This window comes from Mesorhizobium sp. USDA 4132, assembly GCF_056279545.1.
In genome coordinates, this window is the sequence record NZ_JBWCCP010000001.1 from 2,489,422 (window position 1) to 2,604,764 (window position 115,343).

At 62.1% G+C, this 115,343-nt stretch carries 97 protein-coding genes, 1 other RNA gene and 3 pseudogenes (2 of these 101 only partly in view); 42 read left to right on the forward strand and 59 right to left on the reverse strand.

What is annotated here, in order from left to right:
* Positions 1 to 131 carry the final stretch of an AzlC family ABC transporter permease gene (locus ACZ9IU_RS12820; RefSeq protein ID WP_038543493.1) on the forward strand. 589 nt of this gene lie to the left of the window's left edge, so only the last 131 of its 720 coding nucleotides appear in the window; its start codon lies off the left edge, out of view; it ends in the stop codon at positions 129 to 131.
* Position 132: 1 nt separating this feature from the next.
* A complete protein-coding gene (locus ACZ9IU_RS12825; protein ID WP_038543495.1) occupies positions 133 to 447 on the forward strand; it encodes an AzlD family protein in 315 nt (104 codons plus the stop codon).
* Between the two features lie 15 nt (positions 448 to 462).
* On the opposite strand, the gene ACZ9IU_RS12830 is transcribed toward ACZ9IU_RS12825, so the two are convergent.
* Positions 463 to 2,295: an aminopeptidase P family protein gene (locus ACZ9IU_RS12830; protein WP_038543497.1), complete on the reverse strand. Its 1,833-nt coding sequence runs from the start codon at positions 2,293 to 2,295 to the stop codon at positions 463 to 465.
* A 256-nt stretch (positions 2,296 to 2,551) separates the two neighbouring features.
* Here ACZ9IU_RS12830 and ACZ9IU_RS12835 point away from each other — a divergent pair, with 256 nt between their 5' ends.
* Positions 2,552 to 2,725, forward strand: a complete 174-nt coding sequence (locus ACZ9IU_RS12835; RefSeq protein ID WP_038549294.1) for a hypothetical protein — start codon at positions 2,552 to 2,554, stop codon at positions 2,723 to 2,725.
* Positions 2,726 to 2,934: 209 nt separating this feature from the next.
* Here the strand turns inward: ACZ9IU_RS12835 and ACZ9IU_RS12840 are convergent, their stop codons facing one another.
* From ACZ9IU_RS12840 to ACZ9IU_RS12850, 3 genes are all read right to left on the reverse strand, one after another.
* A complete protein-coding gene (locus ACZ9IU_RS12840; protein ID WP_038543499.1) occupies positions 2,935 to 3,813 on the reverse strand; it encodes a 50S ribosomal protein L11 methyltransferase in 879 nt (292 codons plus the stop codon).
* Between the two features lie 77 nt (positions 3,814 to 3,890).
* The gene (locus tag ACZ9IU_RS12845; protein ID WP_038543501.1) at positions 3,891 to 4,490 is read right to left on the reverse strand and encodes an SCO family protein; all 600 of its coding nucleotides are present in this window, start codon (positions 4,488 to 4,490) and stop codon (positions 3,891 to 3,893) included.
* A 120-nt stretch (positions 4,491 to 4,610) separates the two neighbouring features.
* Complete coding sequence (locus ACZ9IU_RS12850; protein WP_157885139.1) at positions 4,611 to 4,766, reverse strand: hypothetical protein; 156 nt, start codon at positions 4,764 to 4,766, stop codon at positions 4,611 to 4,613.
* Between the two features lie 274 nt (positions 4,767 to 5,040).
* Here ACZ9IU_RS12850 and ACZ9IU_RS12855 point away from each other — a divergent pair, with 274 nt between their 5' ends.
* The 5 genes from ACZ9IU_RS12855 to ACZ9IU_RS12875 all read left to right on the forward strand — a co-directional run bounded on the left by ACZ9IU_RS12855 (position 5,041) and on the right by ACZ9IU_RS12875 (position 10,363).
* Positions 5,041 to 7,005 carry a methyl-accepting chemotaxis protein gene (locus ACZ9IU_RS12855; protein WP_038549296.1) on the forward strand — a complete coding sequence of 655 codons (1,965 nt, stop codon included), beginning with the start codon at positions 5,041 to 5,043 and terminating at the stop codon, positions 7,003 to 7,005.
* Between the two features lies 1 nt (position 7,006).
* On the forward strand, positions 7,007 to 7,474 hold the full coding sequence (locus ACZ9IU_RS12860) for a chemotaxis protein CheW (protein ID WP_007770391.1): 468 nt from the start codon (positions 7,007 to 7,009) through the stop codon (positions 7,472 to 7,474).
* Positions 7,475 to 7,679: 205 nt separating this feature from the next.
* Positions 7,680 to 8,003: a hypothetical protein gene (locus tag ACZ9IU_RS12865; RefSeq protein WP_038543504.1), complete on the forward strand. Its 324-nt coding sequence runs from the start codon at positions 7,680 to 7,682 to the stop codon at positions 8,001 to 8,003.
* Positions 8,004 to 8,226: 223 nt separating this feature from the next.
* Positions 8,227 to 8,556 carry a hypothetical protein gene (locus ACZ9IU_RS12870; RefSeq protein WP_038543506.1) on the forward strand — a complete coding sequence of 110 codons (330 nt, stop codon included), beginning with the start codon at positions 8,227 to 8,229 and terminating at the stop codon, positions 8,554 to 8,556.
* 148 nt (positions 8,557 to 8,704) lie between these two features.
* The gene (locus ACZ9IU_RS12875; protein WP_038543508.1) at positions 8,705 to 10,363 is read left to right on the forward strand and encodes an FAD-binding dehydrogenase; all 1,659 of its coding nucleotides are present in this window, start codon (positions 8,705 to 8,707) and stop codon (positions 10,361 to 10,363) included.
* A gap of 23 nt (positions 10,364 to 10,386) precedes the next feature.
* On the opposite strand, the gene ACZ9IU_RS12880 is transcribed toward ACZ9IU_RS12875, so the two are convergent.
* Complete coding sequence (locus ACZ9IU_RS12880) at positions 10,387 to 10,896, reverse strand: CreA family protein (RefSeq protein ID WP_157885140.1); 510 nt, start codon at positions 10,894 to 10,896, stop codon at positions 10,387 to 10,389.
* 80 nt (positions 10,897 to 10,976) lie between these two features.
* A complete protein-coding gene (locus ACZ9IU_RS12885; RefSeq protein WP_038543510.1) occupies positions 10,977 to 11,567 on the reverse strand; it encodes a 3'-5' exonuclease in 591 nt (196 codons plus the stop codon).
* A gap of 280 nt (positions 11,568 to 11,847) precedes the next feature.
* Between ACZ9IU_RS12885 and ACZ9IU_RS12890 the strand changes: the two genes are divergently transcribed.
* The gene (locus tag ACZ9IU_RS12890; protein ID WP_038543512.1) at positions 11,848 to 12,387 is read left to right on the forward strand and encodes a GNAT family N-acetyltransferase; all 540 of its coding nucleotides are present in this window, start codon (positions 11,848 to 11,850) and stop codon (positions 12,385 to 12,387) included.
* A 2-nt stretch (positions 12,388 to 12,389) separates the two neighbouring features.
* On the opposite strand, the gene ligA is transcribed toward ACZ9IU_RS12890, so the two are convergent.
* The 26 genes and pseudogenes from ligA to ACZ9IU_RS13020 form a co-directional block, all read right to left on the reverse strand.
* Entirely contained in the window at positions 12,390 to 14,546 is a 2,157-nt protein-coding gene (ligA, locus tag ACZ9IU_RS12895; protein WP_038543514.1) for an NAD-dependent DNA ligase LigA, read from the reverse strand.
* 89 nt (positions 14,547 to 14,635) lie between these two features.
* The gene (gene recN / locus ACZ9IU_RS12900; protein WP_038543516.1) at positions 14,636 to 16,309 is read right to left on the reverse strand and encodes a DNA repair protein RecN; all 1,674 of its coding nucleotides are present in this window, start codon (positions 16,307 to 16,309) and stop codon (positions 14,636 to 14,638) included.
* 10 nt (positions 16,310 to 16,319) lie between these two features.
* Entirely contained in the window at positions 16,320 to 17,162 is an 843-nt protein-coding gene (locus ACZ9IU_RS12905) for an outer membrane protein assembly factor BamD (RefSeq protein WP_408962433.1), read from the reverse strand.
* 239 nt (positions 17,163 to 17,401) lie between these two features.
* Entirely contained in the window at positions 17,402 to 18,358 is a 957-nt protein-coding gene (gene lpxC, locus ACZ9IU_RS12910) for a UDP-3-O-acyl-N-acetylglucosamine deacetylase (RefSeq protein ID WP_038543520.1), read from the reverse strand.
* 256 nt (positions 18,359 to 18,614) lie between these two features.
* Positions 18,615 to 20,399, reverse strand: a complete 1,785-nt coding sequence (ftsZ, locus tag ACZ9IU_RS12915) for a cell division protein FtsZ (RefSeq protein ID WP_038543522.1) — start codon at positions 20,397 to 20,399, stop codon at positions 18,615 to 18,617.
* Positions 20,400 to 20,486: 87 nt separating this feature from the next.
* The gene (ftsA, locus tag ACZ9IU_RS12920; protein WP_038543524.1) at positions 20,487 to 21,818 is read right to left on the reverse strand and encodes a cell division protein FtsA; all 1,332 of its coding nucleotides are present in this window, start codon (positions 21,816 to 21,818) and stop codon (positions 20,487 to 20,489) included.
* Positions 21,815 to 22,747 (reverse strand): cell division protein FtsQ/DivIB, encoded by a 933-nt coding sequence (locus tag ACZ9IU_RS12925; RefSeq protein WP_038543527.1) that lies wholly within the window; start codon positions 22,745 to 22,747, stop codon positions 21,815 to 21,817. The genes ftsA and ACZ9IU_RS12925 overlap by 4 nt, the downstream gene beginning before the upstream one ends.
* Positions 22,735 to 23,661 (reverse strand): D-alanine--D-alanine ligase, encoded by a 927-nt coding sequence (locus ACZ9IU_RS12930; RefSeq protein ID WP_038543528.1) that lies wholly within the window; start codon positions 23,659 to 23,661, stop codon positions 22,735 to 22,737. The genes ACZ9IU_RS12925 and ACZ9IU_RS12930 overlap by 13 nt, the downstream gene beginning before the upstream one ends.
* 349 nt (positions 23,662 to 24,010) lie before the next feature.
* Positions 24,011 to 24,712, reverse strand: coding sequence for an aquaporin Z (aqpZ, locus tag ACZ9IU_RS12935; protein ID WP_038543530.1), 702 nt, complete (start codon positions 24,710 to 24,712; stop codon positions 24,011 to 24,013).
* Between the two features lie 238 nt (positions 24,713 to 24,950).
* Positions 24,951 to 25,925: a UDP-N-acetylmuramate dehydrogenase gene (murB, locus tag ACZ9IU_RS12940; RefSeq protein ID WP_038543532.1), complete on the reverse strand. Its 975-nt coding sequence runs from the start codon at positions 25,923 to 25,925 to the stop codon at positions 24,951 to 24,953.
* 3 nt (positions 25,926 to 25,928) lie between these two features.
* Entirely contained in the window at positions 25,929 to 27,338 is a 1,410-nt protein-coding gene (murC, locus tag ACZ9IU_RS12945) for a UDP-N-acetylmuramate--L-alanine ligase (RefSeq protein WP_038543534.1), read from the reverse strand.
* Positions 27,335 to 28,459: an undecaprenyldiphospho-muramoylpentapeptide beta-N-acetylglucosaminyltransferase gene (gene murG, locus ACZ9IU_RS12950; RefSeq protein ID WP_038543535.1), complete on the reverse strand. Its 1,125-nt coding sequence runs from the start codon at positions 28,457 to 28,459 to the stop codon at positions 27,335 to 27,337. Before murG ends, murC begins: the two co-directional genes overlap by 4 nt.
* Positions 28,460 to 28,466: 7 nt before the next feature.
* Complete coding sequence (ftsW, locus tag ACZ9IU_RS12955) at positions 28,467 to 29,621, reverse strand: putative lipid II flippase FtsW (RefSeq protein WP_038543537.1); 1,155 nt, start codon at positions 29,619 to 29,621, stop codon at positions 28,467 to 28,469.
* Between the two features lie 25 nt (positions 29,622 to 29,646).
* A complete protein-coding gene (murD, locus tag ACZ9IU_RS12960; RefSeq protein WP_038543539.1) occupies positions 29,647 to 31,044 on the reverse strand; it encodes a UDP-N-acetylmuramoyl-L-alanine--D-glutamate ligase in 1,398 nt (465 codons plus the stop codon).
* A gap of 7 nt (positions 31,045 to 31,051) precedes the next feature.
* Positions 31,052 to 32,155, reverse strand: coding sequence for a phospho-N-acetylmuramoyl-pentapeptide-transferase (gene mraY / locus ACZ9IU_RS12965; RefSeq protein ID WP_038543541.1), 1,104 nt, complete (start codon positions 32,153 to 32,155; stop codon positions 31,052 to 31,054).
* A gap of 29 nt (positions 32,156 to 32,184) precedes the next feature.
* Positions 32,185 to 33,615: a UDP-N-acetylmuramoylalanyl-D-glutamyl-2,6-diaminopimelate--D-alanyl-D-alanine ligase gene (locus tag ACZ9IU_RS12970; RefSeq protein WP_038543542.1), complete on the reverse strand. Its 1,431-nt coding sequence runs from the start codon at positions 33,613 to 33,615 to the stop codon at positions 32,185 to 32,187.
* A pseudogene (locus tag ACZ9IU_RS12975) lies at positions 33,612 to 35,076 on the reverse strand (UDP-N-acetylmuramoyl-L-alanyl-D-glutamate--2,6-diaminopimelate ligase). The gene ACZ9IU_RS12970 and the pseudogene ACZ9IU_RS12975 overlap by 4 nt, the downstream one beginning before the upstream one ends.
* Before the next feature lie 59 nt (positions 35,077 to 35,135).
* Positions 35,136 to 36,878: a peptidoglycan D,D-transpeptidase FtsI family protein gene (locus ACZ9IU_RS12980; protein ID WP_038543544.1), complete on the reverse strand. Its 1,743-nt coding sequence runs from the start codon at positions 36,876 to 36,878 to the stop codon at positions 35,136 to 35,138.
* Positions 36,878 to 37,339: a cell division protein FtsL gene (gene ftsL / locus ACZ9IU_RS12985; RefSeq protein WP_038543546.1), complete on the reverse strand. Its 462-nt coding sequence runs from the start codon at positions 37,337 to 37,339 to the stop codon at positions 36,878 to 36,880. Before ftsL ends, ACZ9IU_RS12980 begins: the two co-directional genes overlap by 1 nt.
* Before the next feature lie 3 nt (positions 37,340 to 37,342).
* Entirely contained in the window at positions 37,343 to 38,368 is a 1,026-nt protein-coding gene (rsmH, locus tag ACZ9IU_RS12990) for a 16S rRNA (cytosine(1402)-N(4))-methyltransferase RsmH (protein WP_038543547.1), read from the reverse strand.
* A gap of 14 nt (positions 38,369 to 38,382) precedes the next feature.
* Complete coding sequence (gene mraZ, locus ACZ9IU_RS12995) at positions 38,383 to 38,817, reverse strand: division/cell wall cluster transcriptional repressor MraZ (protein ID WP_038549302.1); 435 nt, start codon at positions 38,815 to 38,817, stop codon at positions 38,383 to 38,385.
* A 448-nt stretch (positions 38,818 to 39,265) separates the two neighbouring features.
* Positions 39,266 to 39,701: RNase P RNA component class A (rnpB, locus tag ACZ9IU_RS13000), an RNA gene on the reverse strand.
* A 70-nt stretch (positions 39,702 to 39,771) separates the two neighbouring features.
* Positions 39,772 to 40,962 (reverse strand): NAD(P)/FAD-dependent oxidoreductase, encoded by a 1,191-nt coding sequence (locus ACZ9IU_RS13005; RefSeq protein ID WP_038549304.1) that lies wholly within the window; start codon positions 40,960 to 40,962, stop codon positions 39,772 to 39,774.
* A 67-nt stretch (positions 40,963 to 41,029) separates the two neighbouring features.
* Entirely contained in the window at positions 41,030 to 41,626 is a 597-nt protein-coding gene (locus ACZ9IU_RS13010; RefSeq protein ID WP_038543549.1) for a lytic transglycosylase domain-containing protein, read from the reverse strand.
* 242 nt (positions 41,627 to 41,868) lie between these two features.
* A complete protein-coding gene (locus ACZ9IU_RS13015) occupies positions 41,869 to 42,630 on the reverse strand; it encodes an N-acetylmuramoyl-L-alanine amidase (RefSeq protein ID WP_038543551.1) in 762 nt (253 codons plus the stop codon).
* A pseudogene (locus ACZ9IU_RS13020) lies at positions 42,627 to 43,377 on the reverse strand (TerB family tellurite resistance protein). Before ACZ9IU_RS13020 ends, ACZ9IU_RS13015 begins: the two are co-directional and overlap by 4 nt.
* Before the next feature lie 326 nt (positions 43,378 to 43,703).
* Here ACZ9IU_RS13020 and ACZ9IU_RS13025 point away from each other — a divergent pair.
* The 3 genes from ACZ9IU_RS13025 (at position 43,704) to ACZ9IU_RS13035 (ending at position 46,816) form a co-directional block, all read left to right on the forward strand.
* The gene (locus ACZ9IU_RS13025) at positions 43,704 to 44,915 is read left to right on the forward strand and encodes a pyrophosphate--fructose-6-phosphate 1-phosphotransferase (protein ID WP_038543554.1); all 1,212 of its coding nucleotides are present in this window, start codon (positions 43,704 to 43,706) and stop codon (positions 44,913 to 44,915) included.
* A gap of 50 nt (positions 44,916 to 44,965) precedes the next feature.
* Complete coding sequence (locus tag ACZ9IU_RS13030; protein ID WP_038543556.1) at positions 44,966 to 45,601, forward strand: LysE family translocator; 636 nt, start codon at positions 44,966 to 44,968, stop codon at positions 45,599 to 45,601.
* A gap of 102 nt (positions 45,602 to 45,703) precedes the next feature.
* Positions 45,704 to 46,816, forward strand: a complete 1,113-nt coding sequence (locus ACZ9IU_RS13035) for a lytic transglycosylase domain-containing protein (protein WP_038543558.1) — start codon at positions 45,704 to 45,706, stop codon at positions 46,814 to 46,816.
* Between the two features lie 39 nt (positions 46,817 to 46,855).
* Here the strand turns inward: ACZ9IU_RS13035 and ACZ9IU_RS13040 are convergent, their stop codons facing one another.
* Positions 46,856 to 48,208: a serine hydrolase domain-containing protein gene (locus tag ACZ9IU_RS13040; protein WP_038549306.1), complete on the reverse strand. Its 1,353-nt coding sequence runs from the start codon at positions 48,206 to 48,208 to the stop codon at positions 46,856 to 46,858.
* A 166-nt stretch (positions 48,209 to 48,374) separates the two neighbouring features.
* On the opposite strand from ACZ9IU_RS13040, the gene ACZ9IU_RS13045 reads away from it, so the two are divergent.
* The 5 genes from ACZ9IU_RS13045 to ACZ9IU_RS13065 all read left to right on the forward strand — a co-directional run bounded on the left by ACZ9IU_RS13045 (position 48,375) and on the right by ACZ9IU_RS13065 (position 53,580).
* Complete coding sequence (locus tag ACZ9IU_RS13045) at positions 48,375 to 49,622, forward strand: BtaA family protein (protein ID WP_038543560.1); 1,248 nt, start codon at positions 48,375 to 48,377, stop codon at positions 49,620 to 49,622.
* Positions 49,623 to 49,633: 11 nt separating this feature from the next.
* Complete coding sequence (locus ACZ9IU_RS13050) at positions 49,634 to 50,290, forward strand: class I SAM-dependent methyltransferase (protein ID WP_038549308.1); 657 nt, start codon at positions 49,634 to 49,636, stop codon at positions 50,288 to 50,290.
* A 147-nt stretch (positions 50,291 to 50,437) separates the two neighbouring features.
* Positions 50,438 to 51,223: a glycoside hydrolase family 25 protein gene (locus tag ACZ9IU_RS13055; protein WP_038549310.1), complete on the forward strand. Its 786-nt coding sequence runs from the start codon at positions 50,438 to 50,440 to the stop codon at positions 51,221 to 51,223.
* Between the two features lie 140 nt (positions 51,224 to 51,363).
* Positions 51,364 to 52,566: a lytic murein transglycosylase gene (locus ACZ9IU_RS13060; RefSeq protein ID WP_038543563.1), complete on the forward strand. Its 1,203-nt coding sequence runs from the start codon at positions 51,364 to 51,366 to the stop codon at positions 52,564 to 52,566.
* Between the two features lie 84 nt (positions 52,567 to 52,650).
* A complete protein-coding gene (locus ACZ9IU_RS13065) occupies positions 52,651 to 53,580 on the forward strand; it encodes a DMT family transporter (RefSeq protein WP_038543565.1) in 930 nt (309 codons plus the stop codon).
* 417 nt (positions 53,581 to 53,997) lie between these two features.
* On the opposite strand, the gene metF is transcribed toward ACZ9IU_RS13065, so the two are convergent.
* The 4 genes from metF to ettA all read right to left on the reverse strand — a co-directional run bounded on the left by metF (position 53,998) and on the right by ettA (position 60,224).
* Positions 53,998 to 54,885 carry a methylenetetrahydrofolate reductase [NAD(P)H] gene (metF, locus tag ACZ9IU_RS13070; protein ID WP_038543567.1) on the reverse strand — a complete coding sequence of 296 codons (888 nt, stop codon included), beginning with the start codon at positions 54,883 to 54,885 and terminating at the stop codon, positions 53,998 to 54,000.
* 13 nt (positions 54,886 to 54,898) lie between these two features.
* On the reverse strand, positions 54,899 to 55,897 hold the full coding sequence (locus tag ACZ9IU_RS13075; protein ID WP_038543569.1) for an ArsR/SmtB family transcription factor: 999 nt from the start codon (positions 55,895 to 55,897) through the stop codon (positions 54,899 to 54,901).
* A 152-nt stretch (positions 55,898 to 56,049) separates the two neighbouring features.
* Positions 56,050 to 58,347, reverse strand: a complete 2,298-nt coding sequence (locus ACZ9IU_RS13080) for a methyl-accepting chemotaxis protein (protein WP_038543571.1) — start codon at positions 58,345 to 58,347, stop codon at positions 56,050 to 56,052.
* A gap of 227 nt (positions 58,348 to 58,574) precedes the next feature.
* Positions 58,575 to 60,224 (reverse strand): energy-dependent translational throttle protein EttA, encoded by a 1,650-nt coding sequence (gene ettA / locus ACZ9IU_RS13085; RefSeq protein ID WP_038543572.1) that lies wholly within the window; start codon positions 60,222 to 60,224, stop codon positions 58,575 to 58,577.
* Positions 60,225 to 60,315: 91 nt separating this feature from the next.
* On the opposite strand from ettA, the gene ACZ9IU_RS13090 reads away from it, so the two are divergent.
* The 4 genes from ACZ9IU_RS13090 to ACZ9IU_RS13105 all read left to right on the forward strand — a co-directional run bounded on the left by ACZ9IU_RS13090 (position 60,316) and on the right by ACZ9IU_RS13105 (position 65,160).
* The gene (locus tag ACZ9IU_RS13090; RefSeq protein ID WP_038543574.1) at positions 60,316 to 61,254 is read left to right on the forward strand and encodes an alpha/beta fold hydrolase; all 939 of its coding nucleotides are present in this window, start codon (positions 60,316 to 60,318) and stop codon (positions 61,252 to 61,254) included.
* 81 nt (positions 61,255 to 61,335) lie between these two features.
* Positions 61,336 to 62,298, forward strand: a complete 963-nt coding sequence (locus ACZ9IU_RS13095) for a DMT family transporter (RefSeq protein WP_038543576.1) — start codon at positions 61,336 to 61,338, stop codon at positions 62,296 to 62,298.
* 1 nt (position 62,299) lies between these two features.
* Positions 62,300 to 63,502: a succinate--glutarate CoA-transferase gene (gene caiB / locus ACZ9IU_RS13100; RefSeq protein ID WP_038543579.1), complete on the forward strand. Its 1,203-nt coding sequence runs from the start codon at positions 62,300 to 62,302 to the stop codon at positions 63,500 to 63,502.
* Complete coding sequence (locus ACZ9IU_RS13105) at positions 63,499 to 65,160, forward strand: thiamine pyrophosphate-binding protein (protein WP_038543581.1); 1,662 nt, start codon at positions 63,499 to 63,501, stop codon at positions 65,158 to 65,160. The genes caiB and ACZ9IU_RS13105 overlap by 4 nt, the downstream gene beginning before the upstream one ends.
* 60 nt (positions 65,161 to 65,220) lie before the next feature.
* Here ACZ9IU_RS13105 and ACZ9IU_RS13110 read toward each other — a convergent pair whose 3' ends face one another.
* From ACZ9IU_RS13110 to ACZ9IU_RS13120, 3 genes are all read right to left on the reverse strand, one after another.
* Positions 65,221 to 65,562, reverse strand: a complete 342-nt coding sequence (locus ACZ9IU_RS13110) for a RidA family protein (RefSeq protein ID WP_038543583.1) — start codon at positions 65,560 to 65,562, stop codon at positions 65,221 to 65,223.
* A gap of 71 nt (positions 65,563 to 65,633) precedes the next feature.
* A complete protein-coding gene (locus ACZ9IU_RS13115; RefSeq protein WP_038543585.1) occupies positions 65,634 to 65,972 on the reverse strand; it encodes a protein tyrosine phosphatase family protein in 339 nt (112 codons plus the stop codon).
* Between the two features lie 78 nt (positions 65,973 to 66,050).
* On the reverse strand, positions 66,051 to 66,890 hold the full coding sequence (locus ACZ9IU_RS13120; RefSeq protein WP_038543588.1) for a DUF4432 family protein: 840 nt from the start codon (positions 66,888 to 66,890) through the stop codon (positions 66,051 to 66,053).
* A gap of 193 nt (positions 66,891 to 67,083) precedes the next feature.
* On the opposite strand from ACZ9IU_RS13120, the gene ACZ9IU_RS13125 reads away from it, so the two are divergent.
* Complete coding sequence (locus tag ACZ9IU_RS13125; RefSeq protein ID WP_437179049.1) at positions 67,084 to 68,472, forward strand: L,D-transpeptidase; 1,389 nt, start codon at positions 67,084 to 67,086, stop codon at positions 68,470 to 68,472.
* A 141-nt stretch (positions 68,473 to 68,613) separates the two neighbouring features.
* On the opposite strand, the gene ACZ9IU_RS13130 is transcribed toward ACZ9IU_RS13125, so the two are convergent.
* The 8 genes from ACZ9IU_RS13130 to ACZ9IU_RS13165 form a co-directional block, all read right to left on the reverse strand.
* Complete coding sequence (locus ACZ9IU_RS13130) at positions 68,614 to 69,330, reverse strand: AAA family ATPase (RefSeq protein WP_038543592.1); 717 nt, start codon at positions 69,328 to 69,330, stop codon at positions 68,614 to 68,616.
* Positions 69,331 to 69,548: 218 nt separating this feature from the next.
* Positions 69,549 to 70,694 (reverse strand): iron-containing alcohol dehydrogenase, encoded by a 1,146-nt coding sequence (locus ACZ9IU_RS13135; RefSeq protein ID WP_038543594.1) that lies wholly within the window; start codon positions 70,692 to 70,694, stop codon positions 69,549 to 69,551.
* Positions 70,691 to 72,076: an aldehyde dehydrogenase family protein gene (locus ACZ9IU_RS13140; RefSeq protein WP_038543596.1), complete on the reverse strand. Its 1,386-nt coding sequence runs from the start codon at positions 72,074 to 72,076 to the stop codon at positions 70,691 to 70,693. Before ACZ9IU_RS13140 ends, ACZ9IU_RS13135 begins: the two co-directional genes overlap by 4 nt.
* A 19-nt stretch (positions 72,077 to 72,095) precedes the next feature.
* Complete coding sequence (locus tag ACZ9IU_RS13145; protein WP_038543598.1) at positions 72,096 to 72,512, reverse strand: type II toxin-antitoxin system VapC family toxin; 417 nt, start codon at positions 72,510 to 72,512, stop codon at positions 72,096 to 72,098.
* The gene (locus ACZ9IU_RS13150) at positions 72,505 to 72,975 is read right to left on the reverse strand and encodes a helix-turn-helix domain-containing protein (protein WP_038543600.1); all 471 of its coding nucleotides are present in this window, start codon (positions 72,973 to 72,975) and stop codon (positions 72,505 to 72,507) included. The genes ACZ9IU_RS13145 and ACZ9IU_RS13150 overlap by 8 nt, the downstream gene beginning before the upstream one ends.
* 78 nt (positions 72,976 to 73,053) lie before the next feature.
* Positions 73,054 to 74,424, reverse strand: a complete 1,371-nt coding sequence (locus ACZ9IU_RS13155; protein WP_038549312.1) for a glutamine synthetase family protein — start codon at positions 74,422 to 74,424, stop codon at positions 73,054 to 73,056.
* A gap of 75 nt (positions 74,425 to 74,499) precedes the next feature.
* Complete coding sequence (locus ACZ9IU_RS13160) at positions 74,500 to 76,092, reverse strand: amino acid permease (RefSeq protein WP_038549314.1); 1,593 nt, start codon at positions 76,090 to 76,092, stop codon at positions 74,500 to 74,502.
* Positions 76,093 to 76,194: 102 nt separating this feature from the next.
* A complete protein-coding gene (locus tag ACZ9IU_RS13165) occupies positions 76,195 to 76,971 on the reverse strand; it encodes an N-formylglutamate amidohydrolase (RefSeq protein WP_038543602.1) in 777 nt (258 codons plus the stop codon).
* A 171-nt stretch (positions 76,972 to 77,142) separates the two neighbouring features.
* On the opposite strand from ACZ9IU_RS13165, the gene ACZ9IU_RS13170 reads away from it, so the two are divergent.
* The 5 genes from ACZ9IU_RS13170 (at position 77,143) to ACZ9IU_RS13190 (ending at position 82,091) form a co-directional block, all read left to right on the forward strand.
* Positions 77,143 to 78,033, forward strand: coding sequence for a MurR/RpiR family transcriptional regulator (locus ACZ9IU_RS13170; protein WP_038543604.1), 891 nt, complete (start codon positions 77,143 to 77,145; stop codon positions 78,031 to 78,033).
* 148 nt (positions 78,034 to 78,181) lie between these two features.
* Complete coding sequence (locus ACZ9IU_RS13175) at positions 78,182 to 79,288, forward strand: ABC transporter substrate-binding protein (protein ID WP_038543606.1); 1,107 nt, start codon at positions 78,182 to 78,184, stop codon at positions 79,286 to 79,288.
* A 71-nt stretch (positions 79,289 to 79,359) separates the two neighbouring features.
* Entirely contained in the window at positions 79,360 to 80,235 is an 876-nt protein-coding gene (locus ACZ9IU_RS13180) for an ABC transporter permease (protein ID WP_038543608.1), read from the forward strand.
* Positions 80,232 to 81,020: an ABC transporter permease gene (locus ACZ9IU_RS13185; protein WP_038543610.1), complete on the forward strand. Its 789-nt coding sequence runs from the start codon at positions 80,232 to 80,234 to the stop codon at positions 81,018 to 81,020. Before ACZ9IU_RS13180 ends, ACZ9IU_RS13185 begins: the two co-directional genes overlap by 4 nt.
* A gap of 9 nt (positions 81,021 to 81,029) precedes the next feature.
* Positions 81,030 to 82,091, forward strand: coding sequence for an ABC transporter ATP-binding protein (locus ACZ9IU_RS13190; protein ID WP_038543612.1), 1,062 nt, complete (start codon positions 81,030 to 81,032; stop codon positions 82,089 to 82,091).
* A 92-nt stretch (positions 82,092 to 82,183) separates the two neighbouring features.
* On the opposite strand, the gene metH is transcribed toward ACZ9IU_RS13190, so the two are convergent.
* Positions 82,184 to 85,957, reverse strand: coding sequence for a methionine synthase (gene metH / locus ACZ9IU_RS13195; RefSeq protein ID WP_038549316.1), 3,774 nt, complete (start codon positions 85,955 to 85,957; stop codon positions 82,184 to 82,186).
* 169 nt (positions 85,958 to 86,126) lie between these two features.
* Between metH and ACZ9IU_RS13200 the strand changes: the two genes are divergently transcribed.
* Complete coding sequence (locus ACZ9IU_RS13200) at positions 86,127 to 87,383, forward strand: AGE family epimerase/isomerase (protein ID WP_038543614.1); 1,257 nt, start codon at positions 86,127 to 86,129, stop codon at positions 87,381 to 87,383.
* 93 nt (positions 87,384 to 87,476) lie between these two features.
* A complete protein-coding gene (locus ACZ9IU_RS13205; RefSeq protein WP_038543616.1) occupies positions 87,477 to 87,971 on the forward strand; it encodes an MgtC/SapB family protein in 495 nt (164 codons plus the stop codon).
* Positions 87,972 to 87,992: 21 nt separating this feature from the next.
* On the opposite strand, the gene ACZ9IU_RS13210 is transcribed toward ACZ9IU_RS13205, so the two are convergent.
* The 3 genes from ACZ9IU_RS13210 to ACZ9IU_RS13220 all read right to left on the reverse strand — a co-directional run bounded on the left by ACZ9IU_RS13210 (position 87,993) and on the right by ACZ9IU_RS13220 (position 95,036).
* Entirely contained in the window at positions 87,993 to 90,920 is a 2,928-nt protein-coding gene (locus ACZ9IU_RS13210; protein WP_038543618.1) for a hybrid sensor histidine kinase/response regulator, read from the reverse strand.
* A gap of 175 nt (positions 90,921 to 91,095) precedes the next feature.
* Complete coding sequence (locus ACZ9IU_RS13215) at positions 91,096 to 93,279, reverse strand: putative bifunctional diguanylate cyclase/phosphodiesterase (RefSeq protein WP_038543620.1); 2,184 nt, start codon at positions 93,277 to 93,279, stop codon at positions 91,096 to 91,098.
* Between the two features lie 215 nt (positions 93,280 to 93,494).
* Positions 93,495 to 95,036, reverse strand: a complete 1,542-nt coding sequence (locus ACZ9IU_RS13220) for a UbiD family decarboxylase (RefSeq protein WP_038543622.1) — start codon at positions 95,034 to 95,036, stop codon at positions 93,495 to 93,497.
* Positions 95,037 to 95,195: 159 nt separating this feature from the next.
* Between ACZ9IU_RS13220 and ACZ9IU_RS13225 the strand changes: the two genes are divergently transcribed.
* The 5 genes from ACZ9IU_RS13225 (at position 95,196) to ACZ9IU_RS13245 (ending at position 99,789) form a co-directional block, all read left to right on the forward strand.
* Positions 95,196 to 96,176 carry a Bug family tripartite tricarboxylate transporter substrate binding protein gene (locus ACZ9IU_RS13225; RefSeq protein ID WP_038543624.1) on the forward strand — a complete coding sequence of 327 codons (981 nt, stop codon included), beginning with the start codon at positions 95,196 to 95,198 and terminating at the stop codon, positions 96,174 to 96,176.
* 252 nt (positions 96,177 to 96,428) lie between these two features.
* Positions 96,429 to 97,946, forward strand: a complete 1,518-nt coding sequence (locus ACZ9IU_RS13230; protein ID WP_038543626.1) for a PAS domain-containing sensor histidine kinase — start codon at positions 96,429 to 96,431, stop codon at positions 97,944 to 97,946.
* Complete coding sequence (fixJ, locus tag ACZ9IU_RS13235; protein ID WP_038543629.1) at positions 97,933 to 98,553, forward strand: response regulator FixJ; 621 nt, start codon at positions 97,933 to 97,935, stop codon at positions 98,551 to 98,553. Before ACZ9IU_RS13230 ends, fixJ begins: the two co-directional genes overlap by 14 nt.
* 117 nt (positions 98,554 to 98,670) lie before the next feature.
* Positions 98,671 to 99,021: a response regulator gene (locus tag ACZ9IU_RS13240; RefSeq protein WP_038549318.1), complete on the forward strand. Its 351-nt coding sequence runs from the start codon at positions 98,671 to 98,673 to the stop codon at positions 99,019 to 99,021.
* Between the two features lie 117 nt (positions 99,022 to 99,138).
* On the forward strand, positions 99,139 to 99,789 hold the full coding sequence (locus ACZ9IU_RS13245) for a helix-turn-helix domain-containing protein (RefSeq protein ID WP_038543631.1): 651 nt from the start codon (positions 99,139 to 99,141) through the stop codon (positions 99,787 to 99,789).
* 174 nt (positions 99,790 to 99,963) lie between these two features.
* On the opposite strand, the gene ACZ9IU_RS13250 is transcribed toward ACZ9IU_RS13245, so the two are convergent.
* The 6 genes and pseudogenes from ACZ9IU_RS13250 to ACZ9IU_RS13275 form a co-directional block, all read right to left on the reverse strand.
* Positions 99,964 to 100,701 (reverse strand): copper homeostasis protein CutC, encoded by a 738-nt coding sequence (locus tag ACZ9IU_RS13250; protein ID WP_038543633.1) that lies wholly within the window; start codon positions 100,699 to 100,701, stop codon positions 99,964 to 99,966.
* Between the two features lie 57 nt (positions 100,702 to 100,758).
* On the reverse strand, positions 100,759 to 101,223 hold the full coding sequence (locus tag ACZ9IU_RS13255) for an ROK family protein (protein WP_498957292.1): 465 nt from the start codon (positions 101,221 to 101,223) through the stop codon (positions 100,759 to 100,761).
* Positions 101,201 to 101,743: pseudogene (locus ACZ9IU_RS13260) on the reverse strand (ROK family protein); the annotation flags it as partial. The pseudogene ACZ9IU_RS13260 and the gene ACZ9IU_RS13255, both read right to left, overlap by 23 nt.
* Positions 101,740 to 102,606, reverse strand: coding sequence for an ABC transporter permease (locus tag ACZ9IU_RS13265; protein ID WP_038543635.1), 867 nt, complete (start codon positions 102,604 to 102,606; stop codon positions 101,740 to 101,742). The gene ACZ9IU_RS13265 and the pseudogene ACZ9IU_RS13260, both read right to left, overlap by 4 nt.
* Positions 102,606 to 103,526, reverse strand: a complete 921-nt coding sequence (locus tag ACZ9IU_RS13270) for an ABC transporter permease (protein ID WP_038543638.1) — start codon at positions 103,524 to 103,526, stop codon at positions 102,606 to 102,608. Before ACZ9IU_RS13270 ends, ACZ9IU_RS13265 begins: the two co-directional genes overlap by 1 nt.
* A gap of 86 nt (positions 103,527 to 103,612) precedes the next feature.
* Complete coding sequence (locus ACZ9IU_RS13275; protein ID WP_157885141.1) at positions 103,613 to 105,148, reverse strand: ABC transporter substrate-binding protein; 1,536 nt, start codon at positions 105,146 to 105,148, stop codon at positions 103,613 to 103,615.
* Positions 105,149 to 105,283: 135 nt separating this feature from the next.
* On the opposite strand from ACZ9IU_RS13275, the gene ACZ9IU_RS13280 reads away from it, so the two are divergent.
* Complete coding sequence (locus ACZ9IU_RS13280; protein WP_038543641.1) at positions 105,284 to 106,426, forward strand: ROK family transcriptional regulator; 1,143 nt, start codon at positions 105,284 to 105,286, stop codon at positions 106,424 to 106,426.
* 9 nt (positions 106,427 to 106,435) lie between these two features.
* Entirely contained in the window at positions 106,436 to 107,878 is a 1,443-nt protein-coding gene (locus ACZ9IU_RS13285) for a M81 family metallopeptidase (RefSeq protein WP_038543643.1), read from the forward strand.
* A gap of 688 nt (positions 107,879 to 108,566) precedes the next feature.
* Here the strand turns inward: ACZ9IU_RS13285 and ACZ9IU_RS13290 are convergent.
* Positions 108,567 to 109,241 (reverse strand): GntR family transcriptional regulator, encoded by a 675-nt coding sequence (locus tag ACZ9IU_RS13290; protein WP_038543647.1) that lies wholly within the window; start codon positions 109,239 to 109,241, stop codon positions 108,567 to 108,569.
* Between the two features lie 338 nt (positions 109,242 to 109,579).
* On the opposite strand from ACZ9IU_RS13290, the gene ACZ9IU_RS13295 reads away from it, so the two are divergent.
* The 6 genes in view from ACZ9IU_RS13295 to ACZ9IU_RS13320 are tightly spaced (at most 26 nt apart) and all read left to right on the forward strand, a layout consistent with a single transcriptional unit that may run on beyond the window.
* Entirely contained in the window at positions 109,580 to 110,707 is a 1,128-nt protein-coding gene (locus ACZ9IU_RS13295) for a BMP family ABC transporter substrate-binding protein (RefSeq protein WP_038543650.1), read from the forward strand.
* Positions 110,708 to 110,730: 23 nt separating this feature from the next.
* Positions 110,731 to 111,858 (forward strand): ABC transporter permease, encoded by a 1,128-nt coding sequence (locus ACZ9IU_RS13300; RefSeq protein ID WP_038543652.1) that lies wholly within the window; start codon positions 110,731 to 110,733, stop codon positions 111,856 to 111,858.
* A gap of 3 nt (positions 111,859 to 111,861) precedes the next feature.
* Positions 111,862 to 112,788, forward strand: a complete 927-nt coding sequence (locus ACZ9IU_RS13305; RefSeq protein ID WP_038543654.1) for an ABC transporter permease — start codon at positions 111,862 to 111,864, stop codon at positions 112,786 to 112,788.
* A gap of 26 nt (positions 112,789 to 112,814) precedes the next feature.
* Positions 112,815 to 113,531 (forward strand): biuret amidohydrolase, encoded by a 717-nt coding sequence (biuH, locus tag ACZ9IU_RS13310; RefSeq protein WP_051899743.1) that lies wholly within the window; start codon positions 112,815 to 112,817, stop codon positions 113,529 to 113,531.
* Positions 113,531 to 114,586: a cyanuric acid amidohydrolase gene (gene atzD / locus ACZ9IU_RS13315; RefSeq protein ID WP_038543656.1), complete on the forward strand. Its 1,056-nt coding sequence runs from the start codon at positions 113,531 to 113,533 to the stop codon at positions 114,584 to 114,586. Before biuH ends, atzD begins: the two co-directional genes overlap by 1 nt.
* 1 nt (position 114,587) lies before the next feature.
* On the forward strand, positions 114,588 to 115,343 hold the 5' portion of the coding sequence (locus ACZ9IU_RS13320; RefSeq protein ID WP_038543658.1) for an ABC transporter ATP-binding protein. 795 nt of this gene lie beyond the right edge of the window; only the first 756 of its 1,551 coding nucleotides appear in the window; the start codon lies at positions 114,588 to 114,590; the stop codon falls past the right edge of the window.

Genomic DNA, 115,343 nt, shown 5'->3' on the forward strand with positions numbered 1-115,343 from the left:
TCGGCTATCATTTTGTCGGCTCGCCCTGGCATGTCAGCATTGGTGCCGCGGTCGGAGTGGTCGTCGCGGCTTTCTTGCCGCTGTCCACCGATTCCGTGCCGGCGAACGCCGCCGCCGAGATGGAGAGCTGACATGACCGACCTCATCTCCGCGGATATGGCTCTGCTGATATTGGCCGCTGCGGTCGCGACCTTCCTCACCCGCATCGGCGGATATGTGCTGATTACCCGGATGAAGACGATCCCGCCGCGCATGGAGCAGGCTCTCAACGCCGTACCGGCAGCGGTCCTGACCACGCTCGTCGCCCCCGCCTTCTTCAACGGCGGCTGGGACGTCAAGATCGCCATGCTGGCAGCACTTCTGGTCGGCATCCGGCATCCGGGTCTCTTGCTGCTCGGCGCCGGCTGGGCGGCAGCGATGATCTGCCGCCACCTCTTGGGTTTCTGATTAAAGACGCCTGCTTCAGGAAAGCGGCTCCGTCGCCTTCACCAGCCAAGTCTTGACCGCGTCGTCCTCGATCAGCGGCAGTAGCTTTTCGCGCACAGCGGCGTGGTAGCCGTTCAACCAGCCGAGTTCCTCGGCGGTCATCAACTCAGGCAGCACCAAGCGGCAGTCGATCGGGCACCAGGTCAGCGTCTCGAAGGCGAGCATCGGCTGATCGCCGCCCTCGATCTCTTCCGCTCCGGTCACATAAATCAGGTTTTCGATGCGGATGCCGAAGGAGCCGGGACGGTAATAACCGGGCTCGTTCGAAAGGATCATGCCGGGCAGCAGTTCCTGGGTCGCCAGCCGCGAGATCCGCTGCGGCCCCTCATGCACAGAGAGATACGAACCGACGCCATGGCCGGTGCCATGCGCATAGTCGCCGCCGGCCTTCCAGAGCGCGATGCGGGCGAGCGGATCGAGATCGCAGCCGCGCGTGCCCTTCGGGAAACGCGCCGTGCTGATGCCGATCATGCCCTTCAGCACCAGCGTGAAGAAACGCTTGTGCTCTTCCGGAACAGAGCCGACCGCGACCGTGCGGGTGATGTCGGTCGTGCCGTTGACATATTGCGCGCCCGAATCGACCAGGAAAAGCTCGCCGGCTTCAAGCTTGCGGTTTGTCTCGGTCGTCACCCGGTAGTGGATGACCGCGCCGTGTTCGCCGGCGCCGGAGATCGTATCGAAGGAAATGTCCTTCAGCGGGTTCTGCATGTTTTGGCCCACGCGGGCGCGGGTCGCCTCCAGCGCCTTGACCGCATCGATCTCAGTGATCGTGCCGGGCGCCTGGGCGTCGAGCCAGCAGAGATATTCGACCATCGCCGCGCCATCCTGCAGATGGGCCTTGGCTGAGCCGTCGAGCTCCTCGTGGTTCTTGCAGGCGCGCGGCAGTTTTGCCGGATCGGAAGCCTCGACCACCTCGCCGCCGGCGGCCGTGATCGCTTTGGTAAGCGCCAGCGGCGTTAGCTCGGGATCGATCAGGATCTTTGCGCCATCCGCCGAAAAGGCCGCAAGCCGCGCTGGGAATTCCGAAGGCGGGCGCTGCACGCAAATCTGAGCCAGGTAGGCGGCCTGTTCGATGCCGGTCTTGAGCGGGTCGAGAAAAATCTCCGCCTTGCCCTCGGCCGGAATGATGGCGCGCGACAGCGGATAGGGTGTATGCGGCACGTCATCGCCGCGGATGTTGAAGATCCAGGCGACCGAGGTCGGATCGGCGATGACGACAGCGGCAGCACCCTTCTCCTTCACCTGGCTTGCGATCGCCCCAATTTTTTCGCCCGCCAGGGTGCCGGCGTGCTCCTGTTTCTGGATCGACACGGCGCCGAGCGGCTCGGCGGGACGATCGCTCCAGATGGCGTCGAGCGGATTGGCGTCGAGCAGCACCAGCGAACCGCCGATCTCGGCAAGCGCCTTTTCCAGCCGCCGCACTTCCGCGCCCGCATGCAGCCACGGATCGATACCGAGCCGGAAACCTCTTGCGCCGTGGCGCGGCAGCCAGACATGCGGCGGTTCGTTGACGAGATCGCCAGCGGCGAACATCGAGCCGTCCACCTGTTCGGCAAGCTGGGTGACGTAACGTCCATCGACGAAAACGATAGCCTCACGTTGCGTGATGAGCGCCATGCCGGCCGATCCGGTGAAGCCGGTGAGCCATGACAGGCGTTCGGCGGAGGCCGGCACGTATTCGCCCTGGTATTCGTCGGCGCGGGGAATAAGAAAACCGTCAATGCCGAGATCGGCGAATTTCGCCCGGAGCGCGCTGACGCGATCGCGGCCGAACTGCGGGGCGGACTTCACTTCGAAGGACTGGAACATGGGCTTGAGTTTCCGGGCTGCTTGATTCCGAGAGGTTGCGATCATGTTAGCCGATCTTCGGCAGACATTGCCAGCCGAGCCGGAAATGATCGGCGATTGTGCATCTGCTCAATGCGTTTGGCGCCGACATAGCCTTCATATGCAGCAAACGCATACCACCAATGAGAGAATCTCTCTCACTGTGCGGTGCAGCAATCGCTATATTCACTTCATCGAACGGGCGCCGAACAAGGTCCGTATCAAGAGGATCGCTTCCATGGCCAATTCTTTCTTCCGCAATGCCTTCAACCGCATGGTCGAAGCTCGCGAGCGTCAGGTTGCCCGTTACGTCAACGGCGCCCTACTGGGCCTCGACGACGAAACGCTGAAAGGCCTCGGCACCAGCCGCGAAGAACTGCGCCGCAAGGGTGCACAGAATTACGTATTCTAAGCTACGTATTCTGATATTCGGCCGGCGCGGGCTCTCCTCCCTCACCCGCCCCGGCTTTCAGGATACGAGGCCCGCTCGAGCATCTCCCTCCTCAGGCTCGCGGGTAGATCAGTCTCAGAACTGATCGCAAGGCGGCACCACTGGTGTCGCCTTTTTGCTGTCTGCCTCAAAAGCCATGCACAGAATTCAATGCTGCACACGCATACGAATCAATCGTGGCGCAGGTGGATCGTTACCCAGCCATTGCGCCAGATGGTACGGACGTGAGCGAGGTGGACGCCGCTATAGGCGGCCAGCACCTTCCAGCGCTGTGTGGCTAGGATGCCGGAGAGGATCACCGAACCGCCGGGCGCCAGATGGGCCGCGAGCTGCGGCGCCATCTTCATCAGCGGCCGTGCCAGAATGTTGGCGATGATCAGGTCGAACGGCCCTTCCCGATCGAATGCCGGCGAATGAAATCCCGGCGCCGTCTCCAGGCGGATGCCGGTGGCGATGCCGTTGCGGCGGACATTTTCCCGGGCCACCCGAACAGCGACTGGGTCTATGTCGGTCGCGAGCACCGGGATATTGCGCAGCTTGCGCACCGCTATCGCCAGCACGCCGCTTCCGGTTCCGAGGTCGAGCGCGTTACGGACGGTCCTTGCGCGCATCACCTCCTCGATCACTTCGAGACAGCCGGCGGTCGTGCCGTGATGGCCGGTCCCGAAGGCCTGGCCCGCATCGATCTCGATGGCGATATCGTTGACCTTTACTTTGTCGCGGTCATGTGAGCCGTGGACGATGAACCGCCCTGCCCTCACCGGCTTCAGCCCTTCCAGCGACTTGGCGATCCAGTCGATATCCGGGATGACTTCCCTTTGGATTTCGAGAGCGGGAAAGGCTTGGGCGAGGCCGTCCGCGATGCGCTCGCGTACCATCTCCTCGTCACCCGCCAGCATATAGACGGACGCTTCCCAGATGTCCTTTTTCTCGTCCACCTCGGTTGTGGCGATGGCGAAATCCTCTTCGCCGAAGACCTCCGACAGGATATCGAGAATCTCGGCCGCACCTTTTTCGGTGGACGTGACGTAAAGGCGGATTTCGCTCAAGGAAACGGTCTCTCAGCTATTGATCGGTGGCGGAGAGGATTGCCACAGAAGCTGTGTCCGCTTCAACGTCAAACGTATCAGCCCTTGATCAGATTTTCGAGCTTCTTGACCGCGACGTCGGGGTTTTCGCCATAGGCAATGGTGCCGGCGAAGCGCCCGCCATTGTCGAGCAGGAACACCGAGGCCGTATGGTCCATGGTGTAGTCGCCGTTCGGATTCTTCTCGTCGACCGGCACTTTCTTGAAATAGACCTTGAAACCCTTGGCCATCTCCTGGACCTTGGCCGGCGGACCGGAAATGCCCTTCACCCTGTCGGTGACATTGGAAACATACTGGCCGAGCAGTTCCGGACTGTCGCGCTCCGGATCGATGCTGACGAAATAGCCGTTGAGCTTGGTGCCATCCGGATCGACCTTGTGCAGCCAGCCGTTCAGCTCGAACAGCGTCGTCGGGCACACTTCCGGGCAATGGGTGAAGCCGAAGAACAGCGCCGTCGGCTTGTCCTGGAAGGCCTTTTCGGTGATCGGCTGGCCATTCTGGGCGACGAGCTGGAACGGCACGCCGAACGGACCTTCCGCAAGCTGCTGTTTCGAGCCGGTCACCTCCATCGTCAGCCAGACAAGCACGCCGGCAAGCGCCGCGACGGCGACCCAGAGGATGGTGCGAAAGCTTTTCATCGGTATCTCTTCAGCTCAGACCTAATGACGGATCGATAGACCCCAGGCGGCAGCGAAGCAATTCAAGAAGCCGTTTTCGAAAGATATCGCGCTGATTTGTCTCAACGAAACGGCGTCCGGTCAGAAACACCAGGAAAGGCCGGTTTCGCCGAGCGTCAGCAGGATGGAAGAGCCGAACCGGAGCCAGCCGTAAAAGGCGACACCGCCGAACCCGAGCAAGAGCAGGCTTACGGCGGCGATCAGCGGCAGGCGGTATATCTCGATCGTACTGTTCATGACGTTCAATCTACCACTCTTTCCGGCTTTTCAGAAGGTCGCAACATTCGAACAAGTTTAGGGTAAGATTAATACCTGTCTGAGATCTTATAAAGGCGAACGTGGTTTACGATTCGTAGCGGCGAATGGGAGTGAGGATGCAGCACGCATCGCACTAGGGGCCGCTATGTCGACCGCGAAAAGACATGATGTCGCCGACACCGGCTCGCCCTCAGTTTCCATCTCTATCTGCAGTCTGTCGGACCTGATCCGGCGCGGGAGGAATTTCAACAGCATGACGGCAAAACCCCTTCGCAAGACGCTGTCGGTCAATCACCGGCTCTGGACGCTGGCAGGCTCCGCCTTTGTCGGCATCGGCGCCATGCTGCTTGTCGGCTGGTACGAAGGCCGACAGCTCGACGAAGCGCTGCAGCGCGCGACCGATATCCAGGAGCAGGTGGATGCGGTCGACGGCATGCGCATCGCCAACCTGGAACTCGTTCTGGCAGCGATGGACACGATCGTCGACCGCGACGACAAACGGGTCGAGCCGAGCCGGCTGAAGGCGATGGCGGACTCCTCCGACAAGTTGAAAAGCTCTGCCGGTAATCTGAAGAAACTCGCGGCTGAAATCGGCAATCCAGGCCTCGTCTCGAATTTCGAGACGGACCTCGCAGCTCTTTCGACGGCGATCCAAGTCGATCTCAGAAAAATGGTCGAAACCGGCGCGCCCAAAGAGGCCTATGACAAGATCGACGACGCCATCGACGGTGCCGGCGAACGGGTTGGCGTAATGCTCGATACGGCTGCCGTCGCGGGCGAGAAACTGGTGCGCAACCGCGTCCAGGAGGCGAATACGCTTTCCTCGACCTCGCTCTATGTGCAGCTCGGCTGCGGGCTGATCGCGTTGGTCGCCATGGCAATCCTGCAGAGCATTCACGGCGGCGCGATCCGGCGCGGCATCGACGGCGTCCGTTCGAGCATGCAGCGGATCATTGGCGGAGACTACAACACGCCCGTGCCCGGCATAGATCTCGGCGACGAGATCGGTGAAATGGCGCGCGCCACCGACGTCTTCAGGCTTGCAGCCGTCGAGCGCCAGACCCTGGAGCTCAATCTGGAAGACGAACGCCGCCAGAACGAGACCCGGCGGCAGACGAGCGAGTCCGAACAGAAGGCAGAAGCCGAAGCGCTCCACTTCGCAGTCGATTCGCTTGCAAGCGCCCTCAACCGTCTCTCGGAAGGCGATCTTGCGGCCGCCCTCGAGCGTCCCTTCCGGGGCGACCTCGAGCGCCTGCGCACCGACTTCAACCGGGTCGTCGAACGCCTGCGCCACATCATGACCGAGGTCGCGAACAGTTCCAGTTCCATCGGCGCAAACGCGAACCAGATGCGCTCCGCTGCCGACGATCTCGCCAAGCGCACCGAGAAGCAGGCGGCCTCGCTTGAGGAGACATCCGCAGCCCTCGAAGAAATCACCTCGACCGTGCGCAACGCCACCAGCCGCGCCGAAGAGGCGACCCAGATGGTGAGCCACGCCAAGGACTATACGGAACAGTCCACCAGCGTGGTCCGCGATGCAACGGCCGCCATGGGGCGGATCGAGGACGCGACCGCCGAGATCGGCAAGATCATCAACGTCGTCGACGAGATCGCCTTCCAGACCAATCTGCTGGCGCTCAACGCCGGCGTCGAGGCGGCCCGCGCGGGCGAAGCCGGCAAGGGCTTTGCCGTCGTCGCCCAGGAAGTGCGCGAACTCGCCGGACGCGCTGCCGGCGCGGCCAAGGATATCAAGGCGCTGGTCACCCGTTCGAACCACGAGGTCAAGACAGGCGTCGATCTGGTGAAGGCGACCGGCGAAGCGCTGACGCGGATCGGCGACGACGTGCTGAAAATCAACGACCACGTTCACGCGATCTTCACCTCTGCACGCGAACAATCGACCGGACTGACGGAAATCAATATCGCGATCGGCCAGATGGACCAAGCAACGCAACAGAACGCCGCAATGGTGGAGCAGAGCACCGCTGCCAGCCATTCGCTGGCAAGCGATGCCGAAAACCTCAACCAGCTGATCAGCCATTTCCAGATCCGCGGAGGCAATGGCCCGCGCGCCGTCGAGGCTGCGAGCGCTTCCACGCCACCCAAACCATCGCCCGCACTCAACTTGATGAACAAGCTCGCGGGAGCCTTCAGCAATAGCCCCACCTCCGCCAAGCCGAAGGCCGTGGGATCCTCAGACAAATGGGAAGAGTTCTGACATGAGCAATGCCATCAAGCAGTCCGGCGCCTACCTCGAAATCGTCTCCTTCCATCTCGGAGACCAGGAATTCTGCATCGATATCATGGCGATCCGCGAAATCCGCGGCTGGGCACCGGTGACCCCGATGCCGCACACCCCGTCCTACGTGCTCGGCCTCATCAACCTGCGTGGCGCGGTGATCCCGGTCATCGACATGGCCTGCCGCCTCGGCATGAAGATGACCGAACCGTCGGAACGTTCCGCAATCATCGTCACCGACATCGCCGGCAAGCTGGTCGGCCTGCTGGTCGAACAGGTTTCCGACATGATGACCATTCGTGGTGAAGACCTGCAGCCGGCCCCGGAAATCATTCCGGAAGCCCAGCGCGCCTTCTGCCGCGGCATCGTCGCGCTTGAAAAGACGATGGTGTGCTTCCTGAACCTCGACACCGTCATCGCCGACGAACTGGCGCGCGAAGCCGCGTAATTTCGCGGGCCGCTAAAAAGTCCGAAACTATGTCCGGATCTTCCGTCACACGCAAATGTGACGGAAGATTAACGTATTGTAATCATTGCCTATTTGTAACAATTTTAAACGGAACCGGGGAACCGGGTCGACGTTCTCTCGTCGCTAAACGCCCAACCGACGCCTCAAACGCCCCTCGGCTGGTTTATCCAATAGGAGAACGACCATGAACAAGGCTTTTGCTCTCGCAGTCCTGATGTCCGCAGCCACGATGGGAACCGCCTATGCCCGCGATATGGGCATGACGGCCAAGCCCGCCGGCGATGTCGCCATCGTCTATACCGATCCCGAAATCGACAATAGCGCCAAACGGCTCGACGTGCCTGAGAGCATCATCCATCCAAGCCCGGCAATGGTGCAGAAGGCACAGGCCGAGGTGAAGGCCGACCGCGCGCTGCGAGCCGATCTTCTGAAGCAGAACGTCGAACTCAACAACGTCGTGGCGATCGACACCGCCGCCGATGGCAGCCGGACCGTCTACGTCCGCTGATTCGCCGTTGATGAAACGGGGGCCGGTATCTTTTCTCCGGACCCCGTTTCGGCGAAAGCCATTCACAATCGCCTCTACGCGGGTGATGGAACCTTAAATCATTGCTGCATAGAGATGATTTCGGAAAAGCCCGGAACAATCTCCGGGCGTTTCCGGTTCCGTCCATATCTTGGTGCTGAAGAGACACGTGTTCGGCGCCTAAGAACCGAGAAAGGAACATGTTATGAAGAAGGTTATTGCTCTCGCAACTCTTATATCCGCTTCCTCAATCGGGGGCGTTTACGCCCAGGACCTTGCCCCGACCACGCCGGCCCCCTCCCCGTCGGACGTGACGGTGGTCTACATTACCGAGGCAACGGATAGCGAATCATCGAACGACAAGATCCCGCCGACGCTGACGACCCCCAACCCGAAGGCAGCGGAGGCCGCCCAGGCGCAGATCCAAACGGATTCCAACCTGATGGCGGCTCTCGAAGAGAAGAATGTCCAGTTGCAGCATGTGGCGGGCATCGAAACGGCGGCAAACGGCGGCAAGATCGTCTACGTCCGCTAATCGGCCATTCAAGGACTGAGAACAGGCTCGCTTTGCGGGCCTGTTTTTTGTCGTGTCGCGCCTGAATTGACTCCCGCCACACCGCATGACTGTATTCGTCCAAAGGATGCAGCATGCCCTGCATCTTCACGCTTTGGGAGGAGCGCGCTTGAGCGACAGAGTTGACGCCATCGTGGTGGGCGCGGGGCTTTCGGGCCTCGTCGCCGCGACCGAACTTGCAGATGCCGGCCGCTCCGTCGTCATCCTCGACCAGGAACCGGAACAGAACCTTGGCGGCCAGGCCTTCTGGTCGCTCGGCGGGCTGTTCCTCGTCGATTCTCCCGAACAACGGCGGATGGGCATCCGCGATTCGCTCGATCTCGCCTGGCAGGATTGGCTCGGCACCGCCGGTTTCGACCGCGAGGAGGATCATTGGCCACGCCTCTGGGCGGAAGCCTATGTAGCCTTCGCCGCCGGCGAGAAACGCTCCTGGCTCAGGCAGATGGGCCATCGCATCTTTCCGATCGTCGGCTGGGCGGAACGCGGCGGCGGCTCGGCGACCTCGCACGGCAATTCCGTGCCTCGGTTCCACACTACCTGGGGTACAGGCCCCGGCGTCGTCGAACCGTTCGAACGGCGGGCACGCGAGGCGGAGAAAAACGGCAGGATCCGCTTTCTCTGGCGGCACCGCGTCGACAATCTGGTCAGGACCGGCAGTGCCGTGACCGGCGTTGCCGGCACAATTCTGAAGGCGAGTACGGCGCTGCGTGGCGAAGAAACCTCCAGGACACCGGCCGGTGACTTCGAACTCAATGCGCCGATCGTCATCGTCGCTTCGGGCGGCATCGGCGGCAATCATGACCTCGTACGGCAGATGTGGCCGGCAAGGCTCGGGCGACCGCCGGCCTTCATGGTCTCGGGCGTGCCGAAACACGTGGACGGGCGGATGATTGGCATCACCCGGGCGGCCGGGGGGCAGGTGATCAACCGCGACCGCATGTGGCACTATACGGAGGGCCTGCGGAACTGGAACCCGGTCTGGCAAAACCATGGCATCCGGATCCTGCCCGGCCCTTCCTCGCTGTGGTTCGACGCGACGGGCAAGCGACTGCCTGCCCCTTTCTATCCCGGCTACGATACGCTCGGCACGCTGCAGCACCTCATGGCGACCGGCTACGACTATAGCTGGTTCGTGCTGAACCAGAGCATCATCCGCAAGGAATTCGCGCTCTCCGGCTCCGAACAGAACCCGGACCTCACCGGCCGCGACTGGAAGCTGACGGCGAGACGGGCGATCGGCAGGAAGGCAACCGGGCCGGTCGAGGCCTTCAAGGAACAGGGCGAGGATTTCGTGGTCGCCGAGAGCCTTGGCGAACTGGTCGCGGGCATGAACCGACTTGCCGGCAGCAACCTCCTGGACCTCGCCGCTATCGAACATGAAGTCCTTGCCCGTGACGGACAAGTGGCCAATCCCTTTGCCAAGGATGCGCAGATCATGGGCATTCACAACGCCCGCCGTTCGCTCGGTGAAAAGCTGGTACGCACGGCAAGACCGCACCGCATTCTCGATCCGGCGCACGGACCGTTGATCGCGGTGAGGCTGAACATCCTGACCCGCAAGACGCTCGGGGGGATCGAAACGGACCTCTCGGCCCGCGTGCTCGGTGAGAATGGAGACGTGATCCCGGGGCTCTATGCGGTCGGCGAAGCCGCCGGCTTCGGCGGTGGCGGCATGCACGGCTATCGGGCGCTGGAAGGCACATTTCTCGGCGGCTGCCTGTTTTCCGGCCGCAATGCCGGCCGGGCGGCCGCGGCAGCCCTCGGCTGAGCCGGAGCCCGGGCCTGAAAAGATTACGGTTTTGGCTTGCCGTTCTTCCAGGCGACGTTCTGGTTATAGAGCGGCACGGTCGAGATCGCCATCTTGGCGGAACCGTCCACCACCTGCCGCGAGTGAGCGAGATAGATCAGCGTGTCGTTCGCCTTGTCGTAGATACGCTTGACGAGCAGGTTCTTCCAGATCAGGGAACGGCCCTGCCGGAACACTTCCTCGCCGCCCTTGCCGAGGTCGATCTCGCCGATCTCGATCGGACCGGTCTGGCGGCAGGCAATCGAATTGTTGGAGGGGTCTTCGAACCAGTTGCCGTTCTTAAGCCGGTCTATGATGCCGCGTTCGAAATAGGTGACGTGGCAGGTTACGCCCTTTATCTGCGGATCGGCGACCGCCTCGACGATGATGTCGTTGCCGGTCCAGTCGACGCCGACTTCGCCAACCACCTGGGCGGAAGCGGGAGGGGCAAGCGTCCCGAACGACAGAGCGACGGCGGACGCAAGGCAGGCAATTCGATTGATGGGTTGTTTCATGGGGGACACGGCTCCGGTAAACGATCCGTGATCTGAGATAAGGATTGCCGGGGCGGAAACAAGCAGCGCCAAAAAAGTCCCTATTTCAGCCGGCAGGTGCAGGGTGCATAGCCGCCGGAAAACAGCCGCCCGACCTTCATGCCGATCGCAGCCGGAATGTCGCGGACATGCGGCACGGCAAGCGATTTGGCGATCGCGATCGTCGCCCGCGCGCAGACGGCCGCGTCTTCGGCCGCATTGTGATGCGCGAACCGAAGGCCGAGATGCTGGGCAAGGACGTTGAGCTTGTGAGAACCGAGATGCGGCCAGACCTTCTGCGACATCTTCACGCTGCAGAGATAGGAAAGGTCCGGATAGCTCTGCCGATAGACATCGAGGCAGGCCCGCCAGACGCTGAAATCGAAGGCGGCATTGTGGGCAATCATCGTCGCACCGCGAAAATCGTCGGCGAACTCGTCCATCACCTCGGGAAACTCGCCGGCATCCTCGACATGTTCCGCACGGATGCCGTGGATCGCGACGTTGAAGGAGGAAAACCGCATGTCCTTCGGGCGGATCAGCCGTTCCTCCACCCGCACCACCTCGTCGCCCTCCAGCCAGGCAAGCCCGACCGAGCAGGCGCTGCCGCGTTGCTCGTTGGCGGTTTCGAAATCGATGGCGATGGTTTTCAAGGGCTGGTTCCGGATGCTTGTCGGAGAACTTCTACAGGTGGGAATTCGATTCGGCAAAGACGGCCAGCGCTTTCACCCCTCTTGACGATCCGGCGCTTGTCTGAGACGTTGCGCGCCATGACACGTTTCGCCACCCACATGCATCTTACCGTGACCATTCACCCCGCAGGGTGCGTGGCGGTCTTGGCGCGTTAACCGGTCATCCGTCCACCAACCCTGCCCGATATGGCAGGGTTCGGTGTTTCCGCTCTGCCTCGGCGAAGAACCAAGGAGAGCAAGCATGACAGAGTTCGATATCTCACCACCGCTGGACCCCGAGGCGCGATGGCCCGAAGGCCTGTCGATCCGCGCACGCACGCCGGCCGACGCGCCCGGCATCCTCGCACTGCACAACATGCCCGGTTATCGTTTTGGCACACTGCGCACGCCGCACCACACCATTGAGGAAATCCGCAGACACATCGAGAGCCCTCCGGCCAACAACATTGGGCTTGTCGCCGTCATGGACGGCCGGATCGTCGGCGATGTCGGCCTCAACCGCTATCTCAACCGCCGGGCCCACGTCGGCAGCATCGGCATGGGCGTCCACGATGCCTATCAGGGCCGCGGCATAGCACGCGCGCTGATCGGTGAAGCCCTGGCCATCGCCGACCGCTGGCTGAACCTGAAGCGCATGGAGCTTACGGTCTACACCGACAACGAAAAAGCCATCCGCCTTTACGAGCAGAACGGCTTCGTCAAGGAAGGGCATCTAAGACAGTTCGCCTTCCGCGACGGCGAATTCGCCGACGCCCACTCGATGGCACGTTTCCGGACCTGACGTCACGCAATAAAGGCGAGCCATTCGTCCTCGTCCATCACCTGGACGCCGAGTTCCCTCGCCTTGTCGAGCTTGGAGCCGGCGCCAGGACCCGCGACCACATAGTCGGTCTTCTTGGAGACCGACCCGGCCACCTTGGCGCCAAGGCTTTCCGCCCTCGCCTTGGCCTCGTCGCGGGTGAATTTTTCGAGCGAGCCGGTGAAGACCACCGTCTTGCCGGCGATCGGGCTGTTGGAGGCGACCGGCTGTTCGGCGGCCTGCGGCGTCACCTCTTCGCGAAGCCGGGTAATGACCTCGACATTGCGCGGCTCCTTGAAGAACTCGACGATGGCGCGCGCCATCACCTCGCCGATACCCTCGATATTGTTCAAATCGTCCCAGGCGTCGCCGGAAAGCTCGGCCGCATCGTCCATGGCCTTCGCAAATACCTCGTAGGTGCCATAGGCGCGCGCAAGCAGCTTGGCGGTGGTCTCGCCTACGTGCCGGATGCCGAGCGCGTAGATGAAGCGGTGCAGCGCGATCTCGCGCCGCTCGTCGATCGCATCGAACAATTTCTTGACGCTGACTTTTCCGAAGCCCTCGATATTTTCGAGTTTGGTAAGCGTCGAGGCCTCCTGCCGCCGCTTCAGCGTGAAGATGTCGGGCGCAGTGCGGATCTTCAGCGCGTCGTCTTCCGCCTCGAAGAAGAAATCGATCTGCTTGGAGCCGAGGCCTTCGATATCGAAGGCGTTGCGCGACACGAAATGTTTGAGGTGCTCGGTCGCCTGCGCACGGCAAACGAAACCGCCGGTGCAGCGGGTGACCGAATCGAGCTTGCCGGTCTTTTCGTTACGCTCGCGCACCGCATGACTGTCGCAGACGGGGCATTTCTTCGGGAATTCGTAGGGCACGGCTTCCGGAGGACGCTTCTCCATCACCACGTCGAGCACCTGCGGGATGACATCCCCTGCTCGCTGGACGATGACGGTGTCGCCGACGCGGATATCGTGATCCGGCTCGCGGATCGGTTCGCCGGAATTGCCGAGCCCCTTGATATAGTCTTCGTTGTGGAGCGTCGCATTGGTGACGACCACGCCGCCGACGGTGACCGGCGTCAGGCGCGCGACCGGCGTCAGCGCTCCGGTGCGGCCGACCTGGATGTCGATCCGCTCCACATGAGTAAAGGCCTGTTCCGCCGGGAATTTATGCGCCGTGGCCCAGCGCGGCGAACGCGAGCGAAAACCGAGCCGGGCCTGCAGGTCGAGCCTGTCCACCTTGTAGACGACACCATCGATCTCGTAGTCGAGATCCGGGCGCTTGAGGCCGATATCCTTGTAATGAGCGATGATATCCTCGACCGCGTGCAGGCGTTTCATCAGCGGGTTGACCGGAAAACCCCATTCCCTGAATTTTTCGACCATGCCCATCTGGGTGTCGGCCGGCATCTCCGACATCTCGCCCCAGGCATAGGCGAAGAATTTCAGGTTGCGGCTTGCGGTCACCTTGGCGTCGAGCTGGCGCAGCGAGCCGGCGGCCGTATTGCGCGGGTTGACATAGGTCTGCTTGCCTTCCGCCGCCATCTTCTCGTTAAGCGCCAGGAAGTCGCTTTTCGTCATATAAACCTCGCCACGCACCTCGACGACATCGGGCACGCCGGCCGGCAGGCGATTGGGGATTTCCTTGATGGTCTTGATGTTCTCGGTGACGTTTTCGCCGGTCGTGCCGTCGCCACGGGTGGCAGCATTCACCAGCCGGCCGTTCTCGTAACGGATCGACATGGAAAGCCCGTCGATCTTCGGTTCGGCGGTAAACGCAATCGAGCCGTCCGGCAGCTGGCCGAGGAAACGGTAGACGGAAGAGACGAAATCGCGGACATCGTCGTCCGAGAAAGTGTTATCGAGCGACAGCATCGGCCGCGAGTGGGTGATCGCCGCAAACGTCGGCAAGGGCGCCGCACCGACCCGGATCGACGGGCTGTCGGCCCGGATCAGCTGCGGAAACCGTTTTTCGATCGCATCGTTGCGCCGTTTCAGCCCATCGTAATCCGCATCCGAAATCTGCGGCGCGTCATGGCCGTGATAGAGCTCGTCATTGCGGGCAATCTCCGCCGCCAGGTAGGCGAGCTCGGCTGCGGCCTGTTCTTCGGTCAGGTTTTCGACGGGCGTCTGTTCGGCGGACATGCGGGTCTACTCCTCGGGTAGCGAGGAGTCGTTTTGTAGCGCAAATTTTTCCGATGGGAAGGGTGGATGGAAGGTCTCGGTGGATGAGCCTAGCCGTTGCCCGCCAGCAGTCGCTTGGCCGCCGCCCTCGCCTCGTCGGTCACCGATGCGCCGGCGAGCATGCGGGCGATCTCCTCGGTGCGGTGTTCCGGCTCCATGGTGGCGACGCGGGTGGCGATCTTGTCGGTGCCCTCGCCGGCCGGTCCCTTGGAAATCAGCAGATGCGTTGCGGCACGGGCGGCCACCTGCGGCGCATGGGTGACGGACAGCACCTGCACCTTGTCCGACAGCCGCTTCAGCCGCTGGCCGATCGCATCGGCAACGGCACCGCCGACCCCGGTATCGATTTCGTCGAAGACCAGCGTGGGCGCAGAACCGCGGTCGGCGAGCGCCACCTTGAGCGCCAGAAGGAAACGCGACAGCTCGCCGCCCGAAGCGACCTTCATGATCGGGCCGGGACGCGTGCCGGGATTGGTCTGGACGTGGAACTCGACCGTATCGATGCCTTCGGCGCTCGCCGCTTCCGGATCGCTCGCCACATCGACCATGAAGCGGGCCCGTTCTAGCTTCAGCGCCGGCAGCTCCGCCATCACGGCTTCGGCCAGCGCCTCGGCGCCATGCCGGCGCTTCTCGGACAGGATCGCGGCGGCCTGATCGTAGGCGGCCTTGGCAGCGGCAGTCAGCTTTTCCAGCTCGGCGAGCTTCTCCTCGCCGGCATCGAGATCGGCAAGGTCCGATATCATCTTTTCGGCAAGCGCCGGCAGGTCGGCGACCGGGATTGAATATTTACGGCCGGCGGCCCGGAGCCCAAACAGTCGCTCCTCGACCCGCTCCAGTTCGCGCGGGTCGAATTCGGTGCGCCTCAGCGCCGCCTCCACTTCCATCTGGGCATTGGAGAGGTAGTTGAGCGCCTGATCGAGAAGTTCGACGGTTTCTTCGAGCAGGCCTGGCGCCTCGTGGCTCTTGCGCTCCAGGCGCCGCACCAGCGAGGCGATCAGCGGCACGGGCGATGCGTTGCCATTGAGGAATTCGGAGGCTTCGGAAATGTCGCCGGCGATGCGTTCGGACTTCTGCATTCGCGAACGCTGTTCGGCAAGCTCGTCCTCTTCACCATCACGCGGCGACAGCGCTTGCAGCTCTTCCACCGAGGCACGGATATAATCGGCTTCGCGGGCCGCAGCCTCGACCTTGGCGCGATGGGTCTTGAAGGCCCGATCCGCGTCCTTCCAGGAGCGATAAAGGGCGGAAAGCTGCAGCACCTCGTCGCTTAAGCCCGTGAAGGCGTCGAGCAGCGTGCGGTGCGCGTCGGTGTCGATCAGCGCCCGGTCGTCGTGCTGTCCGTGGATCTCGACCAGAAGCTGGCCGGCCTGGCGCATCAGCTGCACGCTGACCGGCTGGTCGTTGATCGAGGCGCGTGTGCGCCCATCGGCCGACTGGATACGGCGGAAGATCAGATCGCCGTCGTCGTCGATGCCGTTGTCGCGCAGGAGTTTTCGGGCACCGTGGCTGCCGGCTACGTCGAAGACGGCCGTCACCTGGCCCTTGTCCTCGCCATGGCGCACCAGGCCGCCGTCACCACGGCCGCCGAGCGCCAGCGAAAGACTGTCGAGCAAAATCGATTTGCCGGCGCCGGTTTCGCCGGTCAGCACCGAAAGGCCGGTCTCGAAGGCAAGATCCAGCCGCTCGATCAGAACGATATCGCGGATCGACAACTGGATCAGCATGTCTCAGACCTTAAGCGCCGATCAGCTTGGCCCCGGCGCGGGAAATCCACGAACCGCGATTTTCACGCGGTTCGACGCCGTTGCCCTTCAGCAGCTTAAAGGAATCCGCATACCACTGGCTGTCGGGATAATTGCGCCCGAGAACAGCGGCCGCGGTCTGCGCCTCTTCCGTAATGCCCATCGCATAATAGGCTTCAGTCAGACGCGCCAGCGCCTCTTCCACCTGGTTGGTGTTGGGATACTGCTCGACCACGTTGCGGAAACGCTGGATCGCGGCAAGATATTCCTTGCGCTCCAGATAGTAGCGGCCGATCTGCATTTCCTTGCCGGCGAGCTGGTCGCGCGCAAAGCGGATCTTCGCCTGCGCATCCTCGACATATTCCGAGCTCGGATAATTGGTTACGACCTTGTTCATCGCATCGATGGTGCGCACGGCTGCGCGCTGGTCCTGGGTCACGTCGGCGATCTGCTTGGAGTAAGCAAGGCCGACGAGATACTGGACATAGGCCGAATCCTGCGATTGCGGATACTGGCTCATGTAGCGGTTGCCGGTGGCCACCGCCTCGTCGTTGCGGCCGAGCCGGTACTTGGTGAACGTGCTCATGACGAGCGCCTTGCGGCCCCATTCCGTGAAGGGATTCTGGCGGTCGATCGAATCGAACTTGCGGCCTGCTTCGGCAAGGTTGCCAGCCTTCATGTTGGCGAGGCCCTGGTTGTAGAGCGTCTCCGGCGCATCCGTTTCGAGACCGAGCTTGGTGATGTCGATATCGGGATCCGACTGGCAGGCGGTCACGCCAAAGCCGGCGCCGGCCAGCACCAGCGACACAAGCGCTACTCTTGCCGTCTTACGCATTCCAACAGACCTTACATGGTTCATTCGACAATTCCTGATCGTCCCGCGCCTGATAAGCCCGCCGCCTAAGCAGGCCGTTCTAGCCATAAAAGCAAAGGGAGAGCAACGCAATGCTGCGGCATTAATGCATTTTTGTGGCACGTCGCCGCAATACGGCATTTCAAGGTTAAATCGAAACATGTCTCCCAAAAGAAAAGGCCGCTTCCGGGGAAGCGGCCGAGTCGACTGGATCAATTTACTCAGGCGAACCAGGATGTCAGTTCCGGCACGTTGACCGGTACGAACTCCCGTGCCCGTACTCGGGCCGCACGCGACGACGGAGCCTCGACGACCTCATAAGCCGTCGGATCGCTCATCAGCGCCTTCAATGCGTTGGCATTCATCTTATGGCCGCCGCGGTAGGACCGGTAGCAGCCGATGAACTGGGCGCCGGCAAGCGCCAGGTCGCCGACGGCATCGAGCGTCTTGTGGCGGACGAATTCGTCCTTGTAACGAAGGCCCTCGACATTGACGATCGTGTCGTCGTCCGAGATGACGACCGAATTTTCCAGCGAGGAACCGAGTGCGTAGCCGGCAGCCCAGAGACGCTCGACGTCGCGCATGAACCCGAAGGTGCGGGCGCGGGAGAGTTCCTGCTTGAAGGTCTCGGCGGTCAGGTCGCCTTTCCAGCTCTGGCGGCCGATCAGCGGCGAAGAGAAGTCGATCTCCACCTCGAAGCGTGTGCCGTCATAGGGCCGGAATTCCGACCAGCAAGCGCCGGAGTCGATGCGGACTGGCTTCAGGACGCGGATATAACGGCGCTTGATGCCAAGATTGACGATGCCGGCCTGTTCGATGGCTTCGATGAAAGGATAGGAGCTGCCGTCCATGATCGGCATTTCGCCGCTATCGACTTCGACCATGATATTGTCGACACCGAGCGCGTAGAGCGCGGCCATCACGTGTTCGATCGTCGCGACGGCGCGGGAAAGCGAAGTGCCGAGAACGGTGCAGAGATCGGTGTTGCCGACCTGCGAGGAAACGGCGCGATATTCGACCGAGCTGCCGTCGTCCAGAAGACGCGTGAAGATCACGCCGGTACCGGCTTCGGCCGGTTGAAAGGTGAGGCTGACAGGGGCTCCGGAATGAACGCCAATCCCCTTCAGTGTTACCGGGGAGGCGATGGTAGTCTGGAAACCGAACAGTCCGATAGTCATTCCTGCTGCCTTCTTGTCGCCGGATCCGTAAAGCAGAAGGATCCGATATTCTTTAGCGCCAGCCGGACCGATCGCCTGAATCGGTCGATCTCTTTTGGCGTCCCTTAGCGTCTTTCATACGCAGCCGTTTGGCACAATCCAAATCACTGTTCATTTCGGATTGTTACGTTGTTAACTCTGCGTCCTGATTGATAAAACGCCTGAAGGCCCGGATGCGTGATCCGGGCCTTCTTCACGTTTCGTGACCGTCCTTAACTCAGTTCGATTGACGGCGCAGGAAGGCCGGAATTTCGAGCTGGTCTTCCTCGTGATGGGCCTGCGGAACTGCACGTCCATGATCGTCGAGATTGCCGCGGCGCGGCGCATAAAGACTTGCTTCCGCCGACAGCGGACGACGCTGCTGTGGGGCCGGAGCCGGTGCGGCCGGCTCGACGTGAGCAGGCTCTTCCTCTTCGCGGCGACCAAGCGAGTTGGTGATCCGCTTCAGGAGACCCATCGGGCCGCGCTCTTCCTGCACATGGCTCACCGGCTGGGCGCGGTGATCCATCTCGGCCTTCACGACCGGCGGAAAATCCTCGACCTTCGGCATGCGAACCGGCTGTACCACCTGCGACATCGGCTCGCGATAGACCGGCTGCGCCGGGCGAGGAGCGGGCTGGCTCATCATCGGAGCAGGCTGGGGCTGTACGTGCTGGTGAACCGGGGCCGGTTGCGGAGCAGGAGCCGGCCGGCTCATGACCGGAGCCGGTGCTTCGACCGGAGCAGCACCGAAGATGCGGCTCTGCGGACGGAACTCTTCCTGCTGCTGCATGATCGGCTGCGGAGCGACCTGCTGGGGTGCCGGAGCCGCATACTGGTGCTGCGGTTCCGCGATCGCCAGTTCCCGTTCCATCTCGGCTTCCGCCATGCGGATCGTTTCGGCGATCGGGTCGACGGCCGGCCTCGGAGCCGGGGCGGCCTGCATGACCGGAGCCGGCTGGGTGGCAACCGGAGCCGGAGCAATCGCTGCCGACGGACGGATGATCGGCTTTGCGGCAGCGCGCATCTCTGCGGCGCGAATGTCGACCGAGCCGGCGGCACGATCGATGCCGGTCGCCACAACCGATACACGGATCAGGCCTTCGAGTGCTTCATCGAAGGTCGCGCCGAGGATGATGTTGGCATCCGGATCGACTTCTTCGCGGATGCGGGTCGCGGCTTCGTCGACTTCGAACAGCGTCAGGTCGCGACCACCGGTGATCGAGATCAGCAGACCCTGAGCGCCCTTCATCGAGGTCTCGTCGAGCAGCGGATTGGCGATCGCGGCTTCGGCGGCCTGCATGGCGCGGCCCGGGCCGGATGCCTCGCCGGTGCCCATCATCGCGCGGCCCATCTCGCGCATCACCGAGCGGACGTCGGCGAAGTCGAGGTTGATCAGGCCTTCCTTGACCATCAGGTCGGTAATGCAGGCGACGCCCGAATAGAGAACCTGGTCGGCCATCGCGAATGCGTCGGCAAAGGTCGTCTTGTCGTTGGCGATGCGGAAGAGGTTCTGGTTCGGAATGACGATCAGCGTGTCGACCGACTTCTGCAATTCCTGGATACCCATCTCGGCAAGGCGCATGCGGCGCTGGCCTTCGAAGTGGAACGGCTTGGTGACGACGCCGACGGTCAGGATGCCCTTGGAGCGGGCTGCCTGTGCGACGACCGGGGCTGCACCCGTGCCGGTGCCGCCGCCCATGCCGGCGGTGACAAAGCACATGTGTGTGCCGTGCAGGTGATCGACGATCTCGTCGAGGCATTCTTCCGCGGCGGCGCGGCCGACTTCCGGCTGCGAACCGGCGCCGAGACCTTCAGTGACCCGAGCACCCATCTGGATGATACGCTCGGCCTTGGTCATGGTCAGCGCCTGGGCATCGGTATTGGCGACGACGAAGTCGACACCCTCGAGGCCGGCGGTGATCATGTTGTTGACGGCGTTACCGCCGCCGCCACCGACGCCAAACACGGTAATCCGAGGCTTCAACTCGGTGATATCAGGCTTTTGCAGCTTGATGGTCATTGCACCAGTTCCTTCTTTTTCTGGCCGCATCGCCGCCGGCCAATTCATTACAACTTTGCTCCGATGCGGGTGGGCGAACCCCTCACATCAAAAACTTTCCTTCAACCACTGACCGACGCGGGCCAGCCGGCCATTGCCGCTTCCCAGCGAGGCCATCAGGCCGCTCTGCGTAGCGTGTGTTTCCAAGTCCGCGACCTGCGGATAGATCATCAGGCCGACCGCCGTCGAAAACGCCGGTCCCTTGGCTGCCGTCGGCAGACCGGAAACGCCCATCGGGCGGCCGATCCGGACGTTGCGCGCAAGAATCCGGCGCGCCGTTTCCGAAAGGCCGGTGAGCTGGCTGGCACCACCGGTCAGCACGACGCGCTTGCCGACGATCGGGCTGAAACCCGACTTCTGGATCCGGTCACGGATGAGTTCGAGCGTCTCTTCGATACGGGCCTGCACAATGCGGGTGACCAGCGAGCGCGGCACCTGCGTCGGCTGGTCGCGGTCGTCCTCGCCAATCGGCGGGACGGAGATCACGTCGCGTTCGTCGGACCCGTTGGCAAGCGCCGAACCGTGCACGACCTTCATCCGCTCCGCATCCTCGATGCGGGTGGAAAGCCCGCGGGCAAGGTCGGTTGTCACGTGATGGCCGCCAAGGCTGATCGCGTCCGTATGGACGAGCTTGCCTTCGGCGAAAACCGAGATCGTCGTCGTGCCGCCGCCCATGTCGATCGCGGCGCAACCGAGTTCGACTTCGTCGTCGACGAGGGCTGCGAGGCCGCTGGCATAGGGCGTCGCCACCATGCCCTCTACCGAGAGGTGGGCGCGGTTGACGCAGAGTTCGAGGTTCTTCAGCGTGGCGCGTTCGGCTGCGACCACATGCATATCGACGCCGAGCGTATCGCCGAACATCGCCAGCGGATCGCGGATACCGCGCTCGCCGTCGAGCGAGAAGCCGGTGGGCAGTGAATGCAGGATGGCGCGGTCCTGGCGCAGCGACTGCTGGCTTGCCGCGATAAGAACCTTCTTGAGATCAGCCTCTTCCACTTCCTGGCCGCCGAGATCGATCGTCGCGGTATAGACGTCGCTGGTGATGCGGCCGGCGGACACATTGACGATCAGACTATCGACGGTAAGCCCGGCCATACGCTCGGCGGCGTCGACCGCCAGACGGACGACGCTCTCGGCTGCGTCGAGATCACCGATCACGCCGGACTTCACACCGCGCGAGCGCTGGTGGCCGATGCCGATGATCTCGATATTGTGGGTGCGGCCCGGCAGAACCTGGCTTTCCTGGCGCGGCGTCAGCCGGGCGATCATGCAGACCACCTTGGTGGAGCCGATATCCAAGACCGAAACGACATGGCTGCGCTTGGAAGACAGCGGCTTCATGCGCGGCAGGCCGAAATGGGAGGAACCGAATACGCTCAAGACTGCTCTCCCAGTTTCTTCAGGGCCTTTGATCGTGCGTCGAGCGCTTCCCTGCGGCGATCCAGAGCGCCAGGAGTGAGCTGAACAGTGGTGCGATCCTCAAGCCGAAGATCGACGGCGGCGACGTCACGCTCCAGCACACCCTGATCCTTTTCGAGCTTGGCGAGCATGGCGAGCGCCTTGGCGACATTGCCTTCGGGCAGCTTCAGCACGATGCCGTTGTCGAGATGCAGATCCCAGCGGCGGCCGGCGATGCGGACATAGGCTTTCACCCGGTTCTTCAGCTCCGGCCAGCCCGACAGGGCGTCCTCGAAAGAGGCCGCAGCCGCCTCTGCATCGCGGCCGACGAAGAGCGGCAGGGAAGCGAACTTGTTGTCGCGAAGCGGCGCAATCACGCTGCCGTTCTTTTCGATCAGCGAGAGTTCGGAACCGTGTTGCCAGATCCCGAAGGCCTGACGCTCTTTCAGCATCACCTCGATCGTCCTCGGGTAGATCTTGCGGACTTCCGCATACTGGACCCAGGGAAGCGCCGAGAGCTTGCGGCGGGCCGAATCGATATCGAGAGCGACGAGTGACGTGGTGCCGTCGAGCCCGAGAAGCTGCAGGATGTCGATTTCGGAGGTCTGGTCATTGCCAGATACGCGAACGTCTTCGATCGCAAAGCCGACAGCCGCCGTGGTCGCCTGTGCGACAGCCTGGCCGTGACCGCCGAGCGACATGCCGTAGAGACCGATCGCAGCGAAGAAGCCGGCAGCCGAAACGGTTCCGGTATGAGGCGGGATATGGATGCGGCCGGTGGCGAGGCTTACGCAGAAACGGAAAACCCGGCGCAGCGGACGAGGAAGAACCCGGCGCTCCTCGGCACCGAGATAAAGAGCCTGAGAACGGCCGCGCGGTCCACCCGCCTTTCTGCCGATCAACGCAAACACGTAGCGTCCTCCACCATCCAACGGACGAGTTCACCAAATGAGTGGCCGGCATGGCCGGCCATTTCGGGCACCAGTGAGGTCGGGGTCATACCCGGCTGCGTATTGATTTCCAGCCAGATGACCTCGCCGTTCTCGGAGAAGCGGTCGTCGTAGCGAAAGTCGGAGCGACTAACGCCACGGCAGCCCATCGCCTGATGCGCCTTGAGCGCCAGTGTTTGAATCTTTTGGTAAATATTCGGTGAAATCTGCGCCGGAATGACGTGTTTCGAACCACCCTCCGCATATTTCGCGTCGTAATCGTAAAAGGCGTGGCTAAGCGGCACCACTTCGGTAACCCCAAGCGCCACATCGCCCATCACGCCGCAGGTGAGCTCGCGGCCATAGACATACCGCTCGACCAGAACCCGATCACCGTAGCGCCACTCGGACGAGCCGATAATCTGCGGCGGATGCGACTGATTTTCCTGGACGATCACGACACCGAAGGACGACCCCTCGCGGACCGGCTTCACCACGTAAGGCGGCTTCATCGGGTGAGCATTGCCGATATCGAATCGGCTCATCGCCTTGGCTTCGGCGACCGGAATGCCGGACGCCTTGGCAACATGCTTAGCCTGATGCTTGTCCATGGCGAGCGCAGACGCGAGCACGCCGGAATGAGTATAGGGAATTTCGAGATATTCGAGAATGCCCTGGATCGTCCCGTCCTCGCCGAAAGGCCCATGCAAGGCGTTGAAGGCGACGTCCGGCCGAAGCTCCGAGAGGACGGCCGCCACATCCCGGCCGACATCGACGCGGGTGACGCGGTAGCCTTCGCCTTCGAGAGCATCCGCACAGGCAGCGCCCGAGGACAGGCTGACAGGCCGCTCGGAGGAAAATCCTCCCATCAAAACAGCCACGTGCTTGTCGCTCATCAATCGCTCCAGCCAAAAAGGACTACAATTCAAAAGTACGGCGCTTGCGCCAACCTGCTCTCTGACGATTCCCGCCGGACGTTAGGCATGCCTGCATTAGTGCCCGAATATAGTTAACAAACCGTTTACCTTGATTAACCCGGGTAGCCAAAAGCATGAAAACAAAGGAAAAATCGAATCCCGGAATGTTAACGCGCAGTTTGCGGCAACATTCGGAACGGCGTTGAAATGACCGCCAAGGCGCTCGAATCGACAGGCGATTCTTGAGGTCTGCGCCACGGAAAAGCCCGCGAAGCGGTCAGCTTTGCGGGCTTTTTCATCTCGGCGGAATGCGCCGTTTTTCTTCAGATCAGGCCGCGACCCGCGCTTCCGAATCGTCCACCAGCTTCCAGGCCAGCGCGCCCAGGACGGCGCCCACGATCGGTGCAACCCAGAAGAGCCAAAGCTGCCCGAGAGCCCAGTCCCCGACGATCAGCGCCACGCCGGTCGAACGGGCCGGGTTGACGGATGTGTTGGTGACCGGGATCGAGATCAGATGGATCAGCGTCAGCGCAAGGCCGATTGCGATCGGAGCAAAGCCTGCCGGCGCCTTCGGCCCGGTCGCGCCGAGAATGATGAAGATGAAGAAACCGGTGAGAACCAGCTCTATCAACAGCGCCGCGGTCAACGAATAACCGCCGGGCGAATGCTCGCCATAGCCGTTGGACGCAAAGCCACCGAGCTGGAAACCAGCCTTGCCGGAAGCGATGAGATAGAGAACCAGGGCTGCAACGACCGCCCCTACCACCTGAGCGATGACATAAGGCAGCAGGCTTGATGCCGGGAACCTGCCCGCCACCGTCAGTCCCACCGATACCGCCGGATTGAAGTGCCCGCCGGAAATACCGCCGACCGCGTAAGCCATGGTCAGCACCGTCAGGCCGAATGCGAGCGCAACGCCGACGAAGCCGATACCGAGATCCGGAAATGCAGCCGCCAGAACCGCGCTGCCGCATCCACCGAAGACAAGCCAGAAAGTGCCGAAAAACTCGGCCGCTAATTTTTTGAACATTGGATATCCCCCTGCTCGTGCCCCCGGCACCCTGCCGGTCCAGGCGCGACTCTCATTCAAACAAGGATATTATGCAATATATTCTCATGAATGCTCAATGAATAAGCAACTCGTGAAACATCCAAGGTTGCACCGGCGCTATCCAACGGAATCAAAACACGAGATGACCGCTGCAACGCTTTAAATTTACAAGATAACTCGCCACGGGAGGCATTCGCCTCACCCTGGCCGGATCCCGTTATTCGCTTGTCATGCCCTGGAACGGCCTCACCTCGCGGCCAGGCATGAAGATGCCGAGGCGCTTGATTTCCCATTCGAGCTTGATGCTGGAATGTTCGAAAACTCGCTGGCGGATGGTCTCACCGAGATATTCGAGGTCGTAACCGCTGGCGTAGCCGATATTGATCATGAAATTGCAATGCAGCGACGACATCTGCGCGCCGCCGCTGACCAACCCGCGGCAGCCTGCCTCGTCGATCAGCTTCCAGGCGGAATGGCCTTCCGGGTTCTTGAAGGTCGAACCGCCGGTCTTTTCCTTGATCGGCTGCACCGTCTCGCGATGCTGACGCACGGCATCCATCTCGGCGCGGATCTTTGCCCGCTCCTCGGGATATCCTTCGAAGACCGCGTGGGTAAAGATCATGTCCGCCGGAACCGAGGAATGGCGATAGCTGTAGCCCATCTCGGCAGTCGAGAAGACATGCGTGCCGCCCTTGCGGTCGACGGCATGAACTTCAACGACGCGCCCGGCGGTTTCGCCGCCATTGGCGCCGGCATTCATGCGCAGGGCTCCGCCGATCGAGCCGGGGATGCCGTAATAGAAGGCGAAACCGCCGATGCCATTGTCCATCGCCATCGCGGCAATGTGCTTGTCGGGGCAGATCGCACCGGCCTTGATACGGTTGTCGCCGACGAGATCGACCCCGCCGAACCCCTTGGCCGAGAGGCGCAGAACGACGCCTGGAATGCCTCCGTCGCGGACGAGCAGGTTCGAACCGACGCCGACTACCGTCAGCGGCACTTCTTCCGGCAGGATCTGCAGGAAAGTCACGAGGTCGTCGACGTCATGGGGCTGGAACATCAGTTCGGCGAGGCCGCCGGCCTGGAACCAGGTGACGCGATCCATCGGCGCATCCGGCGTCAGCCTTCCGCGCAATTTGTTGACGTCATCCCCCAACGACGCCAGAAGCTTTTCCCCGTTCACCTGTTTCATTTCCTACTGTCCCGATATGCTTTCCAGTTCCTTCGGCAATGCCGCAGCCCACTGCGTGATATTGCCCGCCCCCAGAAGAACCACGAAATCACCCGGTTTCGCAATGCCCGATACAATCGAAGCGAGTTCCGTCGGCGATGCCATGTATCTAGCGTCGCGATGGCCGCCCGAACGGATGCGCGAAACCAGCGCTTCCGAATTGGCCCCGTCGATCGCTTCCTCGCCGGCGGCGTAGACCGGCGCCAGTATGATGCTATCGGCATCGTTGAAGCAATTGGCGAAATCCTCGAACAAGCTCGACAGACGCGTATAACGATGCGGCTGGTGCACCGCGATGATGCGGCCCTGGCACGATTCGCGGGCGGCGCGAAGCACCGCCTTGATCTCCACCGGATGGTGACCGTAGTCGTCGAAGATCGAAACGCCGTTCCAGGTACCGGTCAGCGTGAAGCGCCGCTTGACGCCGCTGAAATTGGCGAGCCCCTTGCGGATATCCTCTTCCGAAATGCCGAGCCGGTTGGCGACCGCGATCGCGGCGGTGGCATTGGAAATGTTGTGGCGTCCGGGCATCGGCAGCGCCAGGTCCTTGAACAGGAATACCCGGCCGGTGCGGCGGCGGCGAATTTCCACGTCGAAGATCGACTTGGTGCCTTCCATCCGCACATTCGAGAAACGCGCATCCGCCTGCGGGTTTTCGCCATAGGTGACGATCTTGCGATCCTCGATGCGACTGACCAGAGCCTGCACTTCCGGATGATCGAGGCAGAGCACGCCGAACCCATAGAACGGCACGTTTTCGACGAACTGCCGGAAGGCGGCACGAACGGCGTCGAAATTGCCGTAATGGTCGAGATGTTCGGGATCGATATTGGTGACGACGGCGACGTCGGCGGGCAGTTTCAAGAAGGTGCCGTCCGATTCGTCGGCCTCGACCACCATCCACTCGCCCTCGCCCATGCGGGCATTGGTGCCGTAGGCGTTGATGATGCCGCCGTTGATGACGGTCGGATCGAGATTACCGGCCTCTAGCAGCGCCGCGACCATCGAGGTCGTGGTCGTCTTGCCATGCGTGCCGCCGATGGCGATCGCGTTGCGGAAGCGCATCAGCTCGGCGAGCATTTCGGCGCGGCGCACGATCGGCAGCGATTTTTCACGCGCCGCCATCAGCTCCGGATTGTTCTTCTTGATCGCAGTCGAGACGACGACCACCTCGGAATCGCCGATATTCTCGGCCTGGTGGCCGACGAAGACCGGTATGCCCTTGTCGCGCAGGCGCTGGACATTGGCGCCGTCGGCCTGGTCGGATCCCTGGACCTTGTGGCCGAGATTATGCAGCACCTCGGCGATACCGCTCATGCCGATACCGCCGATGCCGATGAAATGAACGAGCCCTATGGCCTTCGGCATCTTCATGCACGCACTCCCTTGAATTCCGAAATCGATTTCCGCTCCGCGATCGCCACGACCAGATCCGCAAGCTGGCCGGTTGCATTCGGCCGCCCGGCGGACTTGGCAGCCGCTGCCATTCTTTCGAGCTTATCCGGATCCTTCATCGCACCCGAAATGATCGAGGCGAGCTTTTCCGGAGAAAGCTCCGACTGCGGCACGACTTTCGCACCGCCGGTTGCCACCAGCGCCGCGGCATTGGCCGCCTGGTCGTGATCCAGAGCATGCGGGTAAGGCACGAGGATGGCCGGCCGGCCGATCACCGCAATTTCCGACACCGTCGAGGCACCGGAGCGGCAGATGACCAGATGCGCGGAGGCAAGCCGCTCTGCCATGTCCGAGAAGAACGACGAAATATCGGCGGGTGCCTTGAGCTTTGCAAAGCAGGAACTGACCCGATCCTTGTCTTCCGGACGCGCCTGCTGGGTAACGACGACACGGTCGCGCTCGGCCTGATCGAGCAGGCTGAGCGCCGTCGGCACGGCCGACGAAAAGAACTGCGCGCCCTGGCTGCCGCCGAATACGACCAGCCGGAACGGATCGTCGCCGCGAGAGGCGACATAGGGAATATTGGAGGCCGCAAGCACGGCCGGACGCACCGGATTGCCCGTCGTGACGGTCTTGTCCGCATAGGGACCGCTGCCCTCCGGCAGGAAACCGCCGGCGATCGCCTGGACCTTGGCGGCCAGCGCCTTGTTGGCGCGGCCCATCACGGCGTTCTGTTCGTGGATCATCGTCGGCACGCCCATGGCGGTCGAGGCCATCAGCGGCGGCACAGTCGGGTAGCCGCCGAAACCGACGACGGCGAGCGGCTTCAGGCGGCCGATCAGGCGGCGAGCGGCCCGCAGTCCCGTCCACAGCTTCCAGCCGGTACGGGCGAGCGCGATCGGGTTCTTGGATCCGAAAGTGGCGGACGGTACGACATGGATTTCGTCGGCCGGAAACGTGCCGGCGTAGCGCTCGGCCCGGCTGTCGGTGACGAGATGCACGGAATAACCGCGCTCCTTCAGTTCGTGTCCCAGCGCTTCTGCCGGAAACACATGACCGCCGGTTCCCCCGGCGGCTAGCAATATGATGCCCTTGGTCATTGGACTTTTACTCCGCGGGTACGCCCTGCGCGACCCGGAACAGGCTCCGCTCCTGCGCTCGCTTCTCCGGACGATGGCGGGTCAGCGCCAGGATGAAGCCTGCAGTGATGCAGATCGCGATCATCGAGGAGCCGCCATAGGAGATCAAGGGGAGCGTCATGCCCTTGGCCGGCATGAGTTCGAGATTGACGCCGATATTGATGAGCGACTGCATGCCGATCTGCAGCACGAGGCCAGCGACCGCGAACCGGTTGAAGTCATTGCGCTCCTTGAAGGCGTGGTTCAGGCCGCGCAGCACGATGAAGGCGAAGATCGCCACCAGTGCCATACAGAAGATAATGCCGAATTCTTCGGCTGCAACGGAGAACACGAAGTCCGTGTGGCTGTCCGGCAGGATGCGCTTGACGATGCCCTCGCCCGGCCCCTGCCCGAACCAGCCGCCCTGCAGGATCGCTTCATGCGCCGTCTCGATCTGGAAACGGTCGCCCTCGCCGGTCAGGAACTTGTCGAAACGGGCTGTCACGTGCGGCAGCATATAGTATGCGGTGACGATGCCACCGGCACCCACGCCGCCGAGCATGACGATCCACAGCCAGGGCATGCCGGCCATGAAGAACATCCCTCCCCAGACAACGCTCGTCAGAATTGTCTGGCCAAGGTCCGGCTGGGCAACGAGCAGCGCTGCGACGATGCCGAACAAAATGATGGCGAAGAGGTTGCCTGGGATTTCCGGCTGCCGCGCGTGTTCGGCGAACAGCCATGCGCAGACGACCACGAAGGCCGGCTTCATGAATTCCGACGGCTGGATAGAGAACATGCCGACGCCGATCCAGCGCCGCGATCCCTTGACCTCGACGCCGAAGAACAGGGCCAGCACCATCAGCGCCAGCGCGATGATCAAAAGGACGATGGCGGTGCGGCGCACCTGCCGCGGCGTCAGGAAGGAGAGGCCGATCATCACCACCAGCGACGGCAGCAGGAACAGCGCGTGACGTTCGACGAAGTGGAAGCTGTTGAGGCCGATACGCTCGGCGACCGCCGGCGATGCCGCGAAGGAGAGCATGAAACCGACGCCCATCAGCAAAACGAAGGCGACGAGGAAGAAACGGTCGATCGTCCAGAACCAGTCTGCGAGCGGCCCACGGTCTGCGCGGCTTACCATCTGTCGTTCCCCTTTTCCGTCTCGATCAATCTAAATCGACCAACATCGTGACGCCGTCGAGGCTTGCGACATGGCCGACAAAGGCATCGCCGCGAACCTCGAAATTCTTGAACTGATCGAAGCTGGCGCAGGCTGGCGACAGCATCACCGCGGACGGTGTCGTGTCGGCTCCTGCATCCGCTGCGGCATGCGCGACCGCCTTTTCGAGCGTGCCCGAAATTTCGTAGGGCACCGCCTCGCCGAGTGTCGCCGCGAATGCCGGCGCGGCTTCTCCGATCAGATAGGCCTTGACGATACGCGGGAAGAGTGGAGCGAGGCTGACTATGCCGCCCTCCTTCGGCAGGCCGCCGGCAATCCAGTAGATCCGGTCGTAGCTGGAGAGCGCGGGCGCTGCCGCATCCGCATTGGTCGCCTTCGAATCGTTGACGAACACCACCTGGGTTCGGCGCCCGACCGGCTGCATCCGGTGCTTCAGGCCCGGGAAGGATCTCAGCCCCGCGCGGATCTCGTCCTTCGATACGCCGACCGCCAGGCAGGCTGCGATGGCCGCCGCCGCGTTCTGGGCGTTGTGGCTGCCCTTGAGCGTCTGGATGCCGTCGAGATCGACGAGCAGCGACGTCGCGCCGCCATGCGCCTCGATGATCCGGCTGCCTTCGGCATAGAGGCCATCGGCAACGACGACCCGCTTGGAAATCCGGCGCACCGCGACACCGGCCCGTCCGACGCGGTCGGCGATGAGGGCGCAGAACGAATCGTCGACGCCGATCACGGCGGTCCGGCTGCCGGCGACCAGCCGTTCCTTGACGTCGGCGTAATGCTGCATGGTGCCGTGGCGATCGAGATGATCGGGCGTCAGGTTGAGCAGGATGCCGGCCGTAGGGTTGAGCGTCGGCGCCAGATCGATCTGGTAGGACGAGCATTCGACGACGAAATAGCGCTCGGACTTCGGCGGATCGAGCGTCAGGATCGCAGTGCCGATATTGCCGCCGAGCTGGGTGTCGCGGCCGCTTGATCTCAGGATATGAGCGATCAGCGCCGTGGTCGTCGATTTGCCGTTGGTGCCGGTAATCGCGATGAACGGGCAATCCGGCGCATGCGCCCGGCGCTCGCGCACGAAAAGCTCGACATCGCCGATGATCTCGACGCCGGCCGCGCGGGCAAGATCGACGCTCCAATGGGGTTTCGGATGGGTCAGCGGCACGCCCGGCGACAGCACGAAGGCGGCTTGGGCAGACCAGTCGATACCGCGGAGGTCGGCGGTCGAAATCCCCTCGGCCGTAGCCTTGGCGACGCTGTCGGGATTGTCGTCCCAGGCGATGACCTTGGCGCCGCCGGCGACCAGGGCTTTGGCCGTGGCCAATCCGGAGCCGCCAAGCCCGAACAGCGCGACCGGCTTGTCCCTGAATGTGGTGACCGCGATCATCGCCCTATCACCGCAGCTTGAGCGTCGAAAGGCCGAGCATGGCAAGGCCGACCGCGATGATCCAGAAGCGGATCACCACCTGGCTTTCCGTCCAGCCGAGCTTTTCGAAATGGTGGTGGATCGGCGCCATCAGGAAGACGCGCCGGCCGGTCATCTTGAAGAAGCCGACCTGGATGATCACCGACAGCGTCTCCATCACGAACAGGCCGCCGATGATCGCCATGACGATCTCGTGCTTGGTGGCGACGGCAACGGAGCCGATCAGGCCGCCGAGCGCCAGCGATCCGGTATCGCCCATGAAGATGGCCGCCGGCGGCGCGTTGAACCAGAGAAAGCCGAGACCCGCCCCGATCACCGCTCCCAGAATGACGGCAAGCTCACCGGTGCCGGGCACGAAATTGATCTGCAGATATCCCGCAAACACCGAGTTACCGGCAAGATAGGCAATGACGCCGAACGAGGCCGCGGCGATCATGACAGGCCCGATCGCCAGCCCATCAAGTCCGTCTGTCAGGTTCACCGCATTGCCGGCGGCAACGATGACGAAACCGCCGAACAGGACGAAAAAGATGCCGAGATTGATGAACAGGTCCTTGAAGAACGGGAAGGCGACCGAGGTGCCGAGCGTCGGATTGCCCGACTGACCGGTCGCGAGCGCCACCCGCATCATGAAGAAGACGGCGATCCCGGCGATCACGAACTCGATGCCGAGACGCGCCTTGCCGGAAAACCCCTTGTCGGTCTGCTTGGTGACTTTCAGATAGTCGTCATAAAAGCCGATTGCGCCGAAACCCAGCGTGACGAGCAGGGTCGCCACCACGTAGACGTTCGAAAGATCGGCCCACAGCAGCGATCCGCCGACGATGCCGGCGAGAATCATCAGTCCACCCATGGTCGGCGTGCCGGCCTTCTTGAAATGGGTCTGCGGCCCATCGGCGCGGATCGGCTGTCCCTTGCCCTGGCGCAGGCGGAGCGATGCAATGATCATCGGTCCGAACAGGAAGACGATCAGCGCAGACGTGAACAGAGCTGCACCCGTCCTGAAGGTGATGTACCGGAACAGGTTGAAAAATTGGACTTTGTCCGCCAGTTCTACAAGCCAGATCAGCATTCAGCGCCCTTTCCAGAAGCCCGTCTCAATTAGTGGCGCTCCGTGTCGGAGAATGCCGGGTAGTTGTCAATAAGCGCGGCGACGATCTTGCCGAAACCGATGCCAAGCGAAGATTTCACCATCACCACATCGCCCGGGATCACCGAGCGCACCACGAATTCGGCAAGGTCCGCAGTCTTTTCGTAATATTGCACGTCGACGCTATCGGGCAGCGCATCGCGCAGCGCTGCCATTTCCGCACCCGCCAGCCAGACATGTTCGATACCGGCGGCGAGCAGCGGACCCGCCAGTTCCTCATGCACCTTGGCGGAGAATTCACCCATTTCCAGCATGTCGCCGAGCACCGCGATCCGCCGGCCGGTCAGGTCCGGCGTCGCGGATGCGAGAAGTGCGATTGCCGCCCGCATCGAGGCAGGGTTGGCGTTGTAGCTCTCGTCGATCAGCGTCAGATGGCCTTCGCCGATGCCGAGGCGGTGGCGTTCGCCCCTGCCCTTGACCGGCTTCAGCGCCGCAAGCGCCGCCATGGCGCCGGCCATGTCCGCGCCGACCAGCAGGCAAGCGCCGAGAACCGCCATGGCGTTTTCGGCGATATGCCGGCCGGGGGCGCCGATATGGACTTCCGACGTCTCGCCGTTCAGCACCGCCCAGACGACCGAGTTTTCCCCGTTGCCTTCAAAGTCCGCCAGCCGGAAATCCGCCTTGGCATGCTGGCCGAAAGTGTGGATGTGCGAGACACCCGCCTCCTGCGCCTTTTTCTGAAGAAAGCCGAACTGCTTGATGTCGCGATTGAGGATCGCCGAACCGCCGGGCTCCAGACCTTCAAAGATCTCGGCCTTGGCGGCGGCAATCTCCTCGAGATTCTTGAAATGGCCGAGATGGGCCGCGGCGATCGTGGTGATCATCGCCACATGTGGGCGCACCATCTTCACCAGCGGGCGGATCTCGTCCGGATGGTTCATGCCGATCTCGAAGACGCCGAAGTCGCAATCGGCAGGCATGCGGGCGAGCGTCAGCGGCACGCCCCAGTGGTTGTTGAAGGAGGCGACGGCCGCATGCACCTTGCCGGACGGTACAAGTGCGTGGCGCAGCATTTCTTTGGTCGTCGTCTTGCCGACCGAACCGGTGATGGCGACGATGCGTGCCCGGCTGCGCGCACGCGCAACAAGCGCCAGTTTCCCAAGCGCCGCAAGCACGTCTTCGACGACGATCATCGGCACGCTCAGCTTGCCGAGCGCCGGCAATTTCGATTCGTTGACGACGATCAGCGTCGCACCGTTGGCGACCGCCAGGCTTGCATAATCATGGCCGTCGACGCGGTCGCCCCTGATGGCGAAGAAGGCTTCTCCCGGTCCAATCGAACGGCTGTCGATCGAAATGCCGGTAATGCCCGTCGGAAGCGAACCGATCGGGCGGCCGCCCATGGCAGCGGTCAAATCCTCGGAGGTCCATAGCCAGTTCACGATTTCAGCTCCTGCAATGCCTTGCGGACTTCGACGTGATCGGAGAACGGCAGGACCGTGGTGCCGATCGTCTGGCCTTCCTCATGGCCCTTGCCCGCAACAATCAATGTGTCGCCCGACTGCAGCATGCCAACCGCCTCGCGGATCGCATTGGCCCGATCACCGATCTCGACGGCGCCCGGAGCGGCCGCCATGATCTCGGAGCGGATCACTTCGGGAATTTCGGAACGCGGATTGTCGTCGGTAACGATGACGATATCGGCAAGCCGCGTCGCCACGTCGCCCATGATCGGCCGTTTGCCCTTGTCGCGGTCGCCGCCGCAGCCGAACACTACGATGACGCGGCCGGTCGTGAAGGGGCGGACGGATGCCAGCACGTTTTCCAATGCGTCCGGTTTGTGGGCATAATCCACGTAGGCCAGTGCGCCGTCTTTTGTCTGGCCAACCAGCTCGAGACGACCCGAGGCGCCGACCAGCTTTTCAAGGGCGGCCATGGCAACGGCGGCCGGAACCCCAGTCGACATGGCAAGCCCCGCCGCGACCAGCGCGTTCGACACCTGGAAATCACCCGCGAGCGGAATATCGACTTCGAAAATCTGCTCGCCGACGTGAATTTCGGCCGTCTGCTTGTGACGGAAATGCTCGACTCGCTTCAGGCAGAGATAATCACCCCGACGACCGACCGTGCGAACATCCAGGTCGGCCACCGTCGCGACCCGCATCGCCTCCTCCGACCAGGGATCGTCGGCGAAAATGACGACGGGCGAGCCCTTCGGCATCAGCGTATCGAAAAGCCGCATCTTGGCGGCCATGTAGCTCTCGACGGTCGGATGGTAGTCCATATGGTCGCGGCCGAGATTGGTAAAGCCGGCGGCGGAAAGACGCACGCCGTCGATCCGGCTCTGGTCTAGGCCATGGCTGGAAGCTTCTATGGCGGCATGGGTAACGCCTTCGGCAGCCAGTTCCGCCAGCAGCTTCTGCAGCTCGACCGGATCCGGCGTGGTCAGCGTTCCGTAGTCGTTGCGGGGGGGTGGGCGAAACGACGCCGGTCGTGCCGATCTGAGCCGCGGCATGGCCGGCATGCGCCCAGATCTGGCGGGTGAAGGAGGCGACGGAGGTCTTGCCGGCGGTGCCCGTGACCGCAACCATGGTTTCCGGCTGCGCACCGTAGAAACGGGCGGCCGCGAGTGCCAGCAGCCGGCGCGGATTGGAAACGGCAAGGATTGGAATGCCCGCGTCCGCCGTATGGCCGGCAATCGCCGCGACCGCGCCGCGGGCGGCCGCATCGCCGATATAACGAGACCCGTCCGCCTTGGTGCCGGCGAATGCGGCAAACAGCATGCCGGAGGTTACCTTGCGGCTGTCGGAAGTAAGGCCGGTCACGTCGAGATCGCCTGCCGGCCCGGCCATCAACTCGGCTATTTCCGGGAAATCCCGTCCGGCAAGTTCTCGCAACTTCATCGGTTGATTGTCCATTCTGAGCGTCGTCCCCTCGAATCGTCCGCTCAAGTTGTTATCGCTCAATAAGACACAAGCAGGGCAGAACCGTCATTGCCGAATTTCGGCTTCACTCCCAGAATGGGCGCCGTGCGGGTGATGATCTCCTTGACCATGGGAGCAGCCGAGGTTGCCGCAAGAGCTGCGCCGTTGCCTTTCTCGGTCTTGGGCTCGTCGCAGAACGTCAGGACGACATATTGCGGATTGTCCATCGGAAATGCCGCGAGGAACGCGTTGAAGTTCTTGTCGTGGACGTAGCGCCCGTTGACGACCTTGTCCGCCGTGCCCGTCTTGCCGCCAACGTTGAAGCCCGCCACACGTGCGTTTCTCCCGGAGCCATTGACGCCGTTCCATTCGAACAGGAAGCGCATGTCCTTGCTGGTCGTCGGCTTCATCACCTGGGTAGCGACCTTGTCGGCCTCCGCGCGGGTACGCGGCAGGAAGGTCGGCTCGACCAGCTTGCCTCCGTTGACCAGCGCCGCACCGGCAACCGCCGTCTGCAAAGGCGTCGTCGACACACCGTGGCCGAAGGAAATGGTGACCGAATTGATCTTCTTCCATTCGCGCGGCTGGCTCGGATAAGCGACTTCCGGAAGCTCGGTGCGCATTTTCGTCAGCAGGCCGAGCTTGGTCAGGAAATCCTTGTGGCCTTCGATGCCGACCGTGTCGGCGATCTTGGCGGTACCGATATTTGACGAAAACTGAAAAATTTCCGGAACGCTCAGTATGCGCCCCTTGCCGTGGAAATCCTTGATGGTGAAACCGCCGATGCGGATCGGGAACCGGGCGTCGAACGTGCTCTGAAGGTTGACCTTGCCGGAATCGAGACCCATGGCGATCGTGAAGGACTTGAAGGTGGAGCCCATTTCGAACGTGCCGTTCGACACGCGGTTGAACCAGCCCTCCTCGCCGCCTTCCGCCGGATTGTTGGGATCGAAATCGGGCGCGGACGCCATGGCGAGCACCTCGCCGGTATGTACGTCGAGGACGACCGCGCCAGCGCCGATCGAGCTGTACTTGGTGATCGCTTCGGTCACCACGTCGCGGACGATCGACTGGACGCGCAGGTCGATGGACAGCTTGACCGGTTCCAGCGGCTGATTGGACGTCATGCCAACGGCTGCGAGATCGGCAAGGCCCTGATTGTCGACATAGCGCTCCATGCCGGCGACGCCGCGATTGTCGATATTGACGTAGCCGACGACATGCGCGGCGGTCGGGCCGCCCGGATAGAAACGACGCTTTTCGGGCCGGAAACCGATGCCCGGAATGCCGAGCGCCAGGATCTGGCTCTGCTGCTTCGGGGTCAGCTGGCGGCGCAGCCATTGGAAACGCGAGTTCGAGGTCAGCTTCGAATAGGTGCCCTTGACGTCGAGGTCGTTCAGGACCGTCGCCAGCTTCTCGATCACCTCGTCGGCATCGATGATCTTGTTGGGCTCAGCAAACAATGAAACCGTGCGGATGTCGGTCGCCAGAACCGCGCCGTTGCGATCGACGAGGTCGGGACGCGACGCCAGCAGCCGATCTGCCGGCAGGATGCTGGAGGTCGTCAGCGGCTTCGCCACGCCATATTGCATCAGCCGACCGCCGACGATGCAGTAGAAGACCGCGAAACCCGCGATCAGCAGACCGACGCGGTTTTTCGCCTGGGCGGACTTGCGCTTGCGGGTTCCCTCGAAGGATGCCTTTTCAGAACCGCGGCCACGGCTGCCGGACGAAAAATGCGCGCGGCTCTTGACGATCATGATGCGGGACAGGAAAGACATCAGCGTTTCACCGATCCTGTTGAAATGACTTCGACGGGACCGCGCCGCAGGGGCACGGGAATTTTAGGAGCGGGCTTGGCCTTGGCGGCGGCAACACCCTTCAGGGCTGCGGCAACCTCGCTGTTCTTGCCGGCGATGATGTCCTCTATGGTCGTCTCAGGCTGCGGAAGCCGCGCCTTCGGCATCGGCAGTTCCTTCGGCATCGCAAGCTGGGTCGTTTCGGTCGGGGCGAGCGCCAGCTCGGTATTGTAGACGTTGATCAGCCGGTGCAGGCGGTTCGGCTGGGTCAGCAGGGCCCAGTCCGCTTTCAGGAGATCGATCGTATCCTTCTCCAGCTTGATTTCCGACTCCAGCCGGCGAACCTCGCTGAGCTTCTCGTCGGCGCGGTGCTTGATCGAATAGGTGACGACGGCCGCTGCCGTCATGACGCCGATCAGAACAAGATCGAAGCTACGCAGCATGTATCAGGCTCCCATCTTTGCGAGGCTGGCGAGATCGGGCAGATCGAAAATGGAGATGTCGGCCGCCCTTGGCGCGGCTTCCGTCCGCACGCCGGCGCGAAGCTTGGCCGAACGAGCGCGTGGATTGAGTTCCGCCTCCTCGTCACTCGCCGAGATCATCGACTTGCCGAGAGGCTCGAAAATCGCAGGCTTGGCCTCTACCATCGGCAGGTGCCGCGAACCGGAGGCCTTGCCGGAACGATCGGCGAAGAACTGCTTGACGATCCGGTCTTCGAGCGAATGGAAGGTGACGACGACCAGCCGGCCACCCGGTTTCAGCGCCCGCTCGGCCGCAAACAGCGCCTGGGCGAGCTCGCCGAGCTCGTCGTTGACGAAGACACGCAGCGCCTGGAAGACGCGCGTCGCCGGATGAATCTTGTCCTTGGCCTTGCGCGGGTTGACGGTCTCGATGAGGTTGGCGAGTTCGCGCGTCGTCGTGAACGGCTCGGTCAGACGCCGCTTCTCAATGGCACGGGCGATGCGGCCCGACTGCTTTTCCTCGCCAAGGAAACCAAAGATGCGGGTGAGATCGCCGACCTTGGCGCGATTGACGACATCCGCCGCCGAGACGCCGCTCACCGACATGCGCATGTCGAGCGGCCCGTTGCGCTGGAAGGAGAAACCGCGATCGGCCTCGTCGATCTGCATGGAGGAGACGCCGATATCGAACACAATGCCATCAAGCCCGCCTTCCGGCGCATGATCGGCAAGGCGGGAGAACTGCGACTGAATGAGATGAAGGCGGCCCTTGTGGGCATCGGCAAGCGCCTTGCCGGCAGCAATGGCATTCGGGTCGCGATCGAGCGCGATCACTTCGGCATCCGCCGCAAGGATCGCCGATGTATAACCGCCCGCCCCGAACGTACCGTCGAGAATGATCTTGCCGACCCGAGGGTCGAGCGCCTCAAGAACTTCCTTCAGAAGAACCGGAATGTGACGAACCGGTCCGCCTTCGGGCTCGGTTGTTCCGTCGCCTGGATTCGCCGCCATTCCGTTCCCCTGTCTTACGCGGGACGCGAACCGAAGCGCCCCTCTCTCGCCGCCGCCTGCGCCTCGTGGAACGCCTGCGGCTGCCAAAGTTGAAAATGATCCGAGCGCCCAACGAAGGTAACGTCCGAGCTGATTCCTGTGAAGTCGCGGATGAAATCCGTGACCATCAGCCGGCCCTCCGCATCGAGCCTCATGAAGAGGCCGCCACCGTGAACGAGCAGCGACATCCGGTTCGCTTCCGGCGAAAACGGATCGACGGAAGCGATCTGCCGCTCGTAACGATCGAGCAGATCCGGCCCGCCGACGCTGATCGCCGGATAGGTGAAATCCTGGAGGCAATATAGCTCCTGGATCCCGCGCTCCGAAAGAACCGAACGAAAACTCGCCGGAACGGAGACCCGTCCCTTCGCATCGATCCTGTTCGTCGCATTCGACAGGAAGCGGCTCATCACGCCAAACATCCGCCTCGTTATGGTTCAGGACGCAAGTCCGTCCACCCGTTGACACAGCACCAAACACAGCTTCGCCGCCCGGATGGGCGGATAACCGCCCGGCCGTAGGACGACCGAAACTCAGGGATTGGCGGGCGCTCATTCGCCCTTGTGCAGTGCGATTTTGGGATACCATGGGACCATATGGGCGTCAATGGGAGAAGCCCCGCTAGCCACTCCCAGATAGGATTTATTTATAAGCTGTTAAGTTTAACAAAGGGTTATCGGAGGACATGAAGAAACCGCCTCGGCAGTGTCCGACAAGTGGATTTTCGACCCTCGTTAAGCTCCGACAAACAAACGAGCTTTCGAAATTCCTGATATAAACGCTGCGCCGCAAAAAGCGGCCGCAGGGGTGTCTATCCCCCGAAAGGTGTAGACCGAATCGCGCCCGCGAGAGGAGGTAAACGCCAGTTGGCCTGTAAGCCGGGTTCTGTATGGCCCCGGTGCAAGCACCGGAACGTGGCAGCCATTCATCTGGGACGACATTTGCATGCCGCCTCACGCAACCCACCCGGATGACTGGCCCGGAAACAGGCTGTAGCCGCGTTTTCACGTGGCCCGTGTCATCCCTATTCGGTCTTGCTCCCGGTGGGGTTTACCTTGCCGCCGCTGTTACCAGAAGCGCGGTGGGCTCTTACCCCACCCTTTCACCCTTACCCCGCCAGCTCTGCCGCTTTGTCGAAAAGCGGTACAGCAAGCGGGGCGGTTTCCTTTCTGTGGCACTTTCCCTAGGGTCGCCCCCGCCGGACGTTATCCGGCACCGTGTTTCCGTGGAGCCCGGACTTTCCTCACCCTACCGCCTTTCGGCATTGGTAAAGCGCGGCTGCCCGGCCAACTGGCAGCGGTCACATAACCGAGATGCCGAGCGAAAGCCATAGGCTGGAAGTAATCAGGCCGGAGATAATCCGTTCAGAGATAATCGGCGCGGAAATCCGCCGAATAGGCGTCGTCCCGGATTTCCCCATGGAAGATCAATTCGGCGCCGAGCCGGCCGATCTCGTCTGAACTCTTGGCCGCCGCCCCGCAGCCGCCGCTGAGGATGCCGATTCGTGAGGCATCGGTCATGGCGATCGCCGGATATCCGGTCGGGGTGAACGAGGTGACGCAGGCCGCCATCGACGAGCGCGAGAGATCGAGGTCCGGCATCAGCCGCGTCATGATCTCGGCAAGCCGGACGCGCGTGCTTTCGCGCCCGCCGGAGCGGAACCAGGCACGGATGTCCGGCTCCGTCGGCAGAAGAAGATCGTCCGGATCGCCGCCGATCTTCAGATAGATCTTGCCGTCGGGATAACGCACCGGTGGCAGGAGATAGATGCCGTCCTCGCCCTCGCGCCATTTCCAGATCAGCGAAGGCACCCTGCCCCAGACATCCATCGCGGTCTCGTCTACCTCGAAGAAGGCGACGGTGCGCGCATAGACGTTGAGGTCGAGACGCCGCGGCAACAGGTTCTCGTTGATCGAGAAGCCGCCGGCTGCGACCAGCACTTTTTCAGCAAGATAGCTGTTGCCCTCGCTGGTGGTGACGGCGACCTGATCGCCATCCTGGCGCACCGAGGAAACCGTTTCCGGAATGATTGCCGTACCCTGGCGCTCGGCGATCAGGGCCTGCGCCTTCACCAGCCGGCGCGGATTGATGTGTCCGGCGTTCCTCGGCTCCCAGACACCTTCGCTCTCCTTCGGGAACGCGAAGAAGCCGAATCGCCCAGCAAGGTCCGCATCCGACAGCGTCTCGGTCGCAACGCCGAGCTTGTCTGCCGCATCGAGGACGTCTGCGACGTAGGACGGGCCGTCGCCGCGCTTCGGGCCAACCAGCAGGCAGCCCGATTGGGAATAGAAATCCACGCCGCTTTCACGGGCAATCTCGCCGTAACGTTCGATCGAACGATTGGCGAGGCGCGCCCACACGGGATCGGGATCGATCGTCCGGGTGATGCGCGCCTCGTCGTAGTGGCTGGCAAAGACGCCTTCATGGCGCCCGTAGTCCGCCGGCTCACCGGGACCGACCAACGCAATACCGTCGGTCCATTTCGAGAGGTAGCGGGCCGCCGCAGCGCCCATCATGCCCCTCCCGATCACGATAAATCTGAACCGTTCCGTCATGCCCTCGCCTTTCGATTCCACCGGCCGAAATGTCTTCTGTTCGAAGCACTTCTAGCCGTTTTCGGAATCAAAATGCCACAGGCGAAAGCGACGCAGTCTGTTCGGCCGTCTGTTCAGCGGTCTCGATCACCGCCTGGACCCGGCTGCAATAACGCTTCGAAACCGGGTTCATGCGCTTGGCGCCATGGCCGGCATTGTATTTGAGGATGGTGCCGCAGATCTTGCCGCCGCCGAGTTCATGGGCGCCGGCCAGATATTTCATGCCATAGCGGATATTTGTCTCGGGGTCGTAGAGACCGTAGTCCGGTCCCCGGTAACCCATCAGCCTTGCCGTTGCCGGCTTGATCTGCATCAGCCCGATCTCGCCGGCACTGCCCTTGACGGTCGGCCGGAAATTGCTCTCGATCTGCACCACGGCCAGCGCGATCTCCTCCGGAACATCATATTCGCCCGCATATTTTGAGATCAGCTGGGAATAATGAAGCTGCCGAACCAGGCGCTTGGCTTCATCGGTGGGCGCGGCAAAACCGGTTTCGCGCGTTTCCCATGGAATGATCAGCGGCTTGGTATAGGTAGTGACGGCGTCGTCCTCAGCGCGCACGAGTTCGGTTCCCGCGACCAGCATGGCAAGGCCCGCCGCGGCAGCAACAATCATAATATTCATGTAGGTGAAGTGTCTCCGGACCAGCAGGAATCGCGGGTGCCGTTACGCAAACACCCTCTCAGCGCGTCGCCGGATTGACGGCGCGATGTCTGAACGATCCTGGTCGTTTATCTCTGCAACCCCCGTCCAACATGGCGGCTGCCGTTAGCGGGTCCTTTAGACCGGGCTAATAAGGAGATGATGTGGCGCGGCTGATTTTTGCGGTTTTCCGCCGGTTCAAACGACCGCCGCGGCGCTCGGCGTCAATTGAATTTTGGCAAGGACTTGAGCAGCCGATGCAGAGTGTCGATCGTCGAGAAATCGGCGATCCCATCGATGAGCTGCGGCCGGAAATGCCGCTGGAAAGCCTCGACCACGCCCTTCGTGCGCTCGCAGAAAGTGCCCGTGATTTCAATTCCGTAGCCATAGAGCGAGAGCATCGACTGCAAGGCCTCGATGGGCTGGCCACTCTCCCCGAACTGGAAAAACCGTCCGCCGCTGATTTGCGTTGGATCGATCCAATGGCCGATCCCCTCGAGGTACAACTTTTCCCAGGGGAAATTTTCGCCCGGATCGACCTTGCGGATCGGGGCGACATCGGAGTGTCCGAGCACCCGTTCCGGCCGGATTTGCCATCTCTCGCCGCAATCGCGACACAATTCGACGACGGCTTCGACCTGCGCGGATGGATAGGCCGGCAGGCCTCCGGGATGGCCCGGATTGGCGATCTCTATACCGATAGAACAGGAATTGATGTCGATCTCGTCGGCCCAGGAGCTCTTGCCGGCATGCCAGGCACGCCGATCCTCCGGCACGAGCTGTACCACGCACCCGTCCTCGTGGACGAAATAATGGCTGGAGACCTGGCTCTCTTCGTTGCAGAGCCAGGACAGTGCCTTATCGCCGCTCGGCATGCCCGTATAGTGCAGGATGATCATGTCGGGCGGGCGACCGCCGGCACGTTCGCCATGGTTGGGAGAAGGCCTTACCGTCGCGCCGGCATAATCGGCGTTGAACGGCGTCATGCGGCGCGGCGCTCTTTCTCGATCGCTGCATAGGCGGCGTTGAGTGCCGCCATGCGCTCGTTGGCGGCGGCATGCAGCGAAGCCGGAACACCGCGGGCGATCAACCGGTCGGGATGATGTTCGGAGACAAGAGAGCGGTACTGCTTGCGGATCTTGGCGAAATCGTCTTCCGGCGAAACGCCGAGCACCAGATAGGGGTCCCGGCCCTCGAGATGCACGTGCCGCGCCATGATGCGACGGAAATGTCCCTCGTCGATGCGGAAGATTTCGGCGATGCGGGACAGGAAAGCGAGTTCCGCCTCATGCACCAGTCCATCCGCCTTGGCGATATGGAACAGGCCGTCCACGACGTTTTCCAGCATCGGGCAATTGTCAGCCTTGCCGGCACCGGGGCTGCACAATCCGGCGAGCTTGGTCGCATAGGCTTCATAACCTGCAACGTCCTGGCGCGCGAGGTTATAGAGGCGTGCGACGTTGCGGGCTTCCTCGTCGGGAAAATCGAATATCTGCTGAAAAGGCCTTGACCTCGGCCTCGCTGACGATACCGTCGGCCTTCGCCATCTTGGCCGACAGCGCGATGATGGCAACCGAAAACGACACCTGCCGGCGCGTTTCCGGATCACCCTCGAATACCGTGCGGATCGCCTCAATGACGCGGCCGAGCGCGTTCCCGGCTGCGTCGCCCATGGCGCCGAGAAGCCGTTCCCATAGAGAAGAAAACTGAAGGCAGGTAAAATCCCAGATCATTAGAATAGTGGACCAGATTGCAGGCGCGATTGCAAGACGACGGACGGCCCGTCTTAGATTAAACTATGTTCATGTTTTCCGAACAATCACCGGCGCTCACAGACAGGTGACCCTGTACTCCGGGACAATTGACGAGGCCCGCAGGTCTGTTTTCCACAGGCGAGGCTTGAGTGCCGTAAGAGTTGAATCGATTATATTAGCCTCTTCTGCGCCACGAAGTCGAAGCTGCGGTTTTTCTTGAGAAATTCACTTTACAGGGGCCTGTCTCTGTCGCATCCATTCAGCGGTTTTGAACTGTACGCGAGCATGCGCGTCAAGGAGGATCGATGGCCAAACAGAAAGTAGCAATGCTGACCGCAGGGGGCCTCGCGCCCTGTCTGTCTTCCGCCGTCGGCGGCCTGATCGAGCGCTACAACGACGTCGCACCTGACATCGAGATGGTCGCCTACCGCTCCGGTTATCAAGGCGTTCTGCTCGGCGACCGCATCGGAATAACCAGGGACATGCGCGAAAAGGCGCATCTGCTGCACCGCTACGGCGGCTCGCCGATCGGCAACAGCCGCGTCAAGCTCACCAATGCCGCAGACTGCGTCAAGCGCGGCCTCGTCAAGGAAGGCGAGAACCCGCTTCGCGTCGCCGCCGAGCGGCTAGCCGCCGATGGAATCACCATTCTTCACACGATCGGCGGCGACGACACCAACACGACGGCCGCCGACCTTGCCGCCTATCTCGGCGCCAACGGCTACGACCTCACCGTCGTCGGCCTGCCGAAGACCGTCGACAACGACATCGTGCCGATCCGCCAGTCGCTCGGCGCCTGGACGGCCGCCGAAGTCGGTGCCTCTTTCTTCGACAACGTTTCGAACGAGCAGAGTGCCGCTCCTCGCACATTTGTGATTCACGAAGTGATGGGACGCCACTGCGGCTGGCTTACCGCCGCCACCGCACGGGCCTATATTCAAAAGACTAAAGGCAACGAATATGTCGAGGGCTTCATGATGAACAGCGCTATGAAGAACATCGATGGTGTCTACCTGCCGGAGATGGCCTTCGACCTCGACAAGGAGGCCGCACGCCTCAAGGACGTCATGGACCAGCGCGGTTTCGTGACCTTGTTCGTTTCGGAAGGTGCCGGCCTCGATACGATCGTCGCCGAACGGGAAGCGGCAGGCGAAGCGATCAAGCGCGACGCGTTCGGCCATGTTAAGATAGACACGATCAATGTCGGCGGCTGGTTCCAGAAGCAGTTCGCAGCGCTGATCGGAGCCGATCGCTCGATGGTGCAGAAGTCCGGCTATTTCGCCCGTTCGGCACCGGCAAACGGCGACGACCTGCGCCTCATCCAGGGCATGGTCGATCTCGCGGTCGAAAGCGCGCTGAACAAGGTTTCCGGCGTCACCGGCCACGACGAGGATCAGGGTGGAAAACTGCGCACGATCGAATTTCCCAGAATCAAGGGTGGAAAACATTTCGATCTGACGGCAAAATGGTTCGGCGAAGTGATGGACCATATCGGCCAGCCCTTCGAAACGGCTTGAGACAAGAAAATTAGCGGGCGCCGCTCAACGGGCGTCCGGGAGGAAATGGAATGACGGCTGACATCTGGCTCGCTTTTGCTGCGACCGCGATATTTCTCGCCCTCCTTCCAAGCCCCCTTGCTTGTCTCACCGCCAGCTTCTCGCTCCAGCGCGGTCGCCGCACGGCGATCGCCACGGTTCCGGGACTTGCCGTCGGAATGTCGGCCGCCCTGATCGTGGCAATGATCCCCATGGCCCTGGTCGCCGTCTATCTGCCGAAGCTCGTCGACGTAATCTCCTGGGCGGGGCTGGGCTACCTGATGCTCTATGTGCTCTGGTCCTACCAGGACCCGCGAATCTCCGGCCCCATCGCCGACAATGACAATCTTCCCGAGTGTCGGGCGGCGCGAATCTTTGGATGCCTGTTCGGCAAATCCGCCTTCCAGGCGCGTTATGCCATCGTTCTTGCAGCCGTGCTCACACAGTTCGTCGATCCCGACCGGTCGCTCCTGCCCCAGCTTCTCGAAATGCAGGCGACCTTCCTTGTTTGCGCAGCACTTGGAGCCGGAATTCACGTGCTTTTTCCGCGCCGCGTGCTCGCCCGCAGACGGCGCCCCGCCAACCTCAATGCCGCCTCGCGCAAACCCCAGACGCGCTTCATTTCACGGCGTGCGGTGACCGCCGGTTATCGCCGGATCGCCGCTTGACGCTCGCCGTCTTGCCGGACGTCGCCCAATAGGTTAATGGAAATGCTCTTTTGGTGGCGTTTGGGCGGACTGGGGTAACCATTTTTTCATGAAAGCGACCCAATGGCGATAATCCGATTCCTCGGCCGCGGGACGGTTGTGGCGTGCGCCGTTTCTTCGGCTCTCACCGGATGTTCGAGCGTCGAACGCGAGCAAAAGCTTGCATCGACGCAGTCGGTTGCCCCGATCAACGGCCAGGCGACAGGACCTGTTCAGACAGCTTCCGCGGATGGCCAGACGACGACGCATAAAGCCGATCTGCCGGTCTACGGGCCGGTTCAGGTTGCAGGCCAGACGATCCCTCCGGGCGTCCAGCTTGCCTCCACCGTCCAGGTAGCCGACACCCAGCCGACCGTGGCACTCGCCAAGACCGCAAGACTTCCCGTTCCGACGCCTGCAGCCGTCGATGCGATGTCCGTTCAGTCGGCCGCGATGGCAGCGCCCACCATGGCCCCGCTCGTCGCTTTTGCACCGGCGCCCGGACCGGCGATGATGCCGCCGCCCGTGGCCCGCACCACCTCGACTATCCTCGCGTCCGCCCAGCCGGCGAGCCTTGCAATGCCAAAGGGCAGCCGCCTCGTGTCGCCGCCGATCGCGCCTGCCGTCACCGAAGGCCGGATCCAGCCGGCCGCAGCCTCGGCAATCGCGCTCGACGAACCCGAACTTACGCCTGATATGGTCGCACTGCAGACCGTCGTCCCGATCCCTCGCCCGGACACTGCGACGCTTGCCTATGCAGCGCAGCCGAGAGCGATCGCCGCATTGTCCGCCATGGAATTCCCGCCGGCTCCGGGCGAGCCTATGCCGACCACGGCGTCCGATGCGCCGCCGGAATTGAGCAAGCTCATCAAGCGTTATGCCGGCATGTATGGCGTGCCGGAATCGCTGGTGCACCGCGTCGTGCATCGGGAAAGCAAATACGATCCCAAGGCCTATCACAAGAACGGCTATTGGGGCCTCATGCAGATCAAGTATTCGACCGCCAAGTCGATGGGTTACGAGGGCCCGCCGGCCGGCCTGCTCGATGCCGAAACCAACCTCAAATACGCGATCAAGTATCTGCGCGGCGCCTGGCTGGTTGCCGACAACAAAAACGACAATGCCATCAAGCTTTATGCGCGCGGTTATTATTATGACGCCAAGCGCAAGGACATGCTGGACGTCCTGGAGAAGTAAGCTGCCTGAAAAATGTTTGGTCAGAACGCTTGCGGCGCCTCAGGGCGCCGTTGTTGTTTTCACCACCTCGGCGACAAGCCGTGTCGGGTCATAACGGTTCCAGCTCGGCGTCAGCCCAAGCCTCACCACCACCAGATCGAGCGACGGGATGACCGTGATGGTCTGCCCATCATGCCCCTGGATGAAAAAGGCATCCGCCGGCATGTCCGGATTGTTCTTGCCCGGCAGCCAGGTCTGCATCTTCGAATAACGGCCGTTCGACGTGGCGTTGGCCTGGTGCATCAGCGCGACAAAACCGTCCGGCAGGATCCGCCTGCCGTTCCAGACGCCGTCTCGCGCAAGCAGCAGCCCCATCCGGGCCCAGTCCCGCGCCGTCGCATACATATAGGAACTGCCGACGAGAGTGCCGGCCGCGTCCGCCTCCATCACTGCGCTTGTCATCCCGAGCGGACCAAACAGGGCGGTGCGGGGATAGGCGAGCGCCGCGGTCCCGTCGCCGACCTTTTCCATCCAGATTCTTGAGAGCAGCACGGCGGTGCCGGAGGAATAGCTGAACCGCGAACCGGGATCGGCCTCGAGCGGCTGGTCCGCGGCAAAACTTGCCATGTCCGGCTCGAGATAGAGCATGCGCGTCACATCCGCGACCGCACCGTAATCCTCGTTGAAGGCGAGCCCGCTTTCCATGGCGGCGAGGTCCGCAATCCGGATATCGCTGCGCTGGTTGCCCCGCCATTGGGGAAACAGTCCCTTGTCGTCCAGCGAGAGCTTTCCGTCGCGGATCAGCGTGCCGAGGATCGCGGCGTTGACGGTCTTGGTCATCGACCAGCCAAGCAGCGGCGTGTCCTTCGAAAAACCGGTCGAATAGGTCTCGGCGACGATCCGCCCCTGCTTGACCACCACCACCGCCCGCATGCCAGGTCCGACAAGATTCGCATCTGAGAGGAGCCGCACAACCGACGGATCGGGTTCCACTTTTCCGCCTTCCGGCCAAAGCGCGGACGGATCGGCTGACGTAACGGCAGGCATTGGAATACTGACAGCTGGCGCGGCTGCGCCGTCAGGCGTGACGGTGCAGCCGAGCCCTTCGCGATAGACCGCGTCATTACCGGCGAAAATGCCAAGCAGTGCCGCATGAACCCGCTTTTCCGTTCGGTCGACGGAAACCCGCATCAATCTCAGAAGCGGATGACCGGGAGCCTGGACATCGACCGCCAGAACCTCGTCGCTGTCGCGACCGGCAAGGAAGACGTTCGAGCAGACCATCTTGGCCGAATAGCCGCTGCCGACCCTCAGCAGTTCCGGAGGCGAGGTATAGAGCCAGATCCCGAGCCCGATCAGGCCGGCGAAGATGACGCCGATAAGGATTTTCAAAGACCGGATCAAGAACCGCATGCCTGCCTCCCATTGGACGGCCGCATGCAATCAGGATTCTCAGGTCCAAGGAAGAGGCGATCGGCCGCGCCCGGGCCTATTGCGGGACTGGACACAGGCCTCGTCATCAATCTGTAGCATGACGGGTTTACACGCCCTGAAACTCTGAACAAGGCGGGACTCGACCATGGCGGATATTGCACAGGAAGCCGGTTTTCGGAAAAACCAGAAGCTGAAGGACGCACTTCTGCAGCATAAAGCGCTGTCTCGGCAGGGTTTTTCAGAAAGGCTTTTCGGCCTCCTGTTCTCCGGTCTCGTCTATCCGCAGATCTGGGAAGACCCGGAAGTCGACATGACCGCCATGGAGCTTTCCGACCAGCATTCGATCGTCACCATCGGCTCCGGCGGCTGCAACATGCTCGCCTATCTCTCTCGCTCGCCGAAGAAAATCGATGTCGTCGATTTGAACCCGCATCACGTCGCGCTGAACCGCCTGAAGCTCGCCGCCTTCCGCCACCTGCCCGGCCACGGTGATGTCGTTCGCCATTTCGGCATGGACGGGATCCGCACCAACAGCAAGAGCTACGACACCTTCATCGCCCCCAATCTCGATGCAGCAACCCGCGCCTATTGGGACAAGCGCTCGATCGCCGGCCGCCGCCGGATCGAGGTGTTCGACCGCAATATCTACAAGACCGGCCTGCTCGGCCGTTTCATCGGCGCCGGCCATCTGATCGCCCGCCTGCACGGCATCAATCTGACCGAAATGGCCAATGCCAAGTCGCTGCGCGAACAGCGCCAGTTCTTCGACGACCGCATCGCTCCGCTGTTCGACAGGCCGCTGATCCGCTGGATCACCAGCCGCAAGAGCTCGCTGTTCGGCCTCGGCATTCCGCCGCAGCAATATGACGAGCTGGCGAGCCTCGCTTCCGACGGCTCGATCGCACCGGTACTGCGCCAGCGCCTCGAAAAACTCGCCTGCCACTTTCCGCTGCGCGACAACTATTTCGCCTGGCAGGCCTTCGCCCGCCGTTATCCGAAGCCCGAGGAAGGCACGCTGCCGACCTATCTCAAGGCCGAGAACTACCGCGCCATCCGCGATAACGCCGAGCGGGTGACAGTTCATCACGCGAGCTTCACCGAACTGCTGGCCCAGAAGGCCGCCGGCTCGGTCGATCGTTACATCCTGCTCGACGCGCAGGATTGGATGAATGACGAGCAATTGAACGACCTCTGGTCGGAAATCAGCCGCACAGCCGCCCCCGGCGCCCGCGTGATCTTCCGCACCGCCGCCGAAAAGAGCGTGCTCGACGGTCGCCTCTCGCCGGCCCTCCTCGATCAGTGGTCCTATCTGGAAGAGCGCTCCAGCGAGCTCAACCTCGAGGATCGCTCGGCGATCTACGGCGGTTTCCACATCTACGTGAAAAAAGCCTGATGGCGACGGATATGGCGAACAGCCCCTTGTCCAATGGCCACGCCGAACGCATGGACCGGATGTACCGGTATCAGCGCCATATCTACGACATCACCCGCAAATATTACCTCTTCGGCCGCGACCGGGCGATTGCGGGATTGAATGTTCCGCCGAATGCCTCGCTCCTCGAAGTCGGCTGCGGCACCGGCCGTAACCTCGCCCTCGCTCATAGGCACTACCCGGCGGCAAAGCTTTACGGCCTCGATATCTCCGCCGAGATGCTGGAAAGCGCCCGGGCCAACTTCCGCGGCAAGCCGGTCACCCCGGAATTTCGGGTCACCGATGCGACAAGTTTCAAAGCGGAGGAATTCGGCACGACCGGCTTCGACCGCATCCTGATCTCCTACGCGTTATCGATGATTCCCGATTGGGAAAAGGCGGTCGAAGCCTCGCTTGCGGCGCTTTCGCCGCATGGTTCGCTGCACATCGTCGACTTCGGCCAACAGGAACGGCTGCCGGGCTGGTTCGGGCGGTTTTTGAAGGCGTGGCTCATGCGTTTCCACGTCACGCCGCGGCCGAACCTGCACGACGTGCTCGAAAGCAAGCTTGCCGACGCTGACGCCGATATGATCTTCGAGGAAATCGGCGGGGGCTACGCGTGGCACGCCGTCATCCGCCGCCGGCGCTGAATCCCGGCGCTTCCTGACGTTTGAAGCTGGAATTCCTCTTGCCCTAACTGATTTTTTACGACGTTATGGTGAATATGGAGTTCACGCCTCCCTGTTTCGCGTCGAACGGGGCAAGAGGCTTCCACATCGACACCACACGGGATGTTCATGCCTCGGCTCCTTCTGGCCCTCCTTGCGACCGCGTTCCTTGCCACGGGATGCACATCCTCAAGCTATGACCTGATGGAAACGTCATCGGTCAAGAAAATGCGGTTCAAGGACAGCGACCCGCAGGATTTCGGCAAGAACCACCCAGGCCTGCACGAGATCCACGGCATCGACGTCTCCAAGTGGAACGGTACGGATATCGACTGGCCGGCCGTGAAGAAGGCTGGAATAGCCTTCGTCTTCATCAAGGCGACCGAAGGCAGGGATCGCATCGATCCGACCTTCGAGCTGAACTGGCGAGGTGCCGCGTCGGCCGGCATTCCTTACGCTCCCTACCATTTCTATTATTTCTGCTCGACGGCCGACGAACAGGCCGATTGGTTCATCAACAATGTGCCCAAGGATGCGGTAAAGCTGCCGCCGGTCCTCGATATGGAATGGAACCAGGCTTCGCCGACCTGCAAGACCCGTCCCGATCCCGAAACAGTGCGTGCATCGATGCAGCGCTTCATGGACCGTCTCGAGGCCTATTACGGCAAGCGTCCGATCATCTATACGTCGGTGGATTTCCACCGGGACAATCTGGTCGGCGCCTTCAGCAACTATCATTTCTGGCTCCGCGCCGTGGCGCAGCATCCCACCAAGATCTACCCGGATCGCCGCTGGGCCTTCTGGCAGTATACTTCGACAGGCATCGTTCCGGGCATCAAGGGTGAGATGGATATCAACGTCTTTGCGGGCACGTCCAAGAACTGGCATAACTGGATTGCGGCGGTGAACAAGTAACTCCGTTCGCAGGGCGAACAGGTGTCTGGCAATGTGTGAGCAGTTGCGATAAAAACTGCGCCACCAGAGCTGTCGCCCATGTTTCGGTCACAAAATTTTCCGAGATCAGGCGGCGCTTACTCAGATTCTAGGAACGCCGAATGTCCGCTCGCTTTGCCCGCCGCCTCGCCCTCGCCTCCGTCATCACCAGCTGCCTCGCCTCCACCGCTCTCGCCCAGACCCCGGCTCCCGCCTGCGGCGGCGATCTCGGCGCCTTCCTGAACAGCGTCAAGGCGGAAGCCATTTCCAAGGGCGCATCGGCAAGTGCGGCGGATGAAGCACTCGCCGGCGCGCAGATCGACCAGAAGGTCTTGTCTCGCGACCGGGCCCAGGGTGTCTTCCGACAGACCTTCATTGAATTCTCGCAGCGCACCGTCAGCCAGGCCCGCCTCGATATCGGCCGCCAGAAGATCAAGCAGTATGCGGACGTCTTTGCCCGCGCCGAAAAGGAATTCGGCGTGCCGCCAGGCGTGATTACCGCCTTCTGGGCCATGGAGACCGATTTCGGCGCCGTCCAGGGCGATTTCAACACCCGCAACGCCCTGGTGACGCTTTCGCACGACTGCCGCCGTCCGGAACTTTTTCGCCCGCAGCTGATCGCCCTGATCGAGATGGTCCAGCACGGCGATCTCAATCCTTCCACCAACACGGGTGCATGGGCCGGCGAGATCGGCCAGGTGCAGATGCTTCCCAAGGATATCGTCGCGCACGGCGTCGACGGTGACGGCGATGGCCATGTCAACGTCAAGACCAGTTCTCCGGACGCCATCCTGACAGCCGCCAAGTTCATCCAGAGCATGGGCTTCAAACCCGGCCAGCCCTGGATGCAGGAAGTGACGCTGCCCGAGAACCTGCCTTGGGACAAGTCCGGCCTCGGCAACGAAATCCCGGCAAGCGAATGGTTCAAGCTGGGCGTCGTCCCGCGCGACGGCGTAACCAATTTCGGCAACCTGCCCGCAGCCCTCATCCTGCCGCAGGGCCGCAAGGGACCGACCTTCCTCACCTATCCGAACTTCAACATCTATCTGGAATGGAACCAGTCGTTCATCTACACGACTTCGGCCGCCTATTTCGCAACCCGGCTTTCCGGCGCTCCGACCTATCAGAAGGGCACGCCGGACCAGGGTCTCGACGATACCGGCATGAAGGCGCTGCAGACCAAGCTCGAAGCGCTCGGCCACGATATCGGCAAGGTCGACGGCATCCTCGGATCGGGTACGCGCCAGGCCGTCCAGAAGGAACAGGCACGCCTCGGCCTGCCGGCCGACGGCTGGCCGACCCAGGGCCTGCTCTCCGCGCTCTGAAATTCAATCGCCACCCGGCGAAAACGGGTGGCGACTCGTGGATCATCGGGATATCCCTTCGCCTTGACCGCGAGGAGATTTCGCATGACAACCGCCGCCATTTCGAAACCCGGCGCCGTGGCATGGGCGCTGATCCTGCTGCTCGGGCTGATCTGGGGCGGGTCCTTCTTCTTCGCGCGCGTAGCGGTCTTGGAAGTTCCGCCCTTCACGCTCGTTTTCCTGCGCCTGTTTCTGGCGGCGCTGGCGCTCCATATCTACCTGCACGGTCGCTTCGAGCTCTATGCGACGCTTCACACCCATTGGCGCTCGTTTCTGGTGATGGGCTTTATCAACAACGCCCTGCCCCACACGCTGATCTTCTTCGGCCAGACCGAGATCGGCGCCGGGCTTGCCTCGATCCTCAACGCGACAACGCCGATCTGGACCGTTCTTATCGCCAATCGCTGGACCACTGACGAGAAACTGACACCCGCAAAAATCGCCGGCTGCCTGACGGGATTTGCCGGTACGGCCGTGCTCATCGGTCCCGGCGTCACGGCGGCCGCCTCCGTGCCGTTCTGGGCGCTAATCTTGCCTATCCTTGCGGCAATCTCCTACGGCGTGGCCGGTACCTACGGAAAACGTTTCCGCGGCCTGCCGGCACCTGTCAGCGCCACCGGACAGCTTACGGCCTCCAGCCTGATCATGCTGCCCGTGTCGCTCTTCGCCGACCAGCCCTGGGTACTGCCCGCCCCGTCGACGCACGCCGTTCTTGCGATTCTTGCCCTGGCGCTCCTGTCGACCGCCTTCGCCTATCTTCTCTATTTTCGCATTCTCGCGCTGGCGGGTGCAACGAACGCGTCTCTGGTCACACTCGTCGTGCCTCCGAGCGCTATCCTTCTCGGCGCGCTTTTCCTCGGCGAAAGGTTGGAGGCGACCGACCTGATCGGCATGCTGCTGATCGGCTTCGGCCTCGTTCTGCTCGATGGAAGGCTTCTTCGCAGACGCAGCAATGTGGCATCGAGAGCGCCGTAACGGGGCGAAACCATCACGGAATATGTCAGAAGTTAACAGCCGTACACGGCTTTTTAACTTTGCGGAAATTAAGATTAACGGATGGTTTATTAATAAAAATCAGTGACTTGCACGATCCTTTCCGGCGTAAGGCGAATAGGCGCACGGCACTGCAGCATCGAAAGACGCTTCCCAACCGGCACAAAACCGACATAAAGTCTGCCCGTCAACGCAAGGAGGCAGACATGGGACGTACATACTCTCTCAATGTCTTGGTAGTCGGTGCAGCGTTTGTGTTTGTGGCATCCATGCTCTTCATTTGAGCGCCACCAGTTCCACTACCAGTTCAAAATATCGCATCCACGACCGTTTGATAATCAGCACTTCCGGTGAAAACGCATGCTCCTTTCGTAGGAGCATGCGTTTTTTTCAATGCGCTCAGGCAGCGGCAATACGCGGCGTGCGTATCTGCCGGCGGCCGAGCCGGTGCAGGACGGCGGATACGAGCGGTGCGCGGTTCATCGTGTAGATGTGGAAGTCGCCAAGTCCGCGGCGGATCAGGTCTTCGATCTGTTCGGCCGCGATATCGGCGGCGACCTTGGCGCGATCCTCGGGCTTGTCGTCCAGCCCTTCGAAACGAGCATCCAGGAAGGACGGAACCGAGGAACCGCAGCGGCCGGCGAAACGCTTGAGCTGGGTCAGGTTCTGGATCGGCATGATGCCCGGCACGATCGGGATCGAGATGCCGGCGGCGCGCACCTTTTCGAGGTAACGTTCAAAAACGTCGTTGTCGAAGAAGAACTGGGTCAGTGCCCGGGCAGCGCCGACATCCGCCTTGCGCTTCAGCATTTCGATGTCTGCGGCAAGATCGGTGCTTTCCGGATGTTTCTCGGGATAGGCGGAGACGGAAATGTCGAAGCCGCCGAGCTCGGTCAATCCGCGCACCAGGTCTGCCGCATTGGCATAACCCTCCGGATGCGGACGATACTCGGTGCCGACACCGCTCGCCGGATCGCCGCGCAGGGCAACGATATGGCGGATGCCGGCGGCGCGATATTCGCTGACCACCGAATGGGTTTCTTCGTGCGTGGCGTCGACGCAGGTCAGATGTGCGGCGGTCGCAAGCGAGGTCTCTCCGACCAGTCGGCGCACCGTATTGATCGTTGGCGCCTTGGTCGAACCGCCCGCACCATAGGTGACCGAAACGAACCTCGGGTCCCAGAGCGCCAGTTCATCGACCGTATCCCAAAGCTGGCCCTCCATCTCGTCCGACTTCGGCGGAAAGAATTCGAAGGAAACGCTGAAAGTTTCGCTATCGGCGGTCATTGGTTCAGCTCCCTTAAAGAACGGTTTGCGATTGGGCGGAGGCGTGATGGGCAGCAATCAGCAGGCGGCGGTCGCGGGCAAGCCAGACGGTGGCCGTAAGCCCGCCTTCCTTGCCCGAACCCAGATCGATTGCCTGCTCGACTTCAAGACCCACCTTCTCGAGCCATTCCGCCATCACCTGATGGGAAAAGCCGAGACGCACATGGGCATGGTCGTTGCGCAGGTATTCGAGCGTATGCGGTGCGAGATCGACGATCAGCAGGCGGCCGCCCGGACGCAGCACGCGAGCTGCCTCGGCGATCGCCAGTTCCGGCTGGTCGAGGAAGTGCAGCACCTGATGAACGGTAATCAGGTCGAAATCCTGGCCTTCGAGCGGCAGGTTGAGAATGTCGCCGTGTCGGACGGACGCCTTGACGATTCCGGCCCTGTCGAGATTGGAGCGGGCGACCGATAGCATGTCGCGGCTCGCATCGATGCCAACGGCGCGACGGTAGATGTTGGACAGAAGCTGGAGAATCCAGCCGGTGCCGGTGCCAAGATCGAGAAGCGCATCGACCGGCGTCGTGCCGATCAGCTTGAGGAGCGCCGACTCGACAGCCGCGTCGCTGATATGCAGGCGGCGAAGCTCGTCCCATTCGGACGCGTTGCGGCTGAAATAGGCCTGAGCGCGTTCGGCATGCAGGCGCTTGACCATCGTCAGCCGCTCGCTGTCCCGAAGCAGGACCGGATCCTCCTCCGAGGCTGCGGCGAGCAGCGTCCTCACCAGCGTTGCCGCCTTGCCTTCCTGCTTCAGCCGGAAATAGGCCCAGGCGCCTTCCTGATAGCGATCGATCAGCGCTTCCTCGGCAAGCAGCTTCAGATGCCGTGAGATGCGCGGCTGCGACTGACCCAGGATTTCGGTAAGATCGGTGACGGTCAGGTCCCCGGCAGCGAGAAGCGCGAGCAGGCGGAAGCGCGTCGGCTCGCCCGCCGTTTTCAGTACGTCCACCAGGGTGTCGAGCGCCAATCCCATTCAGCCGCATCCTTACGCAATCAAGATATAAAGATATGTTTATATCGTTTTGCCGTTCTATGCAAGCGGCAACTGATGGATCAGGGAAGGATCGACCAAAACGCAGAAGGCGGCCGAAGCCGCCCTCTTAAGTTTTCTTGGTGCCAGGAAGATCAGAATTCTTCCCACTCGTCGGTCGATTGTGCGAGAGCCGTATTTCCGCGGGAAACCGGAGCGCGGGCCGGCGCCGGCCGGGTGGGGGCAGCGGCGACCGGGCGTGAGACCGGAGCCGCCGGTGCGCGCATACGGCTTGCCGTCTCGCGAAGCTGGCCCGAGGGGCTGCCGCCGAGCTGGAAGTGCGACAGCAGATCGCTGAGCTTGCCGCTTTCCTGGGCAAGGCCCGCGCCGGCGGCGTTCATCTCTTCGACCATGGCGGCATTCTGCTGGGTCGACTGGTCCATGTGATTGACGGCGGTATTGACCTGCGCAAGGCCGACCGACTGTTCCTGCGCTGCGATCGCGATCGCATCCATATGACTGTTGACGGTCTGGACGAGCTGTTCGATGACGCTGAGCCCCTCGCCGGTCTCGCTGACGAGCTTGACGCCCTCGCCGACGGCAACCGCCGAGTTGGAGATCAGCGACTTGATTTCCTTGGCGGCGTTCGCCGAGCGCTGGGCGAGTTCGCGGACTTCCTGTGCGACGACCGCAAAGCCCTTGCCGGCCTCGCCGGCTCGCGCTGCCTCGACGCCCGCGTTAAGGGCGAGAAGGTTGGTCTGGAAAGCGATCTCATCGATGACGCCGATGATCTGGCCGATCTGCTGCGACGATTTCTCGATCCGTTCCATGGCAGAAACTGCGTTGCGGACGACCTGGCCCGACTGGTCGGCCCGTGTCCGGGCATCTCGGACGACGTCGCGGGCTTCGCCGGTGCGCTTCGACGTGGCGACCACGTTGGCGGTGATTTCTTCGAGTGCTGCGGCTGTTTCTTCCAGCGAAGCAGCCTGCTGCTCGGTGCGCTTCGACAGGTTGTCGGATGCGTCGGAAATCTCCCGCGAACCGCTGGTGACGGTGGAAACCGAATTGCCGACGCTGAGCAGCGCGTCGCGCAGCTGGCGGACCGAGGTATTGAAGTCGTGGCGCAGGCCTTCGAATTGCGGCGCCAAGGCTTCGTTCACTTCGCAGAGCATGTCGCCGGCGGCAAGACGGCGAAGATTGGCGGCAAGCGCGCCGGTCGCCTGCGTCAGCTTCGCCTCGGCATCCGCCTCGCTCTGGCGCTGCATTTCGATGCGCTCGGCTTCCGAGCGGCGGCGGGTAGCTTCTGCCTCAGCTTCCAATTGAAGATTGCGGATCGCGGCTTCACGGAAAACCTCGACCGAGCGGGCCATGGCGCCGATTTCGTCCCTGCGATCCGAATAAGGGATCGCCTCTTCGGTATTGCCGGACGCAAGACTTGCCATCCGGTCGCCGATCTTGCGGATCGAGCCGGACAGGCTGCGGGCAATGATCACGCTGAGCGCGATGACGGCCAAGATGAAGATCGAGAGTGAGCCAAAAAGTACCTGCAGGCTGGACGCCGCGTCGGAAGATTTCTGATCGCCCAACGCTTTCAATTCGCTCGCAGCCTGGGCGATGATGCCGGAGGTGAAGGTGCGACGGTTCTCCATCGCGCGCGCCCAGGCGCTATAGTCGTCGGCGGCCGGCGTATAGGGCTTCAGGCTGTCGAGCGCCTTCATCGTATTGGTGATCAACTGACCGTCGGGCGTCTGGAAATAAGCGTCGTACTGCGCGATCAACTTGGGGGACAGGAAAGCGCGCATCGGTTTTTCATAAAGCCGGACCTGCTGCCGTCCCTGCATGAAACGGGCGGCCTCCTCAACGGTCAATGCACCGTTCTTGGTGTATTGCTGCCCCATCCGGTTGACGATGACGTAGCCGTTGCTGAGCTGGACAAGCGCGTGAAAGCCGTCGACATAGCGCGCCAGCGCGCGGTCCTCGGTCAGGCCGCCGACGCGGCCGATGATATCCAGCGTCTTTTCCGAAACCGGCGTCACGTATTGCGCAGACAGAAGCTGGTTTGTGTCCCCGCTATCGATCTTGGCACGATATTCCGGCATCCGCAGGAAGCGTTCATCCACTGCTGCGACAAGCTCGCGCAAGCTGGCCTCGCCGTAACCCTGCGCATCAATGACCTTATACTGGTTCACGAGCCGCTTCTCTGCCGCATCCACGCTCGCACGGGCCTGGGGCCGCTGCGCCACGGAACCAAAGCTTTCTTCCGGAATGGCGTTCATCAGCTCGCCGCCGGCAAGCGCCAGGCTCTCAAGAGCGATCGCACGGTTCAGCTCCCGGTACTGGTTGTAGGATTCCCAGCTGGCGAACGCGCCGAGCCCAATCACGGCCAGGAGCGGAACGGAAGCAAGAAGCGTCAACGATGTACGGAAAGGCAAACGTTCGATCAAACGCAGCATGAATAAAACCCTCTGAAACGGGCCGTCATCATGACAGCGTCAAGACCCAGGCGGACATGGTCTCCCTGGGGCGGGAAAATGCGCCGGGAATCTTTGCGATTGTCTTTATCGGGCTAGGTTAAAAATACCCATAATTTTGGGGGTTCGGATTTTAGCTTTTGTTAACTTCATCCAAAAGAAAACCCCGGCAGAACCGGGGTTTTTACTTTAGGCAAAACTAAAAAAACTTAACGTGTCAGACGCTTGTGGGCCTGGCTGCCCGGGTTGAGGGCATCGGGGCCGAGTCGGCGGACCTTGTCCTGCTCATAGTCCTCAAAATTGCCTTCGAACCATTCCACATGGCCGTCGCCTTCGAAGGCGAGAATATGCGTCGCCAGGCGGTCGAGGAACATGCGATCGTGGCTGATGATGATCGCGCAGCCGGCAAAGTTTTCCAGCGCGCTTTCGAGCGCACCCAGCGTTTCCGTATCGAGGTCGTTGGTCGGTTCGTCGAGGAGCAGAACGTTGCCGCCGGCCTTCAGCATCTTGGCAAGGTGAACGCGGTTACGCTGGCCGCCCGAGAGGTTGCCGACCTTCTGCTGCTGGTCGCCGCCCTTGAAGTTGAAGGCGCCGCAATAGGCACGGGAGTTCATGTCGAACTTGCCGAGCTTGATGATTTCGGCGCCGCCCGAGATTTCCTCCCAGACGGTCTTGTTGCCGTCGAGCGCATCACGGCTCTGGTCGACATAACCGAGATGGACGGTCTCGCCGATGCGCACCGAACCCGCATCCGGCGTCTCCTGACCGGTAATCATCCGGAACAGCGTCGTCTTGCCGGCGCCGTTCGGGCCGATGATGCCGACGATGCCGCCCGGCGGAAGCTTGATCGACAGGTCGTTGATCAGCGTGCGGCCCTCAAAGCCCTTGGTGATGCCTTCCATCTCGATGACCACCTGGCCGAGACGCTCGCTGACCGGGATGATGATCTGCGCGTCGCCGGGGCGCTGTTTGTCGGCGGCTTCCACCAGCTGTTCGTAGGACTTGATACGCGCCTTGGATTTTGCCTGGCGCGCCTTCGGGCTGGACGCGATCCATTCCTGTTCGCGGGAAATTGCCTTCTGGCGGCCGGCTTCTTCGCGGTTTTCCTGCTGCATGCGCTTGGCTTTTGCGAGCAGGTAGGCCGAGTAATTGCCTTCGTAAGGAATGCCGCGGCCGCGGTCGAGCTCCAGAATCCAGCCGGTGACGTTGTCGAGGAAGTAGCGATCGTGGGTGATCATCATCACGGCGCCCGGATAGTCGCGCAGGTGCTTTTCGAGCCAGGCGATGGTTTCGGCGTCCAGATGGTTGGTCGGTTCGTCGAGCAGCAGCAGATCCGGCTGCGACAGCAGGAGCCGGCAGAGAGCGACGCGGCGGCGTTCACCACCCGACAGGCTGGTGACTTCCGAATCGCGCGGCGGGCAGCGCAGCGCTTCCATCGCCATCTCGACTTGGCTTTCCAGGTCCCACAGGTTCTGGCTGTCGATGACATCCTGAAGCTTGGCGCCCTCGTCGGCGGTCTCGTCGGAATAGTTCATCATCAGTTCGTTGTATCGGTCGAGGACGGCCGTCTTCTTGGCGACGCCTTCCATGACGTTCTCGAAGACGGTCTTGGACGCATCGAGATGCGGTTCCTGTTCGAGATAGCCGACGGTCGCGCCTTCGGCGAGCCAGGCTTCGCCGGTATATTCCTTGTCCTGACCGGCGATGATGCGCAGCACGGTCGACTTACCGGCGCCGTTCGGGCCGAGAATACCGATCTTGGCATCCGGGTAGAAAGACAGATTGACGTTCTCGAGGATTTTCTTGGCGCCGTAGGACTTGTTGAGTCCCGACATGTGATAGATGAACTGACGTGCCATGGATAAAAGTGCTCCGGGGGGAATTTCGGTTTGCCGCTATGTAGGCGAATTGGTGGCCGGGAGCAATGCGCGAACGGTCGAGGGAGCGAGGATGTTCGACGAAACGAGGCGGTTTAAGAGCCCGACAGGCGCAAACCTTGCCTATCATTACGAGCCGGCGGCCGAGCCGGCGCATGCCATCCTGCTGATCTCGCACGGGCTTGCCGAGCATTCCAGGCGCTACAGGGGTTTCGCCGAGGCGATGGCCGGCCACGGCTTCCATGTCTATGCTTTCGACCATCGCGGTCACGGCGAAACGACGGTTCCGGACGCACCGATCGGCCGCTTTGCTCGGCACGACGGCGTCAGCCTGGTGCTCGAAGATGTCAAGGCCATGCGCGACATGGCGGCGGGCGCCCATCCCGGCCTGCCGGCTCTGCTCTTCGGCCATTCCATGGGCGGGCTGATCGCGCTCAATGCCGCCGTGGATCATCCCGACAGCTTTAATGCCGTAGCGGTCTGGAATTCCAACTTCCATCCAGGTCCGGCTGGCCGCGCGGCGCAGGTGATCCTGCGCATCGAAAAGGCTTTGAAAGGCTCGGACGTGCCGAGCGGGCTTCTGCCGAAACTCACTTTTGGCGCCTGGGGGAAATCCATTGCCGGCCACCGCACGGAATTCGACTGGCTGAGCCATGACCGGGATATCGTCGATGCCTATATCGCCGATCCCTTGTGCGGTTTCGACGCCAGCGTCTCCTTATGGCTCGATCTCTTCGAACTCACGTTTCGCGCCCCGAAACTCATCGATCGGCTGGCGAAAACCCTGCCGATCCACCTGATCGGCGGCGCCGAGGATCCGGCGACCAATGGCGGCCGTGAGATCCTGTGGCTTTCCGAGCATTTCAAGCGCAACGGCTTTTCGAACGTCACCACCAAGATCTGGCCGGGCACCCGCCACGAAACGCTGAACGATACGGTGCGGGCCCGCGCCACCGCCGAATTCGCCGCCTGGGCCCGGGCCGCTCTGCCCATGCCCGCGGCCGCCCTCTGAACCGGGCCTACTCATCAAACGGAATGAGTTCATGACATTTAATCAAGTGCTTCCGGGACCGGTCCCGGCTATAGGAAATCGATGAGTTCGTCGTCCGCAAGCCTTGCCGCATCAGCCCCGAACCGGATCGTCAACGGCCTCGGCCTGATGATCGTTGCGATGCTGATCGCCCCGTTCATCGACGTCTTTTCGAAGCTTGCGACCGATACCGCGTCGCCCACGTTCATCACTGCCGCGCGCTTCGTTTTCCAGGCACTCTGCATGCTGCCGATCGTGCTCTGGAACGGATATTGGCGGACGTTCTCCTGGCGTCTCAGCGCCTTCCATGCGATCCGCGCGAGCCTCATCACGCTCTCCATGGTCTGCTTCGTGGCGACCCTGGCAGTCATGGAGGTGGCCGATGCCATCGCCATCTTCTTCGTCGAACCGATCATCCTCACCGTCCTCTCCAGCATCTTCCTCAAGGAGACCATCGGCTGGCGGCGTTATACCGCCTGCGCGGCCGGCTTCGTCGGCGCCATGATCGTCATCCGCCCGAGCTTCCAAGAGATCGGCTTCGTGGCACTGCTGCCGATCGTCACCGCCTTCTGCGTAGCGATCTTCGCGATCCTGACGCGGGCGCTGGCGCATCGCGAAGATCCCTGGTCGATGCAGTTCCAGATGGCGCTCTGGGGAATTCCGATCTCCGCCATCCTGCTTTTTGTCGGCGACCGGACCGGCATCGCCTTCCTGGCGCCCTCCATGCCGGATTGGAAGACCCTGCTGTGGCTCGCGGGCGTCGGCGCCTTCGCAGCCCTGTCGGGCATCCTTGCCGTCTACGCCTATCGCGCCGCACCGGCGTCCGTGATTGCGCCCCTGCAATATTTCGAGATCGTCTCGGCAACGCTGTTCGGCTGGCTGGTCTTCGGCGACTTCCCCGATCCGGTCAAATGGCTCGGCATTTCGATCATCATCGGCTCCGGCCTCTACATCATCTGGCGGGAACGCCGCGTTGCCTCCATGAAGCCGGTAACCAGCGCCGCCAAATCAACCGTGATCCCGTGACATGACCCAGACACCCAAAAAACCGCCGCTTACCGGCATCCGCGTCATCGAACTTGCCCGCGTGCTCGCCGGTCCCTGGGCAGGCCAGATGCTGGCGGACATGGGTGCCGACGTCATCAAGGTGGAAAATCCCGATGGCGGCGACGACACCCGCGCCTGGGGTCCTCCCTTCGTCGAGGGCAAGGACGGCGAAAACCTGTCGGCCGCCTATTACCACTCCACCAACCGCGGCAAACGCTCGATCGCCGTCGACCTCAAGACCGAGGAAGGCCAGGACATCGTCCGCCGGCTGGCCGCGACCGCCGACGTGCTGATCGAGAACTTCAAGCTCGGCGGCCTCGTCAAATACGGCCTCGACTACGAGAGCCTGAAAAAGATCAATCCGAAGCTGATCTATTGCTCGATCACCGGTTTCGGCCAGAACGGCCCTTACGCCAATCTCGCCGGCTACGATTACATCGTCCAGGGCATGTCCGGCTTCATGTCGATCACCGGCGAGCCGGATGGCCAGCCGATGAAGGCGGGTGTCGCGATCGCCGACATCTTCACCGGCATCTATGCGGTGACCGCCATCCAGGGCGCGCTGATCCATGCGATGAAGACCGGCGAAGGCCAGCATGTCGACATGGCGCTGCTCGACGTCCAGGCCGGCATCCTCGCCAACCAGAACATGAATTACCTGGTCTCGGGCGAAGCGCCGGTGCGGCTTGGCAATGCCCATCCGAATATCAGCCCCTACGAGGTCCTGGCCACCGAAGACGGGTATCTCATTCTCGCCATCGGCAATGACGGCCAGTTCCGCCGCCTCTGCCGTATCCTCGGCATCGACGGGATGGCCGATGACGAGCGTTTCGCAACCAACAAGGCGCGCGTCGCCAACCGCGTCGAAGTGCGCCGGCTGATCCTCGCGCAGACGTCGAAATGGAAAAAGGCCGAGCTGCTCGCCGCCTGCGGCGACAATGCCGTGCCGGCAGGGCCGATCAATTCGATCGCCGAAATGTTTAACGATCCGCAGGTCAAGGAGCGCGGGCTGCGGATCGATCTCGAAGCGGCCGACGGCACGGTCATTCCGGGCGTGCGCAATCCGATCGTCCTGTCGGAAACGCCGCTTGTCTATCACCGGCCGAGCCCGGCGCTCGGCGAACATACCGCAGATGTGCTGGCGCAACTCGATCAAATCGAAAAAGAGGGGAGAGAAAAATGAACACCGTCATCAAGACCGGAGGGCAGCTGATCGTCGAGGCGCTGAAGGCGAACGGCGTCAAGCGCATCTCCTGCGTGCCCGGAGAAAGTTATCTCGCCGTGCTCGACGCGCTGTATGAAAGTGGCATCGAGGTGCTCGTCTGCCGCCAGGAAGGCGGTGCTGCGATGATGGCCGACAGCTGGGGCCGCCTCAGCGGCGAGCCCGGCATCTGCATGGTCACCCGCGGTCCCGGCGCCACCAATGCCTCGGCCGGGCTGCACATTGCCAAACAGGATTCGATCCCGATGATCCTCTTCGTCGGCCAGATCGGCCGCGAGATGAAGGAACGGGAAGCCTTTCAGGAGGTCGAATACCGCCGCGCCTTCACCGAATTTGCCAAATGGGTCGGCGAGATCGACGACGCCCGCCGCATCCCCGAATTCGTCACCCGCGCCTTTGCGGTCGCCACCTCCGGCCGTCCCGGCCCGGTCGTACTGACACTGCCGGAAGACATGCTGGTCGATGAAGTCGAGGCGCCCGAAGCCCGTGCCTACATGCCGGTCGAAAGCCATCCCGGCAAAAGCCAGATCGCCGCATTCGAAACCATGCTCAAGAACGCCGAGCGGCCGATGTTCATCGTCGGTGGTACCCGCTGGAGCGAACAGGCAGTTGCCGATTTCCAGGCTTTCGCCAGCCGTTTCAAGATCCCGGTCGGCTGCTCCTTCCGCCGCCAGATGCTGTTCGATCACCTCCACCCCTCCTATGCGGGGGATGTCGGCATCGGCATCAATCCCGTGCTCGCCAAGGCGGTCAAGGAGGCGGACCTGCTAGTGCTGATCGGCAGCCGCATGTCGGAAATGCCCTCCTCCAGCTACACGCTGATCGACATTCCCTATCCGAGCCAAAAGCTCGTCCACGTCTTTCCCGATCCGGAAGAACTCGGCCGCATGTACCGGCCGGACCTGGCGATCTGCGCCGCGCCGGCGGAATTCGTCGCGGCACTGAAAGACCTCGAACCACCTGCCCTACCGCTCTGGGCCGAACGGAAATCGGCGCTGCACGACGCCTACCTCAAGTGGTCGACGCCGCCGGAGGCCGGCCCCGGCCCGGTCAGGATGGGCCCGATCATGCAATGGATCGAGGAGAACGTGCCCGACGACGCGATCTTCACCAACGGCGCCGGCAATTACGCCACCTGGCTGCACCGCTTCCACCGCTTCCGGAAATACAACACCCAGTCCGCCCCGACCTCCGGCTCGATGGGCTATGGCCTGCCCGCCGCCGTTGCCGCCAAGCAGCTGTTTCCCGAGCGCGAAGTCGTCTGCTTTGCCGGCGACGGCTGCTTCATGATGCACGGCCAGGAATTCATCACCGCCGTCCGTTATGGACTGCCGATCATCACCGTGCTGGTCAACAACGGCATCTACGGCACGATCCGCATGCACCAGGAGCGGGAATATCCGGGCCGCGTCAGCGCCACCGACCTCGTCAACCCGGATTTCGTCGCCTATGCCAAGGCTTTCGGCGGGCATGGGGAACTGGTCGAGAAGACGGAAGAGTTCGGCCCGGCCTATGAGCGGGCGCGCGCCAGCGGCAAGCCTTCCATCATCGAGGTCAGGCTCGATCCGGAAGCGATCACGCCGGCGCGGACGCTGACCCAGATCCGCGAAAGGGCCTGAAATAGAAAAAGCCGGCCCATCAGAACGATAGGCCGGCTTTTTGAATCAATATCGCAGCGATCAGATCGCGGCCGTGACGATGAACTCGACCTTGTATTTCGGCGCAGCGAGCTTGGCTTCGCTGGTGGCGCGGGCCGGCGGGTTCGCCGGATCGATCCAGCTTTCCCAGACCGCATTCATTTCACCGAAATAGGACATGTCCGAGAGATAGATGATCGTCTGCAGGATCTTCGACTTATCTGAGCCGACGGTAGCCAGCAGGCGGTCGACTTCGGAAAGCGCGTCCTTGCACTGGTCGGTGACACTCTCACCTTCGCCGACCTGGCCGGCCAGATAGACGGTGTTGCCGTGGACGACGGCGGCGCTCATGCGGGCGGCCGGCTCGATGCGCTGGATGCTCATGGAATTCTCCTCAAAAAAATTGAGCTTCGGGAAAAGACCCCGCGCAAAAGGCACGAGGCCGTGGAAAATCTTCAGCCGCGCAGATGCTGGCTCTTTTCGTAGATCGCCGTCGAACGGGCGCCGGACCGGCAGAAGCCGAGCATCGGGCGCGGCAATTCGTCGAGCGCATCGACCATCGCCTTGACGCCCTGTTCGTCGACGCCCATGCGGCCGACCGGGATGTGGCGGATGTCGAGGCCGAGTTCCTTGGCGCGAGCTTCGATCTGCGCAAAATGCGGCTGGCCCGGCTCCTCGTCGTCGGGACGATGGCAGACGACCGACTTGAACCCCATGGCCTTGACTTGGTCGAGTTCCTCGACGGTGATCTGGCCGGTGACGGAATACTCGTCGTTGATCTGGCGGATATCCATGGACTTAGCCCTCCGTTCTATTTGAGGCGCAAGCATTACGACGGTGCCCTTTGGGCGTCAATCACTGAGCGACAACTCTCAGACGAAGCAGAAGCGCAGGCCGTATTCGACACTTTCGCCGGGCTTGACCCACCCGAGTTCCCCGTTCGCCGCAAGTTCCTGGCGGCTTGCCAGGCGATGCGAAACTGGCTCGATGCCGAGTACATGCGCCGGCGCCTTCTGGTTCCGCCAGACCTGCAGATGCGGCAGCGTGTCGGTCCTGAACTTCACCTTCAGCGTCAGCCCGCCGATCGCCGCGATCGGACCGAGCGCGATTTCGGCCCACTGCTCGCCCTCGACGGCCGCCGGCACGCAGAATATGCCGCCGGTCTCGCCGCCGAAGGTCCAGGGGAAGCCGCCTCTGTCGAGCATCCTCCCGGTCAGCCGGACATGGTCGTCGAACAGCCAGGCGCCGATATTCATGTGGTACATATGCACCCGTGCAAAGGGCTTTGTGCCGGTATTGGTGACCTTGTCCGACAGGCTCACCTCGCCCGTCGCACCATCGATCCGCCAGTGGCGTTCGAGGAGAGCCGTCTCGCCGGTCGCAATGGTCAGTGGCACGCGGGCACGGCACTCTGCATCCGGCCCCTGCGCATCCCAGAACAGGATTTCGGCCGGGTGGGAAGAGAAGGATCCATGCAGCGGATATTTCCGGCCGTCAGCGGCGCCTTCGATGGCCTCGGGATGACGAATATGGTCGGGCCCGCAGGTGAAGAGGAACCCTTCGAGCGAATGATCGATTCGCGGATCACCGTCGTCGGGAATGGCCCGGCCCGGAGCAAGATCCACATCGCCGATGAAACAGCCCCCGATATCAAGAACCGAGCTCTCGTCGAGGAAGATCCTCGGTCCGCTGGCAGCCGAAAAAGCCTTCATAATCATTCCCTTCACGGTTTCGTCAAAACTTCTAACCGATCGTGACGTAAATTTAACGGTGTGTTCATGACGAATTCACTTTTTCCACACTACGGTCAAATTTACCTTGTCTGTGGCGACAGGCGCGCGGGCGGGAACCAATGTACGATTTCCCGATTACGTGTAGGTAGGAAACAAGGAAGTCGGTGACATCGTGAAGCGGCTATTTTTTGCATGCGCAAGCCTGATGATCTGGACCGCGGCGCAGGGGATCCCCTCCGCCGAGGCGCAGAATCGGTATGGCCGCTATCCCTCGGAAACGATGCTCGTCGCTCCTGACGGCTCGATCCTGGACTATGAACCGGATCGCCGTGACGTCATCATCAGCCGCGACAGCATGGGCCGCCGGGTCCTGATCGACCATTTCGGCAATGTCGTCGCAACCGAGATCCGCCAGGAAGCCTATCGCCCCGACCGGAGGCAGGAATATCCGCCGGTGCCGGGCGGCTACCGGTCTCTGCGGGATTCGGGCGGCTACCAGCAGGGCGCCGGCGGTTATCGCGATTTCCGCGAATACCGGCCGGGGGAACCCGGCGCCGTCACCGGCGGGATCCCGAGGGAGGGATCAGTCAGCCGCATGCCGCTGGATGATCAGGCCCTCCCCGACGCCGGTTACCCGCAGGAAGCCTCGATCGAACCGGACCAGCGTCCGGCAGAAACGCTTCTGCCGCAAAAGCCGATCATCACCGTCACCAAGAAACCGCAGGCCCAGATCGCGGCACTTCAAGTGTTCCTCGACCGTGAAGGCATCTCGCCCGGCGTCATCGACGGTCATCTCGGCGACAACGTCAACAAGGCGATCGCCGCCTGGCAGGAAATGACCGGCGAGACGCTCGATCCCAACAATTCCGAGGACATCCTGCAGCGGCTGACCTATTCGGGCGGCCTGCCGATCGTCGATTACACGATCACGCCGGCCGATGCCGCCGGTCCCTATGTCGCCTCGATCCCGGAAGACTATGCGCACAAGTCGCAGCTGCCGGCCATGTCCTATACGTCCGTGACCGAAAAGCTCGCCGAGCAGTTCCACATGGACGAAGGTTATCTCAAGGCGCTCAATCCCGGCGTCGATTTCACCATCCCCGGCTCGACCATCAAGGTCATCAATCCCGGCCAGCCGAAGGTCGGTCAGGTCACCCGCATCATCGCCGACAAAGGCAAGAAGCAGGTCTTCGCCTATGGCGCCGACAACAAGCTGGTCGCCGCTTATCCGGCGACCATCGGCTCTACCGACACGCCCTCGCCGACCGGCACCCACACGGTCGAACGCATCGCGCTCGACCCAGGTTACACCTACAATCCGAAGATCAATTTCAAGCAGGGCAACAACGACCAGATCCTGCAAATCCCGCCAGGCCCGAACGGCCCGGTCGGTACGGTCTGGATCGCGCTCTCGAAGCCCACATACGGCATCCACGGTACGCCGGAACCCTCCAAGATCGGCAAGACCAACAGCCATGGCTGCGTGCGCCTGACCAACTGGGATGCGAGGGAACTCGCCAAGATGGTCAAGCCCGGCACGACGGTTGAATTCATCGAGTAGTTACGCAAATCCGGCAATTGCCAAAAGCCCCTCGGCCTCGCCGCAGGGGCTTTTTCGTTAAGGCCATCATCTCCCCAAATGCAAAAGCGACCGGCTCCGGAGAGCCGACCGCTTGAGATTTTTCAGAATCGACCAGAACGATCAGGCGGCGTGGCGGCCCAGTCCGAAGAGGCGCGACGCGGCGGAGCGGGTGATCTTGACGGGCATGAGCCGCAGCACTTCCTTCGCAAAGGCGCCGGCATTTTCCTTCGCTTTATCGACATTGCTGACCTTGGCCGGATCGAGCGTGTGCAGCGTGCCGCCGGTCTCGAAGAGTTCCTTGAAGGCGATGCGTTCGCCGATCGGCGTATCGAGGACATGTACGCCGCGGGCTGCAAGCAGGCCCTTGATGGTGAGCAGCGCCTTGGTGGTCACCATCGAGGTGACGCGCGTCAGCACCACCGAATGCGGGATCACCAGGCCGGCCTTCTCTTTCATGTAGGCGAGAAGGTCGAGGATCTGCGCCGCACCCTTGGCGTCCATGGCCGATCCCTGGACCGGGATCATCACGTGGTCGGAAAGGCCGATCGCGGTGGTGACAAGCGCATCACGGGCGCCGGCAAGGTCGATGATGAAATAATCGGTGCGCGATGCCATTTCTCGCAGATGACACTGCAGCGATGCCAGGGTGACCTCCGATACCACTTCGATGTTGCGCACTGCGCCGGAGGTCTCGAACCACTGGCTGATCCAGCGCTGCGGATCCGCATCGATGACAGTGACGCGAAAACCCTGATGGGCAAGTTCGGTCGCAAGCAGAAGCGCAGCGGTTGTTTTTCCGGCTCCACCCTTGGCATTGGCAAAGGAAATTACAGGCATTGTCGGTCCTCGAACAAGGCTAGAGCCACATCGCTCACGAGGACACCGGGAAGCATGGTGTCATGGATGCCATCCTTTCCAAACATGGTTAACGAATTGTAAATTTGAGCACCATTAATATCACTCAGGAAATTTAGCTTTCGGCTCTAAAATGCGGAAAAGCCCGGAGGTTTCGGCCTCCGGGCTTCGTTAACGGCGATCCTCCCCCATCGGAAGTCTTAAAAGCAGTCGAGGAAAAGGGCTTTGGTGTTCTCCATCGTCATGGTGACGGGGTTGCCGCCGCAGCTCGGGTCCTCCATCGCCATGGCCGTCAGCTCGTCGATTCGGTCGGGCTTGATTCCCATGGCCGTCAAATTGTCCGGCACGCCGAGCTCCGCGCGCAGCGACAGGACGTAATCGTAGAAGCCGTCGAAGCCGCCAGCGATGCCGAGATAGGCCGCCGCACGCGCGATCTTCTCCTCGATCGCCGGACGATTGAAGCGCAGCACCGGCGGCATGACGACCGCATTGGTCATGCCGTGATGGGTGTTGTAGACCGCGCCGATCGGATGCGACAGCGAATGGATGGCACCGAGCCCCTTCTGGAAGGCGACCGCCCCCATGGCCGCGGCCGACATCATGTTGGTGCGGGCTTCGAGATCGGCTCCGTCCTTATAGGCGCGCGGCAGGAATTCTTTGACGAGCCGCATGCCTTCGAGCGCGATCCCGCCGGACATCGGGTGGTAGAAGGGCGACGAATAGGCTTCCAGGCAATGGGCAAACGCGTCCATGCCGGTGCCGGCGGTGATCGCCTTCGGCATGCCCATCGTCAGTTCCGGATCGCAGATGACGACGCCCGGCAGCAGTTTCGGATGGAAGATGATCTTCTTCACATGGGTGACGGAGTTGGTGAGCACCCCTGCCCGGCCGACTTCCGAACCGGTGCCGGCTGTGGTCGGCACGGCGACGATCGGCGCGATCTTCGAGGCATCGGCGCGGGTCCACCAGTCGCCGATATCCTCGAAATCCCAGACGGGCCGCGTCTGGCCGGCCATGAAGGCGATCAGCTTGCCGAGATCGAGGCCGGAGCCGCCGCCGAAGGCGACGACGCCGTCATGCCCGCCGTCCTTATAAGCCTTGACGCCCGCTTCGAGGTTCTTCTCGTTCGGGTTCGGATCGACATCGGCGAAGATCGCGCGGCCGAGGCCGGCCTCTTCCAGCACGTCGAGCGCATGGCCGGTAATCGCCATCGATGCCAGTCCCCGGTCGGTGACCAGGAGCGGTTTCTTGAGGCCGAGCGTCTTGCAGGCGTCGGCCAGTTCCTTGATCCGTCCGCGGCCCAGCTTGACGGCGGTCGGATAGCTCCAGTTCGCGACGATATTCATTTCGTTACCTTCTTCAGGTGATAGGATTTCGGGCGGGTCAGGTTGTGGAAGCCGAGGACGGAGAGCGAGCCGCCGCGCCCGGTTTCCTTGACGCCGGTCCAGACCAGCGCCGGGTCGAGATAATCGGCGCGGTTCATGAACACCGTACCGGTTTCGAGCTGGCTGCCGATGCGGTTGGCACGATCGACATCAGGCGTCCAGAGCGATGCCGTCAACCCGTAGCGGCTGTCGTTCATGTAGCCGATCGCCTCGTCGTCGGTCTTCACCTTCATGATGCCGACGGCCGGACCAAAGGTCTCTTCGCGCATGATCTCCATGGAATGATCGACATCGACCAGCACCTGCGGCGCAAGATAAGCGCCGCCGTCATCGGCAGGGAAAAGCTTCGGATCGACAAGTGCCCTGGCGCCGCTCGCGACAGCATCAGTGATCTGCTGGCGCACCACTTTGGCGAAACGCTTGTTGGCCATCGGCCCAATCGTCGTCTCCTTGTCGAGCGGATTGCCGAGCTTGTAGTTCGACACCCAGGCGACCGATTTTTCGACGAAGGAATCGTAGAGCGATTCATGAACGTAGATGCGCTCGATGCCGCAGCAGCACTGACCGGAATTGTAGGTGGCGCCGTCCATCAGCGTATCGACCGCCGCATCGAGATCGGCATCCTCCATCACATAACCCGGATCCTTGCCGCCGAGTTCGAGGCCAAGCCCGGTAAATGTACCGGCGGCGGCGCGTTCGATCGATCGTCCGCCTTCGACCGAGCCCGTGAAGTTGATGAAGTTGAACAGCCCTTGCGAGATCAGCTTCGCCGTCGTGTCATGGTCGAGGAAGACATTCTGGAAGACATCCTCCGGAACACCCGCCTCGACGAAGGCGCGCACCATCCGCTCGCCGACCAGCAGCGTTTGCGAAGCATGCTTGATGACGACCACATTGCCGGCCATCAAAGCCGGCGCGATCGTGTTGATCGCCGTCATATACGGATAGTTCCAGGGCGCGATGACGAACACGACACCGTGCGGCTCGCGTTCGATACGCCGCTCGAACGAAGCGCTGTCCTCGATCCGCAGCGGCGCCAGCGCATCGGCGGCGATCGAGGCCACATAGTTGGAACGTTCGTTGAACCCCTTGAACTCGCCGCCGTAACGCACCGGCCGGCCCATCATCCAGGCAAGCTCCGGCACCACCTCGTCGACCATCTCGTTGAGGCGGGCCACGCCTTTCAGCACGAGCTGGACGCGCTCTTCGAGCGGCCGTTTCGCCCAGGCCTTCTGCGCCGCGCGGGCGCGCCCGACAGCTTCCGCCGCAGCCTCCGGCGACATGGCCGGACGCTCGGCATAGACCGAACCGTCGATCGGCGAGATACATTGGATCATCGTCATTGATACATACTCCAGAAAATCAGCAGGCAAGCGTGCGGACATGACCCGCGGCGCCATAGGAAAGGATCGCGCGGTCGCGCGTGATGATGGTCAGGTCGTTTTCGCGCGCGGTGGCGATCAGGATTCGGTCGATCGGGTCCTTGTGGATGGGCTGGGGCAGGAAGCAGGCGGCAACGAAGATCGTAGAGGTGACCGGATGTTCGACAAAGCCTCCATCCCGCAGATAGTCGCGATACCATTGCTCGGCATCCCGGGTTTCACGGATACGTCCCTTCGAAAGCAGCATGCCCATCTCCCACGCCGTCACGGACGATACGAAAACCGGGATCTTCTGGGCCTTGCTTTCAGCCAGCGACTCCAATGCCGTCGGCGCCAAGTCCTCATTCTGCGACATCCAGATCACGAAGCACGTATCGAGCAGAAAACGGCTACTCATTATAAAGCTTCTCGCCCCATTCCTCTTCCCAGTCCATCGGTGCCGTCAGATCGACGCCCGGCATGACGGTGATCGTTCCCGCCATGCAGCCGTAGGCTGGATGCAGTTCGATCAGCGTGCCATCCTCCTTCTCCATCCAGCGCTTGCCATCCTTGTAGACGATATCGTCTTTCGTGAACATTTTGACCGGCGGAGTATCCAAGGAGCCGGTAGCGTCATAGCTGCCCTGCTTCGTCTCCTCAAATCCGAACACTTTGCCCCTCCGGTGCGCTGCCACCTCCTCAAGATTTATGCCCAGGAAAGCAGCTATATCGTCTTGCTCATCGGCGCTCATCTTCCGTTCGCCCTTCAGCATCCGCGATACGGCACTGGGATCGAGCGACATAAAGCGAGCCAGGTCGCGCAGGGATTTATCTCCCTGATCAAGTTTTTGGTAAAACCACTCACTGTCTATAGGGCTCATGACCAATCTCGCAGGTTGTGGAAACACTCTACCACAATGCCAAAATGACAACAAGCGCGCATCAGCGTTGCGATTATCTCAAGCCCGCTCGAACCCTCTCGCCACTTCCCAATCCGTCACGCGGCGGTCGTACTCCTCCTGCTCCCATTGGCCGGCCCGCACATAGTGGTCGATGACGTCATTGCCGAAGGCAGAACGCAACAGTTCCGATCCGTTCATGAGATCGATCGCATCGCGCAGCGTCCGCGGGATTTCGCGAATGCCCTTGCCGCCATAGGCATCGCCGACGAAGGCCGGTTCCAGCGCCATCTTCTTCTCGATGCCATCAATGCCAGCCGCAATCAGTGCCGCCATGGCGAGATAGGGGTTGAGGTCGGAACCGCCGACACGGCATTCGACACGGATGCCCTTGGTCGCCTCGCCGCAGAGACGGTAGCCGGCGGTGCGGTTGTCCTTCGACCAGACGGCCTTGGTCGGTGCAAACGTGCCGGCCATGAACCGCTTGTAGGAATTGATATAGGGCGCCAGAAAATAGGTGATCTCGCTCGCATGGCTGAGCAGCCCGGCGATATAGTGTTTCATCAGTTCCGACATGCCGTGTTCGCCGTCCTTGTCGAAGAACAGCGGCTTGCTGCCGTCGGCGCTCCACAGCGACTGGTGGATGTGCGACGAACTGCCGGCGGCCGAATAATTCCACTTGGCGAGGAAGGTGATGGCCTTGCCCTTGCCCCAGGCGATTTCCTTGGCTGCATTCTTGATGATCACGTGCCGGTCGGCCATGGTCAGTGCATCGGCATAACGGACGTTGATTTCCTCCTGGCCGGCCGAGGCCTCGCCCTTGGAGTTCTCCACCGGGATGCCCGCGCCCTGCAGGCCGGTGCGGATCGCCCGCATCACCTCCTCCTCCTTGGTGGTCTGGAAGATGTGGTAATCCTCGTTATAGCCGCTCGCGAGCTTGAGATTGCGGTAGGCGCTTTCGCGCGCCTGGTCGTAGGTCTGGTCGAACAGGAAGAATTCGAGTTCGGTCGCCATGAAGGCAGACATGCCCATCGCCTCCAACCGCTTCACCTGGGCCTTCAGGATGGCGCGCGGCGAATGCGGCACGTCCGCATGGGTGTGATGGTCGAGCACGTCGCAGAGAACCAGCGCCGTGCCTTCGAGCCAGGGGAGTTTGCGTAGCGTCGCAAGATCCGGCTTCATCGTATAGTCGCCGTACCCCTGTTCCCAGCTGGTCGCCTTGTAGCCGGAGATGGTCTCCATCTCGATATCGGTCGCCAGCAGATAGTTGCAGCTATGGGTTTCCTGATAGGCGCTCTCGACGAAATATTCCGCCTGGAACCGTTTGCCCATCAGGCGACCCTGCATGTCCACCTGGGCAGCGATGATCGTATCGATGCGGCCCTCGGCAACATCTTTTTTGAGTTCGTCGAAAGAATAATGACTGGTCATGATCGATCCATCTGGCCTTTGAACATTTTGGCGGAGGCCGCACATCGCGACCTCCGCCAATGATGTCGGTGAAGGTTATTCGCCCGGTACCGGCGAGACCGTTCCGGTTTCGCCGACCGCCGCTTCCGCAGCAGCGATTTCGGCCTTGCGCTTGGCGATCATGTCACCGATCGGAGGCCCCTTGAAGCGCTTGTTCTCGACCGCGAACCAGATGATTATCGCAAGGACGATGAGGCCGACGGTGACCGCAAGCACCTTGTCGTTCGGCGGCTGGATAGCGATGTAGATGATCAGCACCATGCCAAGCGTCGCCAGCACGCCGACTGTCTTGTAGACGCCCCGACCGAGATCCCAGGGGCCAGGCGCTGGCCATTTTTTAGTGCCGTAGGCGAAGATGCCGAGCACGATCGGGAAAAGGAAGGAAAGGAAAAGGAAGATCAGGGTCGCGTTGACGACCGTGACGTAGAGGCTTGCCTCGCCGACCGAGATGAACAGCGCACCCCAGACGAACAGGCTTTCAAGAGCCGCACCCGTCCAGATCGCCGCAACCGGGGTGCGGAATTTCGGGCTGACGCTTGCAAGCGTCTTTGAGCCAACCGGTATCCCGCCATCACGCGAAAACGCAAAGATCATTCGCGAGCATGAGGTGACGGTCGCAAGCCCGCAGAGAAACTGCGAGATGAAGATGGCCACATAGAGCACCGTCACCAGCCAGGCAGGCATGATGGTGTTGATGGTGGTGAAGAACACGGCCCAGCCCTGCTTGGCGCCTGCGGCCATGTCCGGGATGGCGATGACGAAGGCCGACAGCATGACCCAGCCGGCAAGCGACGACCAGAGCACGGCGGAGACCATCGAACGGGGCACCGACAGCGCCGCCTTCTTGGTTTCCTCCGACGTATGCGCCGAGGCGTCATAACCGGTGATCGTGTAGATCGGCAGCAACAGGCCGAGCGCGAAGATATACCACATGCTGTCGGACTGAGGCCAAACGGCCCCGCCCGCATCACCGGAATAATTGGTGAAAGTCCAGAGCCGCGAAATATCGTGCGTCGGTGCGTAGATGAGGCAGGCGATGGTCAGGACCGCCGCCGTCACCAGGATCAGCGTGCCCGAGAAATCGGTGAGCTTGGCCGTGAGGCCGATGCCGAAATGGTTGATCGCCGCCTGGACGATGGTGAACAGGATCACCAGAACCACCTGCATCCCCGGAGAAACAACGCCGGTCGCATCGGCAATACCAAGCTGCGCGCCGAACGTGCCGCCGAGGAAAAGGGCGGTACCGATGTTGATCGCCCCGAGAACGGTGATCAGGCCGAGCAGATTGAGCCAGGCGGTGAGCCAGCCGGTAAAGCGCGTCCCGAGGATGGAACTCCAGTGATAAAGCCCCCCGGCCGTCGGATAGGCGGATGAAATCTGCGCCATGCCGAGCGCGAAAAAGAGAGAGATGATGCAGCCGATCGGCCAGCCGATGCCGATTGCGGCCCCGCCGACGCCCGATGTCGCCTGCGCCAGCGAATTGATGCCGCCGGAGAGAATGCAAATGATGGAAAACGAAATTGCGAAGTTGGAAAACGAGCTCATGCGGCGCTCGAGTTCCTGCGCATAACCCATGGAATGCAGGATATGAATGTCCTGCTTTTTGTCGCCTTCGGTATAATCGGACATGACTTCCCCCTGTTGGCAGAAAGACCGCGCCATCGCGGCCATCCGGTTTGTCCTTCCCGCGGCGATTTAACCGCGGGCATGCGAGCTGCTGCTCCCCGGGTCTTATCCTTGGACGTCTGCGAGGCTTTCCCGCAGCAATCCTGTCAAAAAATCGGCCACGACCCCCTGGCCGGTTTCGTCCGTTATCAGATCGTTCCTGATTTCGATCATGACGTTGAGAAGTCCCGCCGGCAGGGCGTGGACTTCCAGCGTATGCGTTACGCCGTCCGCCGGCCCATAGGGCTCGTTGCGTTCGACGCGGTAGAGATGGGTGTCAGATGCTGCCTCCAGCATCCGGTCGGCAAGCCGGCTGTCGGTATCGTGCAGGATGCCGATCTCGACCGGACGCTCCCTGCCGAAATAGACCGGCGTGAAACTGTGAATGGTGACCAGCACCGTCTTCTGCCCCCTCGCCCGCCGCGCCGCGATCTCCTCGCGGATGCGGCCGTGGAATGGCAGGTAGAGCGCCGTGGTGCGTCGGGACTTCTCCGCCTCGGACAGGTTCTCGTTGCCGGGGATCCGGAAGATCTCGGACACGTCACGCATGGCGGCAGGCGAATCCGGCGGCCGGTTGCAGTCGTAGATGAGCCGCGAAAACCGCTGGTGGATCAGCGTCGCGTCGAGGCTCTTCGACATCAGCCGGGAGACGGCAAGCGCTCCCGGATCCCAGGCGATATGCGAGGCGAGCGCATCGGCGGAAAGTCCGAGATCGCCGTAGCGTTCCGGCAGGCGCCGCGAGGCGTGTTCGCAGACGAGAAGCACATCTCCCCGGCCGCCGACATTGTCCAGGGCAACGGGTCCGCCATCCGCCTCCGAGAAGAATTCCGACTGGACCAGCATCGACGCGTTCCGGAAAAAATCGTTTAAATTGGATTAAGAAGAGAATTCTTCACTTTCCTGCCGCCGTCAACGGGATTCTGAAAATTTCTCTTCAAAGGAACCGTTGACTTCTCCGCAGAAACGATTGTTAATCTTTTCGATAACCGGCGAAGACCGGAGGGAACAGCTTTAGTGCCACCAACTGCACGCACCGTATCGGATGTCATTCGTGTTCGTTACGATAGCCTGACGCGCGCGGAAAAACAGTTGGCGGACAGCCTATTGGAGAACTATCCGGTGTCAGGGCTCGGCAGCATCACTGTGATCGCGGAGAACGCCCGTGTTTCGACGCCGACGGTTGCGCGGATGGTGCAGAAGCTCGGCTACAAGGGCTACCCGGAATTCCAGTCGCATCTGCATCACGAGCTCGAGGCGACCATCTCCAACCCGATCGCCAAGCACGACCGGTGGGCGTCCAACGCACCGGGCACACATATCCTCAATCGCTTTGCCGACGCGATCACCGCCAATCTGCGCGACACACTTTCGGATCTCGACACCACGACTTTCGAAGGGGCCGCCGCACTTCTGCGTGACCGCAACCGCGGCATCTACTTCGTCGGCGGCCGCATTACCGGTGCGCTCGCGGAATATTTCTTCACCCATATGCAGGTCATTCGTCCCAAGACGACCCTGATCTCCACCAATTCGAGCTCCTGGCCGCAGCATGTTCTCAACATGAGCGCCGGCGACGTCCTGGTGATCTTCGACATCCGCCGCTACGAGCAGGAGATGGCGACGCTGGCAGAGGCCGCACGGGCTAACGGCGTCGTCATCATCTTGCTGACCGACGTCTGGGCTTCACCCGTTGCCAAGCATGCACAGCACACGTTCAAGGTGAGGATCGAGGCACCCTCGGCCTGGGACAGCTCCGTCATCACCCTGTTCGTCGTCGAGGCGCTGATCGAGGCGGTGCAGAGCGCGACGTGGGATGAAACTCGCGAACGCATGAACTCTCTGGAAGGCCTGTTCGAGCGGACGATGCTGTTCCGCCGCCCGGGCCGCCAGAGCCGTCCCGACTGATCGGTCGGGTTAAGAAATATGCCGGCAATCCGGGAGTTTCATGAGCAAATGCTCATCCTCCGGGCTGTCATATACGATACATGAACTGGCTCTACGAGTCGCGCCGAAACGATCCGGACTACACGACCTGAACCCCTAGGAGGATACCTTGATCAACAAGACCCAACGTCTTCTTTCTCTGACGACCGCCATCGTCATCGCCTCCACGGCCATCGCCGCCGCGGCGCCCAGCGCCGAGCTGATCGCAGCCGCGAAGAAGGAAGGCACGCTGACCACGATCGCGCTGCCCCATAGCTGGTGCGGCTACGGCGACGTCATCGCCGGATTCAAGGCGAAGTACGGCCTCGAAGTCAACGAATTGAACCCGGACGCCGGTTCGGGCGACGAAATCGAAGCGATCAAGGCCAACAAGGGCAACAAGGGCCCGCAGGCTCCCGACGTTATCGACGTCGGCCTGTCGTTCGGCCCGTCCGCCAAGGCCGACGGCCTGATCCAGCCCTACAAGGTCTCCACCTGGGATTCGATCCCGGCCGACGCCAAGGACGCAGACGGCTACTGGTACGGCGACTATTACGGCGTTCTGGCTTTCCTGGTGAACAAGGACCTCGTCAAGACGTCTCCGAAGGACTGGTCCGACCTGCTGAAGTCCGACTATGCCAACGCAGTCGCTCTCGCCGGTGATCCGCGCGGCGCCAACCAGGCCGTTCAGGGCGTTTATGCTGCCGGCCTCTCCGGCGCCAAGGGCGACTCCGCCAAGGCCGGCGACGAAGGCCTGAAGTTCTTCGCCGAACTCAACAAGAAGGGCAATTTCGTGCCGGTCACCGGCAAGGCCGCCCCGTTTGCGCAGGGCACCACGCCGATCATCATCGCCTGGGACTATAATGCCCTGTCCTGGGGCGAAAGCCTGAAGGGCAACCCGCCCTTCGAGGTCGTGGTACCGGCAAGCGGCGTTGTTGCAGGCGTCTACGTGCAGGCGATCTCCGCCTTCGCTCCGCATCCGAACGCTGCGAAGCTCTGGATGGAATACCTCTATTCCGACGAAGGTCAGCTCGGCTGGCTGAAGGGATATTGCCACCCGATCCGCTTCAACGATCTTGCCAAGAGCAACAAGATCCCGAAGAACCTGCTCGACGCCTTGCCCCCGGCAGCAGCCTATGAGAAGGCCGTATTCCCGACGCTCGCCCAGCAGTCCGCCGCCAAGGAAACCATTACCAAGAAGTGGGATACCGTGGTCGGCGCCAACGTCTCCAAGTAATCGCATCAGGATTGACCTCCCGCGCCGCCCGGCGTGGGAGGTTTCCCGTTTCCCCTGGATGGCCAGCATTCATGACCACCGCATCCACGTCATTCATCGACCGCCGGACAGTCATCGACTGGCTCGGCATCGTGCCGTTCATGGTATTTGCGCTCGCTTTCCTGATTGTCCCGACGCTCTATCTGATCGTCGGCGCCTTCTTCAATCCGGCGGGCGAATTTACGTTTCAGAATATTGCCGACCTCTTTTCGCCGTCCATCCTCGGCGCCTACTGGATCAGTATCCGGGTATCCGTTGCGTCTGCACTCGGCGGCGCGTTGATCGGCTTCTTCCTTGCCTGGGCGGTTGTGCTCGGCGGCGTGCCGTCCTGGATCCGCTCCAGCCTGCTCACGTTTTCCGGCGTCGCATCGAACTTCGCCGGCGTGCCGCTCGCCTTCGCTTTCCTGGCGACGCTCGGTCGGACCGGTCTGGTCACCGTCTTCATGCGCGACTGGTTCGGCTTCAATCTCTATTCGACGGGGTTCAACCTTCTCTCGTTCTTCGGTCTGACGATCACCTACATGTTCTTCCAGATCCCGCTGATGGTGCTGATCCTGACACCGGCGCTCGACGGATTGAAGAAGGAATGGCGCGAGGCATCCGAGATCCTCGGCGCATCCACCTGGCAATATTGGCGCATGGTGGTGCTGCCTATCCTGTGGCCAAGCCTGATGGGCGCCACGCTTCTCCTTTTCGCCAACGCCTTCGGCGCGATCGCAACCGCCTATGCTCTGACCGGGTCCTCGCTCAACATCGTGCCGATCCTGCTCTACGCCCAGATCCGCGGCGACGTGCTGCACAATCCGAACCTCGGCTACGCTTTGGCTCTCGGCATGATCGTCATCACCGGCATTTCCAACATCCTCTACATCTGGCTGCGCACCCGCGCCGAACGGTGGCAGAAATGAAGGCGCACAAGATCTTCGCCTGGCTCGCGATCGCCATCGGCGCCATTTATTTCTTCATACCCCTGATCGGCACGTTCGAGTTCTCGCTGCGCATGCGGCGCGGTGTCTATTCCTTCGACGCTTACCAGTCGGTCTTCACCGACGCGCAGTTCCGCGCCACCTTCGGTTTCTCCATGCTGATGGCGCTGGTGACGATCGTCGTCGGCATGCTGCTCATCGTGCCGACAGCTTATTGGGTGCGGCTGCGCCTGCCGCAGATGCGGCCGGTCGTCGAGTTCATCACGCTGCTGCCGCTCGTCATTCCGGCGATCGTCATTGTGTTCGGCTACCTGCGCCTCTACAATTCCTCGTCCTGGATCCCGTTCACCGGCTCCACCCAAGGCACCAATGTCCTGCTGACGTTCTCCTACGTGACCCTGGCGCTTCCCTACATGTACCGCTCGGTCGATACGGCGATGCGGACTATCGACGTGCGGACGCTGACGGAGGCCGCCGAAATTCTCGGCGCCAAATGGCCAACGATCATGTTCCGCTGCATTTTCCCGAACGTCATGTCGGGCGTGCTCTCGGGCGCCTTCATCACCTTTGCGATCGTCATGGGCGAATTCACCATGGCGGCGCTTCTCAACCGTCCGGCCTTCGGTCCCTATCTCCAGCTCGTCGGTGCCAACAAGGCTTACGAACCTTCGGCGCTCGCCGTCATCGCCTTTGCGATCACCTGGCTGTCGATGGGTCTGATCCAGCTTGTTTCCCGCTTCGGCAAATTGTCGCCGTCCAGGCCTTAAGGAATTTTGATGTCGTTCCTCGTTCTCGAAAGTATCAAGAAGAGTTTCGGCCAGACGCAGGTCGTCAAGGACTTCAACATGTCCATCGAGAAGGGCGAGTTCGTTTCCTTTCTCGGACCGTCGGGCTGCGGCAAGACGACGGTGCTGCGCATGATCGCCGGGTTCGAAAGCCCGAGCGACGGTGCGATCTCGATCAACGGCCGGAACCAGAACGCGCTGAAGACCAACCAGCGCAATATCGGCATGGTCTTTCAGGCCTATGCGCTGTTTCCGAACATGAACGTCTTCGACAACGTCGCCTTCGGCTTGAAGGTGGCGGGCAAGTCCAAGACGGAGATCGAAACACGCGTCAAGGAAATGCTGACGCTGATCGGTCTCGACCACCTGGCCGACCGCTATCCCTACCAGATGTCCGGCGGTCAGCAGCAGCGCGTGGCGCTTGCCCGCGCGCTTGCGCCGAAACCGCAGGTCCTGCTGCTCGACGAGCCGCTGTCGGCGCTCGATGCCAAGATCCGTGTTTCATTGCGCGAAGAAATCCGTGAAATCCAGCGCCGGCTCGGCATCACCACCGTCTTCGTGACGCACGATCAGGAAGAGGCCCTGTCGATCTCCGACCGCGTCGTCGTCATGAATGCCGGCCGCGCCGACCAGATCGGCACCCCGTCGGAAATCTACAATCGCCCGACCACCCGTTTCGTCGCCTCCTTCGTCGGCACGCTCAACATCATCGAGGCGACCGTCGTCGATCCGGCGGCCAACACGGTGAAGGTCGGCGAAAACACGATCAGGCTGAGGGAATCGATCGGCGCCCTGAAAGGCGGCGACAAGCTGTCGATCGCCCTGCGCCCGGAAGCGGGTTCGCGGCTGGAAAATGCCAAGGGCGATACCTCGCTGACCGGCCAGGTGATCTCCTCGCATTTCCTGGGCTCGGTCATCCGCACCAAGCTTGATGTCGGCGGAAACCAGATTTCCTTCGACATGTTCAATTCGCCGGACGCAGTCCTGCCGCAGCCGGGAGAAACCCTTGCGTTGCGCTTCAACGCCCACGATTTCCTGATCATCCGCGACTGATTGCAGATAAATCGGAGGGCTACGGCCTGCAGACGAAAACGGCATCCTCGCGGATGCCGTCTTGCATTTAAGCAATGTCAGACGGCCCTTCTTCAGGCCGCGTCGTCGACAGCATCCTGACCGGACACCGGCACGTAGTTGAGGACAGGACCGAGCCAGCGCTCGATCTCCTCGATCGACATGCCCTTGCGCTTGGCATAGTCCTCGACCTGATCGCGCTCGACCTTCGCCACCCCGAAATAATAGGATGCCGGATGGCCGATATAGAGGCCGGAGACCGATGAGCCGGGCCACATCGCGTAGCTTTCCGTCAGAACGACGCCGGTCGCCTCTTCCGCGTCGAGCAACCGGAACAGGGTCGCCTTTTCCGTATGGTCGGGCTGGGCCGGATAACCCGGCGCCGGGCGGATGCCGTGATAGGCCTCGGTGATCAGCTCGTCCGCCGAGAACGTCTCGTCCGGCGCATAACCCCAGAATTCCTTGCGGACCTGTTCGTGCATGCATTCGGCGAAGGCTTCGGCGAAGCGATCGGCCAGCGCCTTGACGAGGATCGACGAATAATCGTCGTTCGCCCGCTCGAACCGCTCGGCGATCGCCACTTCCTCGATACCGGCCGTGACGACGAAACCGCCGACATAGTCGTCGAGACCTGTCGCAACCGGGGCGACGAAATCCGACAGCGCGACGTTCGGACGACCGTCCCGCTTCGAAAGCTGCTGACGCAGCGTGAAGAAGGTCGCCAGTTCCTCGTTGCGGCTTTCATCCGTATAGACGCGGATGTCGTCACCGACCGCATTGGCCGGCCAGAAGCCGATCACCGCCCGCGGCCGGAACCATTTTTCGGCAATGATCTTGTCGAGCATCGCCTGCGCATCGGCATAGAGCTGGCGCGCCGCCTCGCCCTGTTTCTCGTCTTCGAGAATCGCCGGGAAACGGCCCTTCAGTTCCCAGGTCTGGAAGAACGGCGTCCAATCGATATATTTCGCCAGTTCCGCCAGATCGTAGGTCTCGAACACTTTCGTTCCGGTGAACTGCGGCTTCTTGGGCTGGTAGGACGACCAGTCGACCTTCTCGGCATTGTCGCGGGCACGGCCGATCGGCAGGCGGGTTTTTTCCGCTTCCGCGCGCGCGTGCGCCGCGGCAACCTTGGCGTACTCCGCCTGCACCGTGCTGATATAGCTCGACTTGCCGTCTTCGGACAGAAGCGCGGACACGACGCCGACCGCGCGGCTGGCATCGGTCACGTAGATCGCCTGGCCGCGATCATAGCGCGGGTGGATCTTCACGGCGGTATGCACACGGCTGGTCGTCGCGCCGCCGATCAGCAGCGGAATGTCGAACCCCTGGCGCTCCATCTCGGATGCCACATGCACCATCTCGTCGAGCGACGGGGTGATCAGGCCGGAAAGCCCGATGATATCGACCTTCTCGGCAATCGCCGTTTCCAGGATCTTCGTCGCCGGCACCATCACGCCGAGATCGATGATCTCGTAATTGTTGCAGGCGAGCACGACGCCGACGATGTTCTTGCCGATGTCATGGACATCGCCCTTGACGGTTGCCATCAGCACCTTGCCGGCGGACTTTTTCTGGTCGCCGCCATTGAGGCGCTTCTCTTCTTCCATGTAGGGCAGAAGCACGGCGACGGCCTGCTTCATGACGCGGGCGGATTTCACCACCTGCGGCAGGAACATCTTTCCGGACCCGAACAGGTCGCCGACCACGTTCATGCCGGCCATCAGCGGGCCCTCGATCACATGCAGAGGCCGCTCCGCATTCTGGCGCGCCTCCTCGGTATCGCCCTCGATGAACTCGTTGATGCCGTTGACGAGCGCATGCGACAGGCGCTTCTCCACCGGCCATTCGCGCCAGGCGAGATCTCTCTCCTTGGCTTCCTTGGCACCGGTTCCGCGATAACGCTCGGCGATATCGAGCATCCGTTCCGTCGCATCGTCGCGACGGTTGAGCACGACGTCCTCGCAGGCGTCGCGCAGTTCCGGATCGATGTTCTCGTAGATAGCCAGCTGGCCGGCATTGACGATGCCCATGTCCATGCCCGCCTGGATTGCGTGGTAGAGGAACACGGCATGCATCGCCTCGCGCACCGGCTCGTTGCCGCGGAACGAGAAGGACAGGTTGGAGACACCGCCAGAGATATGCACCAGCGGCATGCGCTCGCGGATGGTCTTGGTCGCCTGGATGAAGGCGAGACCGTAGCTGTTATGCTCCTCGATACCCGTCGCGACCGCAAAGACGTTGGGGTCGAAAATAATGTCTTCCGGCGGGAAATCCGCCTCTTCGGTCAAAAGCTTGTAGGCGCGTTCGCAGATCGCCACCTTGCGCTCGTAGGTATCGGCCTGGCCCTGCTCGTCGAAGGCCATGACCACGACGGCAGCACCATAATTGCGCAGCAGCTTGGCCTGGGCGATGAACTTCTCCTCGCCCTCCTTCATCGAGATCGAGTTGACGACCGGCTTGCCCTGCACGCATTTCAGACCCGCCTCCATGATCTCGAACTTCGACGAGTCGAGCATGATCGGCACCCGGGCGATATCCGGCTCGGCGGCGATCAGGTTGACGAACTCGACCATCGCCCGCTGCGAATCGATCAGGCCTTCATCCATATTGATGTCGATGACCGAGGCGCCGTTTTCCACCTGGTCACGGGCAATCGCCAGCGCCGCGGTAAAATCGCCCGCGGTGATCAGCTTGCGGAATTTCGCCGAACCGGTGACGTTGGTGCGCTCGCCGACATTGACGAACGGCACGTCCTTGGTGAACTCGAAGGGCTCGAGGCCTGCAAGCGACATGAACGGCCGGTGTTCCGGCACTTCGCGCGGCTTGTGCGGCGCGACCGCTTCGGCAATGGCGCGGATATGTTCCGGCGTCGAACCGCAGCAGCCGCCGACGACGTTGACGAGGCCTTCCGCCGCAAAGCCTTCGATCTGGCGGGCCATGTCTTCGGGCGATTCGTCGTAGCCGCCGAACGAATTCGGCAGGCCGGCATTCGGATAGGCGGAGATGAACGTGTCGGCGACGCCCGACAGTTCCTGCAGGTGCGGCCGCATCGCATCGGCGCCGAGCGCGCAGTTGAGGCCGACGGTGAAGGGCTCGGAATGACGGATGGAGGACCAGAAGGCCGACGGCGTCTGACCAGACAACGTGCGGCCGGAAAGGTCGGTGATCGTGCCCGAAATCATCACCGGCAGGCGGATGCCCTTCGCCTCGAAACGCTCGGCGCAGGCGAAGATCGCCGCCTTGGCGTTCAGCGTATCGAAGATCGTCTCGATCAGGATGATGTCGGCGCCGCCGTCGATCAGCCCGTCGAGCTGTTCACCATAGGCGAGCCGGAGATCATCGAATGTCACCGCCCGGTAACCGGGATTATTGACGTCGGGCGAGATCGAGGCCGTGCGATTGGTCGGGCCGATGGCGCCGGCGACGAAACGGCGACGACCGTCTTCCTTCTGCGCCCGAAATGCCGCGCGCTTCGCCAGCCGCGCGCCGTCGCGGTTGAGGTCGTAGACCGCGTTTTCCATCTGGTAGTCGGCCTGGGCGATACGGGTCGACGAGAACGTGTTGGTCTCGATGATGTCGGCGCCTGCCTTGGCATAACGGTAATGGATATCCTCGACCGCCTGCGGCTGCGACAGGATCAGGAGGTCGTTATTGCCCTGCTGATGGCAGGCGCAACCGGCAAACCGCTCACCGCGAAAATGCCCCTCGTCGAAACCGAGCCCCTGGATTTGGGTGCCCATCGCGCCATCGATGATCAGGATGCGTTCCCGCGCAGCCGCCTTGAGTGCCGCCAGAATCTCTGCGCCGTCGCGAGCGGCGGCTTCGGGACCAAAGAGTTCGTCGAACATGGCACAGCCCTTCATCGTTTCGATTTCGTTCAATAACCGCATAAAGATATGTTTATGTCAATATATAACCGGTATGTCGTGCGATATAGAATAGTCGATGACATGAAACCGGCCGGGCGTTATAGGCGTTCTGATCCCACTGCCCTGCCACAGCGATTCCGAGGTTTTCATGAGCGACACGCGTCAGACAGAAGCCAACTGGGCGAGCCTTCCCTATCATCGTCGGTGGCTCCTCGATCAGGCGGACGGGCTCTTTGATTTCTTTCAGGTCCGGGCAATGAACCCGAAGGGCGGCTTCTTTGATCTCGACGACCAGGGCTCACCGATTGGCGGCGCCAATCCGACCCGGGGCATTCATGCATCGGCGCGCATGGTCCACTGTTTTTCGATCGGCCATCTGCTTGGCCGGCCGGGCTCCGGCGATATCGTCGACCACGGCATGCGCACCCTCTGGGAGCGCCATCGCGACACGGAATATGGCGGCTATTTCTGGCAGGTCAATGATGACGGCGCGGCTGATCCCGCCAAGCAGGGTTACGGCCACGCATTCGTGCTGCTCGCCGCCTCTTCCGCCAAGGTCATCGGCCACCCCCTCGCCGACCAGATGCTGGCCGACATTACCGAGGTCCTCGAAACCAGGTTCTGGGAACCGCGCCATGGCGCGATCGCGGAAGAATTCAACCGCGACTGGTCGCAGATCGATGGCGGCAGCTATCGCGGCCAGAACTCCAACATGCACTTTACCGAAGCGTTGATGGCAGCATACGAGGCGACCGGCGAGACGATCTATCTTGACAAGGCGACAAGCATTGCCGACCTCGTCATCCGCCGTTCTGCCGGCAGCGTCGGTTTCCGCGTCGCCGAACATTTCGATCCCGAATGGACGATCAACAAGGACTATTACCATCCCGACGAGATGTTCCGCCCGGCCGGCACCACACCCGGCCATTGGCTGGAATGGTCGCGCCTCCTGCTGCAGCTCTGGACGCTCGGGGATAAAAAGCACGGCTGGATGCCGGACGCGGCAAAATCGCTATTCGTCCAGTCCATGTCACTGGGCTGGGACAGCCGAAAGGGCGGCTTCTTCTACACGCTCGACTGGAGCGACAAGCCCGCCAAGACCAACAAGCTGTGGTGGCCGATGTGCGAGGCGGCCGGTGCCGCGCATTTCCTCAACGAGCACCTGCCGGCCGACGATTTCTACGAGGACAGCTATAGGCGGATCTGGGGCACCATCGGCAACCGCTTCATCGATCACAAAAACGGCGGCTGGCACGAGGAACTGACCGAGGACCTCGTCCCGGCCCACACTCTTTTCCCCGGCAAGGGCGATATCTACCACGCCCTGCAGGCCTGCCTCATCCCGCTCTTTCCGGCAAACGGCAGCCTGACGAAGGTCATCGTCGAGGCCGAAGGGCGTCTCTGAGGCTTTCGCGCCAGCGTCCAGCGCTGACGGAACCATATAGGCCTGCGTCAGTTTCCGGTGTTACATCACAGGTAACATCGGGATATCGCGACCATGCTCAACGTTCTCGCGGAGGAGTTTTCGCACGAGGCGCCCGTTGCGATCGAAGTGCTTCTGGTGAGGCTGGTCGGCGCGGCGTTTCTCTGCGGTCTGATCGGCCTTGAGCGCGAGTTGCGCAAGAATTCCGCCGGCCTGCGCACCAACATGCTGATCGGCCTCGCATCTGCCGTGTTCACGCTGGTCGGCCTGCAGATCATGCATGAGTTCGGCAACCAGCCCAATACGGTCCGGATCGACCCGATCCGCCTCATCGAGGCCGTCACTGCCGGAATTGCGTTCCTTGCCGCCGGCGTCGTTTTCCAGATGCGCGGCGATGTGAAGGGCCTGACGACCGGCGCCAGCATGTGGCTGTCGGGTGCGATCGGGCTCTGCGTCGGCCTCGGCATGTGGATCGTCGCAGCAGCCGCGACCAGCGCCGGCATCGTCATCCTCTGGCTGCTGCGCAAAACCGAAGTGGCCGCGGGTATGAAGGACGAAGATAACGGCTGACCCGCAAAAGACGAATGCGGCTCAGCCGCCCGGCCGTGGCGTCACCATCGACCGTATGCGGGTCGTCAGCAGCTCGTAGTCGTAAGGCTTGGTGATCAGCGCCGTCTGGCCGAGCTCTTCCGATCCCGGCACGTTGCGGTCGCCGGTGGCGAAGATCACTGGCAGATCGGCAAGCGTTTCGCGCAATTTCAAGGCAAGCTGCAAACCACTCATTTCCGGCAGATGCACATCGGTGACGAGGATGTCGATCGTCTGGCTGCCGCCCGCGGCAAGCGCTTCGGCCGCCGATCCCGCCTCGACCACGGTCATGCCGGCATCCTGCAGGAAATCCGCCGTCGAGATGCGGATCAGCGCCTCGTCCTCGACCAGCAGAACCGCGATCGGCAGATCCGGCGCCGATGGCTGCTCGACGGCCGGCTGAACCGAAATTATCTCAGGAGGACTTTCGGACAAGCGCGGCGGCGGAGCCTGCCGGCTCTGGTCGATCACCTGGCGGATTTTTCGGGCGAGCGCCTCCCGCGTATAGGGTTTGCTCAGCAGGTTGACCCCCGGATCGAGCCGCCCACCGTGGACAATCGAATTTTCGGTATAACCCGAGGTGAACAGCACCCCGAGATGCGGCAGCCGCTCCTTGGCCCGCTTGGCGAGATCGCTGCTCTTCAACCGCCCCGGCATCACCACATCCGTGAACAGGCAGTCGATCGGCACGCCGCTTTCGACGATCGCAAGCCCGCTGTCGGCGTCCTTGGCCCGCAGGACCCGATAACCGAGTTCGGCGAGCAGGCTGACGGTGATTTCCCGCACCGCTTCGTCGTCCTCGACGACCAGGATCGTCTCATCGCCGCCCAAGGCCGCACCACTGGCATTTTCGCCAACCAAATCCTCTTCCTCCATCGATCGCGGAAGATATATCCGCACGGTGGTGCCGTTGCCCGGCTCGCTGTAGATCCTGATATGGCCGCCCGACTGTTTGACGAAGCCATAGACCATCGACAGGCCAAGCCCTGTCCCCTTGCCTTCCGGCTTGGTGGTGAAGAAGGGATCGAAGACCTTGTCCAGAATGTCGGCCGTCATGCCCGTACCCGTATCGGTGACCGCCAGCATCACATATTTCCCGACCTCCATGTCGAACGCGTGCCGCGCATATTCGTCGTCGAGATAGACGTTGCCGAGTTCGATCGTCAGCTTGCCCTGCCCGTTCATCGCATCGCGTGCATTGATGGCGAGATTGAGGAGGGCGTTCTCGACATTGCTCGGATCGACCAACGTATTCCACAACCCGCTGCCAACAATCGTGTCGATCTCGATCGCTTCGCCGAGACTGCGCCTCAGAAGATGATCCATCTCGCGGATCAGGCGGCTCAGATTGATCACCTTCGGCGAAAGCGGCTGGCGGCGGCCGAAGGCGAGAAGCTGCGAGGCAAGCCGGGCGCCGCGCGACGCCCCTGCAAGCGCGCTGTTCAACCGTCTTTCGGCAACTTCATTGCCCGCGAACTCCCGCCCGAGAAGCTGGAGATTGCCGGTGATCACCTGCAGGAGATTGTTGAAATCGTGGGCGATGCCGCCGGCGAGATTGCCGATCGCCTCCATCTTCTGGCTTTGGCGAAGCACTTCCTGCGTCCGCTCGAGCTCGATCGTTCTCTCCTCGACCCGGTGGCCGAGGGTTTCGGCGAGGCTGGAAAGCTCCGATTCGGTCTGTTTCTGCTCGTCGATATCGGTATTGGTAGCGACCCAGAGGGTGATTTCGCCTTCGGCATTCTTGATCGGTACCGCGCGACTGATGAACCAGCGATAGACGCCGTCGTGGCGGCGCAGGCGGATCTCCGTCTCAAGACGGCCCCCGACGCGGATCGCTTCCCCCCAGGCCGCGGCGATCCGGGGCGAATCGTCCGGATGCAGCATTTCGGAGCGGCGCTCCCTGTCGAAATAGAAGGATTCCAGGCCGCTATAGGTAAAAATCTGGTCGTTGCACCACTGCATCCGGCCATCCGGCGTCGCCGTCCACACATGCGTCGGCAATGACTGGGCAAGCGTGCGGAAACGGTCCTCGTTTTCGCGGGCCGCCTCCTGCGCGCGACGAAGTTCCGTGACGTCCTGACCCTGCACGAAAATGCCGCTGACCATGCCGTCGCGATCACGGATTGGCTGGAAGACGAAATCGAGAAACCGCTCTTCCGGCTGAGCGCTTTCAGAGTGCTGGAGAACGACCCGCGCGCCATAGGCGCTATAGGGCGTACCCGTCCGGTAAACCTCGTCGAGCAGCTCGTAAAAACCCTGTCCGTCGATATCCGGCAGAGCCTCGCGCACCGTCTTTCCGATCAGGTCCTCACGCCCGACGATCGCCCGGTAGGACCTGTTGACGATCGAGAAAACATGCTCCGGACCGCGCAGCACCGCCATGAAGCCGGGCGCCTGCTCGAACAGCATGCGCAGATATTCCCGCTCCTCGCCAAGCGCGACATTCTGCCCCTGGACGGCATCGGCCCGGCGCATCAGATCCGTATGAAACTGCAGGCCGGCGTCGCCCGCAGACCGGCTGCGCAGCAGGTGAAGTTCGGTCACATCCACGGTGTGCTGCAGGATAAAGATCAGCTGCCCCGCCTCGTCCTTGATCGGCGTATGGGTGGCGCTCCAATAACGATCCTCAAGCTCCCCGTCGGGGCCCGGGATCGGATAGGGAATGAGCGGCAGGTGATCCACCTCACCGGTGGAAAGGACCTTGGCGAACGATTGGCGCAGAAGCCGGCCCGGGACGGACGCCGGCTCGCTCGGAAACGCATCGAACATGTTGCGGCCGAGAAGCTCTTGACGGCTACGCCCCGTCACCGCCAGATAGGCATAGTTCATCCCGACAAGCCGCAACTCCCGGTCGAGGATGACATAGGGGTTGGGTGCGAGATTGAACAACTGATTCAGATCGATTTCGGAAAGCTCCGTCAGTCTGAACATGCGCCGTCCCTGATGCCAAATGCGTCATCAGGTTATAGAGTTTCCGCGATTGTTGACAATTGAAATCAGGCCCGTCTCGGAAATCTCCCATGGGATTGTCGCGATCGCCAAAGGATACTGATGTCCCGGTTTGACGTCCGGTTTGGGCACCGGCCCTGGCGCGCATCATGCCGGATTACTTGATCCGGACACGCTGCTTTTCGATCGGTTGGACGAAGAGCCGGGCAACCTCGTCGGCCGGCATCGGCTTGCCGTAACGATAGCCCTGCCCCGCCTCGCAGCCCATCAGGCGAAGCGCCGCCTCCTGCTCCTCGGTCTCGATACCCTCGGCAATCGTCTTCAGCCCCAGTTCCTTGCTGAGCATGATCAGCGCCCGGGTGATGGCGGCGTCGCGCGGCTTGGTCAGGAGGTCCCGGACGAAGCCCATGTCGATCTTGAGCGTCGTCAGCGGATATCGCTGCAGCGAGCCGAGCGAGGCATAACCCGTGCCGAAATCGTCGAAAGCGATGCCGACGCCGAGTTCGCTCAGCGCCTGAATCGACTCGAGCGACTGATCGTCGTCGTTGAGCGTGACCGTTTCGGTGATCTCGATCTCCAGGAACCGCGGATCGAGGCCATAGCGCGCGATCAGGTCGACGACGCTGCGGGCCAGATCGCCGGCCCGGACCTGCGCCGGGAACAGATTGACGCCCATCTTGATTGGCGGATAACCGGCTGCATTCCAGGCAGCCATCTGGCGGCCCGCCTCGTCCAGCACCCATAAGCCGACGTCGAGCGCGATCGAACTCTGCTCCAGAGCCGGCAGGAAAGCGGCGGGCGACAGGAGGCCGCGCTCGGGATGCTGCCAACGTATCAATGCTTCGACGCCGAACACCTCGCCGGTCTCGATGGTCACCTGCGGCTGATAATGCAGCACGAGTTCGTGCCTGTTCAATGCCCGCAGCAATTCGTCCCGGAGCGTTCGCCTTGCGAGGGTCTCGTTGCGCATCGATTGCTCGAACATGCGCACGACGCGGCCGCCGGCCTGTTTGGCCCGATAGAGCGCGAAATCGGCGCTGGCGATCAGTTCCTCCGCATCCGAACCATGATTGGGAGCGAGCGAAAAACCGACGCTCGCCCCGACACGGAACGTGTGCCCGGCAACCTCGAACGGTATCTTGAAAGCCTCGATGACCGCATTTGCGGTCTTCTGGGCGATAAGGGGATCGCCTGTTCCGGGAATGAGAATGGCAAACTCGTCGCCGCCGAACCTGGATACGGTGACGTTACGGTCAAGAACCGCCGGCAATCTTACACCGATCGCCTGCAGCAGGGAGTCGCCGACGCCGTGCCCCAGCCGATCGTTGACGTCCTTGAAGCCGTCAAGATCGAAGAGCAGCACGGCAAGCGGCCGCTTGCGCGCCAGTTCCTCGCGCAGAAGGTCCTCGAAACGAGGCCGATTGCATAGGCCGGTGAGCGTATCCTGGCTTGCCAGCCTCAGGAGCCGGACGTCGCGGTCGCGGCGTTCGGATATGTCTTTGATGATGGCGCCCACGCCGACGCCGCGCTGATCGTGCCAGATCGAAAGGGCCATCTCGATCGGAAACTCCGTACCATCCTTGCGGCGAGCCGACACCTCGACGGTCTTGCCCTTGAGCTTGGAATTGCCGCCTGCGGCCACGCGCGCGAGACCGGCATTGTGGGCCGCGCGGAATCGCTCCGGCACGATGATATCGAGCGAGCCGCCGATCATCTCCTCCCGTCCGAAACCGAACATGTCGAGCGCCGCCTGGTTGACGAATTCAATCCGGCCGGTGGGATCGACGGTAACCAGCGAAAGATCGGTCGCATTCGCAAAGTTGGCAGCCGTCGCCTGCGGTATGCCCTCGCGACGCAATTCCATGTGCTCCATGACCATGGCTGCAAGGCCCGCGAGCGTCCGCCTTTCCCGCTCGGAAAAGCTTTCGCGCACCTGCGTGTCGGCGATGCACAGCGCTCCGATCCGAAAACCGTCCGGCGAGACCAGCGGCGCTCCGGCGTAAAACCGGATGAAGGGTTCGCCGGTGACGATCGGCAGGCTGGAGAACCGCGCGTCGTGCCGCGCGTCGGACACCACGAGAACATCATCCGTGCGGATCGTGTGATCGCAAAAGGATTCGGATCGGTGGGTCTCCTCGATATCGAGACCGGAACAGGCTTTGAACCATTGCCGATCCTCTTCGATCAGCGTCACGAAAGCCATGCGCGTGGAAAAAAGCTCCGAGGCAAAACGGCAGATGCGATCAAAACGGTTTTCGGGCCCGGAACCCGCAATACGGTAACTTGCCAGAGCGTCGAGCCGTCTGCGCTCTGCAATATCGATGCTGTCGACGTGGGACATCTCTGCTCCGGAGGCGGGCGGTAGTACCGCACCATAGAAATCCATCCATTAGAGAAAGCATAACGAGGTGCCCCCAAGAAATGAATGGTGTTTGGCCGGGGCCTCACCCGTTTAGCGGGATGGAAGAGAGCTTTTTCGACTTAAAATGAAAAACCTTCCGGATTTGCACCCGGAAGGTCGTTTCGATTAGGCACAGTGCTCGGAAATGGAACAACTTATAGGGGAAGGTAGTAACGGCCCCGCTCGTCGCGCTCCAGTCCCCTGGAGCGGAAGGTGTCGAGTTCGCGGACGACTTCGCGACCGTCGCGACTGCCGACCGCCGCCATCAGCTCCTCGAAATGCTTTGCGCCGTCCTTCAGAGCCGCTTCGAGCGAGGGGAAACGCTTGCCGGGATAGGACGGGGCCTGCGGCGTGACGAGTTCCCAGTTCTGGGCATGCTGCATCGGCCAGGTGAGATCGTAGCCGGCCTTGGCACCGGAACGGGAGCCGTGAAGCGACGGATCGAGCGGCGACAGCCGAACACCGGTTGCGATCACCAGATCCCGGTCGGCCTGGAAACGGGTGCCGAACGCCCATTCCATCTGGCTGTCGTCGAAAATGTCGATATCCGGATCGACGACGAAGACGTTCTTGACGCCGACGGCGCCGAGAACGGCGTAGAGCGCCGAACGGGCCTCGCCCGGATAGGTCTGGCGGATCGAGAAGCGCATGCTCATCGATCCACCGGCGGCGACCGGCGCGTAGACGGCAACCGGCTGGCGCACCACATCGCCGAGCGTCTTCCAGACGTTCATCTCCATGCGCAGCGCCTCGAGGTTGGACGTATCGGTGAAGTCCATGCGATTGCCGGAGATGGTCGCCGTCTGGAACAGCGCATCCTTGCGATGGGTGATCGCGGTCACATGGAAGACCGGGTTGGTCTTCACGACGCCGTAGTAGCCAAGATATTCGCCATACGGGCCTTCCTTCTCCACATAACCGCGCTCGTCGAAATAACCTTCGATGACCATTTCCGCATCGGCCGGGACCATGATGTCGCTGGTCACGCATTTGACGACCGGCAGCGGCGCGCCGCGGAGCGACGAGATCAGCTCCAGCTCGTCGACCGGTTCCTTCATGGTGGCGGACACCATGTCGATCGGGTGGCAGCCGACCACATAGGCAACATTCAGCCGCTCGCCGCGCCCGGAAGCGGCCATGTACATGACGCGCAGGTCGCTCGGCGCGATCAAGTCGACGCCGGCTTCCTGCGGGCCGCGCAGCATCAGCCTGCGCATGCCGCAATTGTAACGGCCATCCTTCGGGTCGATCGTGTAGTCGATCGTCGCGGAAATGTAGGGCGCGCCGTCGAGCGCGTGCTGCACGTGGACCGGTAACTTGAGGAGATCGGCGTCAGCGCCTGTCAACACGACCTGCTGCACGGGCGCTTCGCCCCCGGAAAGCTTCACCAGTTCCGGCTTCAGCGACAGGCGGCGGCGCATCTCGAGCGCCACCTCGCCGGCCGGCACGCCGAAAGCCTTGGCGAGACGGGAACGGCTTCCGACCACGTTGCCGACCAGTTGCTGGCCTTCCGGACCGGCGTTCTTGAACCACACGGCCTTCGGGTTGTTCTGCAAAATGGCCGCGACATCGGCCAGATCGACCTTCTCCTCACGGATATCGAGCTCGTCCGCGCTCAGGCTCTCGACGAAATTCCTCAACCGGAAACGGTCGAGATCAAGTGCGGCGGCGGATTGAGTTGTCGTATTGACGGTCATTTTGTCCTCTCCCGAAAACGCGTTTCTGCGTGGGATGTTTTCTAGCCAGAACAGTTGATTAAATCAAATATAATTATACAATGTTGTATCAGGTCGCATCGGGGAGGTGTGATCGGCCAGCGTCGACTGCAAGACCGGGTCATCCATGGGAGGGAATTTATGCAGACTATCACACGTCGTTTCGTGCTTGCCGCATCGGTTGCCGTTGCGGGCAGCGCCTTCGGGCTTTCGCCGGCCGCGGCCCAGGCGAATTACCCAAATCAGACCATCAGCATGATCTGTGCGTTCCCGGCAGGCAGCGGCGCCGACGTCATCGTCCGCTTTTTCGCCGAAAAGATCGCCAAGGTTTCGGGCGCCACCATCATCGTCGAAAACAAGCCCGGCGCCGGCGGCAATATTGCCGGCCAGTACGTCACGCGCGCAAAGCCGGACGGCTATACGATCTTCTTCCATACCGGCAGCGCCGTTGCCGGCAACATGCACATGTTCAAGACGCCGCCCTTCGACGTGGTGAAGGACCTGCAGGTCGCAGCCACCGTCAACAAGCAGCCGCACATGATCGCCGTTCCGGTATCGAGCCCGATCAAGACCATGAAGGAACTGACCGAATACCTGAAGAAGGAAGGCTCCAACGCGAGCTACGCCATCAACAACACGTCGGGCAAGGTTCTCGCCGCCATCTACAAGCAGGAAGCCGGCCTCGACACGGTTGAAGTCGCCTACAAGAGCAGCGCCGATTCGATGAACGACATTTTGAGCGGTGCGATGGCCTTCGCCGCCCAGGATCCGGTCTTCTCCCTGTCGCAGCTTCGCGAAGGCCGCTACCGCCTGCTGGCGGTCAGTTCCGCCAAGCGCATTCCGGGCGCTCCCGACGTTCCGACCATGACGGAATCCGGCTACCCGATGGACCAGGTCGGCTGGTTCGCGATGATGGTCCCCTCGGCGACACCGAAGGATATCGTCGACAAGATCAATGGCTGGACCAGGCAGGTTCTCGCCCAGGAAGACGTCAAGAAATTCGTGACCGACCAGGGCGGCGACGTGTTCGTCTCGACACCGGAAGAAGGCCAGGAATACCTGAAAAAGGAAGTCGCGGCCTGGGCCGACTACGTCAAAATCGCCAATATCCCGCAACAGTGAAGAATCGGGCCTCCGGCTCCACCCTGCCGGCCCCCACGGCACCGCTTCCGACCTGCGCGGGCACCCGCCCGCGTTTTCACACCGGACATAAGAAACCACGCAAAACTATATGTTTTTTAGGTCACGACGGTTTCCGCCGTTGGACGCCGCATCCGCGCTCATGCTAGAACCAGTTTAAGGACAGGCTGTCAGGTTTCATATGCACAAGGGAATGGGGTTCCTCCTGCAGACGATCGGCTTCGGATAAGCATCATGGCTTCCAAGACGTTCGCCGAAAAGAAGGATGACTATATTCAGTCTTTCTTGAGCCGTCGGTTTTCAGCCGCGGAAGTCTATTTTATTGCGACCATCTGCGTGCTGGTTGCGTTTGCGCTGCGCTTCTCGCTGCACGGCGTTCTTGACGACAAGGCGCCCTTCACATTCTTCATTCCGCCGATCCTCGTTGCCGCCCTTATCGGCGGCATGCGGGCCTCGCTTTTCACCGTGCTGCTTTCTGTTCTGGCAGCCTACGTGATCAAGGAGCTGACGCCGCGGGGGGCCAATTTCACGGAAATGGCGATGATCGGCATCGTCGGCGTGGTGATCGCGCTGCTCGGCGAAATACTTCACTCTGCCCGCAAGGCGATCGGAAAAGCCCAGGCAAAAGCCGACTCCCGCGAAGCGCATCTTCGCTCCGTGCTCGACACGGTTCTCGATGCCAGCATCGTCAGCACAAGGGACGGCACGATCGTCTCCTTCAATGCCGCAGCAATCCGCCAGTTCGGCTATAGCGAGGATGAGGTGGTCGGCCAGAACCTGCGCATGCTGATGCCGGAACCCTACCATCGCGAACACGACGGCTACATGGAAAGGTATCTGAGGACTGGTGAAAGGCGGATCATCGGCATGGACCGCGTGGTCGTCGGACGACGCAAGGACGGCTCGACCTTCCCGATGAAGCTTGCAGTCGGAGAGACCCATACCGGCGGGGAAACCTTCTTCACCGGCTTCGTGCGGGACCTGACCGAACGCGAGGAATCGGCTGCACGCCTGCAGGAGATCCAGGGAGAGCTCGCCCGCCTCGCCCGCCTCAATGAAATGGGCGAAATGGCATCCACCCTTGCCCACGAACTGAACCAGCCGCTCTCGGCGATTGCCAATTATGTGCACGGCTGCGCCCGCCTTCTGCGCGACATGGACGAAGCCGTCGCGGTGCGCATGCGCGAAGCGTTGGAAGAGACGGCGCATCAGTCGCTCCGGGCCGGTCAGATCATCAAGCATCTCAGGGAATTCGTGACCAAGGGCGAGACGGAAAAGGCGCCGGAGAACATCCGCCGTCTGGTCGAGGAAGCCGGCGCCCTGGCTTTGGTCGGCTCGCGCGAAAAAGGCGTCCGTGCGATCTTCGAATTCGCGCAAGGGCCGGAAATGGTCACCGTCGACCGCATCCAGGTTCAGCAGGTGCTCACCAACCTGATGCGCAACGCCATCGAGGCGATGCGCGACAGCCAGCGGCGGGAACTGGTCATCCGCACGCTCCAGGAAAACGAAGACATGATCCAGGTGATCGTCCAGGATACCGGCCCCGGCATTCCCGAAGAGATCGCCGGCCAGCTTTTCAAACCCTTCATCACCACCAAGGCCGGCGGCATGGGGATAGGGCTTTCGATTTCCAAGCGCATCGTCGAAGCGCATGGCGGCGAGATGACGGTGACGCGCAACGCGGCCGGAGGAGCGACGTTCCGTTTCACACTCCCGATCGACAAGGAGGAACGCGAAAATGCAGACGGGTGACTACACGATCCATATCGTCGACGACGAAGAGCCGGTCAGAAAGTCCCTCGCCTTCATGCTGACCATGAATGGCTTTGCCGTGCGCATGCATGAAACCGCCTCGTCTTTCCTGCAGTTCGCGCCGAGCGTCAGGAACGGTGTTTTGGTCACCGACCTCAGGATGCCGGATATGACCGGCGTCGAGCTGATCCGCAAGCTGACCTCCAGCCGCGCCGGCATTCCGTCGATCGTCATCACCGGCCATGGCGACGTGCCGATGGCAGTGGAGGCGATGAAGGCGGGCGCCATCGACTTCATCGAAAAACCTTTTGGGGACACGGTCATCATCGAAGCGATCCAGCGGGCCGCCGAGCTGCTGTCGGACAAAACGCTCGATACCGACGACCTGGCCGAGGTTCAGACACGGCTTGAAAGCCTGAGCGATCGGGAGAGGCAGGTGTTGGCCGCCGTGGTTGCCGGTCTGCCGAACAAGTCGATCGCCTACGATCTCGACATAAGCCCTCGCACCGTCGAGGTGCATCGCGCCAACGTCATGAGCAAGATGAAGGCGAAAAGCTTGCCACAGCTCGTTCGCATGGCAATGGCTGCCGGTTTCGGTCCCAATTGATGGCCCCTAAAATTTATTGAAACTTTCTTGATCTATCGCAAAGCGCAGGTCCCCCCGCAGGCACTAGATGTCTCCCTTCAGCAGCTCTCCGGCTGCCCCACCCGCGCGGGAAATTCGGTGTTATCACAAGCGAGAACCATAATTGTCATCGCGCCCGATCTCGGTCTCAGGCAGTCGTTGACATTCGCACTGGAGGTGGAGGGCTATCACGTCGAGGCTCACGAATCCTGGCGCAAGGGCACCATTACCGCCGGCCAGACGCTTTGCATGATCATCGACGATCAGGTGCTGCGTGCTTCGAGCGACGCGCTGCAGCGTCTGCTCCAGTCGGGCGAGGCCGTGATCCTGCTTACCGACGGCATGTCTCCGTCCATCGAAGACGAGCTCGGCCCGATCCAGAGCCTCACCAAACCGTTCAACGGGGCCGATCTCCTGGGTCTCGTCAAGGACCTTGCGCTGACAGCCTGAGCCGCGTTGGCTGCCGTTTTCCCGCCTGCCCTACGTAAATCCCCCTAGTGATACAACCCAATTTTCCCCCTGCACGTCTTCTGGCATCTTGAGACTACAGCAAGGGGAGACGTGAAGATGCACACCGCAGCCGCTCATGCCACGAAATTGGAGCTCACCAAGAGCCAGATCGTGATCGCACCCCAGACCGCGGGTCTCTTCCGGGCCAATTCTGTGACGACCTTCAATGCCGGCGCGGAAATCTATGCCCCCGGCGATAAGGCAGGAACATTCTATCACGTCGAATTCGGTGCCGTGCGGATCCACCGCCTGTTGTCGGACGGAAGGAGGCAGGTCATTGCCTTCCATCTGGCCGGAGAAACTTTCGGGTTCGAGGCTGACCGGACCCATAGTTTCTTCGCCGAAGCCATCGCTCCGACCGGGCTGCGCGCCATCAGCCGCGCCGCCAACGACCAGGCCTTGCCGGAACTGCTTTCTCTGGCGCTGCGCGGCATGCTGCGCGCCCAGGAACATATCATGATGATCGGCCGCCAGACGGCGGTGGAACGGATTGCCGGTTTTCTCGTCGACATGGCGGAACGCCAGGGCGGGCTCGAACATTTCGACATACCCATGACCCGGCTTGATATAGCCGACTATTTAGGCCTGACGATCGAAACGGTGTCGCGCGTTTTCGCAAAACTCCGTACGGCCGGCCTTATCAAACTGCGGAGCATTCGTTGCATCGAAATCAAAAAGCACGAAGCACTCCGCAGCCTCTGCGCATGACAGTGAATGAAAGTGCATAGCAGTGCATGAGCGGACGGTGGCGGCCGTCCGCTGACCATGGAAGTGCATATCTCCTCAATTTCGTAACATCCTCCCTCACTGCTAAGCGGCAGGTCATCGTCCCCCGGCGACCTGCCGCAAAGTCGTGCCTGCCGACCGGCGGACACCTGAGCATCAGTCCCGCGCCACTTCCAATTCATCGAGCAAACCGCGCATCTTCCGGACGATCTCGCTGCTCGTCTCATGGGAAACAGGCGCCTGGAAACCGAAGGCACTCGCGCGTTCGTCCTTGCTTTCGACAGGCCGCCGGCAGGAGCTGTGGACCTCGTGCGCGCCGGTTTCGCGCACCACCCGTTCGACGGTCGTCAGATTGATGCCGCCGCCGGGCATGATCGACACCCTGTCTGCCGCCCGCTCGACAAGCATCTTCAACATCTCGACCCCATCAGGGCCACTGACTTTGAGGCCGGAGGTCAGGACGCGCTCGGCGCCGAGATCGATCGCCTGTTCGAGTGCTTCAAACGGATCGGGCACCAGATCGAAGGCGCGGTGAAGCGTTATGCCCAACCCTTGCGCATGCGTCATCAGCCGCTTGAGCAAGGCCATGTCGAGCGTCATGTCCGGGCGGCTCGCCCCGATCACCACACCCGCAAGGCCCGCCGCCCGCACCGCATCGATATCGGCCATCATCGCTGCCTCGTTGTCGGCGTCGTAGACGAACCTGCCGGCGCGGGGCCGGATGATCGCATAAACCGGGATCGGCGCCTTGGCGGCAAGCGCGATCATGCCGGGCGGCGGCGTCAGCCCGCCGACATCGAGTGCAGCGCAGAGTTCGATGCGATCAGCGCCGCCGGCGATGGCGGCCGCGAGACCTTCGGGACTATCGACGCAGACTTCGAGCAGGATGGACAGGATCAGTCTCCTTGATGACCGGCACTCTCGTAACAGCAGGCGCCCCTGAAAGGTACTCTAGTGACCTTGAACGGCACTCTGATGGCCAAGCACGGCCGCGCCGACCAGCCCGCCATCCTCCTGACGGAGCGCCGGTGTCACCAGCGGGTGATCGAAGCGGTTGAGGATACGCTTGCGCACCGCCCGGTCGAGCGCATCGATGAGCGGCGTGACCGAGGCGAGCCCGCCGCCGACCGGCACGATCGAGGCGCCGGTGACATTGACCGACAGCGCCAGCGGGTCGGCGATCAGCTCGAGATAAACGGCAACGGTCCTCGCCGCCCTCGCCTTGTCCGCCTGCCAGTCCTCGAGAATCCGATAGCTCGTCTCCTCGCAGCCATGCAGGAAATGATGCAGCCGTTCGATGCCGCGCGCCCCGCCGATCGTGTCGACGCAGCGCGGATTGTCCGCAGCCGCAGGAAAAGCGCGGAATATGCAGCGTCTCGCCATCGAGCTCGACTGTCGTGTTGAGGATCGGGCCATGGCCCCATTCGCCGGTGACGCCGCCAGCGCCACGCACCAGCCGACCGTCGATCGCCAGGCCGCCGCCGATGCCGGTCCCCATGATGGCGCAGAAAACCACCGAATGACCACGTCCAACACCCTCGTTGGCTTCGGCAAGCGTCAGGCAGTCCGCGTCATTGGCAGCCAGAACCGGCCGCCCGAGGATCGCCGAAAGCTCGTTGCCAATCCGCCGTCCGGTGATGCAGGGAATATTGGCCGAGGTCGCTACCCCGTCACGCGGATCGATAAGACCGGCGATCGACAGCGCCAATGGCGAAGCCGGATCACCCGCCTGCGCATTGCGCTCGATAAGCGTCGCAAGAGAGGCTGCAAGATCGTCCCAGTTCGAGGCCGGCGTCGCCACCTTGTCGAGCGGCACCAGCGCGCCGGGTGCCGGCGAGACCGCGAATTTCATGAACGACCCGCCGATATCGACGCAGAAGACCGGCTTTGCCGGCCCGACCGGGCCTGTCGTGCGGGGTGTGGCGGCAATGCTCATTTGCGCGGATCCAGCAGGTCGCGCAGGCCATCGCCGAGAATGTTGAAGCCGAGCACGGTGATCATGATCGCCAGCCCCGGAAACAGCGACATCCAGATGTTGAGGCCGAGATAGTTGCGGCCGTCGCTCATCATCGCGCCCCACTCGGGAAGCGGCGGCTGGGCGCCGAGGCCGAGGAACGACAGGCTTGCGGCCGACAGGATGACCGTGCCGGCGGTCAGCGTCGACTGGACGATGATCGGCCCGATCGCGTTGCGCAGAATATAATGGCTCATGATCCGGCGGCGCGAGATGCCGAGCGAGATGGCGGCTTCGACATAGTCCATGCCCTTCAGGCCGAGCGTCAGGTTTCGGCTGAGCCGGGCGTAGACCGGCACGGAGAAAATGGCAATGGCGATCAGAAGGTTGATCAGGCTGCTGCCGAGCACGCTGACGATCAGGATGGCGAGCACGATGCCCGGAAAGGCAAACAGGATGTCCATCGTCCACATGATCGCCTGGTCGACATAACGGCCGCTCATGCCCGACAGGATGCCGAGCGGCACGCCGACCAGCACGGCAAGGCCGACGGCCAGGACCACTTCAAGCAGTGAGATGCGTGCCCCGAAAATGACGCGGGCAAAAATGTCGCGGCCATTGTCGTCGGTTCCGAACGGATGCGCCAGCGACGGCGGCTCCATGGTCGCCAGCAGGTCCTGCATATAAGGGTCGGCAGGTGCGATCAGCGGCGCGAAGACGGCCGCAAGAACGATGATGCCGATCAGCAGGCCACCGAGCGTGATGCTGCGATGCGCCGCCATCCAGCCGAGCCCACGGAGAAGAGCCGGCCGGCGCGGCGCGATATCGGAATCGATGGACGCCATCAGTCGAACCTTATCTTGGGGTTGAGGATAGCGATCAGCAACTCGGCGAGGAAGTTCATCATCACCACGCCGGTGACCGCAACCAGCGTCACGCCCTGGATGACCGGATAATCGCGATAACGCACCGCATCGACCAGAAACCGTCCGATGCCCGGCCAGTTGAAGACGGATTCGGTCACGACCGCGCCACCCATCAGGCTGCCGAAATTCAGGCCGACAATGGTGATGATCGGCAGCAGCGCGTTGCGCAAGGCATGGCTCCAGTAGATCTTGCTGGGCGCCACGCCCTTGGCGTAAGCCGTGCGGATATAATCCTGGCTCATCACCTCGATCATGCTGGAGCGCGTCATGCGGGCGATGACGGCCGTCGGCAGTACCGCAAGCGTGATCGACGGCAGGATGAAGCTCTTCCAGGACGCGGCGCCGAGCAGCGGCAGCCAGCCGAGCTGCACGGAAAACGTATTCATCGCCATCAGCGCCAGCCAGAAATTAGCGATCGAGGCGCCGGCAATCGCAAGAATCATCACGAACTGGTCCGGCCAACCATGCCGGTAGATCGCCGCAATCATCCCGGCCGGCACGCCAATGCCGATGGCAATCAGATAGGCGGTGATCGCGAGCCCGATCGTAAACGGCAGGCGTTCGCCAATTTCGGCGACGACCGGCAGTTTAGACTTGATAGACGTACCGAGATCGCCCCTCACCGCCCCATAGGCAAACGAGGCATATTGCGCCGGCAGGCTGCGGTCGAGGCCGAGCCGGACGGTCATGTTGTCAACCGCCTCCTGCGTCGCCTCGGGTCCGGCCATCAGCCGGGCCGGATCGCCCGGCAGCGCGCGAATGGCCACGAAAACCAGCAGCGATACGCCGACCAGGATCAGCGGCAGAGCCAGCAATTTCTTGAGGATATAGGCTTTCATGCGCCTGTCCTGGAGCCCGGTTTCCCGGCCCCATGTTTCATAAAAGGAAACGGCGGACGGATTTCTCCATCCGCCGTGTTTTCATATTACTTCTTGGCGTCCTTGACGACGATCAGGCCGCCCGGGATGACCCAGGCACCCTTGACGCTGGCGCGCGTCGCAAACAGGTCCTGCTTGGTATAGAGCAGAACATGCGGAGCCTGGTCGTTCACTTGTCTCTGGGCATCGACATAGATCGCGTTGCGGGCCTTTTCGTCGAGCGTCGAGGCGGCCTTGTCGATCAATTCATCGAGCTTGGTATCGGAGAAGAAGCCGAGGTTCGCACCGGCCGGCGACGCGCTCTTCGTGTAGTAGAGCGGGCGGAACTGCAGGTCGGCGCCGTTGACGCCGGAAGACCAGGAGGCGATCGACGAACCGATATTGTCCTTCTCCTTGCCGGCCGGATCCTGGAAGGCCGCCTTCGACCAGACGCCGCCTTCCATCTTGCGCACGTCCAGCTTGACGCCGGCCTTGGCCCACATCGCCTGCAGCAGTTCGCCGATACGGGCTTCCTGCTCCTGGACGATGGTCGACATGGCAAAACCGTCCGGATAACCGGCCTCCTTCAGGAGCTGCTTGGCCTTCTCGATATTGTACGGATAGGGGTTCAGCGTCTTGTCGTAACCGGGGGTGACCGGTGCGAGCGGCGAGTTGGCCGGCGTCGCATAACCGTTCATGAACGCCTTGACGAGGCCTTCCCGGTCGGTCGCATAGTTCAGCGCCTGGCGGACGCGGACGTCGTCGAGCGGCTTCAACTTGGTGTTGAGCGAGACCCAGAACACGGCCGACCCGTCGGTCGTCGAGAGCTTCATCTCGGGGTTTGCCTTGACCTGTGCGGCAAAGGCGGCCGGGAACGGGTTGATGACGTCGGCGTCGCCCGTCTGCAGGGCCATGTTCATGACCGAAGGCTCGCCCGTCCAGGTCCACTTGATCTGGTCCTCGCCCTTCGGGGCGCCGCCCCACCATTCGGAATTCTTGGCCTGCAGCACGTATTCGCCGGATTTGTATTCCTGCAGCTTGTAGGGACCGGTGCCGACGGCCTTGGAGCCGATCGTGCCGGCCGCGTCGGCGGTCGGGCTGACCATCAGGCAGGGGCCGGTCGTGAGTAGCGCTAGGAAAGCCGGATACTGTGTCTTCAGCTTGAACTGGACGGTCATCGGATCGATGGCGGTAACGCCTTCGAGGAAGGTGCGCAACCGGCCGCTGGCGGCAAGCCCGCGCTTGGTATCGAGGTGGCGGGTGAAATTCTTGACCACGGCGTCGGCATCGAAGGCCGTGCCGTCATGGAACTTGACGCCCGGACGCAGCTTGAAGGTCCAGACCAGACCGGAAGCATCTGCCGACCACTCGGTGGCAAGCGCGGGCTTCAGCGACAGATCGGGATCGCGCTTGACGAGGCCTTCATACATCGGGTCGAGCAGGGCTGCGGTATAGGTCGCGGTCTGGTCGCCCGGATCCATGGAGCGTGGAGCTTCGGTCTGCATCACGTTGAGCGTCGCGGCACTCGCCGCAACCGGAAACGCGAGGCTGCCCGCAACCGCACAGGCGAGCGCGAAATGGCGACTTTTCAAGAACATGGTCATGGTCGTTCACCCTTGGTTTTGTTGACACGAGGGCGGTCATTGCCGCCTTAGATCATTTTTATAATTTATTGGCGTTGATTTGTTCATTTTCTGAACTTAGTGTCAACCCACCTTCACAAACAGAAAACAGCTGCCTTGAACGCTCCGCTCACCTCCTCCCAGCGCCAGCTCGTACGCGTCATCAGCGAGTCCGGTCCGCTCAGCCGGACCGAGATGGCGAACCTACTGGGCCTGAGCAAAGCGGCAATGAGCGGCATTGCCCGCGACCTGATCGACCTCGGGGTGCTGCACGAGACCGAGACGGTTTATGGCCAGGGCCGCCCGTCGGTGCGGCTCGACCTGCATCCGGAATGCGCCTTCTTCGTCGGCATCTCGCTGCTCGAAGACCCGGCGCCGATGATCCTCAGCGACCTCAACGGCAAGATCATCGCCCGCCAGTCGATGCCGCTGTCACGCGATCCGCATGTGATTGCGCAGGCGATCACCGAGGGCCTGCCGAGCCTTCTCGAAGCCCATCCGGACGCCCGGGAAAAGCTCTCGGGCATCGGCGTCGCCCTGTCCGGCTTCGTCGACGAATCCCAGGCCAATTGCGTGCAGTCCACCCTGCTCGGCTGGCAGGACGTGCCGCTGGCAAGAATTATCCGCGAGCGCTCCGGCGTCGAGACCTTTATCGAGAACGACGCAAAGGCGGTCGCCGTCAGCGAAAAACTGTTCGGCAGCGCCCGCGAGATCCAGAGTTTCAGCGTCGTCTCGCTCGGCGATGGCATCGGCTGTGCCCATTTCATCGACGGCAAGCTTTATCGCGGCAATCACGGCGGCGCCGGCGAAATCGCCCATTGCACCATCGAGCCTGGCGGCGCGCCCTGCCGCTGTGGCAAGCGTGGCTGCCTCGACACCGTCTCCTCGATGAAGGCGATCAAGGAAATGTCGCGCGCCGAAGGGCTCGAATGCACCTCGCTGTCGGATATCGAATACGAGGCGTCGACAGGCAACGCCGCCGCGATCCGCATCCTGCACCGCGCCGGCTCGGCGCTCGGCCTTTCGATCGCCAACCTCATCCAGATCAACGACCCCGGCCTGATCCTGATCACCCATGTCGAAGGCTCGTTCGACGGCCTGTTCGGCACGGTGGTCAACCAGGCCATCGAAACCAACGTGCTGCCGCGTTACGCCGGCCAGACGCCGATCCGCATCAAGCGCGTCGATGGCGATGTCTGGGCCCGCGGTGCCGCCAGCATCGCAGCCCATAATTTCCTGATCGGCCCAAACTCCAACTGAGGTTTTTCCATGCGTATTGCTGTCGGCGGCATCCATATCGAATGCAGCACCTACAATCCGGTTCTCAACGAGGAAAAGGATTTTCGCATCGTGCGCGGCGATGACCTGACGGCAGCGCCCTATTTCGCCTTCCTCAAGGACTACGGCGCCGAATTTCTGCCGACCATCCATTGCCGCGCCATTGCCGGCGGCCCGGTTTCCCGCTCCACCTATGAACGCTTCAAGGCCGAATTCCTCGACCGGCTGAAACCGATGCTGCCGCTCGACGGCCTCTATCTGGCCATGCACGGGGCCATGTATGTTCAGGGCATGGAGGATGCCGAGGGTGACTGGATCACCGCCACCCGCGACCTGGTCGGCCCGGATTGCACGATCTCGGCCAGCTACGACCTACACGGCAACGTCAGCCAGCGGATCATCGATGCGCTCGACATGTATTCCACCTACCGCACCGCGCCGCATATCGACGTCGAGGAGACCATGCGCCGCTCGGTGAAAATGCTGGTCGAGAGCCTCAAGACCGGCGTCAAGCCGGTGCTGCTCTGGGCGCCGATCCCGGTCGTGCTGCCGGGCGAACGCACCTCGACGGTCGATGAGCCCGCAAAAAGCCTCTACGAGATGATGCCGGAGATCGATGCCATCGATGGTGTCTGGGATGCCTCGCTGATGGTCGGTTACGTCTGGGCCGACGAGCCGCGCGGCACCGCCGCCGCGATCATGACCGGCACCGACCGCGCCGTGCTGGAGCGGGAAGCCAAGCGCGTTGCCAAGGCCTATTGGGATGCGCGCGAAAAATTCGTGTTCGGCTGCGAGACCGGCTCGATAGAGGAATGCGTCGACAGGGCGATCGCCTCGAAGACCGCTCCGGTGGTGCTCGCCGAATCCGGCGACAACCCGACCGGCGGGGGCGTCGGCGACCGTGCCGAGGTGCTTGCCGAACTGATCGCGAAAAAGGCAACCGGCGTTGTCTTCGCCGGCATCGCCGACAAGGCGGCGACAGAGGCCTGCTATGCGGCCGGCGTCGGCGCCGAACTTGACCTGTCGATCGGTGCAACGCTCGACACGATCGGCAGCCAGCCGGTCAAGGCGAAGGTCAAGGTCCAGTTCCTCCACGAGACCACCGACCTTGCCGATCGGCAGGCCGTCGTCGCCATCGACGGCATCGAACTGGTCCTCTCGGCCAAGCGCCGCCCCTACCATTACATCGCCGACTTCGCCCGCCTCGGCCTCGACCCGAACGGCGCCAAGATCATCGTCGTGAAGTCGGGCTATCTCTCCCCGGAACTGGCGCCGATCGCCAACCCGAACCTGATGGCCCTGTCACCGGGCGTCGTCGACCAGTTCGTCGAGCGCCTGGAACGCCACCGCAAGCTTAAGCCGACCTATCCTTTCGACAAGGATTTCACGTACGAGCCGCAGGTGTTTGTCTCGGCGCGGTCGGCGGGGCGGTGATTTCAGAGGCCTGCGGACCAGATCGGCAATCTGCGGAGTTCTCGATCATTCGACGAGCCGCCGCCACACACTCCCTCATCCCTGTGCTTGTCACAGGGATCCAGTGCACCCAAGTCCTTGGGTGAGAAAGAGCTCTTCCCACGGCGCAAACGCGCCGTGGCTGGATTCCTGTGACATGCACAGGAATGAGGAATTGGAGGCTGGCGCACAATCACTAAAGCTGACGCAGACCACTAAAGCTGACGCAGAAAGTACCTCGGCCTTGCTCATTTGCCCCGACGATCCACTCGACACCCAAAGAACAGCGCCTCCAAAACGGGGACGCTTTCAGCACTTCTGAAAAATTCCCCCACCGGCGTTCAAACACTTAGCCGCTTTCGCTTCCTCGTCCGTCCCCGCCTCCGCAATCGCTCGCATAATCCCCCGGTCATCGGATGGGAAACCGGGTTCGCGAACCGGCCGCATCGTCCGGCTCGCAAGGTCCGGTTTCCGGTGATGGTCGAGGAAGCGGTTCAAGGGGCCTGACAATCCCCGGAAACGCAAAAACGGCCGGGGCAGGTGGAAAGCCTGAATACCCAATACCCAAAATACCCCGCCTGCCCCATTCCCGCCCAAACGGAACCGCCGGATTTTCATCCGTGCGGCCAAAAGTGCTTGAAAAAAGGGGGCTGTGGTGTTGGCCGGCAGCCTATTCCCCAGCCGTTGCAAACACCGCGCTGGCGTCGCTGACGATCGCCACATGCGAATAGGCCGCCTGCCCTGCCGCGACCGTATCGGCGCGGATGATGGCGGTGACGATCTGGTCGTGCTCCTCGTAGGATTTCGCAAGGCGCCCCGGTAGGCGGAACTGTGCCCGCCGAAAAGGTGCGAGCCGCGCCCGCGTCTGGGTTACCATCTCGAAGACATGGTCGTTATGGGCGCCGCGATAAAGCCGGGTGTGGAATTCGGTATTGTGCGCCGCATACTCTTCTTCGGCGCCGGCATGCACCAGCCGCATCGAGCCGCGATGTTCGAGCTCCAATGCGCGCCGCTCGTCCACTGTCATCCGCTCCGCCGACAGCCGGGCGCAAATACCTTCGAGCTCGGCCATCGCCTCGAACATCGAATGCAGATAGGTCCCGGTCACGTTGGTGACGACGGCGCTGCGGTTCGGCTCGCGCCCGACAAGGCCCATGGCACCGAGCTCGCGCAGGGCCTCGCGCACCGGCGTACGGGACACCTCGAAGCGTGAAGCGAGCGAGATCTCGTCGAGCTTCTCACCCGGCAGGAGGGCGCCGGTGACGATCATATCGGCAATCGCCCGCACCATCTGCTCGACGGTGGTTCCGGTACGGATGACTTCTCTGCGCCTGGCCTGCTTCACGGGACGATTCTACTTGACCTTACAATTTGCATACAGATGCCGTTCCGGGCCTGATAAGTCAAATAACGCCGCCAACGTCGCGTTAATTTTCAGCTTTCCGATGTCGGAAAGGCACCACCGGCGATTGCCGTATTGCCCCTCCGGCGGATTGCTGAACAAATAATAACTATTGATTATTTCTTAAGCGAAAATGCGATGAATCTGTATGCACTTTTCTTTTCAGAGTTTTGGATCGTAAAACTGCTGTTCAATAACAGTGACTTGAGTTCTGGCACGCACATTGCATGCACTTTACCGTACCCGTTCGAAACCGGCCCAGAGCCGCAAGGAGCATGCCGATGACCAAACTCCTTCCCATGAACCGCCGCAACTTTCTCCAGGCTTCCGCTGCCGGCCTGGCCGCCGGCACCGTGCCCGGCCTGTTCGGCTCGCAGGCCATGGCGCAGACCGCGCTCACCGTCGGCTTCATCTATGTCGGCCCCAAGGACGACTATGGTTACAACCAGGCGCATGCCGAGGGTGCGGCCGTCATCAAGAAGATGCCGGGGATCACGCTCGTCGAAGAGGAAAACGTTCCGGAAACCGTCGACGTCCAGAAGACCATGGAATCGATGATCAACCTCGACGGCGCCACCCTGCTCTTCCCGACCTCCTTCGGTTATTTCGACCCCCACATGCTGGCCATGGCTGCGAAATATCCGAAGATGCAGTTCCGCCATTGCGGCGGCCTCTGGCAGGAGGGCAAGAACCCGATGAATACCGGCTCCTATTTCGGCTATATCGGCCAGGGTCAGTATTTGAACGGCATTGCCGCGGCTTACGCGACCAAGAGCAAGAAGATCGGCTTCGTGGCCGCCAAGCCCATCCCGCAGGTGGTCCAGAACATCAATTCCTTCCTGCTCGGCGCCCGTTCGGTCGATCCGACGATCACCTGCCAGGTGATCTTCACCGGCGAATGGTCGCTCGCCGTCAAGGAGGCCGAAGCCACCAACGCGCTGGTCGACCAGGGTGCCGACGTCATCACCTGCCATGTGGACAGCCCGAAAGTCGTCGTCGAAACCGCCGCCCGTCGCGGCGCCTTCGTCTGCGGTTACCATGCGGACCAGAGCGCGCTTGCCAAGGACAAATACCTGACCGGCGCCGAATGGGCCTGGGGCAATGTCTATACCAATTTCATCAAGGCGGCCCAGAGCGGCGGCAAGCTCGGCAATTTCGTCCGCGGCGGCCTGAAGGATGGCTTCGTCAAGATGAGCCCGCTCGGACCGGCTGTCTCGGCCGAAGGCCGCAAGAAGTTCGAGGCGACGCTTGCCGAGATCATGTCCGGCAAGTTCTCGGTCTTCAAGGGCCCGATCAAGGACAACAAGGGCAATGTCGTCGTCACCGCCGGCACCGCCTTCGCCGAGGATGCGATCGAACTCGAAAGCATGGGTTACCTGGTCGAGGGCGTCGTCGGGTCCACGTCCTGATCTCGAGGTGAAGGAGAAGCGCCATGACGGTCGAAGCGAACGATCCGGGACTATCGATAGCAACGGGGAGCGGAGCTTCGCTGCGCCCCCTCCTCGAATGGCTGGCGCGACGGGCTGAGCCCGTGGCGATCGGGCTGGTGGCGATCCTGATCGGCCTGGCGCTTTTCTCCCTCTTCATCCTGGCGGTCGGCAAGTCGCCGCTCACCCTCTTCCAGCTCATGTACACAGGCGGTTTCGGAAGCTGGTTCTCGATCCAGAACAGCCTTTCCCGCGCCGCACCGCTGCTGCTGACCGCGCTCTGCGTGGCGCTGCCGGCACGCCTCGGCCTCGTCATCATCGGCGCGGAAGGCGCGGTCGTCCTCGGCGGCGTCGCGGCGGCGGCCAGCGCCATGCCCTTCGTCGGCATCGTGCCGCCGATCGTGCTCTTCGTCTTCATGAGCTTTGCCGCCATGGTCGTCGGCGGCATCTGGATCGGCTTTGCCGGTTTCCTGCGCCACTATCGCGGCGTCAACGAAACGATTTCCTCGCTGCTGCTGGCCTATATCGCGATTGCCCTGATGAACCAGTTCGTCGAAGGGCTGCTGCGCGATCCGGCGAGCCTCAACAAGCCCTCCACCAAACCTCTGCCGAAGGACTACATGCTCGGCCAGATCCCCGGCATGGACGTCCATTGGGGCCTCGTCATCGGCGTCGTCGCCTGCGTCCTCTCCTGGGTGCTGATCGAGATCACCAGCTACGGTTTTGCGGCGCGCATCGCCGGCGGCAACGTCCGTGCGGCGCAGATCCAGGGTCTGCCGGTCGGCAAGCTGATCGTCGGCTTCACCGCGATTGCCGGCGGTTTTGCCGGCCTCGCAGGCATGATCGAAGTCGCGGCGGTGCAGGGCAGCGCCAACGCCTCGCTTGCTGCCGGCTACGGCTATACCGGCATCCTCGTCGCCTTCCTCGCTCGCCACAATCCGCTGGCGATCATTCCGGTCGCCATCCTGCTCGGCGGCATCTCCGCCTCGGGCGGCCTGATCCAGCGACGCATGGGGCTTCCGGACGCCACTGTGCTGGTGCTGCAGGGCACGCTCTTCATCGTCATCCTCTTCTGCGAGACCTTTTACGGCCGCTTCAAGATCTTCAATCCCGACCTCTGGAAAAGGAGCTGACCGATGGAAGACACAGGTATCGGCCTCTGGGGGGTGCCGCTGGCGATCTTCGCAGGCGCCATCCGCGTCTCCACCCCGTTCATCTTCGTCTCGCTCGGAGAGACGATCACCGAGCGCTCCGGCCGGATCAATCTCGGGCTTGAAGGCACGCTCGTCTTCGGTGCCATGACGGCCTATGCGGTGGCGGTGATGACCGGTTCGCCGACCTTGGGCGTGCTGGCGGCGATGGCGACCGGCGCCATGTTCGGCACGATCCACGGCTGGATCTGCAAATGGCCCAAGGTCAACGATATCGCCATCGGCATCGCCATGATGCAGTTCGGCCTGGGTCTCGCCTTCTTCCTCGGCAAGTCCTTCATCCAGCCGGTGGCGCCGAAACTGCCCTCCATCCCGCTCGGCGGCTGGTCGGCGGTGCCACAGGTGCAGGCGGCGCTCAACATCAACGTGCTGTTCTTCATCGGCGCCGCACTCGCCCTCTTCCTGTTCTGGGCCTTCAAGAATACCCGTATCGGCTTGATCCTGCGCGTCGTCGGCGACAGCACCGATGCCGCCCGCGCCATGGGCATCAGCCCGGACCGCGTCCGGCTTTTGGCAACCGCCGCCGGCGGGTCGCTGGCAGCGATCGGCGGCGCCTATCTGTCGCTCTTCTACCCCGGCTCCTGGAACGAAGGCATTTCCTCCGGGCAAGGCCTGATGGCGGTGGCGCTGGTGATCTTCGCCCGCTGGAACCCGATCGGCTGCTTCCTTGCCGCTCTGCTGTTCGGCGGTGCCGGCGCGCTTGGGCCCGCCCTGCAATCGGTCGGCGTCACGCAAGGTTATTACCTGTTCTACGCGGCACCCTACGTGCTCACCCTCATCATCCTGATCGCCACCTCCTCGCCCACCCGCTCGCTGGCCGGCGCGCCGGGCGCGCTGTCGCTGACGAAATAGGCCACAAACCGAATTGGAGAGACCCGATGAACAGCCTTTCCCCCGCCGCACTGGCTGGCCAGACACTCAGCTATATCGACGCCGATCCCTATGCCTGGCCCTATAACGGCGACCTGAGACCTCAGAACACCGCGCTGATCATCATCGACATGCAGACCGATTTCTGCGGCAAGGGCGGTTATGTCGATCACATGGGTTACGACTTAGCCCTGGTCCAGGCGCCGATCGAGCCGATCAAACGCGTCCTCGCCGCCATGCGCGCCAAGGGCTACCACATCATCCACACCCGCGAGGGGCACAGGCCCGATCTCGCCGACCTGCCGGCCAACAAGCGCTGGCGCTCGCAGCGCATCGGCGCGGGAATCGGCGATCCTGGCCCTTGCGGCCGCATCCTCACGCGCGGCGAGCCCGGCTGGGACATCATCCCGGAACTCTATCCAATCGAAGGTGAAGTCATCATCGACAAGCCAGGCAAGGGCTCCTTCTGCGCCACCGACCTGGAACTCATCCTCAACCAGAAGCGCATCGAAAACATCGTGCTGACCGGCATCACCACCGATGTCTGCGTCTCGACGACGATGCGCGAGGCGAACGACCGCGGCTTCGAATGCCTGATGCTGGAAGACTGCTGCGGCGCTACCGACTACGGCAACCACCTCGCCGCCATCAAGATGGTCAAGATGCAGGGCGGCGTCTTCGGTGCCGTCTCCAACTCCGATGCGCTCGTGAAGGCCCTGCCCTGATGTCCTCCCTGCGTGCCCACGTTTATCGCATACCCGCCGACGGCCCGGACGATGTCGCCGGCGTCGAGGCGCTGTTTGCGGGCGGCCTTGCGGCGAAGAACGTCGTGGCAGTGCTCGGCAAGACCGAAGGCAACGGCTGCGTCAACGATTTCAGCCGTGGATACGCGACCCGCAGCTTCGAGGACCTGTTCCACAGGCATGGTGTCGATGGGATTCCAACCGTCATGTCGGGCGGAACCGAAGGCGCGCTTTCGCCGCACTGGACGATCTTCACCCGCGAAACTGTGGAAGCGCCCGGCGAACGAGCGCTCGCAATCGGTGCCTCCCGCACACCCGTTCTGCCCACCCATCATCTCGGACGCCGGCAACAGGTTCTGCTCGTCGCCGACGGGGTCAGGGCGGCGATGCGGGATGCCGGTGTCGACGACCCGGCGGATGTGCATTTCGTCCAGATCAAATGCCCGCTGCTGACGTCGCGCCGGATCTCCGAGGCGGAGGCCGCGGGCGCCACCGTCGCGACCCGCGACACGCTGAAGTCGATGGGCCTGTCGCGCGGCGCCTCCGCGCTCGGCGTCGCGGTGGCGCTCGGCGAGGTCGACGAAGCGGAAATCGCCGATGCCGATATCGGTATCCGTTTTGACCTCTTCTCGAATTGCGCCTCGACATCGGCCGGCGTCGAACTGATCGACCACGAGATCATCGTGCTTGGCATGAGCTCCCAATGGTCCGGCCCGTTCGCGATCGACCATGCGGTCATGGAAAACGCGATCGACGCACATTCAGTCCGCCGGGCGCGTGAACGCCTGCCGGAAAACAGCCGCCTTGCAGCGGTTCTCGCCAAGGCCGAACCGGACCCTTCCGGCAGGGTCGGCGGCAAACGCCATACAATGCTGGACGATTCCGACATTTCCGGCACGCGCCACGCCCGCGCTTTCGTCGGCGGCGTTCTCGCTGGCGTTTTCGGCATCACCGACCTCTACGTCTCGGGCGGCGCCGAGCACCAGGGACCACCCGGCGGCGGCCCCGTCGCCATTATCGTCGAAAAGGAGACTTGAAGTGAGCATCGTTCGCGATACCCCACTCCCGCAGACAGGCAAGGCGGTCGGCATCGAGACGCTCGGCATGACCATGCGCTTCGGCTCGTTCACCGCGCTCGACAACGTCTCGATCAGCGTGCCCGCCGGCTCGTTCCACGCGCTGCTCGGCGAAAACGGCGCCGGCAAGTCGACGCTGGTCAAATGCATCATGGGCTTCTACCACGCCACATCCGGCTCGCTGTCGGTCGACGGCCGCGAGGTCTCGGTCGCCTCGCCCAAGGATGCCGCCACCTACGGGCTTGGCATGGTCTACCAGCATTTCACCCTGGTTCCCTCGCTGACCGGCGCCGAAAACCTGGTGATCAGCCGGACCTCCGTGCCCTCGGTGATCAACTGGGCGAAGGAACGCAAGGACCTTGCCGCGTTCATGGAGCGCATGCCGTTCCAGATCCCGCTCGAACGGCCGGTAAGTGAGCTCGCGGCCGGCGAAAAGCAGAAGCTGGAGATCGTCAAGCAACTCTATCTCGGCCGCTCTTTCCTCGTGCTCGACGAACCGACCTCGGTTTTGACGCCGGCAGAAGCCGACGAAATGCTCGGCATCGTGCGCGGCATGACCGAACGCGGCGAACTGACCGTGCTGATGATCAGCCACAAGTTCCACGAGGTGACGAAATTCGCCGACGCGGTCTCGATCCTGCGCCGCGGCAAGCTGGTTGGCACCGGCAAGGTCAGCGAACTCTCCACCTCCGACATGGCGGCAATGATGATCGGCGAC

Excerpts from the sequence above, each read along its gene's own strand:
- ACZ9IU_RS13010 (WP_038543549.1), bottom strand. The coding sequence starts at position 41,626 with ATGAATATTATGATTGTTGCTGCCGCGGCGGGCCTTGCCATGCTGGTC.
- ACZ9IU_RS13220 (WP_038543622.1), bottom strand. The coding sequence starts at position 95,036 with ATGACCGTCAATACGACAACTCAATCCGCCGCCGCACTTGATCTCGAC.
- ACZ9IU_RS13200 (WP_038543614.1), top strand. The coding sequence starts at position 86,127 with ATGAGCGACACGCGTCAGACAGAAGCCAACTGGGCGAGCCTTCCCTAT.
- ACZ9IU_RS12890 (WP_038543512.1), top strand. The coding sequence starts at position 11,848 with ATGACAGAGTTCGATATCTCACCACCGCTGGACCCCGAGGCGCGATGG.
- ACZ9IU_RS13140 (WP_038543596.1), bottom strand. The coding sequence starts at position 72,076 with ATGACGATGATCCAATGTATCTCGCCGATCGACGGTTCGGTCTATGCC.
- ACZ9IU_RS13295 (WP_038543650.1), top strand. The coding sequence starts at position 109,580 with ATGACCAAACTCCTTCCCATGAACCGCCGCAACTTTCTCCAGGCTTCC.
- ACZ9IU_RS13205 (WP_038543616.1), top strand. The coding sequence starts at position 87,477 with ATGCTCAACGTTCTCGCGGAGGAGTTTTCGCACGAGGCGCCCGTTGCG.
- ACZ9IU_RS13300 (WP_038543652.1), top strand. The coding sequence starts at position 110,731 with ATGACGGTCGAAGCGAACGATCCGGGACTATCGATAGCAACGGGGAGC.
- ACZ9IU_RS12905 (WP_408962433.1), bottom strand. The coding sequence starts at position 17,162 with ATGCGTAAGACGGCAAGAGTAGCGCTTGTGTCGCTGGTGCTGGCCGGC.
- murD (WP_038543539.1), bottom strand. The coding sequence starts at position 31,044 with ATGATCGCGGTCACCACATTCAGGGACAAGCCGGTCGCGCTGTTCGGG.
- ACZ9IU_RS13230 (WP_038543626.1), top strand. The coding sequence starts at position 96,429 with ATGGCTTCCAAGACGTTCGCCGAAAAGAAGGATGACTATATTCAGTCT.
- ACZ9IU_RS13150 (WP_038543600.1), bottom strand. The coding sequence starts at position 72,975 with ATGAGCCCTATAGACAGTGAGTGGTTTTACCAAAAACTTGATCAGGGA.
- ACZ9IU_RS13225 (WP_038543624.1), top strand. The coding sequence starts at position 95,196 with ATGCAGACTATCACACGTCGTTTCGTGCTTGCCGCATCGGTTGCCGTT.
- mraY (WP_038543541.1), bottom strand. The coding sequence starts at position 32,155 with ATGCTGATCTGGCTTGTAGAACTGGCGGACAAAGTCCAATTTTTCAAC.
- ACZ9IU_RS12850 (WP_157885139.1), bottom strand. The coding sequence starts at position 4,766 with ATGAACAGTACGATCGAGATATACCGCCTGCCGCTGATCGCCGCCGTA.
- ACZ9IU_RS13030 (WP_038543556.1), top strand. The coding sequence starts at position 44,966 with ATGACGGCTGACATCTGGCTCGCTTTTGCTGCGACCGCGATATTTCTC.
- ACZ9IU_RS13005 (WP_038549304.1), bottom strand. The coding sequence starts at position 40,962 with ATGACGGAACGGTTCAGATTTATCGTGATCGGGAGGGGCATGATGGGC.
- ACZ9IU_RS13130 (WP_038543592.1), bottom strand. The coding sequence starts at position 69,330 with ATGCCTGTAATTTCCTTTGCCAATGCCAAGGGTGGAGCCGGAAAAACA.
- ACZ9IU_RS12860 (WP_007770391.1), top strand. The coding sequence starts at position 7,007 with ATGAGCAATGCCATCAAGCAGTCCGGCGCCTACCTCGAAATCGTCTCC.
- metF (WP_038543567.1), bottom strand. The coding sequence starts at position 54,885 with ATGACCGCCGATAGCGAAACTTTCAGCGTTTCCTTCGAATTCTTTCCG.
- mraZ (WP_038549302.1), bottom strand. The coding sequence starts at position 38,817 with ATGAGCCGCTTCCTGTCGAATGCGACGAACAGGATCGATGCGAAGGGA.
- ACZ9IU_RS13180 (WP_038543608.1), top strand. The coding sequence starts at position 79,360 with ATGACCACCGCATCCACGTCATTCATCGACCGCCGGACAGTCATCGAC.
- ACZ9IU_RS12870 (WP_038543506.1), top strand. The coding sequence starts at position 8,227 with ATGAAGAAGGTTATTGCTCTCGCAACTCTTATATCCGCTTCCTCAATC.
- ACZ9IU_RS13095 (WP_038543576.1), top strand. The coding sequence starts at position 61,336 with ATGAGTTCGTCGTCCGCAAGCCTTGCCGCATCAGCCCCGAACCGGATC.
- ACZ9IU_RS13160 (WP_038549314.1), bottom strand. The coding sequence starts at position 76,092 with ATGTCCGATTATACCGAAGGCGACAAAAAGCAGGACATTCATATCCTG.
- ettA (WP_038543572.1), bottom strand. The coding sequence starts at position 60,224 with ATGGCACGTCAGTTCATCTATCACATGTCGGGACTCAACAAGTCCTAC.
- ACZ9IU_RS13075 (WP_038543569.1), bottom strand. The coding sequence starts at position 55,897 with ATGGGATTGGCGCTCGACACCCTGGTGGACGTACTGAAAACGGCGGGC.
- ACZ9IU_RS13285 (WP_038543643.1), top strand. The coding sequence starts at position 106,436 with ATGCGTATTGCTGTCGGCGGCATCCATATCGAATGCAGCACCTACAAT.
- ftsZ (WP_038543522.1), bottom strand. The coding sequence starts at position 20,399 with ATGACCATCAAGCTGCAAAAGCCTGATATCACCGAGTTGAAGCCTCGG.
- murB (WP_038543532.1), bottom strand. The coding sequence starts at position 25,925 with ATGAAACAGGTGAACGGGGAAAAGCTTCTGGCGTCGTTGGGGGATGAC.
- ACZ9IU_RS13015 (WP_038543551.1), bottom strand. The coding sequence starts at position 42,630 with ATGACGCCGTTCAACGCCGATTATGCCGGCGCGACGGTAAGGCCTTCT.
- ACZ9IU_RS13055 (WP_038549310.1), top strand. The coding sequence starts at position 50,438 with ATGCCTCGGCTCCTTCTGGCCCTCCTTGCGACCGCGTTCCTTGCCACG.
- recN (WP_038543516.1), bottom strand. The coding sequence starts at position 16,309 with ATGCTGATCCAGTTGTCGATCCGCGATATCGTTCTGATCGAGCGGCTG.
- ACZ9IU_RS13115 (WP_038543585.1), bottom strand. The coding sequence starts at position 65,972 with ATGGATATCCGCCAGATCAACGACGAGTATTCCGTCACCGGCCAGATC.
- ACZ9IU_RS12835 (WP_038549294.1), top strand. The coding sequence starts at position 2,552 with ATGGCCAATTCTTTCTTCCGCAATGCCTTCAACCGCATGGTCGAAGCT.
- ACZ9IU_RS12825 (WP_038543495.1), top strand. The coding sequence starts at position 133 with ATGACCGACCTCATCTCCGCGGATATGGCTCTGCTGATATTGGCCGCT.
- ACZ9IU_RS13090 (WP_038543574.1), top strand. The coding sequence starts at position 60,316 with ATGTTCGACGAAACGAGGCGGTTTAAGAGCCCGACAGGCGCAAACCTT.
- ACZ9IU_RS13245 (WP_038543631.1), top strand. The coding sequence starts at position 99,139 with ATGCACACCGCAGCCGCTCATGCCACGAAATTGGAGCTCACCAAGAGC.
- ACZ9IU_RS13270 (WP_038543638.1), bottom strand. The coding sequence starts at position 103,526 with ATGAAAGCCTATATCCTCAAGAAATTGCTGGCTCTGCCGCTGATCCTG.
- ACZ9IU_RS13215 (WP_038543620.1), bottom strand. The coding sequence starts at position 93,279 with ATGTCCCACGTCGACAGCATCGATATTGCAGAGCGCAGACGGCTCGAC.
- ACZ9IU_RS13035 (WP_038543558.1), top strand. The coding sequence starts at position 45,704 with ATGGCGATAATCCGATTCCTCGGCCGCGGGACGGTTGTGGCGTGCGCC.
- murC (WP_038543534.1), bottom strand. The coding sequence starts at position 27,338 with ATGAAGATGCCGAAGGCCATAGGGCTCGTTCATTTCATCGGCATCGGC.
- metH (WP_038549316.1), bottom strand. The coding sequence starts at position 85,957 with ATGTTCGACGAACTCTTTGGTCCCGAAGCCGCCGCTCGCGACGGCGCA.
- ACZ9IU_RS12865 (WP_038543504.1), top strand. The coding sequence starts at position 7,680 with ATGAACAAGGCTTTTGCTCTCGCAGTCCTGATGTCCGCAGCCACGATG.
- ACZ9IU_RS13040 (WP_038549306.1), bottom strand. The coding sequence starts at position 48,208 with ATGCGGTTCTTGATCCGGTCTTTGAAAATCCTTATCGGCGTCATCTTC.
- ACZ9IU_RS13050 (WP_038549308.1), top strand. The coding sequence starts at position 49,634 with ATGGCGAACAGCCCCTTGTCCAATGGCCACGCCGAACGCATGGACCGG.
- ACZ9IU_RS13210 (WP_038543618.1), bottom strand. The coding sequence starts at position 90,920 with ATGTTCAGACTGACGGAGCTTTCCGAAATCGATCTGAATCAGTTGTTC.
- ACZ9IU_RS13190 (WP_038543612.1), top strand. The coding sequence starts at position 81,030 with ATGTCGTTCCTCGTTCTCGAAAGTATCAAGAAGAGTTTCGGCCAGACG.
- ACZ9IU_RS13105 (WP_038543581.1), top strand. The coding sequence starts at position 63,499 with ATGAACACCGTCATCAAGACCGGAGGGCAGCTGATCGTCGAGGCGCTG.
- ACZ9IU_RS13025 (WP_038543554.1), top strand. The coding sequence starts at position 43,704 with ATGGCCAAACAGAAAGTAGCAATGCTGACCGCAGGGGGCCTCGCGCCC.
- biuH (WP_051899743.1), top strand. The coding sequence starts at position 112,815 with ATGAACAGCCTTTCCCCCGCCGCACTGGCTGGCCAGACACTCAGCTAT.
- atzD (WP_038543656.1), top strand. The coding sequence starts at position 113,531 with ATGTCCTCCCTGCGTGCCCACGTTTATCGCATACCCGCCGACGGCCCG.
- ACZ9IU_RS13120 (WP_038543588.1), bottom strand. The coding sequence starts at position 66,890 with ATGAAGGCTTTTTCGGCTGCCAGCGGACCGAGGATCTTCCTCGACGAG.
- ACZ9IU_RS13185 (WP_038543610.1), top strand. The coding sequence starts at position 80,232 with ATGAAGGCGCACAAGATCTTCGCCTGGCTCGCGATCGCCATCGGCGCC.
- caiB (WP_038543579.1), top strand. The coding sequence starts at position 62,300 with ATGACCCAGACACCCAAAAAACCGCCGCTTACCGGCATCCGCGTCATC.
- ACZ9IU_RS13065 (WP_038543565.1), top strand. The coding sequence starts at position 52,651 with ATGACAACCGCCGCCATTTCGAAACCCGGCGCCGTGGCATGGGCGCTG.
- ligA (WP_038543514.1), bottom strand. The coding sequence starts at position 14,546 with ATGTCCGCCGAACAGACGCCCGTCGAAAACCTGACCGAAGAACAGGCC.
- ACZ9IU_RS13165 (WP_038543602.1), bottom strand. The coding sequence starts at position 76,971 with ATGCTGGTCCAGTCGGAATTCTTCTCGGAGGCGGATGGCGGACCCGTT.
- lpxC (WP_038543520.1), bottom strand. The coding sequence starts at position 18,358 with ATGACTATCGGACTGTTCGGTTTCCAGACTACCATCGCCTCCCCGGTA.
- ACZ9IU_RS13265 (WP_038543635.1), bottom strand. The coding sequence starts at position 102,606 with ATGGCGTCCATCGATTCCGATATCGCGCCGCGCCGGCCGGCTCTTCTC.
- ACZ9IU_RS12930 (WP_038543528.1), bottom strand. The coding sequence starts at position 23,661 with ATGAGCGACAAGCACGTGGCTGTTTTGATGGGAGGATTTTCCTCCGAG.
- ACZ9IU_RS13135 (WP_038543594.1), bottom strand. The coding sequence starts at position 70,694 with ATGAATATCGTCGCGAACTGGAGCTATCCGACCGCCGTCAAGCTGGGC.
- aqpZ (WP_038543530.1), bottom strand. The coding sequence starts at position 24,712 with ATGTTCAAAAAATTAGCGGCCGAGTTTTTCGGCACTTTCTGGCTTGTC.
- ACZ9IU_RS13155 (WP_038549312.1), bottom strand. The coding sequence starts at position 74,424 with ATGACCAGTCATTATTCTTTCGACGAACTCAAAAAAGATGTTGCCGAG.
- rsmH (WP_038543547.1), bottom strand. The coding sequence starts at position 38,368 with ATGGCGGCGAATCCAGGCGACGGAACAACCGAGCCCGAAGGCGGACCG.
- fixJ (WP_038543629.1), top strand. The coding sequence starts at position 97,933 with ATGCAGACGGGTGACTACACGATCCATATCGTCGACGACGAAGAGCCG.
- ftsL (WP_038543546.1), bottom strand. The coding sequence starts at position 37,339 with ATGCTGCGTAGCTTCGATCTTGTTCTGATCGGCGTCATGACGGCAGCG.
- ACZ9IU_RS12855 (WP_038549296.1), top strand. The coding sequence starts at position 5,041 with ATGACGGCAAAACCCCTTCGCAAGACGCTGTCGGTCAATCACCGGCTC.
- ACZ9IU_RS12830 (WP_038543497.1), bottom strand. The coding sequence starts at position 2,295 with ATGTTCCAGTCCTTCGAAGTGAAGTCCGCCCCGCAGTTCGGCCGCGAT.
- ACZ9IU_RS13275 (WP_157885141.1), bottom strand. The coding sequence starts at position 105,148 with ATGACCATGTTCTTGAAAAGTCGCCATTTCGCGCTCGCCTGTGCGGTT.
- ftsW (WP_038543537.1), bottom strand. The coding sequence starts at position 29,621 with ATGGTAAGCCGCGCAGACCGTGGGCCGCTCGCAGACTGGTTCTGGACG.
- ACZ9IU_RS12980 (WP_038543544.1), bottom strand. The coding sequence starts at position 36,878 with ATGTCTTTCCTGTCCCGCATCATGATCGTCAAGAGCCGCGCGCATTTT.
- ACZ9IU_RS13145 (WP_038543598.1), bottom strand. The coding sequence starts at position 72,512 with ATGAGTAGCCGTTTTCTGCTCGATACGTGCTTCGTGATCTGGATGTCG.
- murG (WP_038543535.1), bottom strand. The coding sequence starts at position 28,459 with ATGACCAAGGGCATCATATTGCTAGCCGCCGGGGGAACCGGCGGTCAT.
- ACZ9IU_RS13080 (WP_038543571.1), bottom strand. The coding sequence starts at position 58,347 with ATGCTGCGTTTGATCGAACGTTTGCCTTTCCGTACATCGTTGACGCTT.
- ACZ9IU_RS12845 (WP_038543501.1), bottom strand. The coding sequence starts at position 4,490 with ATGAAAAGCTTTCGCACCATCCTCTGGGTCGCCGTCGCGGCGCTTGCC.
- ACZ9IU_RS13305 (WP_038543654.1), top strand. The coding sequence starts at position 111,862 with ATGGAAGACACAGGTATCGGCCTCTGGGGGGTGCCGCTGGCGATCTTC.
- ACZ9IU_RS13060 (WP_038543563.1), top strand. The coding sequence starts at position 51,364 with ATGTCCGCTCGCTTTGCCCGCCGCCTCGCCCTCGCCTCCGTCATCACC.
- ACZ9IU_RS13255 (WP_498957292.1), bottom strand. The coding sequence starts at position 101,223 with ATGGCCCGATCCTCAACACGACAGTCGAGCTCGATGGCGAGACGCTGC.
- ACZ9IU_RS12880 (WP_157885140.1), bottom strand. The coding sequence starts at position 10,896 with ATGAAACAACCCATCAATCGAATTGCCTGCCTTGCGTCCGCCGTCGCT.
- ACZ9IU_RS13045 (WP_038543560.1), top strand. The coding sequence starts at position 48,375 with ATGGCGGATATTGCACAGGAAGCCGGTTTTCGGAAAAACCAGAAGCTG.
- ACZ9IU_RS13110 (WP_038543583.1), bottom strand. The coding sequence starts at position 65,562 with ATGAGCATCCAGCGCATCGAGCCGGCCGCCCGCATGAGCGCCGCCGTC.